Raw genomic sequence first — 114,117 nt, 5'->3', positions numbered from 1 at the left:
CGGTTCGGAGTATTGACGGACACGGCGCTGATCGCCTACTTCCTGTTCACGAATTGCTGCAATACGACACATACCAGCCTAACGCGATGTGCTCCGCTGTGTGCACATGGGGGACAATAGTGTCATGCGTTTCATTTCACACCAACCGGATCACGATCTCACGTATTCCGACGTGTTCCTTGTCCCCAACTCCTCGTCGCTGACCTCGCGCTTCGATGTCGACCTCACGACCACCGATCCGACAGGGTCCCCGACCCCCATCGTGGCCGCGAACATGACGGCCGTGTCCGGGCGACGGATGGCGGAGACGATGGCCCGCCGAGGCGGCCTGGCAGTCCTGCCGCAGGACATCCCGCTCACCGCCGCCGAGGACACGATCCGCTGGGTGAAGAGCCGGGACCGGGTCTTCGAGTCGGCGCTTCGGTTCTCCGCCGAGGACACCGTCCTCTCCGCCCTCCACGTGCTCGGCAAGCGCGCCCACGGTCTCGGTGCCGTCGTCGACGATGCCGGTCGGCTCGTCGGGGTCATCGACGCCGCCGACCTGCGTGATGTCGATCGCTTCACCGCGGTGGGCGAACTCGTCCAGACCTCCCCGCAGGTCATCCGGGCCGACGAGATCGACTGGGAGGACCAGGAAGCCCTCGCACAGCTGTTCGAGACGATGAACGAGGCGCGCACCGCCTACGCCGCGGTCGTCGATGACGCGGGCGTCCTCCTCGGGGCGCTCACCCCGAAGTCGCTGCTGCGGTCGTCGATCTACACGCCGAACCTCGACGACGAGGGACGCCTCAAGATCGCCACGGCGATCGGCGTCAACGGCAACGCCGTCGAACGGGCGAGCGCGCTCGTGGAGGCCGGAGCCGACACTCTCGTCATCGACACCGCCCACGGCCACCAGGCGAAGATGCTCGACGTCCTCACGGCCGTCGCGGACGCCGACCTCGGTGTGCCCATCGTCGCCGGCAACGTCGTCACCGCCGACGGGGTCCGCGACCTCGTCTCGGCCGGTGCGCAGATCGTCAAGGTCGGCGTCGGTCCGGGAGCGATGTGCACGACGCGGATGATGACAGCGGTGGGACGCCCGCAGTTCTCGGCCGTGCGCGAATGCGCCGAAGCGGCCGCCGAGCTCGGTGCCCACGTCTGGGCCGACGGGGGAGTGCGCTACCCCCGTGACGTCGCGCTCGCACTCGCCGCCGGGGCCTCCCAGGTGATGATCGGCTCGTGGTTCGCCGGCACGCACGAATCCCCGGGCGACCTCCTCGTCGACGGCGAGGGGCGGAAGTACAAGGAGAGCTTCGGCATGGCCTCGGCCCGCGCGGTGGCCAACCGGACGCGCACTGAGTCGGCGTTCTCGCGCGCCCGCAAGGGACTGTTCGAGGAGGGCATCTCCTCGTCGACGATGTACATCGATCCGGCGTCCCCGGGCGTCGAGGACCTCCTCGACTCGATCACCTCCGGGGTGCGCAGCTCATTCACCTACGCCGGAGCCGCGGATCTCGAGGAATTCGCCGATCGGGCGAGCGTGGGCGTGCAGAGTACGGCGGGCTACGAAGAAGGTCGACCTGTGAGCGGAAGTTGGTAGGATCGTCGCATGCAGAGTGACAGTCCCCGCCGGCGGGAAGCCGGCGACCCAGACGATGACCCCCGACCCGTGAGGGTCAGCGGAGACATCGAGACTCTCACCCCGCCCCTGCATGAGGGGGCGCACCGCTGATGGAGTGGCTGTTCCTCGCCCTCGCCCTCCTGCTCATCGCCGGCACGGGCATCTTCGTCGCAGCGGAGTTCTCCCTCCTCACCCTCGACCGCCACACGGCCGACCGAGCCGTCGCCGACGGCGTCGTCGGGGCGAAGACGCTGCGGCAGTCGATGACGCACCTGTCCACGCAGCTCTCCGCCGCGCAGGTCGGCATCACGATCACCACTCTGCTCACGGGCTACCTCATGGAGCCGTCGCTGGGCAGACTGCTCTCCCCGGTCTTCGAGACCTGGGGACTGAGCCCGGGCCTGTCGGAGCCGCTCGCGCTCACCATCGCCCTCATCGTCTCGACGGTGCTGTCGATGATCTTCGGCGAACTCGTTCCGAAGAACCTCGCGATCGCAGTGCCCTTGGCCACCGGGCGCATCGCCGCGCCGATCCAGTACGCGTTCTCCGTCGTGCTCCGCCCGCTCATCGCCGCACTCAACGGCACGGCGAACAAGATCCTGCTCGCCATGGGGATCGAACCGCAGGAGGAGGGCTCTGTCGGGCGCTCCCCGGACGAGCTCACCTCGCTCGTGCGCCACTCCGCCGAGGAGGGCGTCCTCGACGAGCAGACCGCCGGTCTGCTCGAGCGCACCCTGAGCTTCTCCGAGCGCACCGCCGAGGACGTCATGACGCCGCGCACACGGATGTCCTCGGTGGTCAAGGACACCACCGCCCGGCAGATCATCGAGCAGGCGCGTGAGACCGGCTACTCCCGGTTCCCCGTCGCCGGCGAGGACAAGGACCACATCGTCGGCGTCGTCCACGTCAAACAGGCCTTCGCCGTTCCCGTGGCCAACCGCGATGACGCGTACGCGGGAGGGCTGATGACAGAGGTCACGGAGATCCCCGAGACGCTGCGCCTCGACCCGCTGCTCATGGAGCTGCGCGGCAAGGGCATGCAGCTGGCCGTCGTCGTCGACGAGTTCGGCGGCACCGCCGGTGTCGTCACCCTCGAGGACGTCGTCGAGGAACTCGTCGGAGAGGTCGCCGACGAGCACGACAGGATGCGGGTGGCCGCCCGGCCCGCCCGCGACGGCTCGTGGATCGTGCCCGGTCAGCTGCGCCCCGACGAGATCGAGACGACGATCGGGCTGACGATCCCGGAGGACCCCGACTACGAGACCGTCGCCGGCTTCGTCCTCAAGGAGCTTGGTCGGATCCCGGTGCCCGGAGACGAGGTGCGCACGCCCGACGCGCTCATCAGGGTCGAGCGCATGCACGGCCGGCGCATCGAACGCCTCCGGGTGGTGCTGCGCGCCACCGACCACGCACTCTACGAGCAGGAAGGCGGTGCGGCATGAGCGCTGACTGGTTCGGACTCGTCTGGCTCGTCGTCCTGCTGCTCGGCAACTCGTTCTTCGTCGCCGCCGAGTTCGCCATCGTCGCCGCCAAGCGCTCACAGGTCGAGCCCAAGGCCGCCGAGGGCTCCGCCGCCGCGCGCACGGCCCTCTATGCGATGGAGCACGTCTCGCTCATGCTCGCGATCTGCCAGCTCGGCATCACTGTGTGCTCGCTGCTGCTCGGCAACGTCTCTGAGCCGGCGATCCACCATCTGCTCTCCGGGCCACTCGAGGGCCTCGGCATCCCGGCGAGCCTCTCGTCGACGATCTCGTTCATCCTCTCCCTCGGCATCGTCACCTACCTCCATGTCGTCATCGGCGAGATGGTGCCGAAGAACATCGCCCTGGCCACCTCGGGGCGTGCCGTGATGCTGCTCGCTCCGCCGCTGGTGTTCCTCTCCCGCGTCTTCGGCTTCGTCATCCGACCGCTCAACGGACTCGCCAACGCCGTGCTCCGCCTCATCGGCATCGAACCTCGTGACGAGGTCAACGAGGCCTACACGATCGAGCAGGTCGAGTCGATCGTCGCCGAGTCGAAGCGCGAGGGCCTGCTCAGCGACGACATCGGACTGCTCAAGGGAGCGCTCGAGTTCAGCGACAAGACCGCCGCCGACATCATGGTGCCGATGTCCGAACTCGTGACGATCAGCGAGAGCGTGACTCCCGACGAGCTCGTCACCCTCGTCGGCCGCACGGGATATTCGCGGTACTTCGTCGTCGACGATGACGGGTATCCGGAGAACTACCTCCACATCAAGGACGTCCTCTACGCCGATCGGGACACCGAGCCGGTGCCGGCGAAGCGGTTCCGCCCGCTCTTCACCGTGCGCGCCGACGACGAGGTCGAGGAGGCGCTCGCGCAGATGCAGAAGGTCGGCATCCACGTCGCCCGGGTCCTCTCGGCCGACGACGAGGTGCTCGGCGTCCTCTTCCTCGAGGACGTCCTCGAGGAGCTCGTCGGCGAGGTCCAGGACGCGATGCAGCGCGGTCGCGCGAACGGCTGAGGTGAGTTCGCCCACATTCGCACGCCCCAACGGTGATCCCGGTCTCCCGAACGGCGTGGCCTGTGTAACGGAATGTAACGATCGATGTGCGCCAGGTCACGGATCAGCGGTGCTCCGACACGCCTGCCCCGTACGTTCTGCGAGGTCAGGGCCGAAACGTTGCAGAGACATGACTTTCTGTAACAATGCCGTTATAGTGTTGTGACATAAGCTTTTCGGCCGCCTGCCCGACCGCGGGCGTGCAGCACAGCAGACGACAGTTCGGAGTGATATGTCGAGTGACACCTCGACCGTGGAGGCGCCTGTGCGCCGACGCGATCTACGCAAGCAGCACGCCTCCTCGAGCGTTCCCTCTCTCCTCTCCCGGCGCACCGCCGACACGACCCCGCAGACGCGGGAATCCGCATCTCAGCCTCAGTCCCAGCCCCTCTCGCCCCGGCGAGCGGCGATGGCCGCTGAGGCTGCGGCGCAGGCGGGTTCGCCCAGGCGTGCGGCCCTGGCCGCCGAACGCGCCTCGGGAAGCGTCGCCGCCTTCGCGGGCAACCGCGGCTCCGACGGCTCCCTGCTCCGCTCCGTCCGCCGCAAGCGGGTGACCACCGCCTCGGCGCTGGCGACCGTCTCGGTCACCGGCACCGCTATCGCGGCCGTGATGATCGCCGGCAACATGGGCGGCCAGGAGGTCAAGGTCGATGAGACCGCGGCCGCGGCCCCGGCGCGTGCGATCAACGCGGAATCGGTCTCCGCGGACATTCCCGCGACCGACGAGAAGACGAGCATCGAGATCGGCGCTCCCAGCGCCAAGCAGAACAAGGCCGAGGCCGCGTCCCGTGCGATCGAGAAGTCGGTCCTGCCCGGCTGCTCCGGTGAGGCTCCGAAGGGCTCACCCTCGAACGGCGAGCTGCCCGACGAATGGCTGTGCGGCATCGGCGTCGGCGACCACAGGCTGCGCTCGGACGCCGCTGTCGCCTTCGCCGAGATGAACGCCGCGTTCAAGAAGGACACCGGCAAGGACCTCGGCATCACGGACTCGTACCGTGACATGGCCGGGCAGATCTCGGTCGCGGCCCGCAAGCCGGGTTTCGCCGCCCGCCCGGGCACCTCCAACCACGGCTGGGGTCTCGCGCTCGACCTCGACACCTCGAACTACGACTGGCTCGCCGCCAACGCCGGCAAGTACGGCTGGGAGAACCCGGACTGGGCCAAGGCCAACTCGTACGAGCTGTGGCACTGGGAGTACGTGCCCGGCCGCAAAGGCATGAAGGGCTCCTGAGTCCCGCCCCGCTGCGCCGTCCGACACGATCGGGCGGCGTTTTGGGTTCGGATCCCAGTCGGTGATAGCATGACATGCGTTGCCCGCGTAGCTCAGCGGATAGAGCGTCTGCCTCCGGAGCAGAAGGTCGTAGGTTCGAATCCTGTCGCGGGCACAGTGATCCGCCCATCTCCCACGTCGAGATGGGCGGTTCGTCTATCCCGCGCCGACCGCGATCACGAGGACAGTGATGTCGACTCCTTCCCCCGCGCCGAGCAGCTCTGACGAGGCGGTGCTGCGCGCCCGTCACCTGCGCAAGAGCTTCGGCCGCGACGAGACCGCGGTGACTGCGCTCGACGACATCAGCGTCGACTTCGACTCCGGGCGCTTCACCGCCATCATGGGCCCCTCCGGGTCGGGCAAGTCGACGTTCATGCATGTGCTCGCCGGCCTCGACCGCGTCGACTCGGGGGAGATCCTCATGCGCGGCGAGGACATCACCGGACTCGACGACCGGCAGCTGACCCAGCTGCGCCGCGACCGCGTCGGCTTCATCTTCCAGGCCTTCAACCTCGTCCCCACCCTCGATGCCGACCAGAACATCGATCTGCCGGTCTCGCTCGCCCGCGGCTCCGTCGACGAGGCGTGGAAGGCGGAGATCGTCGAGCGCCTCGGCATCGGCGACCGACTCCGGCACCGCCCCCACGAGCTCTCCGGCGGCCAGCAGCAGCGCGTCGCCGTCGCCCGTGCCCTGCTGACGAAGCCCGATGTCGTCTTCGCCGACGAGCCGACGGGCAACCTCGACTCCCTCTCCGGCGCCGAGGTGCTCGACCTCCTCCATGCCGCCGCTGCCCAATACGGTCAGACGATCATCATGGTCACCCACGACCCCGTCGCCGCCGCCCACGCCGATCGGGTGGTGCTGCTCAAGGACGGTCGTGTGGGCGGTGAGATCGCCGACCCGACGACGGAGACAGTCGTCACCGCCCTGAGCGAGCTGAGCGCGCGATGATCTCCGTGGCCTTCGCCCAGATCCGCGCCCATTGGGCGCGGTTCGCAGCGATCGGTCTCGGCATCGCGCTCGCTGCGGGATTCGTCTCGGCCACCCTCATCATCAACACCTCGCTGCAGGAGAGCCTGCGGGAGGGGATCGGACAGTCGTTCTCCCGGGCCGGAGTCGTCGTCATGCCCGTCACCGGAGCCGCGATCGACCCGCCTGAGGTCGCCGCGGTGACGGAGTCGCTGGCGGGGGTGCCCGGGGTGAGTGCGGTCGAGGTCACCGCCAGCGCCGTCGCCTCGGCGCGCGGCGGCGGAATCGCCGACACCGACTTCGCCGTCACCCCCGCGCCGGGAGATCCCCGACTCGACACGTTCTCCGTCGTCGAGGGATCCCGTCCGCAGGAGCCCACGGACGTCGTCGTCGACACGGCGACGGCTGCCGACCTCGGCGTCGGTGTCGGAGACACCCTGCGGTTCACCACGGCGACCGCCCGGATCGACACCGACACCGATTCGATGCCCGTCTACCGCGGACCGCGGCACTCGGCCACGGACTTCACCGTCGTCGGCATCGCGGAGATGGGCGACGACCCCACCTTCGTCGGCATGCCCCGGGCCCTGACGACGGGGGCGAGCTACCGCGAGCACTTCGCCCGCTCCGGTGACGTCGCCGCCATCCAGCTCGGTCTGTCCTCCGATGCCGACCCGGAAACGGTGCGCTCTGCGATCGAGACCCGCATCGCCGATTCCGTCCTCCGCGACAGGATGGAGACGATGACCGTCGACGAGGCGGTCGACCGCCGGGTCGCGGAGTTCTCCGAGGGCAGCGACTTCATCGCATGGATGCTGCTCGGCTGTGCGGGCATCTCCGTCCTCGTCGCCGTCCTCGTCGTCTCGAACACGTTCTCGGTCATCGTCGCCGGTCGTCGCCGCGAACTCGCCCTGCTCCGCTGCATCGGCGCCTCCCGCCGACAGCTCTACGGCTCGGTCCTCGTCGAAGGCGTGTTCGTCGGACTCCTCGGCTCGCTCCTCGGGGTCATCGCCGGGATCGGGGTGAGCGCCCTGCTCGTTGCCGTCGCCACCCGGGTCTGGAAGGACGAGTTCGCCTACGTCTCGCTCACGGTGCCGGCCTGGACGCTGCTGGCCGGCGTCGTCGTCGGCGTCCTCCTCACCGTGGCGGCGACGATCCGGCCGGCACGCAGCGCGATCGCGGTGACCCCGCTCGAGGCGCTGCAGCCCTTCGACGTCCCCAGCGCTCCGACCTCGCAGTCGCGGGCGCGTGTCCTCTCCGGGTGGGGGAGCATCGTCATCGGCACCCTCGCCGTCGTCCTCGCTCTCGTCTTCGCCGTCGACTCGCCCGTCTGGATCCTCGTCGGCGCCCTCGGCGGCATCCTCGTCGTCGTCGGACTCGTCCTCGGCTCAGGCCAGATCATCCCGCCCGTGGTCTCGTGGATCGGCGACCTCGTCGTCACCCCGTGGGGTCTGCCGGGCCAACTGGCCACGCTCAACACGCTGCGCAACCGCCGCCGCACCGGGTCGACAGCCGCGGCGCTGGTCATCGGCGTCACGCTCGTCTCCACTCTCGTCGTCGGCGGCATGTCGACGAAGGCGACGTTCGGGGCGGGCCTCGAACAGCACTTCCCCGTCGACGTCGCCGTCAACCTCGGCACCGCCGCCGATCAGGACGTCATCGAGGAGATCCGCGACATCGACGGCGTCGCCACGGCGGTGCTCGCGTACCACGGGTCCGTCGTCGACGACGATGCCGAGCTCTACATCGTCGATCCGAGCTCGCTCTCGGCCCTCCTCGGCGAGTCGGCGCCCCCGGTGGTCGCCGGGCGGGTGACGGTGCCTGAGAACTACCCGGGGCAGTCGGTGCAGGTGCAGGGGCTGACGACGGCGACGCTGCCGGTCGAGAAGTCGGGGGAGTCGAGCCGGGCCTACTTCACGACCGCTGACGTCGGCAACAGGATCGGCATCTCCGCGGCGTCGACGGCTGTGCTCATCACCCTGGCCCCCGACCAGAGCGGCTCCGACGTCCTGCGCATCCGGCAGCAGGTCGCCGAGGCACTCGACGTCGCCACCGACGAGGTCATCGGTTCGGCGGTCGAACGCGGGCTCTTCGCCCAGGTCATCGACGTGCTCCTCCTCACGGCCGTCGGCGTCCTCCTCATCGCCGTCCTCATCGCCCTCATCGGGGTCTCGAACACGATCAGCCTCTCGGTCATCGAACGCCGACGGGAGAACTCGCTGCTGCGCGCCCTCGGCCTCAGCCTCGCGCAGCTGCGCGCTCTGCTCGCCTTCGAAGCGGTCCTCATCTCCGTCGTCGCCGCGCTCATCGGGCTCGGCCTCGGCGGGGCCCTGGGCATCGTCGCGACCCGACTCATCACCGTCGACTTCTCATCGGCATTCGTCGTCGACTGGTCGATCCCCGCCTCGCTCGGCATCCTCGCCGTCGCCGTCATCGCCGGGATCCTCTCGGCGCTGGCCCCGGCCGGTCGCGCCGCACGGCTGTCCCCGGTCGAAGGGCTCAAGCAGGAGACCTGACCCTGCCGGTAGCCGGGCACGGCCTCAGTGGTAGAAAGGCACACATGAGACCAGCGTGGACGTCGGGGATCATCCTCACCGGTATCGTCGTCGCCGCATTCAACCTTCGGCCCGGTGTCACCGGACTGTCCCCGCTGCTCGAGACGATGGGCGGCGAGATCCGCCTCGGCGGGACGTTCCTCGCCGTCATCGGCATGCTCCCGCCGCTGCTCTACGGGCTCTGCGGGTTCCTCGCCCCGCGCCTCATCACCCGCTTCTCCGCGATGACGATGACCGTGGCGGCGATGGCCATGATCACCCTCGGACTCGGGGTCCGCGCCCTCGTCTCCGACCCCGGCCTCTTCCTCGCCCTCAGCGTCCTCGCGCTGGCGGGCATGGGGCTGGGCAACGTCGTCGTGCCCCCGATCGTCAAGGCGTACTTCCCGGACCGGGTCGCGTTCGTCTCCACCGTCCACGTCGGTCTCCTCCAGCTCGGGACCTTCGTGCCCCCGCTCGTCGCCGTCCCGCTCGCCCGCGAACTCGGCTGGCGCGGCTCGCTGCTCGTCTGGGTCGCCTGCGCCGGCCTCGCAGTCGCCGTGTGGGGTGTCATCGCCGCGTGCCGTCCCGCCCCGCAGACCGAGGTGAGAGCCGCATCCGTGGGCGGCCGGGAGCTGCGCCGGCTGCTCTCGACCCCGCGGGCCTGGGCGCTGATGACGATGACGGGCATGACCTCGTTCAACAACTTCATCCTCTTCACGTGGCTGCCTCCGCTGCTCACCCGCGCAGGCTTCGACTCCGCGTTCGCCGGAGCCATGCTCGCCCTCGTCACCGCGATCCCGCTCGTCCTCGGCTTCGTCCTCCCGGCAATGGCCGCCAGGCTGCGCTCCTCGGCCGCGATAGTCGTCGCCTTCTGCCTCAGCCTCGCCGCAGGCTACCTCGGCCTCTGGCTCGCCCCGCAGGCGGCCCCGGTGCTGTGGACCGTGCTGCTCGGCATCGGCATCTCCACGTTCCCGCTCGCGCTCACCCTCATCACCCTGCGCTCGCGCGGCCCCGAGGCTTCGGCGGCGCTGTCCGGATTCGTCCAGGGCGGCGGCTACCTGCTCGCCGCGACGGGTCCCCTGCTCTTCGGCCTCCTGGTGGGAGCCGGAGGGAGTCTGTGGCCCGCCTTCGTCCTCGTCCTCGCCTCCGTCGGGATCAAACTCGCCGTCACCGTCCCCGCCACCCGGGCCGGCCATATCTGAGCCGGGCGATTCGGTGCGCGGATCGCGTGCCGAGTACGCTTGACGAGTGACCCCGGAACAGCTGCGCACCGTCCTCGCCGAGGCGGCGGCCGACGCCGCCCGGACTGCGCATCCGGCCGATGGTGCGGTGCTGCGTCGTGCCGACGGCAGAACCCCCGGTCACTGGCATTCGAACCTCGCCCTGCGCACCGCGGCTCGCCTCGACGGAGCCGACGCCCATGACGTCGCCGAGCAGTTCGCCGAGGCGCTTCGCCGCCATCCCGACATCGCGGCGGTGACCGTGTCGGGTCCGGGCTTCCTCGGCATCGAGGTGACCGCGGCGAGCCTCCTCGCCGCCGTCTGCGCGATCATCGCCGAGCAGATCGCTGATGCGGAACCGGGCGCTGACGCAGTCCCCGCCGCTGACGCACACACATCCGCCGACGACGGGGATCCGGCACCCGAGGTCCCCGACGGTCCGGCCCGCGCCCTCGACGACGATCCCGTCCACCTCATCCGCCGCAGCCACGCCCACGGCCGCCGACTGCTCCGCAATGCAGCCGCCGCCGGAGTCCCCGGCGGATGCCCGCGCACCGCCGCCAGGGGCGACGTCCGAGTGGGGGAGGCCCGACCGGACTCAGCCGAGATCGTCGGCGCCGAGACCCTCGACACCGGCGAGCGGAGCCTGCTCGTCCACGTCACCGAGGCGGCAGACACCCTCGCGCGCACGCGGGACCCGGCGGCGCTGACCGCAACGCTCGCCGACCTCGCCCACGCCTACCTCGACTGGGCGGCGAGTCACACGCTCGTCCCCACTCTCGACGCCGACATCACCGCCGTCCACGCCGCCCGGGCCGTGCTCGTCGATGCTGTGACCACCGTCCTCGCCCGAGGACTGAGACTGCTGGGCGTGCGCGCCCCGGAGAGGATGTAGATGCCCGCTCACATCGCAGGCCCCCTGCACGCGACGCCCGCCCCCGTGTGGCTGCCCTATCCCGACGACGTCAACGCCGTCATGCCGAGCCTGTGGTCGGACAACGTCGCCAAGGACTCAGACGGCGTCCTCACCGTCGCCGGTCACCCCGTGACCGACCTCGCCGAACGCTTCGGCACGCCGACATTCGTCTTCGACGTCGACGACTTCGTCTCCCGCGCAGAGCTCTTCCGTCAGGCGTACTCGGCCGCATTCGCCCCGGAGCACGGGCTCGCCGGCGCCGACGTCTTCTACGCGGGCAAGGCGTTCCTCTGCACGGCGGTGGCCCGGTGGGTGCACGAGGCCGGACTGGGACTCGACACGTGCTCGCTCGGAGAGATGATGATCGCCCGCGCCGCCGGAGTCCCCGGGGCGAGCGTGGGCCTGCACGGGAACAACAAGTCCGTCGCCGAACTCGAGTACGCCCTCGACTACGGGGTGGGACGGATCATCGTCGACAGCCTCGACGAGATCGACCGTCTCGAGACCATCGCCGCGGCCAAGGGCGTCGTCGCGCCGGTGATGCTGCGCGTCACCGTCGGCGTCGAAGCCCATACCCACGACTTCATCGCCACCGCCCACGAGGACCAGAAGTTCGGCCTCTCCGTGTCCGCGGGCAAGGCGAGCGCCGCCGCCGCGCGCGTCGTCGACTCCGCCCACCTCCGCCTCGACGGGCTCCACTCGCACATCGGCTCCCAGATCTTCGACATCTCCGGCTTCCAGGTCGCCGCCGCCCGCGTGCTTGCCCTGCGCGCCGAGATCATGGCCACCCACGGCGTCGACCTCCCCGAGGTCGACCTCGGCGGCGGCTTCGGGATCCGCTACACCTCGCAGGACACGCCGATCCCCGTCGCTGAGATGGCCTCCGAACTCGCCGCCGTCGTCGCCAAGGAGTGCCGCGGACTGGGCACGAACGTCCCGCGGATCTCGATCGAGCCGGGCCGGGCGATCGTCTCGCCCGCGGTGTTCACGCTCTACCGCGTCGGCACCGTCAAGGAGGTCGTCACCGACGAAGGTGTGCGCACCTACGTCGCCGTCGACGGCGGGATGAGCGACAACATTCGGACAGCTCTCTACGACGCCGACTATTCGTGTACCTTGGCAAATCGGAACTCGCCCGCCGCTCCCGTCGTCGTCCGCGTCGTCGGCATGCACTGCGAGTCCGGCGACGTCATCGTCCGTGACGAGTACATGGGCGGTGACGTGGCACCCGGCGACCTCGTCGCCGTTCCCGGCACCGGCGCCTACTGTCGGTCACTGTCGAGCAATTACAATCATGTCACTCGGCCGGGGGTGCTCGCCGTGACACGGGATAGGGTGGAGTGGATCGTCACCCCGGAGACGTACTCGCAGCTCTTCGCGAGCGACCCGGGGATGGCGGACCCGACCACCGACGGGAAGAATCCTGATCCGGCAGAGCGCTGAGATCACCTGCGAACCACCGAGAACCACTGAGAACAGAGAGTGAGCCATGCAGCCTTTGAAAGTCGCCATGCTCGGATGCGGAGTCGTCGGCTCGGAAGTCGCCGCCCGACTCCAGTCGCGGGCTGAGGCGCTCGAGGAGCGCATCGGCGCTCCGCTCGTGCTCACCGCGGTCGTCGTCCGCGACCCGGACAAGGAGCGGCCCGGTGTCGATGCGAGCGTGCTCACCACCGACGCCGAGGCGGCGATCGACGGTGCGGACATCGTCATCGAGCTCATGGGCGGCATCGAGCCCGCGAAGACGCTCATCACCCGTGCACTCGCCCAGGGCTCGTCCGTCGTCACCGCGAACAAGGCGCTGCTCGCCGCCGCCTACGGCGAACTCATGGCCTCCGCCGACGACTCCGAGGTCCGCCTCGAGCACGAAGCGGCCGTGGCCGGAGCGATCCCGATCATCCGCCCCGTCGGCGACTCGCTCGCGGGAGACCGGATCGATCGGATCATGGGCATCGTCAACGGCACGACGAACTACATCCTCGACCAGATGGACTCGCAGGGCTGGGACTTCGACGCAGCCCTGGCCTCGGCGCAGGAGCTCGGATACGCCGAAGCCGACCCGACAGCGGACATCGGCGGTCACGATGCCGCTGCCAAGGCCGCGATCCTCTCCTCCCTCGCCTTCCACGCACCGGTGACGATCGACGACGTCCACGTCGAGGGCATCACCGGCATCACCGCGGAGATGGTCGAGACGGCGAAGGACCAGGGCTTCGTCATCAAGCTGCTCGCCGTGTGCGAACGCGTCACGGACTCACCGGCCGGTGCGGGACTCTCCGCGCGGGTCTACCCGGCGCTGCTGCCGCGCATCCACCCGCTCGCCTCCGTCCACGGAGCGTTCAACGCCGTGTTCGTCGAGGCCGAGGCCGCAGGGTCGCTGATGTTCTACGGCCAGGGGGCCGGGGGAGCCCCGACCGCCTCGGCGGTGCTCGGCGACGTCGTCTCCGTCGCCCGGCGCAAGGTGCTCGGCGGGCGCGGACAGTACGAACGCCCCTTCCACCCCGAACGCAGGGTGCTGCCGATCTCGGCCATCACCACCCGCTACCACATCACCCTCGACGTCGTCGACCGTCCCGGCGTGCTCGCCGCGGTCTCCGAGGTCTTCGCCGACGAGGGTGCGTCGATCGAGCTCATGCGCCAGACCATCGGCGAGGTCGACGATGAGGGGATCCAGCACGCGAAGCTCGTGCTGGCCACCCATGAGAACACCGACGCTGCGCTCTCACGCACGGTCGACCGCCTCGGCGACCTCGACGTGGTGCGCGCAGTCGCCTCCGTCATCCGGGCGGAGGGCCAGTGAGCGAGACGAAGGACCAGACCCCTGTGACGAACAGCCAGTACCCCCGCCACCAGTGGCAGGGCGTCATCGACGAATACCGCAGCCTGCTCGACATCGCCGCCGACATCCCGTCTGTCACCCTCGGAGAGGGCGGAACTCCGCTCATCCGCGCGCAGAAGCTCAGTGCGATGACCGGCGCCGAGGTGTGGGTCAAGTACGAAGGCCTCAACCCGACCGGATCGTTCAAGGACCGCGGGATGACGATGGCGATCACGAAGGCGAAGGCGCACGGGGCGAAGGCCGTGATCTGCGCATCGACGGGCAACACCTCCGCCTCGGCGGCCGCGTACGCGACGAAGGCGGGCCTCACGTGCGCCGTGCTCGTGCCCGCGGGCAGGATCGCGCCGGGGAAGATGAGCCAGGCCGTCGCCCACGGGGCGACGCTGCTCGAGGTCGACGGGAACTTCGACGACTGCCTCACCCTGTGCCGGAAGCTCTCCGAGTCCTACCCCGTCCACCTCGTCAACTCCGTCAACCCCGACCGCATCGAGGGCCAGAAGACGGCGTCCTTCGAGGTCGTCGACGTCCTCGGCGACGCCCCCGACATCCACGTCCTGCCCGTCGGCAACGCCGGCAACATCACCGCGTACTGGAAGGGCTACCACCAGTACCACGGGATCGGCGTCTCGACGCGCCTGCCGCAGATGTGGGGCTTCCAGGCCGCCGGAGCGGCCCCGCTCGTCCTCGGCCACCCCGTGACCGATCCGGACACGATCGCCACGGCGATCCGCATCGGCAACCCCGCCAGCTGGGATCGGGCGATCGAGGCCCGCGACGCCTCGGGCGGACTCATCGACTCGGTCACCGACGAGGAGATCCTCGCCGCGCACAAGGTCCTCTCGCGTGAGGAGGGGATCTTCGTCGAACCCGGGTCGGCCGCCTCGGTGGCGGGTCTGCTCAAGATGTCGGAGGCGGGCGGGGTCCCGGCCGGCGCACGGATCGCCGTCACCGTCACCGGCCACGGTCTCAAGGACCCGAGCTGGGCGCTGCACACCGCTGACGGGTCGGAGATCGAACCGGTGCGCGTGCCGGTCGACGCCGTCAGCGCCGCCCGCGCACTCGGGCTTGAGGACGAGTGATCCGGCGTCTGCGGATCGAGGTGCCGGCGACCTCGGCGAACCTCGGCCCCGGCTACGACTCGTTCGGCCTCGCCCTCGGCCTCGTCGACACCCTCGAACTCACCGTCCACGACGCCCCGGTCGATCCGACCGCCGTCGTCACGATCACCGGGGAGAGCGCCGCCGAGCTGCCCCGGGACGGTTCCCATCTCATCGTCTCAGTCCTCCGCGAGGTGCTCGCCGAGATCGCCCCGGACGCCCACGCGGAGCTGCTGCCGAGGATCACGCTCGAATGCACCAACCGGATTCCGCATTCTAGGGGACTGGGGTCCTCGGCAGCGGCCGTGGTCGCGGGCATCGCCCTGGCCGGCAGGCTCGCCGAGGCGGCCGGAGGGCGGGGGCTGACCCCGGAGGAGATCCTCGAGCGCGCCGCCGTGATCGAGGGGCATCCCGACAACGCGGCGCCGGCGATCTTCGGGGGACTGACGATCTCCCTCTCGGATCCCGCGCGGGCATGGAACGTCCCCGTGCGCACGCTGTCTGCGGTCACAGTTCTCGTGCCCGAGGAGCGGCTGGACACGCTCACCGCCCGCGGCGCCATCCCCGCGGTCGTCGACCATGCCGTCGCCGCGGAGAACGCTGCGCGCACGGGCCTGTTCGTCCATGCGCTCACCGAGGACCGGGACGCCCTGTTCGACGCGACCGTCGATCGCCTCCACCAGGAGGCCCGCCGATCGGCCTACCCGGGCTCGATGGACCTCGTCGACGCCCTGCGCTCCCGCGGGATCCCCGCGGTGATCTCCGGAGCCGGGCCGACCGTGCTCGCGCTCACCGAATCCGTTCCCGCCGAGGCGGTCCCGCCCGGCGTGCGCATCCTCACCGTCGACATCGATGAGGAGGGCTGCCGCATCGCCGACGTCGTGTGAGACACGACACAGAACTCGCGTGAGACGGGATTCGCAAGATCGGCTCGCTGCGGGTAGACTGAACGGTGTTCCTCCGATGAGCGGACTTCCGCGGCAGTCGCCGCGGACTCCACATCGATTCTTCTGGAACATCTCCTGCTCAGTCTTTAGCAGGACGACTTTCACAATGCACCGTCAAGGGTGTTTCCGTCGCCGTGGGACTACGGCTCTTGCCGCACGGCCGAATGAGGGAGAAGGACCTTCGTGTCTGAAACCACAACCCCGGATTCCACACCGCGCACCGGCAGTCTGACCGCTCTGCGCCTTCCCCAGCTGCAGGAGATGGCAGCCGGAATGGGAATCAAAGGATACCGTCGACTTCGCAAGGGCGAACTCATCGACGCCATCAACAACCAGGGCGGCTCGAACGCGCCCGCCGCCGACTCGGCTCCGGCCGAGACCACCGAGGACGCCAAGCGCTCCCGCCGTCCCGCGCGCCGCAGCGCCGCCTCCGCCTCTCGCGCGGATCAGCAGACCGAGGACGCGCAGTCCGCCGAGGCGACCGCCCCCGAGGCCCGCACCGAGACCGAGACCCAGGCGCCCGAGGGCGACGAGCAGGGTCAGGACCGCCAGCGCAGCCGCCGGAGCCGTTCGCGCTCCCGCGGCGGTGACGCCGAGGCCGAGACGCAGTCCGCCGAGGCGCGTGACGATTCCGCTGAGCGCGGAAACCGTCGAGGCCGCCGCGGTGACGACGACCGCCGCGGCGACGACCGCAAGGGCGACCGCGACAACGACCGCCGGGACAACGACCGCCGGGGCGAGGACCGCAAGGGCGACCGTGACAACGACCGCAAGGGCGAGCGGGGCGGCAATGACCGTCGCGGCCGTCAGGGCGAGGGCGATGACCGCGGCGACGACCGCGGCAATCGCAACGACCGTCGTGACAACGACCGGCGCGACAACGACCGTCGCAACCGCGACGATGACGAGCGCGGCGGCCGCCGCGGTCGCGGACGGGATCGCAAGCGCCGCGGACGCGGCGGCGATGAGCCGGAGATCCGCAGCGACGACGTCCTCATCCCCGTCGGCGGCATCCTCGACGTCCACGACAACTACGCCTTCCTCCGCACCTCGGGCTACCTGCCCGGGCCCAACGACGTCTACGTCTCGGCCTCGATGGTGCGCAAGAACGGTCTGCGCAAGGGCGACGCCGTCGCCGGCGCGATCCGTCAGCCGCGGGAGAACGAGCGCGGGGGCAAGCGTGAGAAGTTCGACGCCCTCGTCCGCCTCGACTCGGTCAACGGACTGAGCGTCGACGATGCGAAGGGCCGCGTCGAGTTCTCGAAGCTCACGCCCCTCTACCCGCAGGAGCGTCTGCGCCTCGAGACCACCTCGAAGCTCCAGTCGACGCGCCTCATCGATCTCGTCACGCCGATCGGCAAGGGCCAGCGCGGCCTCATCGTCGCCCCGCCCAAGGCCGGCAAGACGACGATCATGCAGCAGGTCGCCAACGCGATCACGGAGAACAATCCGGAAGTCCACCTCATGGTCGTCCTCGTCGACGAACGCCCCGAAGAGGTCACGGACATGCAGCGCGCCGTCAAGGGCGAGGTCATCGCCTCGACCTTCGACCGTCCCGCCGACGACCACACGACGATCGCCGAACTCGCCATCGAGCGCGCCAAGCGCCTCGTCGAGATGGGCTCCGACGTCGTCGTCCTCCTCGACAACATCACGCGCCTGGGCCGGGCGTACAACATCGCGCAGCCGGCCTCGGGCCGCATCCTCTCCGGTGGTGTCGACGCGAACGCGCTCTACCCGCCGAAGAAGTTCTTCGGCGCCGCCCGCAACATCGAAGGCGGCGGCTCCCTGACGATCCTCGCCACCGCGCTCGTCGAGACGGGCTCGAAGATGGACGAGGTGATCTTCGAGGAGTTCAAGGGCACCGGCAATATGGAGCTGCGTCTGTCCCGCCAGCTCGCGGACAAGCGCATCTTCCCGGCCGTCGACGTCAACGCCTCGTCGACGCGTCGCGAGGAGATGCTCATGACGCCGGAGGAGACCAAGGTGATGTGGCGCCTGCGCCGCCTCCTCTCGGGTCTCGAGCAGCAGCAGGCCGTCGAACTCCTCATGTCCAAGCTCAAGGAGACCGGCTCGAACGCCGAGTTCCTCATGCAGGTGCAGAAGACGACGCCGCTGCCGAAGTCCTCGACCGACGAACACTGAGATGACTGACAGCCTCAGGGCCAGTGTGAGCATGCTCGTCGACGAGCATGCGAGGCTGTCCGAGGAGCTCTCCGACCCGGCCGTGCACGCTGATGCCGGCCGGGCCCGGAAGCTCACCCGCAGGTACTCCGAACTCGACCGCATCGTCGCCGCCGCCAAGCGCGTCGATGCCCTCGGCGACGACCTCGCCGCCGCCGAGGAGCTCAGCGCCGAGGATCCCGACCTTGCCGCCGAGGCCGAGCGCCTGCGCACCGAGCAGGCCGAGGCCGAGGCCGAACTCCGCGATCTCCTCGTTCCCCGCGACCCCGACGACGCCCGTGACGCGATCGTCGAGATCAAGGCGGGGGAGGGCGGCGACGAGTCCGCGCTCTTCGCCGGGGACCTGCTGCGGATGTACCAGCGCTGGATCGACTCCCACGGCTGGTCCTCGCAGATCCTCACCGCCACGCACTCCGACCTCGGCGGCTACAAGGACGTCACCCTCGCCGTCAAGGCCGGCGACGACGGCGCCTACGGGTGGCTGAAGTTCGAAGGCGGCGTCCACCGGGTCCAGCGCGTGCCCGTCACGGAGTCCCAGGGACGCATCCACACCTCGGCGGCGGGAGTCCTCGTCTTCCCCGAGGTCGACGAGCCCGAAGAGGTCCGCCTCGAGGAGAACGAGCTGCGCATCGACGTCTACCGGTCCTCGGGACCGGGCGGGCAGTCGGTGAACACGACCGATTCGGCCGTGCGCATCACCCACCTGCCCACGGGCATCACCGCGAGCTGCCAGAACGAGAAGTCGCAGCTGCAGAACAAGGAGGCGGCCCTGCGGATGCTGCGCGCCCGGATCCTGGCCAAGCAGGCCGAGGAGGCGGCGGCGGAGGCCGCTGACATCCGCCGTTCGCAGGTGCGCACCGTCGACCGCTCCGAGCGGATCCGGACGTACAACTTCCCGGAGAACCGCATCACCGACCACCGCACCGGCTTCAAGGCGTACAACCTCGATCAGGTCCTCGCCGGGGACCTCGACCCCGTCGTCGGCTCGAACCGCGACGCCGACCGTGCCGCACGACTCGATGCCCTGGGAGACTGAGCTGGACCCGAGCACCCGCGCGGTCGAACAGGACGTTCCCACCCTGCTCAGGGCAGGAGTGCGCGTCCTCACCGAGGCCGGCGTCCCCTCGCCGGACGCCGATGCCGCCGCGCTGCTCGCCCATGCGTGGGAGGTCGACGAGACAGACCTCTCCCGCAGGCGCCTCTTCTCAGACGCCGTGCCGGCCGAGGTCGCCGCCGGTTTCGCCCGCCTCGTCGCCGAACGCGCGCGCCGCATCCCGCTCCAGCACCTCACCGGAGTCGCCCACTTCCGCCGCCTGAGCCTGCGGGTCGGTCCCGGCGTCTTCGTCCCCCGACCGGAGACCGAACTCCTCGTCACCGAGGTCCTCGATCACCTCGCGCACGGCGACGATGGGGCACCCCCGCTCGTCGTCGACCTCTGCTCGGGCTCGGGAGCGATCGCCCTGTCCGTCGCGCTCGAACACCCCGGGGTCCGCGTCATCGGCATCGAACGTGAGGCTCCCGCGCTGTCGTGGTCGCAGTCGAATCTCGTCGATTTCGACCTCGGCGCCTCGACCGTCGACCTCCTCGCCGGGGACGCGACGACGGTGGCAGTCGATCACCCGGAACTCGCCGGCACCGTCGACGTCGTCGTGACGAACCCGCCGTATGTCCCCGACGCCGCCGTTCCCCGCGATCCCGAGGTCCGCGATCACGATCCCGCGGCCGCTCTCTACGGGGGCGCCTCGGGACTCGAGCTGCCCGCCCTCCTCATCGCGCAGGCGGTGGTGCTGCTGCGGCCGGGCGGTCTCTTCGTCATGGAGCACGCCGAGGACCAGGGGGCCGGGGTGCGCGAGATCGTCGCCGGCACGCCGGGGCTGAGCGGGGCGGCCACGTTCCCGGACTACACTGGACGCGACCGCTATACGGTGGCCCGTCGCGACTCCGCGGCGTCCCCGATGAGAAACGGAGAATGAGTGTCCCGTCGATTCGACGTCACCCAGGCCGACATCCGCGACCTCGTCCTCGACGAGTGCGCCCGCGTGGTCGAGGCGGGGAACCTCCTCGTCATCCCCACCGACACGGTCTACGGGATCGCAGCCGATGCCTTCAACGCCTCCGCCGTCGCGGCCCTGCTCGCCGCGAAGGGACGCGGACGGGACATGCCGCCTCCGGTGCTCGTGCCGAGGTCGGAGACAGTATTCGGACTCGTCGACGGCGTCGATGAGACCGTGCTCGCGCTCACCGCGCGGTTCTGGCCGGGACCGCTGACGATCATCGCCGCGGCTCAGCCCTCCCTCGACTGGGATCTCGGGGAGACCCACGGCACCGTCGCCGTGCGCATGCCCGACGACGAGCACGCCCTCGCCCTGCTCTCGCGCACCGGTCCGCTCGCGGTCTCGAGCGCGAACCTCTCCGGCAGACCCGCGGCGACGACCGCCGACGAGGCCCAGGACATGCTCGGCACCGACGTCGAGATCTACCTCGACGGGGGAGAGCGCACCTCCGGTCAGTCGTCGACGATCGTCGACCTCTCCGGGGACGTCCCCCGCATCGTCCGCCGGGGACCGATCAGCGCCGAGGAGCTGCGCGAGATCATCCCCGACCTTGCTGACCTGGACGGCTGAGTGCGCGCCTACCTCTTCATCCTCGTCGTCTCCGCACTGGTGGCGTACCTGCTCACGCCCATGGTCCGGAGAGTCGCCGAACGAGGACTGATCTTCTCGCCCCTGCGCGAACGCGACGTCCACTCCGTTCCCACGCCGAGGCTGGGCGGGGTCGCGATGTTCGGTGCTGTCGTCGTCGGCCTCGTCTTCGCCTCCCAGACTCCGTTCCTCGCCCGGATCTTCGTGGACATGGGGCCGATCATCGGCGTGGCGGGCGCCGCGGCGCTGCTGTGCATCCTCGGCGTCATCGACGACATCTGGGACCTGCACTGGATCACGAAGCTCGCCGGGCAGGCGCTGGCCGCCGGCTTCATGGCGATCAACGGCGTCGCCCTGCTCTCGATCCCCTTCGGCGGAGTGATCATCGGCTCTCCGCGGATGTCGATCATCATCACCATCCTCGTCGTCCTCGTGACGATCAACGCCGTGAACTTCGTCGACGGCCTCGACGGTCTCGCCGCGGGCGTCGTTGCGATCGGCGGCAGCGCGTTCTTCATCTACTCGTACTGGCTGGCCACCGACGCCTCGCCGGACTCGTACGCGAACCTCGCCTCGCTCATCATCGCCATCCTCGTCGGTGCGTGCCTCGGTTTCCTCCCGCACAACTTCAATCCCGCCCGCATCTTCATGGGCGATTCGGGGTCGATGCTCATCGGACTCCTGCTGGCCGCCTCGACGATCCGGGTCACCGGTCAGGTCGATCCCGCGCTCATCGGCCAGGAGCGCGTCTTCGCGACGTACCTGCCGATCATCCTTCCCGTCGCCGTGATGTTCCTGCCGCTGCTCGACCTCGGCCTCGCCGTCGTGCGCAGGCTCATGGCAGGACAGTCGCCGTTCTCCGCCGATGCCAAGCACCTCCACCACCGGATGCTCCGGCTCGGCCACTCACACGCCCGGGCCGTCCTCATCCTCTACACGTGGACGGCGCTCATCGCCTTCGGCTCGGTCATGCTCCTCCTCGTGCCGGCGCTGCTCGTCATCGCGATCATCGGCACGCTCTTCGCCATCACCCTCGTCTTCACGTTCTACCCGCTGCGGATCCGCCGCCATGCCCGAGAGGAGATCTCGTGACCGATCGACAGCCTGCAGAGGAGACCGCGGTCCAGGCCGCCTGGACCCGCGTGTGGAGGACGATGCTCATCCGCGGGGCGATCCTCGTCGCCGTCGTCGCGGCAGGCGGCATGGGCATCGGATGGCTCGTCGCCGGACCCCGCGGCTTCGCCGGAGGAGCGGTCGGCGGGGGACTGGCAGCGATCTTCATCATCGTCACCCTCGTCATCATGTACGTCGGGCGCAATATGGGCCTGACCGCGATCGCCGGCTTCCTCGGCATGGGCTTCCTCTTCAAGGCGTTCGTCTTCATGATCGTCATCTGGCGGCTCAAGGACGCGGCGTGGCTCGACGGCACGGTGGCGTTCGCGACGATCGTCGTCGCCGTCATCGGATCCTCGCTCGTCGAAGCGCTCACTGTCGTCAGAGGCCGTGTGCCCTACGTCGATCCCGAGGCGGGCACGGGCCGCTGAACACCGGCGACAGGGGGCTGCCAGGGTTCGCACAGCGCAGATCCATGGATTTGTCGGCGCTCTCTACCATTGGTAGAGTAGTTCCGGTGCTGGAGCCGTGTCGCTCCATGTCGCTCCTGAACCGCTCGCCGCGCACTCATCGCGCAGCCGAAGGCCAGGCCATCTTGGGCCAATGACCATGGGAGAGAAACATAAACGTGGGTACACTCAACGCCGCGCAGACAATGATCCAAGCCGCTGAAGGCGGTTTCAAGGCCCCTTCCATGGCGGAGTTCTTTCCCGCACCGTTCGCCTTCGTCGGTACGCCGTTCGAGATGAACCGCGTGATGCTCATCCGCATCCTCGCGACGATCGCCGTCGTCGTCGTCCTCGCGATCTGGGCGAAGCGGATGAAGCTCATCCCGGGCCGCTTCCAGTCGGCCATGGAGCTCGCGATGGAGTTCGTCACCGTCGGCATCGCCGAGGACACGATGGGCAAGGAGAAGGCGAAGAAGTTCATGCCGCTCATCGTGGCGATCTTCTTCGGCGTCCTCTTCTGGAACGTCACGAAGCTCATTCCGTTCCTCAACATGCCCGCCTCCGGCGTCATCGGTCTGCCGATCGTGCTCACCGCAGTCGTCTACATCACCTACCACTGGGCGGGCATCGCGCAGAAGGGCCTCGGCGGCTACCTCAAGGACGCGCTCATCCTTCCGGGCGTTCCGTGGCCGATGCACATCCTCCTCATCCCGATCGAGTTCATCACGAAGTTCGTCACGCAGCCGTTCACGCTCGCGATCCGACTCTTCGCGAACATGATGGTCGGCCACCTCCTCCTCGTCCTCTGCTTCTCCGCGACGAGCTTCTTCCTCTTCGACGCGAGCAACGGCTTCCAGTTCTTCGCGATCCTCACCTTCGCCGGCGGATTCTTCGTCTTCCTCCTTGAGATGCTGGTCGTCGTCCTCCAGGCCTACATCTTCGCCCTGCTCTCGTGCGTGTACATCAACGCCGCCATCTCGGACGACCACTGAGTCGTCCCTCTGAGTCTGTAACCCAGGTGTTACAAGGTCGGGCCAACCCCCCGACCGCCATATGAAAGGAAAAGCATCCTATGGATATGCTCGCTGAAGTCAACGGCAGTATCGCCACCGTCGGATACGGCCTCGCCGCCATCGGCCCCGGTATCGGCGTCGGCATCGTCATCGGCAAGACCATCGAGGGAACCGCTCGCCAGCCCGAGATGGCCGGCACGCTCCGCGGAAACATGTTCCTCGGTATCGCCCTGATCGAGGCGCTGGCCCTCATCGGCATCGCCACCCCGTTCTTCCTGCCCTGATCCGACAGATCCGAAGAGGACTAAACGATGACTCCGGTACAAATCGTTGCAGCGTCTGAGAATCCGCTTCTCCCCGCGCTGTATGACATCGTCTGGAGTGCCGTCTGTCTGCTGATCGTCTTCCTGGTTGTCTGGAAGTACGTCCTCCCCGCCTTCAACAAGACCCTCGACGAGCGCGCTGCGCGCATCCAGGGTGGCATTGAGAAGGCTGAGAAGGTGCAGGCCGAAGCCGATCAGGCTCTGGCCGAATATCAGAAGCAGCTCGCCGACGGTCGTGCGGAAGCCGCACGGCTGCGCGCCGAGGCTCAGGAAGAGGGCGCCCAGATCATCGCCGAGATGAAGGCCCAGGCTCACAGCGAGGCTGACCGCATCATCGCGCAGGCACAGACGCAGATCGATGCCGAACGCCAGTCGGCCATGGTGCAGCTGCGCTCCGAGGTGGGTACGCTCGCCACGGATCTCGCATCGCGCATCGTCGGCGAATCGCTCACCGATGACCAGCGCTCCGCTGGCGTCGTCGATCGCTTCATCGCCGATCTCGAAACGCAGTCGTCCGGCCAGCCGGTCAAGGGGGCGTGATGCTCCAGTCGAGCAGAGTCTCCCTGCAGGCCGTTCTCGAAGCGGCGAACGCTGAGATCTCGGGCGGCAACGCACGCGAGATCGGGCAGTCGCTGCTCGGCGTCGTCGGCGTCCTCGCCGACAACCTCGGCCTGCGCAAGGCACTCGCGGACTCCTCGGAGCCCGCGGAGAAGAAGCAGGGTCTGCTGCAGGCCGTGTTCGGCGCTCAGATCCCCGAGGCGGCGCTGCGCATCGCCTCGGTGGCCGTGTCTCAGCGCTGGGCGCGCACGCAGGACTTCGTCACCAGCCTCGAGGTCGCCGGCGTCACGGCGATCGCCGCGGCTGCGCAGGAGGTCGGCCAGCTCGGTCAGGTCGAAGAGGAGCTCTTCCGCTTCGCCCGACTCCTCGAGTCCGACCATGAGCTCGCCCGCGCACTCGACTCCGATGCCGGTGCCGACGCGAAGCGCGCCCTCGTGGCCGATCTGCTCGCAGGTCGGGCCGAGCCCGACACGGTCACCCTCGTCGACCACGCTGCGGTGCACCCTCGCGGACTTCGCGTGGCGATCGCGCTCGACCACTTCAGCGACATCCTCGCCGCTCGCCAGCAGCGTTCCGTCGCCGAGGTCACCGTGGCCGCGCCGCTGAGCCAGCAGCAGACCGAGCGTCTCGCCGCTGCTCTGGCGAAGAACTACGGTCGCGAACTCGTCCTCAACGTCCAGGTCGATCCCGAGGTCATCGGGGGCGTCCGGGTGCAGGTGGGCGACGAGGTGATGAATTCGACCATTGCGGATCGCCTCGCAGAGGTCCAGCGCAAACTCGCAAGCTGATTCGCCAGCCGGCAGATCCGGCGGCACAGGCGGCCCCCCGGTCGCCGGACACACGTTCTGAGTAAAGGAAGCAGGGAAACCACAATGGCGGAACTGACAATTCGCCCGGAGGAGATCCGGGACGCTCTGGGGAAGTTCGTTGAGTCGTACAACCCCGAGAGCTCGGAGAAGACCGAGGTCGGCAAGGTCGTCACCGCTGGTGACGGCATCGCCCACGTCTCGGGTCTGCCGGGCACCATGGCCAACGAGCTCCTCCGGTTCGAAGACGGCACTCTGGGTCTGGCCCAGAACCTCGACGAGCGCGAGATCGGCGTCGTCGTCCTCGGCGACTTCGCAGGCATCGCCGAGGAGCAGGACGTCTACCGCACCGGTGAGGTCCTCTCGATCCCCGTCGGCGACGGCTACCTCGGCCGCGTCGTCGACCCGCTCGGTCGTCCGCTCGACGGCCTCGGTGAGGTCGAGACCGAAGGACGTCGTGAGCTCGAGCTCCAGGCGCCGGGCGTCATGGACCGCCAGGAAGTCCGCCAGCCGCTCCAGACCGGATACAAGGCCGTCGACGCCATGATCCCGATCGGCCGCGGTCAGCGTCAGCTCATCATCGGCGACCGCAAGACCGGTAAGACCGCTCTGGCGATCGACACGATCATCAACCAGCGTGACGCCTGGGCCACCGGCGACCCCTCGCAGCAGGTCCGCTGCATCTACGTCGCCGTCGGCCAGAAGGGCTCGACCGTCGCCAACGTCCGCCGCGCTCTCGAAGAGAACGGCGCGCTCGAGTACACGACGATCGTCTCCGCTCCGGCGTCCGACCCGGCCGGCTTCAAGTACCTCGCCCCCTACTCCGGTTCGGCCATAGGCCAGCACTGGATGTACAACGGCAAGCACGTCCTCATCGTCTTCGACGACCTCTCGAAGCAGGCCGAGGCCTACCGCGCCGTCTCCCTCCTGCTCCGCCGCCCGCCGGGCCGCGAAGCCTACCCGGGTGACGTCTTCTACCTTCACTCGCGCCTCCTCGAGCGCTGTGCGAAGCTCTCCGACGCCCTTGGTGCCGGATCGATGACCGGTCTGCCGATCATCGAGACCAAGGCCAACGACGTCGGCGCGTTCATCCCGACCAACGTCATCTCGATCACCGACGGACAGATCTTCCTCCAGTCGGATCTGTTCAACTCCGGTCAGCGTCCCGCTGTCGACGTCGGCGTCTCGGTCTCCCGAGTCGGCGGTGCCGCGCAGACCAAGGCGCTCAAGAGCGTCTCCGGTACGCTCAAGCTCTCGCTCGCGCAGTACCGTTCGCTCGAGGCGTTCGCGATGTTCGCCTCCGACCTCGACGATGCGACCAAGCGCGACCTCGCCCGCGGCGCTCGGCTCATGGAGCTGCTCAAGCAGCCCCAGTACTCGCCGATGCCGTTCGAGAAGCAGACCGTGTCGATCTTCGCCGGCACCAACGGCTACCTCGACGATATCGCCGTCGACGACGTCCTGCGCTGGGAGGCCGAACTGCTCGACACCCTCGAACGCAAGACCGAGATCCTCACGGTCATCCGCGAGACCAAGAAGCTCGAGGACGACGTCCGCGAGCAGCTCGAGAAGGCGCTCAAGGAGTTCAACGAGAACTGGGTCGCCGACGAGAACCAGGGTTCGCGCGCGGGCACCGAGGACTCGTCCGTGGCCTCGTCCGATGAGGTCGAGCAGGAGCAGATCGTTCGGCAGAAGCGTTGAGGCGCGTCTGTAACGGCGAAAGGAAGAACTGATGGGAGCCCAGCAGAGGGTCTTCAAACAGAAGATCCGCTCGACTCAGTCCTTGAGGAAGATCTTCAAGGCCATGGAGCTCATCGCCGCGTCCCGGATCCAGAAGGCGATCGCGCGTTCGCAGGCGGCCAGCCCGTATGCCAACGCGCTGACCCGCGCCGTCTCGGCTGTCGCCAGCGAGTCCGACGTCGATCATGTGCTCACGACGGAACCGGACCATGTCACCCGCGCGGCGGTGCTCGTCATCGGTCCGGACCGGGGCTTCGCCGGAGCCTATTCCGCCAACCTCATCCGTGAGGCCGAAGAGCTCGTGCGGCTGTTGGGCCAGGAGGGCAAAGAGGTCGCACTCTTCACGGTCGGCGGCAAGGCTGAGAGCTACTACACGTTCCGTGATCGTCCGATCGTCGAGGCCTGGACCGGGTTCTCCGAGAACCCGACCGCCGAAGACGCCCGGAGGATCGGCGAAGCGCTGCTCAAGGCGTTCGAGGCGGATGCCGACAACGGCGGAGTGCAGGAGATCTACATGGTCTTCACGCGGTTCGTCTCCTCGGTCAAGCACGACCCGGAGTACCGGCGTCTGCTGCCCCTCGAGGTCGTCGACGCCGACGAGGCGACCACCTCGGCGACTGCGTCGGGATCCTCAGGTGCGGGCAGCATGCCGCTCTACGAGTTCGAGCCGAGCGCGGAGGCCGTCCTCGACGCCCTCCTGCCGCGGTACATCGACTCGCGGATCCTCTCGGCGCTGCTCTCGGCCTCGGCCTCGGAGCAGGCATCGCGTCAGGCGGCGATGAAGACGGCGACGGACAACGCCGACGACCTCATCAAGACCTACACCCGGCTGGCCAACACGGCCCGTCAGGCGGAAATCACCCAGGAACTCACCGAGATCGTCGGTGGGGCCGACGCCCTTGCGGCATCGGCAGCCGGCGACTGACCGGTACGAGCAGAGAAGAAAGAGACCATGACTGCCACAGTTACGGATAACTCCCCGGCACAGGGCACAGCCCTCGGTCGCATTTCCCGGGTCATCGGCCCGGTCGTCGACGTCGAGTTCCCGCTCGATTCCGTGCCGGAGATCTACAACGCCCTGACCACGACCGTGGAACTCGCCGAGGGAACGCGCAAGCTCACCTTCGAGACCAGCCTCCACCTCGGCAACGGCATCGTCCGCGCCGTCTCCCTGCAGCCGACCGATGGACTCGTCCGCGGCCAGGAGGTCACCGACACCGGTTCGCCGATCACGGTGCCCGTCGGCGACGTCACCAAGGGGCACGTGTGGAACACGACCGGCGACTGCCTCAACCTCGCCGAGGGTGAGACGCTCGACATCAAGGCGCGCTGGCCGATCCACCGTCCGGCTCCGGCCTTCGACGAACTCGAGTCGAAGCAGGAGGTCCTCGAGACCGGCATCAAGAGCATCGACCTGCTCACCCCGTACGTCCAGGGTGGGAAGATCGGCCTCTTCGGCGGCGCGGGTGTGGGCAAGACCGTCCTCATCCAGGAGATGATCTACCGCATCGCGCACAATCACTCGGGCACCTCGGTGTTCGCCGGTGTCGGTGAGCGCACCCGTGAGGGCAACGACCTCATCTTCGAGATGGACGAAGCCGGCGTCTTCGGTGACACCGCTCTCGTCTTCGGTCAGATGGACGAGCCGCCGGGCACGCGTCTGCGCGTCGCGCTGGCCGGGCTGACGATGGCGGAGTACTTCCGCGATGTCGAGAACCAGGATGTCCTCCTGTTCATCGACAACATCTTCCGCTTCACCCAGGCCGGCTCCGAGGTCTCGACCCTGCTGGGTCGCATGCCCTCGGCCGTGGGCTACCAGCCCAACCTCGCCGACGAGATGGGTGTGCTCCAGGAGCGCATCACCTCGACGCGCGGTCACTCGATCACCTCGATGCAGGCGATCTACGTCCCGGCCGACGACTACACCGACCCGGCTCCGGCGACGACCTTCGCCCACCTCGATGCGACGACCGAGCTCAACCGCGACATCGCCTCGCGCGGTCTCTACCCCGCGATCGACCCGCTGACCTCGTCCTCGCGCATCCTCGACCCGCTCGTCGTGGGTGAGGAGCACTACCGCGTGGCCAACGAGGTCAAGGCGATCCTGCAGAAGAACAAGGAGCTGCAGGACATCATCGCCATCCTCGGCGTCGACGAGCTCTCGGAAGAGGACAAGCTCGTCGTCCACCGTGCGCGTCGCATCGAGCAGTTCCTGTCGCAGAACACGTACACCGCTGAGAAGTTCACCGGTGTTCCGGGTTCGACCGTTCCCGTCGCCGACACCGTCGCGGGCTTCGCGAAGATCGTCTCCGGCGAGGTCGACTACATCCCGGAGCAGTGCTTCTTCAACGTCGGCGGCATGGACGATGTCATGCGCAACTACGAAGAAATGCAGAAGAAGTAAGCCATGGCTGTCCTCGATGTCAACGTCGTCGCAGCCGACCAGGAGGTGTGGGTCGGCGAGGCCAAGCGCGTCGTCGCCCGCACCCTGGAAGGCGAGATCGGCATCCTGCCTGGTCACGAACCCGTTCTCGGTGTCGTGGCCGATGGTGAGGCGAGGATTCTCACGACCTCGGATCAGACGATCCGGGTCCAGGCCGATGGGGGCTTTCTCTCGGTCGAGAACAATCGCGTCATCATCGCGGCTGATCAGGCCGAACTTCTCTGAACAGTCAATTACACTTGGCAAACGTGAACCCTTCTGTCCTGCTGATCGTTCTGCTCTCGTTGGTGGGACTGGCGCTTGCCCTCATCGTCGTCGTGACGATCAGGCGCAGGTCGATCTCCAAGCTGTCAGGTGCGTTCGACTGCTCCATCAACGTGGGCGAGGAATCCAGTTCCCGCCCACGTTGGCGTTTGGGCGTCGCGGTGTTCGCCGTGTCCTCCCTGGACTGGTATCCCGTGTTCGCCCTCAACCGGCGCGCGGCCGTGAGACTGCCGCGCGCCGATCTCGACATCCTCGTCCGACGCAAACCGACGTCGGGGGAGCAGTACTCCGTCCTTCCCGATGCCGTCGTCGTCGACTGCTCCTACGGGAAGGCGAACGGGAGACCGCGCTCGGTCTCCCTGGCGATGGACACCGAGTCCCTGTCGACGATGGCCTCGTGGCTCGAGTCCTCGCCGCCCGGCTTCAATCCGACGATGGGACGGTTCACCTGATGGAAGTCCTCCGCCTGACCGGTCCGACGCAGCTGCGCGGCACCGTCGACGTCAGGGGCGCGAAGAACAGCGTCCTCAAGCTCATGGCGGCGAGCCTGCTCGCTGTGGGACGCACGACGATCACCAACGTTCCCGCGATCCTCGACGTGAGGATCATGGTCGAACTCCTCAGCCGCCTCGGCTGCACCGTCGACTACGATGCCGACGCCGGCACCGTGAGCATCGACGTCCCCGCCGCGGTGGGGATCCAGGCCGACTACGAACTCGTCCGCGCGATGCGGGCCTCGATCTCCGTCCTCGGCCCGCTGACCGCGCGGATGCGCGCCGCCCACGTCGCCCTGCCCGGCGGCGATGCGATCGGCTCGCGCGGTCTCGACATGCACCAGGCCGGGCTCGAGGCGCTCGGCGCCCAGGTCCGCCTCGACCACGGCTACTTCGTCGCCGAGGCCCCGACGGGGCTGACCGGCACGGACATCGCGCTCGACTTCCCGTCGGTGGGTGCCACCGAGAACCTCGTCATGGCGGCAACCCTGGCGCAGGGGACGACGACGATCGCCAACGCCGCGAAGGAACCGGAGATCGTCGACATCTGCCTCATGCTCGTCCAGATGGGTGCCCGGATCGAGGGCATCGGGACGGCGGAGCTCACCATCACCGGTGTCGACGAACTGCGTCCCGTCGACCACCGCACGGTCGGGGACCGGATCGTCGCCGGAACCTACGCCTTCGCCGCCGCGCTGAGCGCCGGCGACGTCGTCGTGCGGGGTGTCGGACTCGAGATCATGCCCAATGTCGCCATCAAACTCCGCGATGCCGGCGCGACGGTCGACGACCTCGGCGAGGTCGAACTCGGCGACGGGACGCTCGGGCGCGCGTTCCGCGTCGTCGGGCCGCAGCGTCCGCACGCGATCAGGGTCGCGACGATGCCGTTCCCCGGCTTCCCGACCGACCTCCAACCCTTCGTCATCGCGCTCAACTCCGTCTCCGACGGCGTCGGCCTGCTCTCGGAGAACCTCTTCGAGGCCCGGTGGCGTTTCGTCCAGGAGGTCGCCCGCCTCGGTGCGAAGGTCCGGATCGACGGCAACCACGCCCTGGTCACGGGGGTCGAGGAGCTCTCCGGCGCCGAGGTGGAGGCCTCGGACATCCGCGCCGGTGCCGGGCTCGTCCTCGCCGGGCTCAGGGCCTCCGGCGTCACCGAGGTCTCCGGCGTCGACCACATCGACCGCGGCTACGAGGGCTTCGTCGACAAGCTCCGGGCGCTCGGCGCCGACGTCGAGCGCGTCACCCGCGCCGACGGTCTCAGCTTCGACTGAGCGGGGTCACCCGGGGCAGCGACTCACGTGGCGGCGACTGACGTGGCGGCGACTGAGCGCCCGCGAACGGGCCGCCTGTCACAGCTTCGACTGAGCGCCCACTCGCTCGGTCGCCCGTCGTTCAAGCCCTTCAGCACTTTTCGACACTCCCAGCACTTCCGCACGCTCACTCCAGGCTCAGCGCGGATCGCCGGTGTTGCACGACTGGCTATCCGCGCTGCGCCTGGACCGACACCACCCGGGCGCTCACTCCAGGCTGAGCGCGGATCGCCGGTGTTGCACGACTGGCTATCCGCGCTGCGCCTGGACCGACACCACCGGCGTACTCGTGCCGGTTGACTGTCCACAGGTGCGTTCGATGCTCAGTGGTTATCCACAGGGCGTTTTGAGCCTCTTGCGGTCCGGATGCCTTCTCGTCCATCCTCGATTGCATGTTTGCGTGCTTGGAGACTTCGGATCTGGTGGCGGCAGGCTGGAACAGCCATCAGATCAGATCTGCCGTCGATTGCTGCCTGCGGCGACTCCGGCGGGGACGATACGTTGTCACGCGTGCGTGCGACAATCCGTCGCACGCCTTCGTCGCAGCGATCGCGGAGGCGGAGGAGACCGCGTTGCCCCATGAGACCGCGGGGATGCTCAAGCGCGGAGAGGATCTGAGGATTCTCGTCCGGTCATTCGTCCCCGATCTGCCGCACGACGCAGTGTTCTCCCATCGCAGTGCACTGCTCGTCCACGGCCTGCCCGTGCCGTATGTCGATAAGGGTGAGGTGTACGTCGAGGTCGCGAGCCCGCGCAGCTCGGTCCGCCAGAGGGATCTCGTGGTCCGTCGACGGGCCCTGCAGCCCGACACCATGGAAATCGTCGAAGGGATTCCGGTGACGACGGTGGTGCAGACGCTCCTCGATGTCGCCAGGGATTGTCCGTTGGCGTTCGCCGTGGCTGTTGCGGATGCCGCGGTGCACTTGGGGCGGGTGACTCTCGAGGAGTTCCGAGCGCACCAGGCGGCGCATCCTGTGCGGACCCGCCAGTCGCGGATCACAGCGGTGCTGGAGAACATCGACGGACGGCGTGAAACGGTGGCGGAGTCGATCTGCGCCGTTCGATTCGTCGAGTATTCGATACCGGGGTTCGAGCCGCAACTCGTCGTCTGCGACGCCGATGGTCGCTTCCTCGCTCGGTCCGACTTCGGCAACGAGGCGGTCAAGGTCATTGCCGAGTTCGATGGCGCCGGCAAGTACTACATCGATGACGGTGATCCGCACCGAGCCTTCGAACGCGAACGGAAGCGGGAATACGCTCTGCGGAACAAGGGGTGGATGGTCTTCCGCATTCGATGGGCCGATCTCTTCAGCGCAGACCTCTTCCTCAGGATCAAAGAGGCGGTGCGGATCCGCGAGACGGAGATCGCCGCTCGAGACCGACTCGCAGGCCCGATGCAAGGCGCGCAGTGAGGGCGATCCAGTCGTCAGTCAAGGGGCAGCGCGGATAGCAGGCGATGCTCGGCCGGCTATCCGCGCTGCGCCTTGACCGAGCGATGGCGCGGGCCGGGAGAGGAGACGCGTGTTCAGAAGAGGCGGGTCTCCGGATCGTCCATCCCGCGCAGCGCATCGTAGTCGAGGACGACGCAGCGGATGCCGCGGTCCTCAGCTAGAGTGCGTGCCTGCGGTTTGATCTCCTGCGCGGCGAAGACGCCGGTGACGGGGGAGAGGAGCGGATCTCGGTTCATCAGTTCGAGGTAGCGGGTGAGCTGTTCGACGCCGTCGATGTCGCCCCGCCGTTTGATCTCAACGGCCACCGACTTCTGGGTCGCATCGCGGGCGAGGATGTCGACCGGACCGATCGCCGTCATGAATTCGCGGCGGACGAGGCTGTATCCCGTGCCGAGAGTATGGATGTGTTCGGCGAGGAGTTCCTGGAGATGCGCTTCGACTCCGTCCTTGACGAGACCGGGATCGACGCCGAGGTCGTGGCTCGTGTCCGAGAGCACCTCAGTGATCGAGATGACGAGTCGGTCGCCGGTCTTCGTCTGCGAGACCGTCCAGATCTCGCTCAGACCTGCTTCGGCCTGCTCGTCGGTCGGCTCGGCCACCTGGACGGCGCACGGGGGGGTCATCCAGTTGAGCGGCTTGTACGACCCGCCGTCGGAGTGGATGAGGATCGACCCGTCGGACTTGAGCATGATGAGACGGGTGGCCAGGGGCAGATGCGCGGTCAGACGACCGGCATAATCGACAGAGCATTCAGCTATCACGAGACGCACGCGTCCCAGACTACGTGAGAGAATCGCCCCATGCCACGTTCGAACTCCTCGCGTCGCAGGAACAAATGGAGCGCACCCGCGCGCGACCTCACCGAGTCCGTGGGCGGTCTGCGGGTGAGCCGCGACCTGCCCGACGGAACCTGGTCGATCCAGCGTGTGGCCGCCAACTCCAGCGGCAAGGTCTACGTGTGCCCGGGCTGCGGACAGCAGGTCTCTGCGGCCACCGCGCACATCGTCGCCTGGCGTCAGGAGGCCTCCCACGGCGTCGACATCGGCGTCGACTCTCGTCGGCACTGGCACTCGAGGTGCTTCGAGCGGTTCCGCTGACACGCAACTCCGCTGACACGGAACTCCGCTGACACAGAACTCGGCTGACACGGAACGGGGCCCGCTCTGGTGAGCGGACCCCGTTCTCTTCAGTCGGTGAGGGCCTCATCAGCGGAGCGCGTCCGGCGGTACAGCAAGTCGTGCGCGGCCGAATGCGCTCAGCGCCTGAGCATCGTCAGCGCAGTGAGTTACGCGACCGTGCGGCCTTGGAGTTGGCCGGACGGTTTCCACCCTGACCGGAGCCGCCGGACTTCGGCGAACCCGAGACCTGCGCATCGATCGCGATCGTCTCGGCGTCGGTCGCGCCGTTGGGCAGATCCTCGGAGACAGTCTCGGACGCCTCGGTCTCCACCGAATCCTCCGCGTTCTCCGACTGCTCTGCAGCGGCATCCGCCGACTTCGCACCGGAGTTCTGGGAACCTGTGCCCTGCGCCGTCTGGGCGTCCGCCTCGGCGGCTCCCGTCTTCGAGGCACCGGACTTCCCGCCGTCGGCAGCCGACTTCTCGGCCGCCTCCTCGGCGGAATCGGCGGCGATGAGGTCGGCGAGAGCCTCCCCATCGGCGATCTGCTCGGTCGCGTGCGTGGCCGCTTCCGCCTTCGCGGGATCGACGGCGTCGCCGCCCATCACACCGGGCATCGCGAAGAGCGAACGGAGCTGGTCGAGCTGAGCTGTGATCGTCTTGCGCTGCTTGGTGAGCAGGTCGACCTGGGACTGCGCGGACTGGACGTTGCGCTTGGCTTCGGCGGCCGATTCCTCGATCGTCGCCTCGGCGGTGGCCCGAGCCTCGGAGATGAGCGTCTGTGCGCGGGCCTTGCCGTCGGCGATGATCTCATCGGCCTTCGTCACGGCCTCGGCGCGGGTCGTCTCGGCGCGCTCCGCGGCGGCCTTGGCATCCGCGTCGGCCTTCGCCGCGCGCGCCTGCGCCTCGTCGATGAGCTTCCGGTTCTCCGCCTGGGCGGCGTCGTAGCGCTTCTTGCGCTCGGCTTCTGCCTCCTGACGCTTCGTGGCGAGTTCGACGTCGAGGTCGTTCGCGGACTTCTTCGAGGCCTCGTCGCGGGACTTCGCGGCCGCGAGCAGTTCGTCGGCCTGAGCCTGGGCTGCGGCGATCGTCTCATCGGCCTGGGTCTTCGCCTCGGCGCGGAGGTCGGTCGCCTCCTTCTCGGCGGCGGCGCGCAGCTCCGCGAGTTCGTGCTCGAGGCTTTCGCGGGCCTCCTTCGACGCGGCGTCGTTGGCCTCCTTCGACTGCGCCGCCTCGCGTTCGGCGGTGGCCTTGAGCTCGGCCGCGCGCTTCTCTGCGGACTTCACGGCCTCCTCGGCGCGCAGCTCGGCGGAGCTGATGATCGCGTCGGCCTCGGACCGGGCGTTGTTGAGGGTGTCATTGCTCTCGGTGTGCATGCGCGCACGAGCAGACGCCGCCTCGGCGCGGGCCTTGTTCCGGATCGTCTCCGCATCCGAGTTCGCCTGGGCGAGGGTCTCCCGGGCCTGGGACTCGGCGATCTTGAGGAGGTGGTCGATGCGGCTTCCGGGGGGACCGGCCGCCTCGGCGTTCTCATTGGCGGCCTTCTTCAGCTGAGCCTTCGCCTCGGACAGCTCGCCGGCGATCTGGAGCTTCGCGCGATCGGCGTTGATGACCTGACTGCGCGCATCCGACAGCGCCTTCCGCACGGATTCGATCTCCGTGCGCAGCTGCTGCAGTCGGGAATCGACTTCGCTCTTCTCGTACCCGCGCATCGCTGTGCGGAATTCTTCGGTGGGCGTCACTGAAGCTGACTCCTGTCATGTCAAGGGGATCTGGTCATGCCTGCGCGGTCCCTACTCTATCGGACTCAAGATGAGTGTTGGGTCCGAATCCCCCTGCGGGCGACCGCCTCGGCGACCCCGGTGACGGAGGCCGCATCGGCCTCGACTACCCTGTACTCAACAGCTCTCCGCTGCACGCGTCCCGCTGTTCGCGGAGCCACAGTCCTTCGAGGAGGAAACATGACTGAAGCAGTGATCGTCTCCGGTGCCCGCACCCCGTTCGGGCGGCTCCAGGGAGCGCTCGGAACGCAGACGGCGGTGAACCTCGGTGCCGCAGCGATCAAGGGAGCCCTCGAGAAGGCGGGCATCTCCGGAGACCAGGTCGACTACGTCATCATGGGCCAGGTGCTCCAGGCCGGCCTCGGTCAGGGTCCGGCCCGACAGGCCGCCGCCGAGGCGGGGATCCCCATGAGCGTTCCCGCGATCACGATCAACAAGCTCTGCCTCTCCGGCATCAACGCGATCACCCAGGCCGCACAGCTCGTGCGCGCCGGCGAGTACGACGTCGTCGTCGCCGGCGGGCAGGAGTCGATGACGCTTGCCCCGCACCTGCTCGAGAAGTCCCGCGCCGGATACAAGTACGGTGACGTCGTCGCCAAGGACCACATGGACTACGACGGTCTCTGGGACGCCTTCACCGACCAGGCCATGGGCGGACTGACCGAAGAGGCCAACAAGGGCGAGTCCGAGTTCTCCCGTGAGGAGCAGGACGCCTTCGCCGCGCAGTCGCATCATCGGGCTGCCGCCGGCTGGGAGAAGGGCGCGTTCGAGGACGAGGTCGTGCCCGTGACTATCCGCACCCGCAAGGGCGACGTCACCGTCGACACCGACGAGGGCGTGCGCCCGGACACGACGGTCGAATCGATGGCGAAGCTGCGCCCGGCCTTCCGCAAGGACGGGGCGATTACCGCGGGCAACGCCTCGCAGATCTCCGACGGCGCGGCCGCTGTCGTCGTCATGTCTCGGGAGAAGGCTGAGGAGCTCGGTGCGCCGATCCTCGCTGAGATCCGCGCCCACGGCTGGACGGCAGGACCCGACTCGACCCTCCAGCACCAGCCCTCGCAGGCGATCCGCAAGGCCGCCGAGTCCGAAGGCGTGGCCGCTGACTCCTTCGACCTCTACGAGATCAACGAAGCGTTCGCCGCCGTCGGCCTCGCGAGCACGAAGGACCTCGGCATCGATCCGGAGAAGGTCAACGTCAACGGGGGAGCGATCGCCCTCGGGCATCCGATCGGGGCCTCCGGCGCCCGCATCGTCCTCACCCTTGCCCTCGAACTCCAGCGCCGAGGCGGCGGCACGGGTGTCGCTGCCCTCTGCGGTGGCGGCGGCCAGGGTGATTCGCTCATCATCACCGTTCCCGAACAGGGCTGAGTCCAGGGGAGGAGGAACCGCCATGCTGCTCGCATTCTCTGTCGCCCCCAGCGGCGGCGAAGGCCCCGACGGCTCGGTCCATGAGGCCGTGGCCGCGGCTGTCGAAGTCGTTCGCGAATCCGGGCTGCCGAACCGCACGACGAGCATGTTCACCGAGATCGAAGGGAACTGGGACGAGGTCTTCGATGTCGTCCGTCGTGCCACCGAGGCGGTCGCGCCGTTCGGGTCCCGGATCTCGCTCGTCATCAAGGCCGATATCCGTCCCGGGCACGAGGGAGAGATCGAGGGAAAGGTCGACCGCCTCGAGCAGGCGATCGACGCGCGGCGGAGAAACGACGCCTGACGCAGAAAAAGCAGTGACGCAGATCTCAGATGGGTCTATCCTCGTCTCAAGGACGAAGGAGGATGACCCATGAAGAATGGATCCGCGTATTTCACCACTGCCACTGCTCTGACCATGATCGCCCTGCTCGGGTTCATGATCGCAGGATTCTTCCCCGTCGCGGCCGAGGTCGCGTTCGGCGTCGAAGCCGCCGCGGTCATCCTCGCGCTCACGGGCGTCGTCATCCTCGCGATCATCACGGTCCGCAAGGCGCTTGAGAAGGCCGGCAGCACCCACTGACCCCGGTCGTCTCCGACGGCCCCGCTCCGACCCCGGCCACATGGCCGGACTGGTCGGTGCGGGGCTGCTTTCGTCTGCCCGCTGCCCATCGGTTACGATGTGTGGGCCTCCGTAGCTCAGTCGGATAGAGCAACCGCCTTCTAAGCGGTAGGTCGCGGGTTCGAGCCCCGCCGGGGGCGCAGTGCGCAGGCAATTGAACCCCGTCACGGCGTGCCTGGTGGTGCTCAGCTGTGAAAACGTGGAAAGTGGATGCGTGATGACAGACAGCGGAAATGCCGTGACGCCACCGGTGGGCGGAGCACTGAGCGATATCGCGAAGAAGATCTCCGAGACCCGGTTCACCCTGCAGACCGACGACGCGGCAGACGGCCGCCGACTGCTTGGATCCCTGAGCTCGGAGATGGGCGATTTCATCCTCCCGCGGATCAACCGCGCGCCGGCTCCTTTCCTCATCGCCGTCGGCGGTTCGACGGGGGCGGGGAAGTCGACACTGGTCAACTCGCTCATCGGCCGCACCGTCAGCCCCGCAGGCGTGCGTCGTCCCACGACCGCCAACCCGATCGTCATCCACAACCCGGCCGATGCGAAGCACTTCGAGACCGCGACGTTCCTCGGCGATCTGCCCCGCAGCTCCGACCCGGAGACGACGTCCCCGGCGCTCGTGCTCATCCCCGACGCCGACATCGCGCCGGGCACCGCCGTCCTCGACTGCCCCGACATCGACTCGATCGCCGAGTCCAACCGCGACCTCGCCCGCCGCATCCTCATGTGCGCCGACCTCTGGCTCTTCGTCACCACCGCCAACCGCTACGCCGACGCGGCTCCCTGGGCGCTCCTGCGCGAAGCCGCCGCCCGCAGCACCTCGGTCGCGCTCGTCCTCGACCGCGTTCCCCCCGAGGCGAACCGCGAAGTCCGGCACCACCTCTCCCACCTCCTCTCCGAGGCGGGGCTCGCGCAGTCACCGATCTTCTCTGTCGCCGAACTCCCGCTCGAGGACGGCCGGCTTCCGCACGCCGCTGTCTATCCGATCCAGTCGTGGATCCGCGAGGTCAGTGCCGAGTCCGAGTCCCGCGGGCGAATCCGTCGCCGCACGCTGTCCGGTGCGATCGCCTCCCTGCCCGGCCGGGTCGATGCCCTCGCCGAGGCGGCCCAATCCCAGGAGGACGCCCACGCCCACCTCGAGCGGATCGTCGATGAGCGCTTCCGCTCCGCCCACGAATCGCTGGCGACCGTCGTCACCGACGGCCGGATCCTCCACGGCGCCGTCAACGCCCGCTGGCAGGACTTCGTCGGCACGGGTCAGCTCTTCCGCGGACTCGAGCCCACGATGGCGCGGATGCGCGACCGCATCTCCGCGGCGGTGACCGGCAAGCACGACGCCGCCGCCCCGCTCCACATCGCAATCCTCCGGAGTGCGGCGATCACGCTGCGCGAGGCCGCCGTCGACGTCGTCGACGTCGTCGCCGACGACTGGCGGCGCACACCGGCAGGCGAGGCCCTCGTCACCTCCGAGCCGGCGCTGCGCGAACCCACCAGCGAACTCGAGGATCGAGTGAAAGCCGCGGTGAGCGGGTGGTCGAACGATGTCAACGCCCTCGTCCGGGACATCGGCCAAGGGAAGAAGTCGAAGGCTCGTATCCTCTCGTTCGGCGTCAGCGGGGTCTGCGCCGTCCTCGAGTACGCGACCTTCTGGGACCCGGCGCACACCTCGTCGAACGACAGTGCCTCACGGTCGGGCGCCGGAGTGGCACTGAGCCTGGCCGGAACGATCTTCGGCGAACAGGAGGCCGTCGACATCATCGGCTCGATCCGCGACCGCTTCCTCACCGCGGCCGCCGGCATCATCGGCGACTGCCGCACCCCATTCGACCAAGCACTACGACTGACAGCGGTTCCCACCAGGCAGTCCGGAGCCCTCCGCACTGCCGGTGCCCGCCTCGAGGAGGCACTGTGAACGATTCGGCCCAGTCCGAGATCCGCCGGCTCGCCGACGGTATCCGCCACGCGCTGGCGCTCGAGGACGACAGGATCAGCCCCGACGTGCGGGCCGATGCCTCCAGCCTGCTCGAGAGGGCCGACGACCGACTCGACCTCGGCGAGGACTTCACCGTCGTCGCCTTCGCCGGGTCGACCGGCTCGGGCAAGTCGTCGTTGTTCAACGCCGTGGCAGGCCTCGACATCGCCCGCGTCGGCGTGCGCAGGCCCACGACCTCGCGCCCGACGGCATGCGTCTGGGGCGAGGGCGGACAGGACATCCTCAATTGGCTGCGGGTCCCCGAGCGGAGTCGGACATGGCGCGAATCGGCGCTCGACGGCGACGACCAGCGCCGTCTCCACGGACTCATCCTCCTCGACCTGCCCGACCACGACTCCACGGCCGTCGAGCACCGGGTCGAGTCCGACCGCCTCGTCGGCCTCGTCGACGTCGTCTTCTGGGTCGTCGACCCGCAGAAGTACGCTGACTTCTCCCTCCACTCCGAGTACCTGACCAAGCTCGCCGAGAACAGTTCGAACATGGTCGTCGTCCTCAACCAGGTCGACAAGCTCAGCGTCGAGGAGCAGAAGGCCGCAGCCGCCCATCTGCGCCAGCTGCTCAACGAGGACGGACTCACCGACACCGAGGTGCGCCTGTCCTCTGCCGTGACCCGGGAGGGCATCCCGGAGATCCGGTCGATCCTCGCCGACACCCTCGACTCCAAGCAGGCAGCCGCCGAACGCCTCCTCTCCGACATGCAGGCGATGGCGCGGCGCATCCGCGCCGAACTCGGCGAGCCAGTGGCCACCCCCGACGAACTTCCGGGAGCATCGCACCTCGTCGAGACGATGTCGGAGGCTGCCGGTGTCGAGGCCGTCGCACAGACAGTCCACGACGACTACATCCGACGCGCCTACCGGCGCACCGGATACCCGCTGTTCGCGTGGATGCAACGCAACGCCCCCGACCCGCTCGGCGCGAAGCACGGTCTGACCCGCGACGAACTCATCCGCGCCTCCGTCCCGGCGACGAGCAAGACGCAGAGCTCGCAGGTCCGCCTCATGGCCCACGACCTCATCACCGAATCCGTCTCGACGCTGCCTCGGCCATGGCAGACCGCGGCCGCGGAAGCGGAACGGGCAAGCACGAACCAGCTCGCCGACACCCTCGACTCGGCCGTCACGGCTGTGGATATCGAGCGGCGGACGCCGGGGTGGTGGGCGGTTGCCAACGCCCTGCAGATCATCTTCTTCCTCGCCACGATCATCGGCGCCCTCGGCCTCATTGTCGTCGCCGCGATCGCCGTCGCGACTCCAGGGGCGATCCCGTGGTGGGCGTGGGCGGCCTCGATCGGGGTCCTCGTCCTCGGCATCCTCGGCTCGATCATCACCTCGGTCGTCGCCAAGTCAGCCCGGAACAGAGGGGCAGACGAGGCTGCGGCCGCCGTCGACGCCGACCTGCGCTCGGCGGTCGCGCACGCGGCGCAGAGTTCGTACCTGCAGCCGGTCAATGCGGTCATCGCCACCCATCGCGATGCGTATCAGCGACTCGCCTGACTCATCCTCACAGGCACGCTCACTCGTGTGCTCAGGCCCTGTGGACGCATAACCGTCGTCCACAGGGCCTTTTCGCATGCTCGACAGCTCAGCGTCGGCCGCGCTGTGCTGGAGGGACCCCTGGCGGGAGCGACCAGACAGTTCCCGCCGACCCAGAGCAGAGCGAGGAATGAGCAATGTCGAACATCCCGATCACCGTCTGCGGCACCGTCGCGACGGCCCCACAGGCCCGGACCCTGCCGACCGGACGCCCATGTGCGTCCTTCCGGCTCGCCGTCAACCACTGGCGGGTGGACAAGCAGACCGGTGAGTTCGTCAGCGACACGACCTCGTGGTTCGGCGTCGACTGCTACGGGTGGCTGGCGAGCAACGTGGGCTCCTCGGTCACCCTGGGTATGAGCGTCGTCGTCCAAGGTCACCTGCGCATCCGCGAATGGGAGTCCCAGGAGCGTTCGGGAATCGCTCCGACGATCATCGCCGATCATCTCGGTCCGGACCTCCGCTTCGGAACCGCGAACTACGTCAAGGCCCAGGGAACGGCGTCGGGGAGGCAGTCGGCCCCGGCGCAGGAGGCGGAGGGCTCAGGATCAGGGTGGGACGCACTCCCGCGCGAGAACACAGGGGCTGCCGGCCGCACAGATTCCTTCGAACGCAGCACTGCCGGGAGTACCGACGGAGCGCGCACCGAGACCTCCCGTTACGGCACCGCGTCGTCCGGCTACAGCAACGAAACCTCCGGTTACGGTGCCGAGTCGTCCGAATATGCTGCCGGTGGGTCCGCCGACGATGCCGAGGCAGGGGACAGAGTCGATGCCACGCGGGCAGGCACGTACCCGACGTGGCAGAGCGGCGCACCCGCGGGCGGTGATGACGAATCCGCTGACGGCCATGAGCCGGTGGCAGACGACAGCGACGACTCAGCCGCTCTCGATGACGACGACTCGACCCCGAGCGAGCGCGACGACATCGCCGGTGCGACCGCCGCCGCTGCGGCACCGTTCTGAGCCCCTTGGGGCCGGACTTGACCGGCGCTCCGCCGGGACGCGCACGACAGGACAGTCGCCGGGACGCGGCGAGAGCAGCCGGCCCGTCTCCGGGACGCCGACGACAGGACAGCCGCCGGGACAGACGCCGGGACAGTCGACAGGAAGGACAGTCGCCGGGAGGCAGCGGGTCCGGGCGTCGGTGACGGGAGGGGAGGCGCGATCCGCTAGAGTGGAGGAGTTCGTGTTCGTCCTCACCGAGGTGATCCATGCGTCTCGTTCCCCTCCTGGGTGTCGCAGCCCTCTCCCTCGCCCTCTCAGGGTGCTCCCTGCTCGGATTGGACGACGACGCCGCGCCGACACCCAAGAAGTCGCAGGAGAAGCCTGCCGCCGAAGTCGACAAGGTCCTCAAAGCCGTCGAGCCGCTGACCGGCGACGAAGAGAAGATCCCCTCGACGAAGGAGTTCTTCGACACGATGATCGACGCCGGATACAAGCCCGATCAGCTCGAGGCCACTCTCGACGCCTCGCCGCTGGGCAATGAGGTGCCCTCGAAGGTCTTCGGTGTGAAGACGAAGAAGGGCTGCGTGGTCGGCGAGATCCGCAAGGGCAAAGCCACTGCTGAGCTCATGCCGCCGACCGAGTCGACCGGGGCGTGCCTCCTCGGCGCGGTCGATCGCCCCGAAGGCGTCGATGCTCCCAAGGGCGAACAGCGCGACCAGGACGGCGACGACAACGGCGCCGGCCACATGCCGGGGGAGAACATCACCGGTGACGACGCGGAGACGAACAGCCCCGAGCCCTCTCAGGGATCCTCGGATTCGGGCGGTTCCTCGTCCGGTGGGGGCTCGTCCTCGAGCGGTTCGGAGGGGTCGTCCGAAGGCTCCTCGGAGGGTGATTCGCCCTCGCTCGGCGGAGGCTAGACCAATTGGCACATGGGGTGCCCAACCGATAATCTGGGGCCACTATGGCCGAATTCATTTACACCATGCACAAGGCGCGCAAGGCGCACGGTGACAAAGTCATTCTCGACGACGTGTCGATGTCCTTCTACCCCGGGGCGAAGATCGGCATGGTCGGTCCCAACGGCGCCGGCAAGTCGACGATCCTCAAGATCATGGCCGGCCTCGAACAGCCCTCGAACGGCGAAGCCCGGCTCAGCCCCGGATACACGGTGGGCATCCTCATGCAGGAGCCGCCGCTCAACGAGAACAAGACCGTGCTCGGCAACGTCGAAGAGGGCGTGGGCGAGATCAAGGCCAAGCTCGACCGCTACAACGAGATCTCCGAGGAGATGGCGAATCCCGATGCGGACTTCGACGCCCTCATGGAGGAGATGGGCAAGCTCCAAGAGGCCATCGACGCCGCCGATGCGTGGGATCTCGACTCGCAGCTCGAACAGGCCATGGACGCCCTCCGGTGCCCGCCGCCGGACGCCGACGTCAGCGTCCTCTCCGGTGGTGAGCGCCGTCGCGTGGCCCTGTGCAAGCTTCTCCTCGAGAAGCCGGACCTGCTCCTCCTCGACGAGCCGACGAACCACCTCGACGCGGAGTCGGTGCTCTGGCTCGAGCAGCATCTCAAGACGTATCCCGGCGCCGTCATCGCCATCACCCACGACCGGTACTTCCTCGATCACGTCGCCGAATGGATCGCCGAGGTCGACCGCGGCCACCTCTACCCGTACGAGGGCAACTACTCGACCTACCTCGAGAAGAAGCAGGAGCGCCTGCAGGTCCAGGGCAAGAAGGACGCGAAGCTGGCCAAGCGCCTCAAGGACGAACTCGAATGGGTGCGGTCGAACCCGAAGGCGAAGCAGACGAAGTCGAAGGCACGCCTCGCCCGTTACGAGGAGATGGCAGCCGAGGCCGAGAAGACCCGCAAGCTCGACTTCGAAGAGATCCAGATCCCGGCCGGCCCCCGCCTCGGCGACATCGTCATCGAAGCGAAGGACCTCGAGAAGGGATTCGACGGTCGCCTGCTCATCGACGGTCTGAGCTTCTCGCTGCCGCGCAACGGCATCGTCGGCGTCATCGGACCCAACGGCGTCGGCAAGTCGACGCTGTTCAAGACGATCGTCGGCCTCGAAGAGCTCGACGGGGGAGACCTCAAGGTCGGCGAGACCGTGAAGATCTCCTACGTCGACCAGTCCCGCGGCGGCATCGACCCGGACAAGTCGCTGTGGGAGGTCGTCTCCGACGGCCTCGACTTCATCCAGGTCGGAGCCGTGGAGATGCCCTCGCGTGCCTACGTCTCCGCGTTCGGCTTCAAGGGACCCGATCAGCAGAAGAAGGCCGGCGTCCTCTCCGGCGGTGAGCGCAATCGCCTCAACCTCGCGCTCACCCTCAAGCAGGGCGGCAACCTCCTCCTCCTCGACGAGCCGACGAACGACCTCGACGTCGAGACCCTGAGCTCGCTCGAGAACGCGCTCCTCGAGTTCCCCGGCTGCGCCGTGGTCGTCTCCCACGACCGCTGGTTCCTCGACCGCGTGGCCACCCACATCCTCGCGTGGGAGGGCACCGACGAGGACCCGGCCAAGTGGTACTGGTTCGAGGGCAACTTCGAAGCGTATGAGAAGAACAAGATCGACCGCCTCGGCGAGGAGGCCGCGCGTCCTCACCGGGTCACCCACCGTCGCCTCACGCGCGACTGAGCACTCAGCCGGCGGGAGCGCACCCCGACCGGTACGGCATCGGGCCCCAGCGGAATCCGCTGGGGCCCGATCGCATACCCGGCTCCGCGTCCGTCTGCCGCGCCGGCGCTGGTCAGGTGCACCGCACTGGCGCCGAGGCGGTCAGCCGTTGCGCCTGCGCGCCCGTCGGCCGCACCGGTTCCGGGTGGTCCGTCGCCCTCAGCGGGCGAACGAGTCGAAGATCCGACGCCACAGGCGGTGGAGGAGGCGCAGCACCCAGCGGACGGCGATCGTGCCGAGGATGCCGATGACGAGGGCGAGCAGGGCGACGACGCCGAGGTGGAGGTCCGTGCGATCGCGGAGCATGAGCAGTGCGATCGAAGTGAGAACGAGACAGAGGGCGACGTTGACGAGCCGGCTGAGGATCGAGGAGAGGATCTCGATCATCGCTGTCTTCTCGTCGCTCACGGGGCGTCCTTGACTCGGACCATGCCCTCTTGGGCGACGGTCGCAAGCAGCTCTCCGTCGTGGGAGAAGATGCGCCCGTAGCCGAGTCCGCGACCGCCCCGGGCGGCCGGGGACTCCTGGACGTAGAGCATCCAGTCGTCGACGTGGACGCGTCGATGCCACCACATCGCATGGTCGAGGCTCGCCACCCGCAGGCCCGGGCTGCCCCACGAGAGTCCGTGCCGGCGCAGCACGGGTTCGAGAAGGTTGAAGTCGCTCGCGTAGGCCAAGGCTGCGGCGTTGAGGACAGGGTCATCGCCGAAGTGGGCGCTGGCACGGAACCAGATGTGCTGCTCGGGCAGCTCGGTGTCGATCGTCGTCGCACCCGGAACGCCGAAGGGCTCGACAGGGCGGATGTCGAAAGGACGCCGGTTGAGCCATTCGGTGACCTGGACGGAATCGACGGCGGCGAGGAGTTCGCGCAGGTCGGGGGAGTCCTCGGGCCCCGGGATCCCGGTGGGCATCGTCTCAGAGTGCTCGAAACCCGCCTGCTCCTCCTGGAACGAGGCGATGAGGGAGAGGATGGGCGCATCCTTCTGGTACGCGTGGACGCGCCGGGCGGAGAACGACCGGCCGTCGCGGAGGCGCTCGACACCGAACTCGATCGGCTCGGCGACATCGCCGGCGCGGAGGAAGTACCCGTGCAGGGAGTGGATGAGCCGGTCGGGCGGCAGGGTCGCGGCGGCGGCGACGATGCACTGAGCGAGAACCTGTCCGCCGAAGACCCGCCCGTCGGGCTTGTACTGGCTGGGGCCGACGAAGAGGTCGGATTCCCTCGGCCCGGCATCGGAGTCGAGCCGACGCAGCTGCAGGAGTTCGTGCAGGCGTGCGACGTTCGCCTCGGCAGGTGTCGGTTGGGAATCGCTCACATGGGCCTCCATGGGCAGGGACGGGTGACAACTCCCGATCCTATCGCGGACATCGTCAGGCGATCGAAGATGGCATCATGGACACATGCACAACGGCACCACGAATCCCCTTCTCGACGATTGCACCAGGGTCCTCCTCGAACTGAGATGGGGTGACATGGATGCCTACGGGCACGTCAACAACGTCACCCAGATGCAGCTGCTCGAGGAAGCCCGCGTGCGTGCCCTCGGCTCGCCCACGCAGAGCCGCGACGCTGTCGCCGCCCCCGGTGCCGCCGAGGTGGTCTCTGGCATTCCGATGCCCGAGGTCTTCGGGGCGGCCTCGGCGACGACCGAACTCCTCGTCGTCTCGCACGCCGTCGAGTACCGCAGCCCGATCGGCTACCGTCCCGGCCCGATCGCCGTCGACCTCGTCATCAGCGATGTCAGTCCCGCCTCGGTGACCATCGGCTATGTCGTCGTCGAACCCGACGGTTCGCGGGTCTACACCGTCGCCGAGACCGTCATCGCCTTCGTCGACCGGACCACGGGACGACCCCGCCGCCTCACGGAGGAGGAGGCCGCGGAACTCTCGGGCGTCGTGCGCGAACCGGTCCGACTGCGGAGCCTGCGGCGATGACGACTCTGGAGATCGCCGATGAGATGGCGTTGCGCGACCTCGTCGCGTTCACGTCCCTTGCCCACCGCCTCGACCGGGACGGGGCGATGCGCCTCCAGGTCGTCTCGTCCGTCCTCGTCGTCTCGGTCGCCCCGCTCTACCCCCACGGCATCGGCGACTCGACCCCGCTCGTGCTCGCGATGCGCATGCAGCAGCTGGCCAGCCCGGAACTCGACGGCCTCGACGAGGTCGTCCCCCTCGCCGGCCTCACCGATCGCTTCGCCCGGCAGGACGGCGGCACCGCTGTGCCGCTGCCGCCGACGACGATGCTCGTCTCCTGGGCGGGCATCTCCCCGCCCCGAGGGCCGTGGGAGAACACGGACGCTGTCACCGCGGAACAGCTGAGGTCGGCCGCCGAGGCGGGGATCGCCGAGGTGGGGGAGGGCACCCCCGAGGGCGCGGGCTCCCATGCGGTCAAGGCCCTGCGGGCCTCGGTGTGGTCCCGGCCCATCGAGGCTGCCGGCGGCACGGCCCTGCCGAGCGGGCTCGCGTTCGCGGCCGACGGCCTGCGGTTCGTTCCGCCGGGCGCCGAGGCGGATGTCCCGGTGATGGAGAGCTCAGGATGGCTGCGCCTCGTCACCCCCGGCGGTCACCTGCTCACCCGGAAGGCGGGCTGAGGGATTCGCCCACGCGAGCGGCGGTCACCTGCTCACCCGACGATCGCGATGATGCCGGACCTGTTCAGGCCCCGGTGCTGTTCGTATTCACCATCGCGGTGGCCGCCCGCTGGAAGTAGTCCCAGAAGAGCTCGTCGTAGAGCGGGGGCAGCGCGACCTCGTCGAGGGCCGCGCGCATGGCCCGCAGCCAGCGGTCGCGGGCGTCGAAGTCGATGGGGAACGGGAAGTGGCGCATCCGCAGCCGCGGGTGGCCGCGCTCCTCCTGGTAGGTCGTCGGCCCGCCGAAGTACTGTTCGAGGAACATCTGCAGCCGGTGCTTGGCGCCGGTGAGCTCGTGGCCCTCCGGGTACATCGCGATGAGCGGCTCATCGGCGGCGACGTTGGCGTAGAAGGCGTCGACGAGGCGGGTGAACGTCTCGTGACCGCCGACCGCTGCGAAGATCGTGTCCGCGCTCGTGTCCTGGCTCATCTCCTGCTTCCCGTCCGTGGACCGTCCCCGGTGGAGGTCCCCTTCGCGCCCGCCCCGGCAGCGCCCGCGCCGGCAGCGTGCTGGGCGGCGTCGCCGGTCGAGGCACCATCGTCGTCGGCGGACTCCCGGTGCGACTTCTTCTCGTGCGCGTCGGCGTCGGTGACCGAATCGTCCATCGACTTGATCCGCACGGCCTCGCTCGGGTCGGGCAGGGTGCGGAAGACCGTCTCCTGGGTGATCGGGATGTGGATGCCGCGACGGTCCATCTGCCGCTTGAGCTCGGCGCGGAAGGCGCGCGCGACCTTCCACTGCTGGTTCGGCTTCGTCTTGAGCACGGTGCGGATGACCTGCGATTCGGCCGACAGGGACTCGACGCCCCAGATCTCCGGCGGTTCGAGGATGGCGTCGGCGATCTCCGGGTCCTTCTCGATCTCCTTCGTCGTGTCCTCGATGACCGAGGCGTACGTCGCGACCGTGGTGTTGTAGGCGATGGGGATGTCGAGGACGGCCCGCGCCCAGCCCTGGGACTGGTTGCCGACGCGGAGGATCTCACCGTTGCGCACATGCCACAGGGTGCCGTCGAGGCCGCGGACCTGGGTGGTGCGCAGTCCGACGTCCTCGACGACGCCGATCGCCTCGCCGAGGTCGACCGAGTCGCCGATCCCGTACTGGTCCTCGATGACCATGAAGAACCCGGACAGGTAGTCCTTGACCAGTGCCTGCGCGCCGAAGCCGATCGCGACACCGGCGATGCCGGCCGAGGCGAGGATCGGGCCGACGTTGAAGTTGAGTTCGCTGAGCACGATGAGGCCGGCGACGATCGCGATGACGATCGACGTCACCGAGGAGAGCATCCGCCCCACGGTCTCCGCTCGCTGTGCCCGTCTCTCCCGGATCGTCGCCTGATCGATGCCGGTGAACTGCGACTCCATCGCCGAGGTGGAGAAGCGCGAGTTCGGCTTCGAACTGTCGACGGTGCCTTTGGCCACGCTCGCGGCGAACCGTCGGATGACGATGCGCATGAGGAAGTTGAGCAGCAGGGCGCCGACGATGACGATCGTCACCCGCAGCGGGACGTCGAGGAGGAAGCTCCAGTCGATCTGCGCGGCGGAGAGCAGGGTGGTCTGCAGTGAGTCAGGTGTCATGATGCCATCGACCCTATCGGCTGTTCTTGGACAGGTCCTCAATGTCGCTGGACGTCCGCTGAGCCGCAAGCGCCCGCTCGGCATCGGCGAGGTTCTCCCGCATCAGCCGCAGCAGACCCTTCGGTGCGGCCGGGTGCTCCTCGAGCCAGGTCCGGGCCGCGGCCACGGTCTGCGCACTCGCCGGCGGGAACAGCCGCAGGGTCATCGTCTGCGCCATCTCGAGCGTGCGGGTCTCCCACCAGCCGGAGATCCGCTGGAAATATTCGGTCGCGAAGTCCTGCAGCGGCGCCTCGGCGGGGATGAGCTCCCCGTCACCGGTCTGCAGTCCCATCGCGAACCCGGCCGCAAGCGCTCCGAGCTCCGAGTTCGGCATCTCGATCTCGTCGATCATCCGGGTGAAGGCGCTCGACTTCGCCGCCGAAGTGGCCCGAGCGGCCCGGGCCGTCGCCGCCTGCCGCTGGCCGGTGGCGCTGGGATCGGCGGCGGCCATGTCCGCAATCGCCGATTCGTCGACCGCATCGTGGTTGGACAGGGCGATGAGCAGCTCCCACCTCAGATCGGTGTCGATCGTGATGCCTCCGACCTCCTGCGCGTCGAGCCACGTGCGCAGCGTCTCGATCTGCTCCTCGGACTCCGCATGGCGGATGATCCCGCGGAAGAACTGGAACGCCTGGTCCGTGCCCGCAGGGGCCGTCTCGAAGAGCTCGCCGAGGCGGTCGGCGATGCGCGTGTGGGCTTCCGCGCGCTCGGCCGGGGGCAGGTAGGCCCCGACCGCGGTCTCGAGCTGACGCATCTGCGTGAGCAGGCCCGAGGAGTGGGTGATCGCGGCGAGGTGGCTCAGCAGCGTGTCGATGTAGTCCCGGGCAGGGATCTCTGCATCGCGCACCCCGTCCCACAGCGTGCTGAGCACGAGGAGCTGGGTGAGCGAGTCGTCGAAGTCCGACAGCCGTGCCGTCGCGGTCGCCAAGCTCTCGGCATCGAACCGGACCTTCGCATACGTGAGGTCGGCGTCGTTGACGACGATGACTGCCGGCCGGGGCACACCGACGGCCTCGGGCACGTCCGCCTCGGCGGAGTCGAGGTCGAGGGGGAAGGTGTGAGTGCGCACGAGGCGCCCCTCGCCGTTGTCGGAGTAGAAGCCGATCGCCAGGCGGTGCGGGCGCAGGGACGGCTCCGGCTGTCCTTCGATCGCCCACGGCTTCTGGGTCACCGTGAGCCGCTCGACCACCTCGGCGCCGGAGTCGGCGGAGGGACCGTAGGCCACGTCGGCTTCGATGAGGTTGACCCCGGACTCCTCGAGCCAGAGCTTCGACCATGTCGTGAGGTCGCGCCCGCTCGTCGCCTCGAGTTCGCGCAGCAGGTCGCCCAGCTCCGTGTTCGACCACGCGTGCGTGTCGAAGTAGGTCTTCAGGCCCGCGAAGAACTCGGCGCGGCCGACCCAGGCGACGAGCTGCTTGAGCACCGAGGCGCCCTTGGCGTAGGTGATGCCGTCGAAGTTGACCTCGACGTCGGCGAGGTCCTCGATGGGGGCGACGATGGGGTGGGTGCTCGGCAGCTGGTCCTGCCGGTACGCCCAGGACTTCTCGATCGTCGCGAACGTCGTCCAGGCATCGGAGTACTTCGTCGCCTCGGCCGTGGCCAGCGTCGACATGAACTCGGCGAAGGACTCGTTGAGCCACAGGTCGTTCCACCAGCGCATCGTCACGAGGTCGCCGAACCACATGTGGGCGAGCTCGTGGAGGACGGTGACCGTGCGGCGCTCGACGAGTGCCTCGGTGGGCCGGGAGCGGAAGATGTAGTTCTCGAGGATCGTCACCGCACCGGCGTTCTCCATCGCCCCGGCATTGAACTCGGGGACGAAGAGCTGATCGTACTTCTCGAACGGGTAGGGCACCCCGAACTCGCGTTCGAAGAACTCGAAGCCCGCGCGGGTGACGGCGAAGAGGTTCTCCGCGTCGAGGTGCTCGAAGAGGGACTCACGGCAGTAGAGCCCGAGCGGCACGGGCTGTCCGTCGGAGGAGACGAGCTCGGAGTGGACGCTGCGGTAGGGGCCGGCGACGATCGCGGTGATGTAGGACGAGATCGGGGTGGTCGGGGCGAACTGCCACACGGCCATGTCCTCGGCCGCGGCCTCCTCGGCGTCGAGGTCGGAGAGGATCTCCGCAGGGTCCCCAGGGGTCGGGGTCGGAGAGTTCGAGACGACCGTCCACTGCTCCGGGGCGATGACGGTGAAGGAGAACGGCGCTTTGAGGTCGGGCTGCTCGAAGACCGGGAAGACGCGGCGAGCATCGGGGACCTCGAACTGGGAGTAGAGGTAGACCGCGTCGTCGATGGGGTCGACGAAGCGGTGGAGGCCCTCACCGGTGTTCATGTAGAAGAAGTGCGCGTCGATGACGAGTTCGTTCTCCGCGGCGAGCCCGGCGAGGGTGATGCGGGAGGGGGAGACGACCTCGCCGATCTCGAGGTCGAGCCCGTTGAGCTGGACGCGTTCGACGCTTGCGGTGATCGCGTCGATGAAGGTCTCGGATTCGGGATCGGCGGTGAACCGGATCCGGGACCGGACGCGGAAGGACTCGCCGACCCCGGTGAGGATGAGGGTGTGCTCGTAGCTCTGCACGGTGATGTGGGACGAACGCGACCTGGCTTCTTCACGGGTGAGGTTGTACTGGGGCACTGGCTGGCGACCTCCGCATCGGGTCCGGGTGTGTTTCTCGTCATTCTGTCATGGACGCCCGGTGACGCGGACCCATGGGACGGGTGGGCGCCGACTTGGTAGATTGGCCTCGGAGATCGCGGAGGCCGCTGCGGCCCCCGCCGCCGCTGAGAACGAGGAGTGAGAATGAGCAGAGAGACCCTTGACCTGTGGTTCGACACGGCGTGCCCCTGGGCGTGGATGACCTCCCGGTGGGCCCTCGAGGTCGCGAAGGTCCGCGATGTCGACGTCCGCTTCCACCCGATGAGCCTCAACATCCTCAACCGGGATCGTGAGCTGCCCGAAGACTACCGGGAGCTCATCGACCGCACCCTGGGACCGATGCGCGTGGTCACAGCGGCGATCGCCGAACACGGGGAGGAGATCGCCGAACCGCTCTACACCGCGATCGGCACCCGCATCCACCCCGGTGGGGAGAAGGACTTCGACAAGGCCGTCGCCGAGGCGCTCGCTGAGCTCGATCTTCCGGCCTCCCTGATGGACTACGCCGACCGCGACGACTACGACGCCACCCTGCAGGCCTCCCACGACGAGGCGCTCGCGCTCGTCGGCGACGACGTCGGCACCCCGGTCTGCCGGGTCGCCGGCACCGCGTTCTTCGGTCCCGTCGTCACGCCCGCTCCGAAGGGCGAGGATGCCGGTCGCCTCTTCGACGGCGTCCTCGCCGTCGCCTCGACGCCGGGCTTCTTCGAGCTCAAGCGCACCCGGGACCAGGGTCCCGTCTTCGACTGACGAGACCGCCGCCCAGGGGCGGCGTCCATTTCCCGGGGACTCCCGGGAACCACCGCAGCCCGGACAGCCCGGGACCCGCACCCCGGCCAGGCCGGGAACGAAAGGAACATGATGAAGGTCCACCTCGGAACCGACCACGCTGGGTTCGAGTTCAAGGAGATCCTCAAGGGCCACCTCGGCGAGGCCGGCTATGAGGTCATCGACCACGGTGCGCTCGAGTACGACGCCCTCGATGACTACCCGGCGTTCTGCATCGCCGCCGCCCAGGCTGTCGTCGACGATCGGGCGGCGGGCCTCGACTCGCTCGGCGTCGTCATCGGCGGCTCCGGCAACGGGGAGCAGATGGCGGCCAACCTCGTCACCGGGGCGCGGGCGGCACTGGCCTGGAATCCGGAGATCGCCAAGCTCGCCCGCGAGCACAACGATGCGCAGATCGTCGCCGTCGGAGCCCGCCAGCATTCGGAGGCCGAGGCGCTGGCGATCGTCGATGCCTTCCTCACCACGCCGTTCTCCGGCGACGAGCGGCACTCGCGACGCATCGGCATCATGGCCGCCTACGAGGACGACGGTCAGGCCGGGCTGTGAACATCGCGGGCGCGAGGGCCGGTGTGAGGGGCCGGTCATGAGGATCGAGGGGGCGGTGCTGCGGGAGATGCGGCGCCCGCAGCCCTATGCCGACTCGCGGCCGCTGACGATCGAACCGCTCGACCTCGACGACCCGGGCCCCGGCGAGGTCCGCATCCGGCTCACCGCCGCCGGGGTCTGCCACTCCGACCTCTCCGTCGTCGACGGCAACCGCCCGCGGCCCCTGCCGATGCTCCTCGGTCACGAAGGCGCTGGCGTCGTCGAGGCCCTCGGCGAGGGGGTCGACGACCTCGAGATCGGCGAGCAGGTCGTCACGGTCTTCCTGCCCCGCTGCGGGGTGTGCGCCAACTGCCTCACCGACGGCAAGCTGCCGTGCATCCCCGGCAGCGCGACGAACGCGGCCGGCACCCTGCCCTTCGACGGACACAGGGTTCGCCTCCACGACGAGAAGGGCGCCGAGGTGCTCCACCACCTCGGCGCCTCCGTGTTCGCCACGCACGCCGTCGTCAACCGGGCCTCCCTCGTGCCCGTCGGCGACGATGTGCCCGCCCCGATCGCCGCGGTCCTCGGCTGTGCGGTGCTCACCGGCGGAGGGGCCGTGCTCAACGCGGGAGCCCCCGGACCTGAGGACGAGGTGATGATCGTCGGCCTCGGCGGGGTCGGGATGGCCGCCCTCATCACGGCGCTCTCGATCGAGACCGCCGGCGTCATCGGCGTCGATGCCAACCCCGACAAACTCGAGGCTGCGAAGGAACTCGGAGCCGTCGAGGCGTACACTCCCGAGACCCTGGGGGAGCGGAAGGCCCCGATCGTCATCGAATGCGTCGGTCATCCGCGCGCGTTCGAGACCGCATTCGCGGCCACCGCCGTCGGCGGGACGACGGTCACCGTCGGCCTGCCCTCCCCGGACGCGGAAGCCCGCATCACCCCGGTGACGCTCACCGCCGAGGCCCGCACGGTCGTCGGGTCCTACCTCGGTTCGGCCGTGCCCAGCCGGGACATCCCGATCTACGCGCAGCTGTGGCGGGAGGGGAAGCTGCCGGTCGAGGAGCTCATCTCCGACACCGTTGCGCTCTCCGAGATCAACACGGCCTTCGACGCCCTCGCCGAGGGGCGCGTCATCCGGCAGGTCATCGACTTCACCCGGTGAGTCGACCGGGCATCGACGCCACGGCGTGAGGCGGCAGGTCATCGACGTCACGCGGTGATCCGGACGGGATCATCGCGACGGCGCCGTCAGTCCGGCAGCGGGATCCGGAGGATTCGATCGTCGCCCGGTGCTGGGCTTCCGCGACCGTCCGTGTTGTTCGTGAGCATCCACAGCTGTCCGTCGGGGGTGGTGACGACATCGCGGAGGCGTCCGTACTCGCCCTGGTAGCGGGTGCGGGACTGGGAGAGGTCGGAGACCGGCACTTCGCGCAGAACCTCTCCGCGGAGGTTGGCGATAAGGATCGTGTTTCCGGTGATCGTCATGCCGCTCGGGCTCGCCTCGCCGGTCGACCACTGCTGCACCGGATCGATGTAGTCCGACCCTTCGCCGGGGTCGGCCATGCCCTCGACGTCCGGCCAGCCGTAGTTGCCGCCGGCTTCGATGATGTTGAGCTCGTCCCACGTGTTCTGCCCGAACTCGCTCGAGAACATCCGTCCGGTCTCGTCCCACGCGATGCCCTGCGGGTTGCGGTGGCCGAAGGAGTAGACCGGGGAGCCGGGAAAAGGATTGTCCTCGGGCACCGATCCGTCGGGGTCGAGGCGGAGGATCTTCCCCGACAGCGCCTCGCGGTTCTGCGCGGATTCGCGGTCGCCGGCATCGCCGACCGTCGCGTAGAGCTTGCCGTCGGGGCCGAAGGCGATGCGCCCGCCGTTGTGGTTGCCGGCCTTCGGGATGTCGTCGAGGAGCACCTCGGGGGAGCCGAGGGCGAATGAGCCGGGTTCGCCGTCGAGGGGGAAGCGCACGATCCGGTTGTCCTCGGCCGCGGTGAAGTAGGCGTAGAGGAAGTCCTCGGCTGTCGCGAGGCCGAGCAGACCGCCTTCGCCGGCGGCGGCAACCCCGGGAACGGTCCCGACCTCGCGCGCCTGAGCGGGAGCCGTCTCGGTGAGTTCGAGGATCCGCCCCGAGTCGCGTTCGCTGACGAGCGCGACGTCGCCGGCGAATGCGATCGACCAAGGGGCGGCGAGTCCCTCGACGACGGTCTCCGGTTCGGCGATGTCCGGGGCCCCCGCCGAGGCGGTCGGGTCCGCCGAAGTCGAACCGTCGGCAGGCGCCGATTCGGGGCCATACCCTCGGTCGGAGTTCGGAGTCGTGCAGGCCGACAGGACCAGGGTGAGAGCGGTGGCGAGGGCGGCGCATCGTGTCGGCGCGGTGCTGCCGGAGCGAGAGCGGGTTCTGCTCAGCGCGCCGGTGCGGGGCCGTGTCGTGGAGGTGCGCAACCGTGTCGTGGAGATGAGGGGGCGGGGAGATGCGGACGAAGGCGCCATCGCGGGTCCTTTCCCGGGTGGTCGGAACACCATTGTCGCCGACGAACCCACCGCAGGGCGAGACCCCGGATCGCGACGAGAAGAGCCGTCCGGACCCTCTGGTCCGAACGGCTCACATCGTCGGGATGACAGGATTTGAACCTGCGACCCTCTGTTCCCAAAACAGATGCGCTACCAAGCTGCGCCACATCCCGCGACGGAATCAATCTAATCACACCCGCACAGCCTCTGCCCAATGTCTGCGGCGGTGGGTGAGACACGTCACGAAAGGGCGATTTGGCGGCTGGTGAGGACCTCGGATATAGTCATACTCGCAGCACGGGGATGTAGCTCAATGGTAGAGCCTCAGTCTTCCAAACTGATGGTGCGGGTTCGATTCCCGTCATCCCCTCCACCGCCGGTCGGACCACCTGGTCCGGCCGGTTTCTGCATTCCCGGACGCTCTGCTCTGGTCCGCCGACGCTTCCGCGCGATAGTCTGACGCCCACCCCGGTCACTCGTCGCGGCGGCCCGTGCCGCGCCCGTCGTCTCCTGCAGAGAGGCATCCATGGCCCCCGGATCCGCCCAGCGTCCCCTTGCGCGCCGCCGCGTGCTCACCGGGGCCCTCACCGGAGCCGGGCTCTTCGGCATCGGACTCGCCGCCCCGGGGCTGCCTGCCCGGATCGAGTCCCTGAAGAAGTCCGATCCCGTCCGCTCGGTGGCCGCCGCCTACGTCTCCGACGACGAACGCGCCGCCCTCACCTCTGCGGCCGCCCGCGACCTGCCGCCGCGCTCCCGGGTCCTGCCGGGAACCGGCACCCGTGCGGCCGCCGAACGCGAACGCGACTTTCTCGCCGTCGCCGCGCCGTGGCTCGCGAAGGTTCCCGAGCGCCTCGTCGACCTCGCCGTCTCCGCGCTCCTCGACCTCTGGATCCTCAGCGACGACCTGCCCGGACCGGTGGCGAGCTGGTCAGGGGCGTGGCGCTACATCTGGCCGCGCGACACGGCGTTCGTCGCCGCCGCCCTTGCCGCAGTCGGGCATGCGGAGCTCGCGTGGGGCCAGCTGCGCCACCTCCAGGCCCTCCAGGGTGAGGACGGATGGTTCGCCGCCCGCTACGACCCGGAGACCGGGTCCGTCCCCGACGACCGTGCGCCCCAGCTCGATGCCGTCGGTCTCGTCCTCTGGTCCATCGCCGAGGTGGCCGCCGCCTCAGAACCCGAAACGCCCGCACCGGCGCCGGCGCGCTCACTCTCCGAGCTCGAGCCGATGATCGACCGCTCGGCCACGCTGCTCGACGAGCTCACCGGCAGCGGTCGCACCCTGCCACCCGTCTCACCCGACTACTGGGAGGTCGGGGAGGGCCGGATCACCCTCGGCATCGCCGCGCCCACCCTCATCGGACTCCGCGCTCTCACCTCCCTCGGTGACGCGGGCACGGCCGAGCGCCTCGGCGAGAGGACAGCGGTCGCGGAAGCGTTCGCGGAGACGTTCGCCCGCACCTTCGGCGCCGGAGGACTGCAGCGCTATCCGAGCTCCGGCGGTTTCGACTCCGCGGCGGCTTACCTGCCCGCTGCGGGGATGGGACCCGACCTCGTCGATGCCGCGGCTCTCGACCGGATGGGCGAGCGGCTGCGGCAGCCCGCAGGCGGCATCCGACCGGGGACCGGCTGGATCCTCGACGACGCGAGCTGGACCCCGTCGACCTCCCTGCTCGCCCTCGCGTACGCCCGCCTGGGGGAGCGTGCCCGCGCTGAGGCGGTCCTCGACTGGCTCGCCGGTCATCGGACCGCGTCCGGTTCGCTGCCGGAGAAGGTCGACGGCGAGGGGACTCCGGTCTCCGTGGCGCCGCTGGCATGGACGGCCGCGAACGTCGTCCTCGCCCTCGACGCACTCCGCGGCTGAGTGGGGCTGTCCGCACCGGCGATTGCGCCGGGCGCGAACCCGGGTCCGGCCGCCTCGGCGGGTTTCGTGTTTTGGCGCTCGGGTCAAGTAGGATGGGTGACTGCATTGCGCGGACATGGTCCATGTCCGTCCACTCACCGGTCCCATGGCCCTGCAGGGTTGTGCCGACCCCGAGCATGACTGTCGATTCTGAAAGGTCACACTGTGAAGAGCTCTGTCGAGCAACTCGACCCGACCCGGGTCAAGATCAGCGTGGAAGTCCCTTACGCCGAACTCAAGCCGAGCGTCGACGAGGCCTACAAGACCATCGGTGCCCAGGTCACCGTTCCCGGTTTCCGGCAGGGCAAGATCCCCGCGCGCATCATCGACCAGCGCATCGGACGCCCGACGGTGATCCAGGAAGCGATCAACAACGGACTCGACGGCTTCTACCGTGACGCGGTGGAGGAGAACGACCTCAAGCCGCTCGGCCAGCCCGAGGTCGAGATCTCCGAGGTCCCCGGCCTCGACGGCACCGAGGACGGCGACCTCGTCTTCACCGTCGACGTCGACGTCCGCCCCGAGATCACCCTGCCCGCCTACGACTCGATCACCGTCGAGGTCGACCCCATCGAGGTCACCGACGCCGACGTCGAGAACGAGCTCGAGCAGCTGCGCTCGCGCTTCGGCACCCTCACCGCTGTCGACCGCCCGGCCGCCAAGGATGACTTCGTCACCCTCGACCTCGTCGCGAAGATCGACGACGAGGAGATCGACTCGGCCTCCGATATCTCCTACCAGGTCGGCGCCGGCACGATGCTCGAGGGCATGGACGAGGCCCTCGAAGGCCTCTCCGCCGAGGAGTCGACGACGTTCGAGACGACGTTCGCCGGCGGCGAGCACGAAGGCGAGTCCGGTGCTGTGACCGTCACCCTCAAGGCCGTCAAGGAGCGCGAGCTGCCTGAGGCCGACGATGACTTCGCCCAGCTCGCCAGCGAGTTCGACACGATCGACGAACTCCGTGAGGACCTCAAGGTCCAGGCCGGCAAGCAGAAGGAGTTCGCCCAGGGTGCCGAGGCCCGTGACAAGGTCCTCGAAGCGATCATCGCCGCCGTCGACGTGCCGGTCCCGGCCAAGATCGTCGCCGACGAGGTCGAGCGCCACCTCGAGTCCGAGAACCGGGTCGACGACGACGAGCACCGCGCCGAGGTCACCGAGGAGACCGAGCGCAACCTGCGCACGCAGTTCGTCCTCGACGCCATCGCCGAAGCCGAGAACGTCGAGGTCACCCAGCCCGAGCTCATCGAATACCTCATCTCCGCCTCGCAGCAGTACGGGATGAACCCGAACGAGTTCGCGCAGATGCTCGACAACTCCGGCCAGGTCAACGCCCTCGTCGGCGAGGTCTCCCGGCGCAAGGCGCTCGCGGCGGCACTGGCCGGCGCGGTCGTCAAGGACACCGACGGCAACGTCGTCGACATGGAGGAGTTCACGACTCCCGCCGAGGAGTCCGCTGACGACGCAGCCGACGACGAGGCACCTGCCGCAGACGAGGCGGACGACGCTGAGCAGAAGTGACCACTGACCGCCTCGGCGAGTGAGTGCGACGGCGGGCACGGGGAGACCCGGGCCCGCCGTTTCGTCATTCACACCCCTCGCCGAGGCGGTGGCGGAGTACCCGCGCACACTGGATCACCCCCGTATCACGCTGAGGGCGAACACGGGTGAGCGGGGGGACTAAAAGGGACTGCCGACCAGTTAGAGTCCATAGCAACCGATCACGACCAATCAGGAGAGAAACGTGAGCGCACACGACATGACAGCGCCCGTCGGCCTCGACGCCGGTGGGGGCATGGGCCTCGACGACCACATCTTCAACCGTCTGCTCAAGGAGCGGATCATCTGGCTGGGCTCGGAAGTGCGTGACTCCAACGCCAACGCGATCTGCGCGCAGATGATGCTGCTGGCAGCCGAGGATCCCGACTCCGACATCTGGCTCTACATCAACTCGCCCGGCGGCTCGGTGACTGCGGGCATGGCGATCTACGACACCATGCAGTACATCAAGCCCGACGTCGCGACCGTCGCCATGGGCATGGCTGCCTCGATGGGTCAGTTCCTGCTCTCCTCCGGCGCCAAGGGCAAGCGGTACGCGACCCCGCACGCGCGCATCCTCATGCACCAGCCGCTCGGCGGCATCGGAGGAACGGCCACGGACATCAAGATCCAGGCCGAGCTCATCCTCCACATGAAGAAGCAGATGGCTGAGCTCACCGCCGAGCAGACGGGCAAGTCGCTCGAGCAGATCCTCAAAGACAACGACCGCGACCACTGGTTCACCGCCGAGGAGGCCCTCGAATACGGCTTCATCGACGATGTCGTGACCCAGTCGTCCGAAGTCACCGACAACTGACGGGAAGACAGGGAAGAATGAACTCGATGAATCTCATGCCAGGCGGGGCCGCGGGCCAGATGCCGGTCTCACGGTACGTCATGCCCCAGTTCGAGGAGCGCACGCCCTACGGCTTCAAGCGCCAGGACCCGTACACCAAGCTGTTCGAGGATCGCGTGATCTTCCTCGGCGTGCAGGTCGACGACACGAGCGCCGATGACATCATGGCGCAGCTGCTCGTCCTCGAATCGCAGGACCCCGACCGCGACATCACCCTCTACATCAACTCGCCGGGCGGCTCGTTCACCGCGCTCACCGCGATCTACGACACGATGCAGTACATCAAGCCGGAGATCCAGACGGTGTGCCTCGGCCAGGCAGCCTCGGCCGCGGCAGTGCTGCTCGCCGCGGGCACCCCGGGCAAGCGCCTCGCTCTGCCCAACGCCCGCGTCCTCATCCACCAGCCCTCGATGCAGGGCCAGGGACAGGGGCAGGCCTCGGACATCGAGATCCAGGCCGCCGAGGTGCTGCGGATGCGCCAGTGGCTCGAGCAGACGCTCGCGAACCACTCGAACAAGACGGCCGAGCAGGTCTCGAACGACATCGAACGCGACCTCTTCCTCACCGCCGAGCAGGCGAAGGACTACGGTCTCGTCGACCAGGTGCTCACCTCCCGCAAGGGAGTCTGATTCCCCGCAGGGGAGTCTGACCTCCCGCCGGGGAGTCCGAGCACTCTCGCAGCGGGCCCGGGCGATCACTGATCGCCCGGGCCCGTTCGTCGTCCGCGCACGGTCGGACCATACCGTCCGACCAGGCGTGTCGGCCCCGGGCGCCCGGGACGTGACGACACACCGTGTGACACCGCGCAGGGACTGTGTCAGTGTCATGTGGGAAGCTATTGAGGTACAGGAAACACGAGCGGTAGAGTTGGGGCCAAGTGCCCTGGCGAAAGGTTGTGACAGTGGCTCGCAGTGCGGACGGAGCAGATCTGCTCAAATGCAACTTCTGTGGCAAATCACAGAAGCAGGTTCGGAAGCTCATCGCCGGACCTGGGGTGTACATCTGCGATGAATGCATCGGCCTGTGCAACGAGATCATCGAAGAGGAGCTGAGCGAGTCGACGGCCGACCATGCCGAGCTCGAACTGCCCAAGCCGCGGGAGATCTTCGACTTCCTCCACGAGTACGTCGTCGGACAGGATCCGGCGAAGAAGGCCCTCTCGGTCGCCGTGTACAACCACTACAAGCGCATCCGCGCTCTCCAAGGCAGTGACGATGCGAAGACGCTCGGGTCGTCCGAGTCCGACGTCGAGATCTCGAAGTCGAACATCCTCCTCGTCGGTCCCACCGGGTCCGGCAAGACCTACCTCGCCCAGACTCTCGCGAAGCGTCTCAACGTCCCCTTCGCCGTCGCCGATGCGACCGCGCTCACGGAGGCCGGCTACGTCGGCGAGGACGTCGAGAACATCCTCCTCAAGCTCATCCAGGCCGCGGACTTCGACATCCAGCGCGCCGAGCACGGCATCATCTACATCGACGAGATCGACAAGATCGCCCGCAAGTCCGAGAACCCGTCGATCACCCGTGACGTCTCCGGTGAGGGCGTGCAGCAGGCGCTGCTGAAGATCCTCGAGGGCACGCAGGCCTCCGTGCCGCCGCAGGGCGGACGCAAGCACCCGCACCAGGACTTCCTCCAGATCGACACGACGAACGTCCTCTTCATTGTCGCCGGTGCCTTCGCCGGGATGGAGGAGATCGTCGCCGGTCGCAAGGGCAAGCACGGCATCGGCTTCGGAGCGCTGCTCCAGTCGAAGAACGACGACGAGGACCTCTACGCGGACATCCTGCCCGAGGATCTCCTCAAGTTCGGCCTCATCCCCGAGTTCATCGGTCGCCTCCCTGTCCTCGCCACGGTCTCCAACCTCGACCGCGCAGCACTCATGTCGATCCTCACCGAGCCGAAGAACGCCCTGGTCAAGCAGTATCAGCGGATGTTCGAGTTCGACAACGTCGAGCTCAGCTTCGAGACCGAGGCCCTCGAGGCGATCGCCGACCTCGCGCTCCTGCGCGGCACGGGTGCGCGCGGACTGCGCTCGATCATGGAAGAGGTCCTCCAGCCGATCATGTTCGACGTGCCCTCCCGTGAGGACGTCGCCGAGGTGGTCGTGACCAAGGACGTCGTCGAGAGCAATGTCGCCCCCACCCTCGTTCCTCGGGAAGAGACGCGGACGCGCAAGAAATCTGCCTGAGCGTGTCACGCGCAGATGAAGCTGTTCGCTGACACCAGACCGCTCAGATACGACAACTACCGCCGGCTGTGGCTGGCGAACATCGTCACCGTCCTCGGGGCGCAGATGACCGTTGTCGCGATCCCCGCCCAGATCTTCCACATCACCGGCTCGTCCGGGTACGTGGGTCTGAGCGGGGTCTTCGGTCTCGTTCCCCTCATCGTCTTCGGTCTCTGGGGCGGGTCGCTCGCCGACGTCGTCGATCGGCGCAAGCTCCTCATCGTCTCCACTGCCGGCCTCATCGTCACAAGCGCCCTGCTCGCGGTGCTCGCGATCATCCGGATCGACAATGTGTGGCTGCTGCTGAGCGTCTTCGCACTCCAACAGGCCTTCTTCGGTCTCAACCAGCCGGCGCGAGGGGCGCTGCTGCCGACGATCGTGCCGCTCGCGCTCCTGCCGGCGGCGAATTCGCTCAACATGACGGTCGCGACCCTGGGAGCGGTCGCCGGTCCAGTCATCGGCGGAGCGCTCATCCCGGTCTTCGGGTATCAGATGCTCTACATCCTCGACGCGCTCTTCCTTGCCACCACCCTCTATGCCGTGGTGAAACTGCCCGCGCTCATCCCAGGAAAGCAGCCGGACACGCGCTCCGGGTTCAAGGGCGTCGTCGACGGCTTCCGCTACCTGGGGACGAACACCGTCGTCATGGTCTCCCTCCTGGTCGACGTCATCGCCATGGTCTTCGGGATGCCGCGAGCACTGTTCCCGCAGATCGCGACCGAGACCTTCGGCGGGCCCCCGGAAGGCGGCATCGTCTTCTCCCTCCTCTTCGCCGCACTCGCCGCGGGCAGTGCTCTGGCGGGCATCTTCTCCGGGTGGGTGTCGAAAGTCGAACGCCAAGGCCTCGCGGTCATCGTCGCGATCCTCGTCTGGGGTGCGGCGATAGGGATCTTCGGCTTCTCACTCGAGTTCGCTTCCGGCTTCTGGACGGCGGCTCTCATCGTCGCCCTCTTCGGCCTCGCCCTCGGCGGGGGAGCCGACATCATCTCCGCGGCGTTCCGCTCGACGATGCTCCAGGAGGCGGCGAGCGATGACATGCGCGGACGGATGCAGGGCGTCTTCATCGTCGTCGTCGCCGGTGGCCCGCGGATCGCGGACATCCTCCACGGCTACGCGGCAGAGGCGACGAACACGACGATCGCCTCGGCGGGAGGCGGCATCGCCGTCATCGTCCTCGTCCTCATCTGCGCTGCGGTCTTCCCGGCGTTCCGCCGCTACAGCGTCGACCGCGGGGGACCGGACGACCTTCGCACCGTGGCGTAGCCGACGTCCCCGCGGGGACGTGCGCCTCGGGGTGACGACGCGAGAAGCAACGCTGATGTACAGCGATATCCGAACACGAATCGATGAGAAGGTCGCGGATATATTACGTTCCTGTGGAACCAATGCTGGTGAGATCTCCGCTTTCCTGACAAGCCCGCGGATGTGCGCGATTGTCATGAGACGTCGATATTTCATCAATTCCTTAACAGGGCCGCCAGCAGGCAATGATCGATGTAGCGTCGTTGGTGCATAACACCTCACAAGAAAGGACAGGAATGACACTTCCAAGGACGCTTTTCGCAGCTACGGCAGCAGTTGCCGCACTCTCCCTCGCTATCGGCCCTGCGCACATCGCGTCAGCCGGTCAGCCTACCGGGTGAATCGCTGTCCATGACCGGCACAAAGCGATCAAGGAGGTGAGGTGCGTATGACTCACGATCGGAAGGAATCCCTGTCAAGCGGCGAGCTCAGGAACGAGCACCTCAAGAAGTTCGGGATCAAAGTGCTGGTGCTGATACCGCTCGCTCTGCTCGGATGGCTGCTCGCAATGAACAGCCCCATGGGCGCTGTGGTGCCTGTTCTCATCGTCGTCGGAGGAGCCGTTGTCCTCGCCATTGATGGCGTTCTGAGATACAGGGCGGAAAGGCACTCCGTGCACGGCTGACTGTCCGATACATGCCGCTTGGCACGACAGAGGCGGAGCGAGTCCCACCAGGTTGCTCGTAGTTCGAGCCGGGTGAGCGACCGCCGTGCAGAAGAGGCTGCCTCCCTCACACCTCGGCGAGGGCGGACTCCATGTTCGCGAGCACCCGCGGCCAGCCGGCTCCCATCCCGGTGAACGCCTGCTTGCCCGTCGGGGTGTCGACGTCGAGGCCTGAGTGAGCGAGGTGCAGACGGGTGCCCGTGCCTTCGGGGTGGAGTGTCCAGGTGAGCGTCGAGTCAAGACTGCCCTCGGCGAACGTATGAGCGAAGAGGGTCTCGGGTTCGACTCGGGTGACGGTGCACGGCTGCTGGCCGAAGCCGCCCATATCGAGGGTGAAGGCGTGCCCGACGACGGGCGCGACGTCGCCGAGTGCCCACCACATCGCGAGGATCTCGGGTTCGGTGAGTGCCCGCCACACTGCGTGGGGCGGATGGGTGAGGAACTGATCGACGTCGATCGTGCGTTCGTCGGTCATCGCTGGCCTCCAAGAAGTCGTGAATCTGGGCGACGCGCCACTCGGCGTGGGCGACGTGCGGCGCGCCACTCGGCGTGGGCGACATGCGAAGCATCGGTCGGTGGCGGCGCGCAACGCCGGTCGCGGTCGCTGGCAACGTCAGTCCGAGATCGTACCCCATACGTGCGGCCGCAAAAACAACCCTGGCACACGTAGGATCTGCCGCTAAGGCTCTGACGTGCTGAGCTGCCGAGGCGTTATGCCCCGGCGGGGATGATGTGCGGTTACAGGGATGAATTGTCGGCACACGGTGGATTCGACGGCCGGAGGTTTCGGCGCGGCGCGGCGCGGCGTGGGGAGACAGGCGCGGTGGGGAGCGCGCCGGGGTCGAGGGGAGTGCTGATGATGACCGCGCGGCCGCGGGCGACGGTGCCCGCGGCCCCGCGGTGGGGTGAAGCGACCGTGCGCTCAGGCCTGGGGCGTGTAGACCGCGTTCTCTGCCGGCTGGACGACGACGAAGCCCGGGCCGTGGAAGGCGAGCTGGATCGACTCGCCGGAGCCGCGGCCGAAGAACGATCCGAGGCTGACGTCGGTCTTGATCTGCGGGGCGAGCGAGGAGGACCAGCACACGGCCGACTGCGGGTCGACGAAGGTCGGCTGCTGGGAGGCGTCGAGGACCATCGGGTCGCCCTTGCAGCAGATAGCCGCCGTGCCGGTGCCGCTGAGTTCGAGGTTGAACAGGCCCGATCCGCTGGCGAGCGCGCCGACGCCGCCCTTGATCCGCTTGATCTCCCACGCGAGAGCATCGTCGAAGGCAAGGAGGTTGGCAGTGTTGACGGTGAGCGCATCCTGCTGGCCCTCAAGGGTCATCATGAAGATGTTCGAGGCCTCGCGGGCGAAGAAGACCTCGCCGTTGCCTTCGACGCGCATGACGTTGCCGCCCTCACCGGTCGCGGCCTTCTTCATGAACTGGCCGACCGACTTCGATCCCTGGTGGGAGAAGCGGACGTCGCCCTGGTAGGCGACCATGGCGCCCTTCGTGGCGATCATCGGCGCGTCCGGCGTGATCACGGTCCGCAGCATCTTGCTCGACTGCAGGGTCCAACGGTCGCGGTTCTGCACCTCGGCGTTGCGCTGGGCAAAGAGCTCACTTCTCATCGTCTGTCATGCCTTTCTCACCAGGAGGGACCCAGTGTCCCTTCCTTCGTCGTCTCAATCGTAGAGGGATTCCGCGCCGGTGAGCGGGCGAATGATGTGGTGATTCTGGAACACGGGTGAATTCGGTGCGAACACGACGCAGGGCGGAACCGGGATGGTCCCCGATTCCGCCCTGCGTCCTGGCGTCGGCCCTCAGGCCTGCGGTTCGAACTCGATCGCCGAGATGGTGATCGCGTCCCCGCCGACGTCGGTCGTGAGCGTCTGCACCCGTCCGGCGGCCTTGAGATCGCCCTCCGCCGAGGCGACGGCCCCGGTGATCTGGGCTGGGGCCTCGATCGAGAGGCTGAGCACCGGAGTCTTCTGCGAGACCTTCGCCTCGGTCTTCGCCCTCCGGATCTCGCTGAGCACAGCCGCCACCGAGGTGAGCAGGGCTGGATCGACCGAGCCCATCGGATCGATGAGCTGCTCTCTGCCAGGCCACGGCGCACGGTGGACCGACCCGGTCCGCCACCACGACCAGACCTCTTCGGTGACGAAGGGCATGATCGGCGCGAACAGCCGCAGCAGCACGTCGAGGGCCGTGGCCAGCGTCACGTGGGCGGAGAGCTGATCCTCCTCGGTGCCCGCACCGTACGAGCGGTCCTTGACGAGTTCGACGTAGTCGTCGGTGAACTCCCAGAAGAAGCTCTCGACCTCGCGCAGGGCGTGGGCGTAGTCGTACGCGGCCATGTGCTCGGTGGCACTCGCCGTGACCTCGCCGAGGCGCACGAGCAGCGCCCGATCGAGGTCATGGGTGACCGAACCGACCTGTCCGACGAGTCCGGCGTGGACACCCTGGGCGAGAGCGAACTTCGAGGCGTTGAGCAGCTTCATCGCCAGCCGCCTGCCGATCTGCATCTGCGAGACGTCATAGGCCGTGTCGGCGCCGAGCTTCGCACTCGCCGCCCAGTAGCGCACCGCGTCGGGGCCGAACCCCGGCTTCGCCTCGGCGAGGATGTCGGAGGGGACGACGACGTTGCCCTTCGACTTCGACATCTTCTTCCGGTCGGGGTCGAGGATCCAGCCCGAGAGGCCGGCGTGCCTCCATGGGGCGGCGTCGTTGAGAGAGTTCGCGCGCACGATCGTCGAGAAGAGCCACGTGCGGATGATGTCGTGGGCCTGCGGGCGCAGGTCGAACGGGAAGACGGTCTCGAAGAACTTCTCGTCCCGGCTCCACTTGCCCAGCAGCTGCGGGGTCAGCGACGACGTCGCCCACGTGTCGAGGACATCGGGGTCGGCGGAGAACCCGCCCGGCTGGTCGCGCTGCTCCTCGGTGAAGCCCGCGGGCACCTCGGCGATGGGATCGACCGGCAGCGACTCGGGAACGATCGGGTTCTCGTAGTCGGGTTCACCGGCCTCGTCGAGGCGGTACCACAGGGGGATGGGCACGCCGAAGTAGCGCTGCCGGGACACGAGCCAGTCGCCGTTGAGGTTCTCCACCCAGTTCTCGTACCGCGAGCGCATGAACGCGGGGTGCCAGTCGATCTCCCGCCCGCGGGCGATGAGCTCGTTGCGCAGCTCGGCCGAACGCCCGCCGTTGCGGATGTACCACTGGCGGGAGGTGACGACCTCGAGTGGTTTGTCGCCCTTCTCGTAGAACGGCACCGGGTGGGTGATCGCTTCGATCTCCCCGACGAGGTCGCCGCTGTCCCGGAGCATCTCCGCGATGTCCTTGCGGGCGGTGAACGTCGTCTTGCCCGCGAGCTGCTCGTAGTTGGCCACGGCGTCGGGCTTCGGGGAGGCGGCGATCCACTCGGGCACCTCGAGGCTGAGCCGTCCGGCGCGGTTGACGACGGCGCGGGTGGGCAGGTCGAGCTCCCGCCACCACGTGACGTCGGTGAGGTCGCCGAAGGTGCAGACCATGGCGATGCCGGTGCCCTTGTCGGACTTCGCGAGCTCGTGCGCCCTGACCTCGACCTCGACGCCGAAGAGGGGAGAGACGAAGGTCGTGCCGAAGTGCGGCTGGTAGCGCTCGTCGTCGGGGTGGGCGACGAGGGCGACGACGGCGGGGATGAGCTCGGGCCGCGAGGTGAGGATGATGATCGGGTCGGCGGAGGTGTCGGCGAGACCGTCAGTGCCCTGCGGGAAGAACCTCACCTTGTGGTAGGCGCCCTCCTTCTCCCGGTCCTCGAGTTCGGCCTGGGCCACGGCGGTGCCGAAGGTGACGTCCCACATCGTCGGGGCATCCTGCGAATACGCATGCCCACCGGCGAGGTCGGCGAGGAAGGCCCGCTGGCTCACGGCACGGGAGGTGTCGTCGATCGTCCGGTACGTGTACTTCCAGTCCACGGACAGGCCGGTGGAGCGGAAGAGGTCCTCGAAGACCTTCTCGTCCTCAGCCGAGAGCTGGTCGCAGAGTTCGATGAAGTTCCGCCGGGACACGCGCACGAAGTCCCGGGAGTTCTTCGCCGGCTTCGCCGGCGGTTCGAAGTCGGCGTCGTAGGGCTGGGAGGGATCGCAGGTGACCCCGTAGTAGTTCTGCACGCGCCGTTCGGTCGGCAGGCCGTTGTCGTCCCAGCCGAGCGGATAGAAGACGTTCTTGCCCTGCATCCGCTGGAAGCGGGCGATGATGTCGGTCTGGGTGTAGGAGAAGACGTGGCCGACGTGGAGGGATCCCGACGCCGTCGGCGGGGGAGTGTCGATCGAGTAGACCTGCTCACGGTCGGTGTCGACGTCGAACGCGTAGACGTCGGACTCGCTCCAGGCGGCATCCCATTTGTCGCGAAGTCCTTCGAGGGCCGGCTTGTCCGGCAGGCTGACTGACTCGTGCGTCGAGTCTCCGTAGGCAGGTGAGTTCATAGTTGTCGATTTTCTCACTCGCACCCCGACTCGCCAAACCGGTCCCGGCCCCCGCACGCGCGCCTGACCGGCATGCGGAGCGGCCCAGCCCCGCGGCAGGAGCAGGTCCGGAGATGAGACGATGGGGACATGGCGACCTTGGACAAGATCGGAACAGAGAATCCGCCGCCCACCTCGACGGGCTGGATGAATCCGGCCCGCGCCTTCGCCATCGTCGCGGTCGTCGCCATCCACTCCCTCGGCACTGTCGTCGAGGAGAACTTCGCCGCACAGGGCCCCGACTGGTGGGTCGCGAACGTCATCGACTCCGCGTGCCGCTGGTCGGTGCCCGTGTTCATCATGATCTCCGGCGCCCTTGCCCTCGACCCCCGTCGCGGCACCGAGCCGCGGAAGTTCCTCTCCAAACGCGTGTGGCGCATCGGCATCCCGCTCGTGTTCTGGACGGTCGTCTACGTCGCCTTCCGACGCTTCTACCTGCTGCCGCCCGATTCGGACTGGAACGCGTTCCTCGCCATCCTCTCCGGCTCACCCTTCGTCCAGCTCTACTTCCTCTACGTCCTCGCCGGGCTCACCCTTCTCACCCCTTTCTTCAGGCTGCTCAGCGTCCACGGCTCGAGGCGCCTCCAATGGGGGACGGGGCTGATCTTCCTCGGCATCGGCATGGTCGACCAGTTCGTGTCGATGATCTTCTCCGTCGGGGAGGCGAACATCGCCACCCGCTTCCTGCCGATGGCCGGCTTCTACATCCTCGGTTGGGTGCTCCGCGACGTCGTGCTCTCCACCCGCGGCGTCGTCTGGGCCTGGGTCGCCTTCGTCGCGGCGACGGCGACGACGGCACTGTGGGCGGGTTTCGGACCCGGTGAGAAGCCGTGGCTCTACCCGTACGAGTACCTGTCCCCGGGCGTCGTCATCGCCTCCCTGGCCGCCTACCTCCTCCTCCACCACTACATGCGCACGGGCTTCCGGTTCCTCCACTGGTTCTACCCGTACTCCTTCGGCGTCTTTCTCCTCCACCCCCTCGTCCTCTATCCCCTGCGCAACGAGATCGGCCTGCCGACGACCGTGCCCGGCGTCCTCGTCCACGCCTTCGTCATGCCCGTCGTCTACACCGTCATCTGCGTCGCGATCACATGGGTGGCGGTGAAGATCCCCGGAGTCCGTGCCGTCTTCGGCGAAGGCGGTCCCCGCAACCCCTCACCACCGCCGAGGCGCTCGGCCTAGTCCCGCACACCGGATCGTCCCAGCCCCGCCCCCGTCACGACTCGTAGACTGGCCCCACAGTCAGTCAGCGAGCACAGAGGAGTGGGAAGAGATGAGCGCACTGCGGGCAGTGGTCACAGGAGCGAGCTCGGGCATCGGCGCGGCCACCGTGCGTGACCTGCGGGAACAGGGTTGGGACGTCGTCGCCGTGGCCAGACGCGAGGACAGGCTCGCCGCCCTGGCCGAGGAGACCGGGGCGAGCATGATCGTCGCCGACCTCACCGACGACGCAGCCGTGGCCGCGATGGCCGCCGAGGTGCTCGCCGGCGGACCCGTCCATGCCCTCGTCGCCAACGCAGGAGCCGCGTACGGCACCGACACCGTCGCTGAGGCCTCGGTCGAGGGGTGGCGGGACATGTTCGACATCAACGTCCTCGGCGTCCTCCGCGTCGTCAAGGCGTTCCTGCCCGCTCTCATCTCATCGGGCCGCGGCGACATCGTCGTCATGTCCTCGACCGCGGGCCATCAGGCCTACGAGGGCGGCGGAGGGTACGTCGCCGCCAAGCACGGCACGCACTCGATCGCCGCGACCCTGCGCCTCGAACTCGCCGGTGAGCCGGTGCGCGTCATCGAGATCGCCCCGGGCATGGTCGCCACCGACGAGTTCACGCTCAAACGCGTCGGGGGAGACGCCGAACGCGCAGGCAAGGTCTACGAAGGGGTCGAGAACCCGCTCACGGCCGAGGACGTCGCCGACGCCGTGGTGTGGACCCTCACCCGACCGCACCACTTCAACGTCGACCTCATGGTCATCCGCCCCATCGCCCAGGCAGCCCAGCACAAGGTCGCCCGGAACAAGGGGCTCTGAGAAGGGAGAGCACACCGCCCACAACGCCGTCTCCGCGCTGCCCGCAGCGCAGTCCGCACCGCCCGCCGGGTGCCCGGCGCCGCACGGCACCCGGCGGGTGGTCCGGGGCTGCGGACAGGGTATAGAATCGGGACTGCGATGATCCGGCCATCACCGGGGAGCATCCGGAAGAACAGCGACTCCGACCGCCTCGGCGGTCGACCTCGCCCATTAGACCCGGACGGTTGGACCCGTCATCGTCCGCCGATGAGCGATCCGCTCGGCGCCGCCCCGCGGTGTGAACGGATAAGCGGGGTGGTACCGCGGCAGTGATGTCGTCCTCGCGGCACGTGACAGCTGCTACGCACAAGGACGCTCATGACGCAACCGCTCTACCCCAAGGTCTCGACCTCCGCATTCGGCCTCAGCGCCTCCCCGAACTTCCCGGAGATCGAGCGCGCCGTGCTCGAGTACTGGAAGCAGGACGACACCTTCCAGGCCTCGATCGACGAGCGCGACCCGGGCGAGAACGGCTCGAACGAGTTCGTCTTCTACGACGGCCCTCCCTTCGCCAACGGCCTGCCCCACTACGGTCACCTCCTCACCGGATACGTCAAGGACGTCGTGCCGCGGTTCCAGACGATGCGGGGGAAGAAGGTCGACCGCCGGTTCGGCTGGGACACCCACGGCCTGCCCGCCGAGCTCGAGGCCGAACGCCAGCTCGGCATCACCGACAAGTCCGAGATCGGCCGGATGGGACTCGCCGCCTTCAACGACGCGTGCCGCGCCTCCGTGCTGCGCTATACGAAGGAGTGGGAGGAGTACGTCACCCGCCAGGGACGCTGGGTCGACTTCGACAACGACTACAAGACGCTCGACGTCAACTACATGGAGAGCGTCATCTGGGCGTTCAAGCAGCTCTGGGACAAGGGCCTCGTCTACGAGGGCTACCGCGTCCTGCCCTACTGCTGGAAGGACCAGACCCCGCTCTCGAGCCACGAGCTGCGGATGGACGACGACGTCTACAAGATGCGTCAGGACCCGGCGGTGACGATCGGGTACAAACTCGTCGACGCCGACGAATGGGTCCTCATCTGGACGACGACCCCGTGGACGGTGCCGTCGAACCAGGCCGTGGCCGTCAACCCGGAGATCCCGCTCGTCGCCGTCGTCGCCGGTGACGACGGTGCGCCCGAACTCCAGGGCAAGACCCTCATCCTCGCCGAGGCGCGCCTGAGCGCCTACGCCCGTGAACTCGGGGAGAACCCGGAGATCCTCCGCACGTTCCCCGCCGGCGAGCTCGTCGGACGCGAGTACGAACCGCCGTTCCCCTACTTCGAGGCGCGCCAGGACGACTACGGGCAGCGGATGCACACGATCCTCTCCGCCGACTTCGTCACCACCGAGGACGGCACCGGCATCGTCCACCAGTCGCCGGCCTTCGGTGAGGAGGACAAGGAGCTCACCGACTCCTACGGCATCCTCGCCGTGCGCCCCGTCGACGACGCGGGCCTCTTCGACTCGACCGTCCCCGACTACGAGGGGCAGCAGGTCTTCGACGCCAATCGCCAGATCATCCGCGACCTGCGAGACCACACCGGCCCGCTCGCCGGCCGCAACGCCCTGCTCGTGCGCCACGAGAGCTACGAGCACTCGTACCCGCACTGCTGGCGCTGCCGCAACCCGCTCATCTACCGGGCCGTGTCGTCCTGGTTCGTCCGCGTCACCGAGTTCAAGGACCGCATGGTCGAACTCAACGAGCAGATCAACTGGGTGCCCGAGAACGTCAAGTACGGCCAGTTCGGCAAGTGGCTCGAGAACGCCCGCGACTGGTCGATCTCGCGCAACCGCTTCTGGGGATCGCCGATCCCGGTGTGGATCTCCGACGATCCCTCCTACCCGCGCACCGACGTCTACGGCTCGCTCGCGGAGATCGAAGCCGACTTCGGCCGCCTCCCGGTCAACGACAGGGGCGAGGTCGACCTCCACCGCCCGTGGGTCGACGACCTCACCCGCCCGAACCCCGACGACCCGACGGGGAAGTCGACGATGCGCCGGATCCCGGAGATCTTCGACGTGTGGTTCGACTCGGGGTCGATGAGCTACGCCCAGGTCCACTACCCGTTCGAGAACGCGGAATGGTTCGACAACCACTTCCCGGCGGACTTCATCGTCGAGTACATCGGCCAGACCCGCGGATGGTTCTACCTCCTCCACGTCCTCGCCACCGCGATCTTCGACCGGCCCGCCTTCCGCAACGTCATCTCCCACGGCATCGTGCTCGGCTCCGACGGGCAGAAGATGTCGAAGTCCCTGCGCAACTACCCCGACGTCAACGAGGTCTTCGACCGCGACGGCTCGGACGCGATGCGCTGGTTCCTCATGGCCTCGTCCATCCTGCGCGGCGGCAACCTCGTCGTCACCGAACAGGGCATCCGCGACGCCGTGCGCCAGGTCGTCCTCCCGCTGTGGAACACATGGCAGTTCTTCGCGACCTACTCCAACACGGCCGACGCCGCGGGGGAGGATGCCGGCGAGGATCGCAGCGGCTACCGCGCGCAGAAGCGCTTCGACTCCTCCCAGGTCCTCGACCGCTACCTGCTCGCGAAGACCCATGACCTCATCGTCGACTTCGCTGCGGCGATGGACGACTTCGACGTGTGGGCGGCCTGCGAGATCGTCCGCAGCTACCTCGACATGCTCACCAACTGGTACGTGCGCCGGTCCCGGCGCCGCTTCTGGGACGGCGGCGCCGAGACGCATGAGACCTTCGACGTCCTCTACACGTGCCTCGAGGCCTTCTGCCGAGTCGCAGCCCCGCTGCTGCCGTTCACGGTCGAGGAGATCTACCGCGGACTCACCGGCAACCGCTCCGTCCACCTCGAGGACTACCCGGATGCCTCCGAGTTCCCGGCCGACGCCGACCTCGTCGCCGCGATGGATCTCACCCGCGACATCAGTTCGACCGCCTCGTCGGTGCGCAAGGCCAACCGCCTGCGGGTGCGCCTGCCGCTCAGCCGCCTCGTCGTCGCCAGCGGCGAGCATCTGGGGTCCGAGTTCACCGCGATCATCGCCGACGAGCTCAACGTCAGGGAGGTCGAATCGCTCGACCTCGCCGAGGCGGAGGCAGCAGGCTTCTCGCTCACCCAGAACCTCGTCGTCAACGCCCGTGCCGCGGGACCGCGTCTGGGCAAGCAGGTCCAGGCCGCGATCAAGGGCTCGAAGACCGGGGACTGGTCGGTCGGCGCAGACGGCACCGTGACGAGCGGGGGAGTCGACCTCGTCGAGGGCGAGTACACGCTCGAGTCGGTGGCCGAATCCGGCTCCGACGGCATGGAGCTCGCCGCCCTCGACTCGGGCTTCCTCGCCCTCGACACCCGGGTCACCCCGGAGCTCGAGGCCGAGGGCGTGGCCCGTGACACCGTGCGCGCGATCCAGGGCATCCGCAAGCAGCTCGACCTCAACGTCGCCGACAGGATCACCGTCGTCATCGAGGCCGAGGACTCCGTCGCCGAGGCGCTCGGCGCCCACCGGGACCTCATCAGCGCAGAGACCCTGGCCACCGGGCTCGACTTCGCGTCCCTCGATGGGGCCGCCGAGGTCTTCGCCCCCGAGGAGCTTCCCTCGGGCACCCGGATCTCGGTGGTGCGGGCATGAGCGCCGACGAGCTCACCCGGGTGTACGCGACCCTGCTCACCCGGGCAGGGGAGACCCAGGTCGAGGTCCGCCTCGACGCGACGAAGCGCGCCGTCGAACTCCTCGGCGACATCCACCGGGCAGCTCCGGTCATCACGGTGACCGGGACGAACGGCAAGACGTCGACGGCGCGGATGATCGATGCGATCCTCACCGCCCACGACCTGCGGGTGGGACGCTTCACCAGCCCCCACCTGCATTCGGTGACCGAGCGGGTCTCCGTCGACGGCCACCCGGTCGCCGATGAGGACTTCGTGCGGATCTTCGACGAGATCGCCCCGTACCTCGACATCGTCGACGCCGAACTCGCCGAGGCGGGCCGGGCGACCCTCACCTACTTCGAGGTGCTCACGATCCTCGCGTTCGCGATCTTCGCCGACGCCCCCGTCGATGTCGTCGTCGCCGAAGTCGGCATGGGAGGGGAGTGGGACTCGACCAACGTCGCCGATGCCGAGGTCTGCGTGTTCACGCGCATCGGCATGGACCATCAGGCGTTCCTCGGCGACACGCTGGCAGAGATCGCCCGGACGAAGGCCGGCATCCTCGACCGCACCGTCGATCCCAGCCCTGCCCCCGAGCCGACCGCCGTCATCGCCCTCCAGGAGGACGAGGCGCTGACCGTCCTCGATGCCGAAGCCGCCGAACGCAGCGTGCCCACCCTCGTCGAGGACCGGAACTTCCGCCTCCTCGAGCGCCAGCGCGCCGTCGACGGCCAGCTCATCACGGTCCAGGGTCTGCGCGACGTCTACTCGGACCTCTTCCTGCCCCTGCACGGGGAGCATCAGGCGCACAACGCCGCCGTCGCCCTCGTCGCCGCGGAGACCTTCCTCGGCGATGAGGACAAACCCCTCGACCGCGACACCGTCGCCGAAGGACTCTCCCATGTCACCTCGCCCGGACGCGCCGAACTCGTGCGCACCGGACCCGCGGTCCTCGTCGACGGCGCGCACAACCCCGACGCCGCAGCGGTGCTCGCCGAGACGATTGCCGAGGCGTTCGACTTCGACTACACCGTCATCGTCCTCGGCATGCTCGCCGACAAGGACGTCCACGGGGTGCTCGAGGCCCTCCACCGGTCTGCGGACGCCTTCGTCGTCACCGCCCCGGTGAGCGACCGGGCCCTCGACATCGACACCCTCGCCGAGGCGGCCCGGGAATGGGTCGACGAGGACGCCGTCCTCACCGCCCCCGACCTCAACGCGGCCCTGATGAAGGCCCTCGACCTCGTCGCCGCCGCCGATGCGGAGCGCCCCGGCGTCGTCGTCACCGGCTCGCTCTACACCGTCGCCGAGGCCCGCCTGCTGCTGGGACGGGAGGAGGCCGAATGAAGTCGAAGTACCCCGTGCTCGCCGGGTCGATCCTCATCTGCGAACTCGTCGTCGTCTACTTCGCGGCACTGACCGCGTACGGACTGACGGTGAAGACCAACGGCACGCTCACACTCACCCAGCTGCTCGTCGGCGCCTCGATCATCGCCGTCGTCGCGATCGTCGCCGTCGTCCTCCTGCCGCGGCAGATCGGGCAGCGCCGCCCCGGGGCGGCGATCGGGTGGCTCGTCCAGGTGCTCCTCGTGGCCACCGGCTTCGTCATTCCGGCGATGTTCTTCGTCGCGGCCATCTTCGTCGCGATGTACGCCGTGGCCGTCTACTGGTCGGCGCGCATCGACCGCGAGGTCGCCGAACGCGCGTGAGCGGTCATCGCCGGGAACCGCCCGGGTACACTGTCCAACGTTGATCTCATCGACCGGAAGGACCGGAATGGAACGCACGCTCATCCTCATCAAGCCCGACGGAGTCGCCCGGGGACTCGTCGGACAGATCCTCTCCCGCATCGAGGCCAAGGGCTACACGATCGATGCGCTGAGCCTGCGCACCGCCACCGCCGAGGAACTCGCCGCCCACTACGCCGAGCATGAGGGCAAGCCGTTCTACCAGCCGCTCGTCGACTTCATGTCCGAGGGCCCGATCGTCTCGATCATCGCCTCCGGGCAGGGCGTCATCCCCGGCTTCCGCTCGCTGGCCGGGGCGACCGACCCGACGGCGGCCGCCCCCGGCACGATCCGCGGCGACCTCGGCCGCGACTGGGGTGAGAAGGTGCAGAAGAACCTCGTCCACGGCTCCGACTCCGAGGAATCGGCCGAGCGCGAGATCGCCATCTGGTTCCCCAACTGAGCCACGCACACGTGCCCCGCAGGTCAGCCGACCTGCGGGGCACGTTGCTGTCTGGGGTCCGAACCTGACCCTCGGCGGCACCGGAGACCGGGCGGCCGCCTCGGCGGGAGGATGGGACTCAGAGAAGCGTCGAGAAGAAGTTCCAGAACTGGACGACGACGCAGAAGGCGATGATGAGCAGCCAGACGACGGCGATCGCGATGTTCTCCTTCGCGAGCACGCGGACGATCGCACTGTCGCGCACGCCGCGACCGAAGCTGCCGGCCAGGGCGTTGTGCGCGGTGACGGCGCAGAACATCGGGATCGTCACGGTCCACACGACCATGCACCACGGGCAGCCGACGCCGATGACGTAGATCGAGGTGTAGAAGAGGAACATGACGAGAGCGACGCCGAGGGCGAGGCCGATGTTGAGCCCGATCATCACCCAGGCGGGGATCCGCGCCTTCGCGACGAGGAGGACGCCGAGGAGGAGCGGGAAGATGAACGCGGCGACGCCGATGAGCTGATTGGGGAAGCCGAAGAGCTGGCTCTGCGGCCACTCCATGACCGAACCGCACGAGAAGAACGGGTTGAGGTCGCACGAGAGCGCCGCTTCGGGGTTCTCGAGCTTCTCGTACTTCTCGACGGCGAGGGCGAAGGAGGCGAGGAAGCCGATGACGGAGCCGACGATGAGGAAGATCCCCAAGGCCGTCGGCCGCAGCACCCACGACCTCGTCGGTGCTGCTGGAGCGATGTCGTCGGCCAGGTCGTCGTCTGCGGGCGCGTGTGCGGTGTTCACCCCTCAAGCATGCCTGGCCGCGGGGTCCGCGGCAAACCGCGCACAGCCCCTCGCACCGCAGATGACAGGAGAAACTGTGACATAATGGTGCGACGGATACTCGCCCTCACACCGGGCGGGAGACGTGCCTCCACCGAGTCGAGGGAACGGCCTCGCAGGTCGACACGAAGATGAGGCAGCATCCTGAGCCAACGCGCTGAGCGCGAGCCCGGGATGACATCCACAGGTTTCGGCCCGACACGGGCCATGCAGGACACCGGTCATCCGTGTGGTGTGGACGGAGGCACCGGTCCAGGAGTGATCATGAACGATTCGACGAACGACAACGGCACATCGGATGCCACTGAGGGCATCCTCGCCGATCTCGCCGATCTGCAGGAGTCCGCGAATGCCGCGCGCAGCGCCGACCACCAGGTCGACGACAAGGTGCGCGAAGAGCTCGACAGCCTCGCCGATGCGGCAGGCTCCCTGCGGGAGAACCCCGACGAGGACGGCGAGGACTCCCGTCCCCGCAGCCGTCGCGGCCCGAAGCGGGCCCGTGAGGCGGTGGCCAACCGTGGGCTCGTCTTCGAGGAGTTCGTCCGCGAGACGGACCGCACCGGGTCGGACGGATCCGAGTCCGACGCCGACGCCGAGGAGGACGCCGCCGATGCACCGGCCCGCCCGCAGGCCCCCGCATTCGATCCCCGCAACCCCTTCGCCGCTCCCGCCGCCCCGCAGCCGGCCGAACCCGCGAGCCGCCCTGCCCCCGCCGTTCCGCAGCACGGCGGCCTGATCTTCCAGGTGCCCCAGGCCGAACTCGCCGAGGTCGTCACGGTCGATGACGACTACGACGATGAGGACGACGACCTCGCCGAGGACCGGGACTCGCGCAGCGACGACGACCGCAGCGACGACGACCGCGGCGACCGGGACGAGGACTCCGAGTCCGGCGGACGGCGCCGTCGCCGCGGCGGCCGCGGCCGCCGCTCGCGCAGCCGCGACGATGACGCCGACGCCCGTGACGACGCTGAGTCCGAGCAGACCGAGGATGAGGACGAGCGTCCCTCCCGGTCGAAGCGCCGTGGCGGCAGGGCGGAGAAGAGCTCCGAGCGTGAGGAGTCCGAGAAGCCGGAGAGGTCCGAGAAGGCCGAGGCGAATGAGGACTCGCCGAAGGACCGGACCGGCGACTCCGACGACGATGACGAGGACGGCGGTTCGCGCCGTCGCCGCCGTCGCCGTTCCCGCTCGCGCGGGTCCGACGGCGACGAGGTCACCTCGCTCAAGGGCTCGACCCGCCTCGAGGCCAAGCGTCAGCGCCGCAAGGAGGGCCGTGAGGCCGGACGCCGTCGCCCGGTCATCACCGAAGCCGAGTTCCTCGCCCGCCGCGAGTCCGTCGATCGCACGATGCTCGTGCGCGAGAGCGGCGACCAGACCCAGCTCGTCGTCGTCGAGGACGGCATCGCCGTCGAGCACTATCTCAAGGAGAACCGCCAGCAGTCCTCGCTCATCGGCAACGTCTACCTCGGCAAGGTCCAGAACGTGCTTCCGAGCATGGAGGCGGCGTTCATCGACATCGGCAAGGGCCGCAACGCTGTGCTCTACGCCGGTGAGGTCAACTGGGACGCCCTCGGCATGGACGGCAAGGCCCGTCGGATCGAGACGGCGCTCAGCCCCGGCGACTCCGTCCTCGTCCAGGTGACGAAGGATCCGGTCGGGCACAAGGGCGCCCGTCTGACGAGTCAGATCTCCCTGCCGGGACGCTTCCTCGTCTACGTGCCCGGGAACTCGATGACCGGCATCTCCCGCAAGCTGCCCGACGTCGAACGCGCCCGCCTGAAGAAGCTGCTCAAAGAGCTCGTCGGCGACTCCAACGGCGTCATCGTCCGCACCGCAGCCGAAGGCGCGACCGACAAGGAACTCAGCCGGGACGTCGAACGCCTGACGAAGCGGTGGGAGACCATCGAGAAGAAGTCGAAGTCGACGAAGGTGCTCGCCCCGCAGCTGCTCTACAGCGAGCCGGACATGATCGTGCGCATCATCCGCGACGTCTTCAACGAGGACTTCAACTCGCTCGTCATCGACGGCGACGGCGCGTGGAACACCATCCACGAGTACGTCGAAGCCGTCGCCCCCGACCTCCTCGACCGGGTCCACCGGTACTCTGAGGACGATGGGATCTTCGACCACTACCGGGTCGAGGAGCAGATCCAGAAGGCGCTCAACCGCACCGTCAACCTGCCCTCGGGCGGTTCGCTCGTCATCGACCGCACCGAGGCGATGACGGTCATCGACGTCAACACCGGAAAGTTCACCGGTGCCGGCGGCAACCTCGAGGAGACCGTGACGAGGAACAACCTCGAAGCCGCCGAGGAGGTCATCCGCCAGCTGCGCCTGCGCGACATCGGCGGCATCATCGTCGTCGACTTCATCGACATGGTCCTCGAATCCAATCGCGACCTCGTCGTGCGCCGTCTCGTCGAATGCCTCGGTCGCGACCGGACGAAGCATCAGGTCGCCGAGGTGACCTCGCTCGGTCTCGTCCAGATGACGCGCAAGCGCATCGGCACCGGTCTGGCCGAGTCGATGGTCTCCGCCGGTGCCGACCTCAGCGGACGCGGGCTGCTCCTGCCCGGTTCGGAGGAGGACGGTTCGAAGGCCCACCGCGGCGGACGATCGTCGAACTCGGAGACCGGCGGCAAGCGCGATCGCAAACGCCGATCGTCGGCGAAGTCGACCGAGACCGAGTCGCAGTCGGATGCGGCGGCCAATGAGGCCTCCCGCTCCGCGGTCGCCGCGATCGCCAAGGCGACCCTGAAGAAGGACGACGAGACCGAGGCGGACGCGCAGCAGCCGTCCGAGGTCTCGGAGTCTCAGCCGAACCGGTCCGAGCGGAAGTCCGAGGGCCGATCGAAGTCGCGGGGACGGAAGCGGTCGACGAAGTCCGAGCGCGACGCCGAGTCGACGAACGACGCGAAGGCCGGGTCCACGGTCGAGGAGGCCCAGCCCGAGCCGCCGACGGAAACCGAGTCGGAGTCGCTCGCACAGTCCGCACCGTCGGCAGCTGAGCCCGAGCAGCCGGCAGGGGAGCTGCCGCTGATGATCGGTGCCGACACCACGACGAAGGTCGCGGTGGCCGCTGAGGAGCCGGCACCTCGGCGCAAGGCTCCGGTGAAGAAGGACAAGCCCGCCGAGACCCCGCAGGAGTCCCTGACGACCTCGTTCGTCATCATCGGCGAGGACTGAGGCCGAACCGCCGACTCCGCACCGTCGGCAATCGGCACCGCGCACAGAGAAGCGCCCCACCAGCAGGTGGGGCGCTTCTCTGTGCGCGGGGATCGAGCCCTGTGGCCTCTGGCGGGGTTCTCAGCTGCCGGGCTGTCGGTTCCTCGTCGTGCTGATCGTCGGCTGCGCCGCCTGGTCTCCGCAGAGGACGATCATGAGGTTCGTGACGAGGTCACTGCGCTCGGCATGGCCGAGCGTGACGATGTCGCGGCGCTCGATCTGCTCGATCGCGGTCTCGACCATCCCGACGGCTCCTTCGACGATGAGCTGGCGGGCGGCGACGACGGCGGTCGCCTGCTGCCTCTGGAGCATCGCGCGGGCGATCTCCGGGGCATAGGCGAGCTGGGTGATCCGCGACTCGATGACCGTCACACCGGCGGAGGCGACGCGCGCGGCGACCTCCTCGGAGAGCTTCGAGGTGATCTCGTCCGCGTTGTCGCGCAGGGACATGCGGCGCGGATCGGAGGAGTCGTAGGCGTACGAGTTCGCAATATGGCGGACGGCGGTCTCGGCCTGGATCGCGACGAACTCCTCGAAGTCGTCGACCTCGAACAGGGCCTGCGCGGTGTCCCTGACCTGCCAGACGACGACGGCGCCGATCTCGATGGGATTGCCGTCGAGGTCGTTGACCTTGAGCGTCGACGTCTCGTGGTTGCGGATGCGCGTCGAGACCTGCTGCTTCGAATAGAGCGGATTGACGAAGCGCAGCCCCGACTGCCGCACGGTTCCGACGTAGCGGCCGTAGAGCTGGAGGACGACGGCATGGCCGGGCGCCACCGAGGTGCATCCCTTGAAGAGGAACATCGAGGCGATGAAGGCGAGGACGCCGAGGACGATGAGGATGACCCCCAGCGGCTGCTGCGCGATCATCAGCCCGAAGCCGATGAGGGCGAGAAGCGCGGCGAGAATGAGCAGTCCGACGGCGGCGACGATCGCGAAGTAGCCGGAGACCCCTCCTGCGGGCCGCTCGCGCACCCGCTCACCCTCGGGAGAGACGATGCGGGTGGGCCGTCCCGGGCCGTCACGCAGGGGTCCGCGATGATCGTTCGGAGCCTCTCCCGCTGGGCCCCGGCCGCGTGGGGGAGTGCCGGGTCCGCGTCCGGGGTCGGTCGGGCCGACCTGCCCGGGACCGGCCTGCCCCGGCGGATGCGGTCGGGGGTCGGAATCGTTCGGGAATGACGGCGGATGGTTCTCTGACATGACGCCAGCTTAGGGCACCGGGGGAGTCTCGAATCATTTGGTGCCACCGAATATGTGACTCACGTAACAGTTCCGTAACTGTCCGGATGACGGACGCGAATTCGCTTGATCCGGCGGCCCCTTTGCGGAACATTGAGGCTTCATGGACAGACTCCTCTTAGCCTCAGACGCCCCCACTTCTCCCGTCGACGACGCCATCAACGCGTGGTTCGATCCGATCGCCACCTGGTTCTCGAGCGTCATCTTCGTTCCCGTGACCATCGGGGAGATCTCCTTCCCGTTCGTCGTCGCGTGGCTCATCATCGGCGCCCTCATCTTCACCCTCTACTTCGGCTTCATCCAGTTCCGCGGCTTCAAGGTCTCCCTCGAGGTCGTCCGCGGCAAGTACTCCTCACCGACCGACCCCGGTGAGGTCACTCACTTCCAGGCGCTGGCCTCGGCACTGTCGGGAACCGTCGGCCTCGGCAACATCGCCGGCGTCGGTGTGGCGGTGGCCCTCGGCGGTCCCGGTGCGACGTTCTGGATGATCATCGCCGGGCTGCTCGGCATGTGCACGAAGTTCGTCGAATGCACCCTCGGTGTGAAGTACCGCGAGATCGACGAGAACGGCGTCGTCCACGGCGGGCCCTTCAAGTACCTGCCCGTCGCGTTCCGCCGCTTCTCCCGCCCCGTGGCGATGACGCTGACCGGCATATTCGCCATCGCCATCCTCATCTTCGGCGTCGTCGGCGGCGGCATGTTCCAGGCCAACCAGACCTTCGCCCAGGTGCGCACCGCGACCGGCGGCGAGGACGGGTTCCTCGGCGGCCCCTTCGCCGGACTGATCTTCGGCATCCTCTTCGCCCTCCTCGTCGGACTCGTCATCCTCGGCGGCATCCGCTCGATCGCGAAGGTCACCGACAAACTCGTCCCCGCGATGGGCATCTTCTACGTCATCTCCTGCCTCCTCGTCCTCGCCATCAACTTCGACACCATCCCGTTGGCGATCGGCGAGATCTTCGAAGGCGCATTCAACCCGCAGGGCATCGCCGGCGGCATCGTCGGCGTCATGATCATCGGCTTCCAGCGCTCCGCCTTCTCGAACGAGGCCGGCATCGGCTCGGCTGCGATCGCCCACTCCGCGGTCAAGACCCGGCGCCCGATCTCCGAGGGCTTCGTCGCCCTCCTCGAACCCTTCATCGACACCGTCGTCATCTGCACCATGACCGCACTGACGATCATCGTCGCCAACCAGCCCTCCTACACCGAATCCATCGGCACCGGCGAGATCGGCGGCGTCACCCTGGCCTCGGACGCGTTCTCGACCGTCGCCTCGTGGTACCCGGTGCTGCTCGCCATTGCCGTCGCTCTCTTCGCGTTCTCCACGCTCATCACCTGGGCCTACTACGGTGAGCGCGCATGGAGCTTCCTCTTCGGACGGGGCAGGGCGACGATCATGGTCTTCCGCGTCCTCGTCTGCGTCTTCGTCGTCATCGGCTGTGTCGCCAGCTTCAGCAAGGTCGTCGAGTTCGCCGACGCGGCACTGTTCATGTGCGCCTTCATCAACATCCTCGGCCTCTACATCCTCATGCCGGTGGTCAAGAAGGAGCTCAAGAAGTACCTCGCCGACCGCAAGGCCGGCACGCTCACCGACCCGGACACCAAGGACGCCGTCCCGGTCGAACAGCCTGCCTGAGCGGTTGCGGCCCTCACCGCGCCCCGGGAACCCGGTCGGGTCCCGGGGCGCAGTGCGTGCGTCGCGGTTAGACTGATCCGGTGACGAACGACACCCGAGCCCAGGACCGACTCCTCGAGCTGCGCGGCAGCATCGACAACATCGACGCCGCCCTCATCCACCTCCTCGCGGAGCGATTCAAACTCACCGAGACCGTCGGGGAGCTCAAGGCCGACCATGGGCTCCCGCCCGCCGACGAGTCCCGTGAGGCCCGACAGGTCGCCCGTCTGCGCCGTCTGGCCGAGGAGTCGCACCTCGATCCCGAGTTCGCCGAGAAGTTCCTCGCGTTCATCGTCGCCGAGGTCATCCATCACCACGAGCGGATCGCCGAGTCCCGCGAGGGCTGAGTCGGCCGACCCGTCAGCGGTTTGCCGAGACGAACCCGGATCGACTAGACTGGATCGTCGGTGCGCGTGTTGCACCACGGCCGGTGATTCCTCTCAATGGGTCTCCTGCGGAAGCGCCGCTTCCGTCAGAGCCAAGGGATCAGCCGCCGTTCGTATGCGAAAGAGCAGAAAGGGTTCGACCATGGTCTACGCCATTGTCCGTGCCGGTGGCCACCAGGAAAAGGTCAGCGTCGGCGACATCATCACAGTCAACCGAATGAAGGCGAAGGCCGGAGACAGCGTCGAGCTCGATGCCGTCCTCTTCGTCGACGGCGATGCGGTCACGACCGATGCCGATGCCCTCTCGAAGATCTCGGTCAGCGCCGAGGTCGTCGATGAACTGCGCGGTCCCAAGATCGTGATCCAGAAGTACAAGAACAAGACCGGTTACAAGAAGCGTCAGGGCCACCGCCAGGACCTCACCCGTCTCAAGATCACGAACATCAAGTAAGAGGAGACATCTGACATGTCAAGCAAAAAGGGAGTCAGCTCGACCCGCAACGGTCGCGACTCGAACCCGCAGTACCTCGGCGTCAAGCGCTTCGGCGGCCAGGTCGTCAAGGCCGGTGAGATCATCGTCCGCCAGCGCGGAACCAAGTTCCACCCCGGCGTCGGCGTCGGCCGCGGCAACGACGACACGCTCTTCGCACTGACGGCGGGCGCCGTCGAATTCGGCAAGCGCAACGGCCGCAAGGTCGTCAACATCGTCGGCGTCTGACCGACGGACAGTGAACGTCTCCCGCTCGGCGGGGGAGCATGAAGGGTGAGTCTCCTGACTCACCCTTCATCTGATATAAGGACATCATGGCCACCGAGTTCATTGACCGTGTCACGGTCCACCTGGCCGCCGGCGACGGCGGAAACGGCTGCACCTCGATCCGGCGGGAGAAGTTCAAGCCCCTCGGCGGCCCCGACGGCGCCAACGGCGGCCGCGGCGGCGACATCACCTTCGTCGTCGACCCGCAGACGACGACGCTGCTTCCTCTGCACCACCGCCCCCACCTCAGGGCCGACGGCGGAGGCATCGGCAAGGGCGACCTCCGCCACGGCGCCGACGGCAAGGACCTCATCGTCCCCGTCCCCGACGGCACCGTGGTCAAGACGCAGTCGGGTGAGGTCCTCGCCGACCTCGTCGGACCCGGCACCGAATTCGTCGCCGCCGCCGGCGGCCGCGGCGGACTCGGCAATGCCGCGCTGGCCTCGACGAAGCGCAAGGCCCCCGGCTTCGCCCTCCTCGGTGAACCCGGAGAGTCCTCGACGCTCGTCCTCGAACTCAAGACCATCGCCGACGTCGCCCTCGTCGGCTATCCCTCGGCGGGGAAGTCGAGCCTCATCGCCGCGCTCTCGGCCGCGAAGCCGAAGATCGCCGACTACCCGTTCACGACGCTCGTGCCCAACCTCGGCGTCGTCGAGGCCGGCGACGTCCGCTACACGATCGCCGACGTCCCCGGGCTCATTCCCGGGGCCTCCGAGGGCAAGGGCCTCGGACTCGAGTTCCTCCGCCACGTCGAACGCTGCGCGGCCCTCGTCCACGTCATCGACATGGCGACGTGGGAGCCCGGTCGGGATCCCGTCTCCGACCTCGAGACCATCGAGTCCGAACTCGCCGCCTACTCCGTCGACCTCGGCGACGGCACGAGCGACCTTCCCCTCTCCGAACGCCCGAAGCTCGTGGCACTGAACAAGGTCGACATCCCCGACGGCCGCGAACTCGCCGACATCGTCCGCCCGGACCTCGAGGCGGCGGGCTACCGCGTCTTCGAGATCTCCGCTGTCAGCCATGCGGGCCTGCGCGAGCTCTCCTTCGCCATGGCCGGCCTCGTCGCCGCTGAACGCGAACGCCGCGCGGAGCTCGAGGCGGTGCCCCAGCGGGTCGTCATCCGACCCAAGGCCGTCGACGACAGGGGCTTCGAGATCCGTTCCGAACGCGACTCCGACGGTCCGGTCTTCCGCGTCCTCGGTGACAAGCCCGAACGCTGGGTCGTCCAGACCGACTTCGCCAACGACGAGGCCGTCGGCTACCTCGCCGACCGGCTCGAGCGCCTCGGCGTCGAAGAGGCGCTGTTCAAGGCCGGTGCGAAGCCCGGCGACACCGTCGTCATCGGCGAGGGCGACGGCGTCGTCTTCGACTGGGATCCCACGAGCGTCGGCAGGGCCGAACTGCTCGGGTCCCGCGGCACCGATCTCCGCCTCGAGGAGGAAGCCCGCGCGAGCCGCAAGGAGCGCAAGGCCGCCTACCACGAACGGCAGGACGCGAAGGCCGCGGTGCGTGCCGAGTTCGAGGCCGAGCGCCTCGCCGAAAGGGCCGCGCGGGCACGCGGCGACGCCGAGCCCAGCGACGACCGATGACCGCGACGACCCGCTCGCAGGAGGCCGGCGCAGCGGTGCGCGCGGACATCGCGGCGGCCAAACGCATCGTCATCAAGGTCGGGTCGTCGTCGCTGACGACGATCGACGGCGGACTCGACGAATCCCGCCTCGTTGCCCTCACCGACGCGATCGCCGCCCACCGGGCCGAAGGCCGCGAGGTCGTCCTCGTCTCCTCCGGTGCGATCGCCGCCGGCCTCGAACCCGTCGGGCTGCGCCGCCGCCCCCGCGACCTCGCCACCCAGCAGGCGGCTGCGGGCGTCGGACAGGGCCTCCTCATGGCCGCCTACACCCGGGCACTGGGCCGCTGGGACCTCGTGCCCTCCCAGGTCCTCCTCTCCGCCGACGACCTCATCCGTCGCACCCGGTACCGCAACGCCCAACGGGCCATCGACAGGCTGCTCACCCTCGGCACGCTGCCGATCGTCAACGAGAACGACGCGGTGGCGACGGAGGAGATCCGGTTCGGCGACAACGACCGGCTCGCCGCCCTCGTCGCCCACCTCTCCCACGCCGACGCCCTCGTCCTCCTCTCCGACGTCGACGCCCTCTACACGGGCCCGCCCCACCTGGACACCTCCTCCCGGATCGGCCATGTCGCCGGTCCTGACGACCTCGGCGGGGTCGCGATCGGGGGAGTGGGCTCGGCCGGCACGGGCACCGGGGGCATGGCGACGAAGGTCGATGCCGCGCTCATGGTCACCGATTCGGGCATTCCCGCCGTCCTCACCTCGGCGGACAGGGTCGGCGAGGTGCTTGCGGGCGGAAACGTCGGCACGGCGTTCTCCGTCACCCACCGTCGCCGCGGCACGCGTCTGCTCTGGCTGCGGCATCTGGCGCGGACCTTCGGCTCGGTGACGATCGACGACGGCGCCGCGACGGCCGTGCGTTCACGCGGGACGAGTCTGCTCGCCGCCGGGGTCGTCGGCGTCGACGGCGAGTTCGAGGCAGGTGACCCTGTCGAGATCCGCAGTCTGAGCGGAGAGACCGTGGCGAGGGGGATGACGAACTTCTCCTCCGCCGAGCTGCCGATGATGTTCGGGCTGACCACAGAGGAACTTGGCACCCGCCTGGGAAGTGACTACCGTAAAGAAGTCATCCATCGCAACGATCTCGTCCTCACCCACGTGAGCGGGAGGAGCTAGTCCATGACCGCAGCAGCCGACATCCACCCCAAGACCGTGCGCGGGGTGACGAGGATCGCGCGGAACGCGAAGGCGGCCGCCGCTCGTCTGGCCACGACCTCGACGGCGGAGAAGGATGCGGCACTGCAGGCGATCGCCGAGGGGCTGCGCGAGTCCTCTGCCCGCATCGTCAAGGCCAACGAGAGCGACCTTGCCAAGGGTGCTGAGAACGGGATGAGCGAATCGCTCCTCGACCGCCTCCGCCTCGACGAGGCGCGGATCGCAGCGATCGCCGATTCCGTCGAGCAGGTCATCGACATCCCCGACCCGGTCGGCACCACGGTCCTCGGGCGCACCCTGCCCAACGGGATCCGGCTCACGCAGTCCCGCGTGCCCATGGGCGTCATCGGTGCGATCTACGAAGCCCGCCCCAACGTCACCGTCGACATCGCCATCCTCGCCCTCAAAGCCGGCAACGCTTCGATCCTGCGCGGAGGCTCGGCAGCGGAGCACACGAACGCCGAACTCGTCTCCGTCCTCCGCCGTGCCGTCGAATCCGTCCGGTTGCCCGCCGACACGATCAGCACGATCGACCAGTACGGACGCGACGGGGCGAGCGTGCTCATGAACTCCCGCGACTACGTCGACCTCCTCATCCCGCGCGGCGGCGCCGAGCTCATCAACACCGTCGTCCAGGATTCGATCGTCCCCGTCATCGAGACCGGGATCGGCAACGTCCACATGTTCATCGACTCCTCGGCGACCGTGAAGACCGCCGTCGACCTCGTCATCAACTCGAAGACGCAGCGCCCGAGTGTGTGCAACTCGCTCGAGACGCTCCTCGTCCACGAGAAGGCCGCGAAGCGGATCCTGCCGAAGCTCCTCGAGCGCCTCGAGGCGGCCGGCGTCGTCGTCCACGCCGACTCCGATGTCGCCGCCCTGGCCCCGCAGTCGATGCGCATCCGCCGCGTCTCCCGGCGGGACTGGGCCAAGGAGTACCTCGACCTCGAACTCGCGGTCAAGCTCGTCTCCGGCATCGACGAGGCCATCGACCACATCCGTGCCTACACCTCCGGACACACCGAGGTGATCGTGACGAAGGACATCGACAACGCGGAGACCTTCGTCACAGCCATCGACGCCGCCGCCGTCGGCGTCAACGTCTCCACCCGGTTCACCGACGGGGGAGAGTTCGGCTTCGGCGCGGAGGTCGGGATCTCGACGCAGAAGCTCCACGCCCGTGGTCCGATGGGCGTCGAGCAGCTGACGACGACGAAGTGGATCATGCAGGGAAACGGGCAGATCCGCGACTGACTTCGCCCATGTCGCTGCACGCGCAGCCGACATGACGTGAGAAACTGATGGGACACCACACCGGTCACCGCCGGTCCGAGACACAAGGAGCACTACCGTGAACGCAACTCTGCTGGCAGCCGCCGAAGAAGCAGCGGCCCACAACGAGCTGCCGATGGAGCCGATCGGCTACGGACTCATCACCCTGGCGATCTTCCTCACGATGGCCGTCGTGGCCCGGTCGTGGAAGGGCATCTCCTACCGCCACTGATATGGCAGATCGCACCCGTCGGGTCGGTGTCATGGGCGGCACCTTCGACCCCATCCACCACGGGCACCTCGTCGCCGCGAGCGAGGTCCAATCGACCTTCGACCTCGACGAGGTGATCTTCGTCCCCACCGGTCGGCCCTATCAGAAGGACGCCCAAGAGGTCACCGATGCCGAGCACCGATACCTCATGACCGTCATCGCCACGGCGTCGAACCCGCGGTTCCGCGTGTCCCGCGTCGACATCGACCGGCCCGGTCCGACGTACACGATCGACACCCTGCGCGACCTCACCGCCAGCCTCGGCGAGGACACGGAGATGTTCTTCATCACCGGCGCAGACGCTTTGGCTCAGATCCTGACGTGGAAGAATGTCGATGAGCTGTTCTCCTTGGCGCACTTCGTCGGGGTCAGCCGACCCGGCCACGAACTGCGCAGCGAGGGACTGCCCGTCGACCGGCTGAGCCTGGCGCAGATCCCGGCGCTGGCGATCTCGTCAACGGACTGCAGACAACGGGTGATGGACGGAGCCCCGGTCTGGTACCTCGTGCCCGACGGCGTGGTGCAGTACATCGCGAAACATGACCTGTACAGGAGTGATAATGGCTGAAGAGCAGTTCACGTCACGGCGTGCCAGGCGCGAAGCCGAGCGTCTGGCCGCCGAACAGGAGTTCGAGGCCAGGTCGACCCCTGCACAGCCGACGGAGACGAACCGGGCCGACCTCCTCACGCCGCCGGAGCGTCCGGTGGAGAAGCCCAAGGCCCCCGCCGAGGTGGTCCAGGACTCCTCCTCGCGCATCGATCCGGCGCCGGCGGAGAAGGTCGCCCACGAACGCGGTGCGCTGGCCTCGGACCACCTCCCGCAGGAACGTCCCCCGGTCAACGCCGCGGATCGCCTCGATCCCCGGCGTGCGCCGCTGCCGCATTTCGAATCCCGTGCCGAGCGCAAACGCTACCTCCGCGAACACGGACTCTCCCTCGACGGTGATCTCTCGACGGGCGCGATCCCCGTCATCGCTGAACCCGAGGAGTCGCAGCCCGACGCGGACGCCCGACCCGTCGAACACGAATCCTTCGACACCGCCGGCTTCGGGGGCACCTCCGACGAGGTGGCCGCACGCGACTTCGAGTCCCCGGTGACCCCGGACTCGGCACCGCGCCCTGCCGCACCCGAGGACGCCCCCGCCCGGCCGACCGGCTCCGCACCTGCGGAGTACACCGTTGCGAAACCCGCCGACGCGCCGGGCAAGGGCACTGCGCCGAACCAGGAGGAGTCGAAGGCTCCCGACGTGAAGGCGGAGAAGGTTCCCGCACCGGGTGAGAAGCCCGCTGCGCAGACCGACGCGACCCCGAACACGCCGGCGGTCAAGCAGGCCGGGACGTCCGCGGCGGCGGAGAAGCCGGCCGCACGGGCGGGCACCGACGCAGAGTCTGCCGCGCCGGCGACACCGTCGAAGACTGCCGACCGTGAGGCGACGACGCGTTCGCGGCGGATGCCGATCGTCCAGCCGCCGGCGACGAAGGGCGTGCGCGTCGTCACCGCCGCCTCGGCGCAGGTGAGCGAGACGACGACGGAGACGGGGGCACGGGAGACCGAGATCACCGAGACCGAGGTCGTCGAGACCGCGACCGCGTCACCGACGTCGACCCCGCGGACCGGGACGACGTCGCCGACCGACGGGGCCGAGACAGCGAAGAAGGACGCGCGGGCGGGTGACGAAGCGGAGTCCGCGCAGTCGGCCGACGACGCCGCCCGGGCGCTGGCCGCGAACCCGGAGACCCGGCCGATGGATGCCGTCCCCGAGGCATGGGCTCTGCCGAACGCCGACTACGAGGACGAAGAGACGGAGAACCCGCCGGGACACCGGATCAAGGCGAGTGCCGTGACCGGTCACGACGGACAGATCCTTGTCGGCGAGGAGCCGTCCAAAGTACCCTTTATCGTGCTGGGCGTGGCGGCGCTCTTCGCCGTCGCCCTCATCGTCATCGCCCTCGTCATGCTGCTCTGACCTCCCGACTGCTCTGACCATCCCGAAAGGACCGCGTGGACACCACCGAACTGCTGAGGACGGCCGCGAAGGCCGCCGATGACAAACTCGGCACCGACATCGTCGCCCTCGACGTCAGCTCGACCCTCTACATCACCGATGCCTTCCTCATCGTCTCCGCCGACAGCGAACGGCAGGTCGGCGCGATCGTCGACGGTGTCGAGGAGGCCCTGCTCAAGGAGCTCGGCCGCAAGCCGCTGCGCCGCGAGGGCCGAGGTTCGGGCGATTGGGTGCTGCTCGACTACGGCGACATCGTCGTCCACGTCTTCTCGTCCGAGCAGCGGGAGTACTACGCCCTCGAGCGTCTGTGGAAGGACGTCCCGGTCATCGACGTCGGACTCGGTGACGAGTCCGGGCAGGCGACCGGGACCGAGGAGACGCCCGGCGAGACCGACGTCCGATGACGAAGACCGTCGTCGTCTGGCGACACGGTCAGACCGACTACAACGTCGCCCGGCGGTTCCAAGGGCAGTCGGACATCGCTCTCAACGCGGTGGGACTCGAACAGGCTGAACGCGCGGCCGTCGCCCTCGCTGAACTCCACCCCGATATCATCGTCTCCTCCGACCTCCTGCGCGCCGCGGCGACCGCAGACCAGCTCGCCGAACGCGTCGGACTGACCGTCAGCCGTGACGCACGGCTGCGTGAGACCTCGTTCGGCGACTGGGAGGGACTGACCCGCGACGAGATCGCCCGGACGTGGCCCGATGAACTCCACGCCTGGATCTCCGGAGCCGACACGCGTCCGCCCGGGGGAGAGACCCGAACCGAATCCGGTCACCGCGTGGCCCGGGCCATCACCGACATCGTCACCGGCACCGATGCCGAGTCGATCGTCATCGTCGCCCACGGTGCCGTGCTGCGCGCCGCCTCCGAGGAGCTGCTCGGGATGAGCGGCACCGGCCGCCTCGCCGTGCTCGGCAACTGCGGCCACGGCGAGTTCGGCTTCACCGGCGACACGTGGGTGCTGCGCCACTGGGGGACCGCAGCGGTCTGAGACGCTCCCGCGCCGACCACCGCTCATCTGCGCGCTGCGTGGACCGTCCTGATGAGGTCGACGAGGGCCGCGGCAGAGGCGTCCCAGGAGAACCGCTGTGACGCCTCCTGTCCCGCCGCAGCCGTCTCTTCCCATGTGCGCGGATCGGTGAGCTCACCGACCGCAGCGGCGATCGACGCCGGATCGTCCTCATCGAAGAAGACCGCGGCATCGCCGGTGATCTCGTGGAAGATCGGGATGTCCGAGACCGCCACCGGCACCCCTTTGGCCATCGCTTCGATGACGGGCAGACCGAATCCTTCCGCGCGGGAGGCCGTGACGAGGGCCGTCGCCTCGGCGAGGAGATCGGCGTACTCCTCATCGCTGACCCCACGGTGGAAGACGACCCTGGCCCGGTCGGGGATGAGGGCTCGCAGCTGCGCCTCTCTGCGCCCCTCGATCCGGCTTGCGATGTGCAGGGTCCAGCCCGGCAGGTGCTCGAGCGCGCGGATGAGCGATTCGACGTTCTTATAGGGCATGAACGAGCCCATGTAGACCAGCGATCTTGCGCCCGCGCGGTTCGTCGTCCGCGGCTCGGTGACACTCACCTCCGCGGCATTCGAGACCACCGTCACCGGGCGGGTCGTGAGGTGGTGGTCGGCGATGAGGGACTTCGTCGTCTCACTCACCGCGGCGATGGCATCGGCCCGGTTGAGCAGCAGTCGCTGGGGAGCGAAGCTGAGATGGTAGAGGCGCCAGAGCAGACGCACAGGGGCGGGAAGATCGGCCGGCGGCAGCGGATGCGAGTAGTAGATGAGGTCGTGGACGGTGAGGATGAGCCCGTAGCGGCGACCCGTCGACCCCATGACCTGCATCGTCGAGAACACGACATCGGCACCGAGCGCATTGAGCCGGCGTGCGATGCCGACCTCGGACGGCGACGTGGGGGAGTTGAGCCGCACCCACCGGCACGGCGGCAGGAGCCCGAGCTGCGCCTCGTCGCTGATGATCGCCGTCACCTCGATGTCCGTGCCCGCGGTGGCCTCGAGCAGAGCGGCGAGCAGGCTGGATCCGTACCGGGAGATGCCGTCGTGGTGGGGGGTCCGGGTGAACCGGGCATCGAAGAAGACGCGGATGGGAGAGGAGGTCTGAAGGCCGTCTGAGTTTTTGCTCATGGAACTCCGAGTCGATAGTCTGAACATTCGAAAGTGAGCGTTCGCCGCGACGAAGGGCCAGTGAGTGAAGGAACCAGCACCTGCGTCCGAAGCCCTGAGGCTCCGGTCATGATCCTAACGATAATCGCCCTCGCCGCCCTCGTCGTCCTCACCCCTCTCCTCACCCGCCTCTTCGGTCGGGCCGCGGGATGGCCGCTGGCTGCGGCCTACCTCGGCGTGGCTGCCCTCTTCACGCCCACTGCCGCCGAGGTGATGGCCGGGTCCGATCCCGAAGCGACGCTTCCGTGGGTGCCGAGTCTCGGCGTCGACCTCGCTCTGCGCGCCGACGGCATCGGCGTGGTCTTCACCTACATCGCCCTCATCATCGGCGCGATCGTCTTCGTCTACTCGACGGCCTACCTGCCCAGGGGAGGAGGGGAGACGAGCTTCTACTGGCTCATGGTCGTCTTCACCTTCTCGATGGTCGCGCTCGTGCTCAGCAACGACCTCATCGTCCTCTTCGTGTGCTGGGAGCTGACTTCGCTCGCCTCGTTCTTCCTCATCGCCCGCTCCGGCTCGCCCGGACAGGCACCGTCCCTGCGCACCCTGCTCATCACCTTCATCGGCGGGCTCACCCTCCTCGTCGCCGTCGGCGTGACGATCGCGGCGACGGGGACGACGAACCTCCACGAGGCCCTCGTCTCCGATGTGTGGGCCACCCAGCCGGCCGTGACGACGCTCGTCGCCGTCCTCGTCGCCGTCGCGGCGATGACGAAGTCCGCGCAGTTCCCGTTCCACTCGTGGCTGCCCGATGCGATGGCCGCCGCCACCCCGGTCTCCGCCTACCTCCATGCGGCAGCTGTGGTCAAGGCAGGCATCTTCCTCATGATGCGCTTCTCGCCCGCCTTCCACGCCACTCCCGCATGGAACGTCATCCTCGTGTCAGCAGGCCTCATCACTGCCTTCATCGGCGGCTGGTTCGCCCTCAACCAGCATGACGTGAAGAAGCTCATGGCGTACTCGACGGTCTCCCAGCTCGGGCTCATCACCGCCGTCATCGGCGTGGGCACCGAGGCCGCGATCGCCGCGGCCGCCCTCCACGTCATCGCCCACGCGCTGTTCAAGTCGGGGCTGTTCATGATGGTCGGCGTCGTCGACCACCTCGCCGGCACCCGTGAGCTCACCCGCATCCCGCGCCTCATCGGCCCGGCTCCGGTCGCCTTCGCCGTCATGGCGCTCGGGTGCGCCTCGATGGCGGGCATCCCGCCGCTGCTCGGATTCGTGTCCAAGGAGTCGCTGTTCACCGCGCTCTTCGAGGTCCCCGGCTCCGGGTGGATGCTCTTCATCATCGCCGTCGCCGCCTCGGTGCTCACCTTCGCCTACTGCGCGAAGACCGTGTGGGGCGCGTTCATCGACGGCAAACCCGTAACGAAGAGCGAGCTCGGGCACTCCTCACCGGTCATGCTCATCGCCGCCGGACTGCCCATCGTCGCCTCCCTGCCGCTGAGCTTCGTCCTCTTCGTCTTCGACACCCCGCTCACCGAGGTCGTCGCCGCCGCGATCCCCGGTGAGCCCGAAGAGGTCCATGTGAAGTTCTGGCATGGATTCACCCCTGAGCTCTTCGCCTCTGCCCTCATCATCGCCATCGGCATCATCCTCATCATCAACCGGTCGAAGGTCTTCGCGTTCTTCCACCGGGCGCGGCTGAGCTTCGACGGCGCCGACGTCATCAACGGCATCGTTGTGGGCCTCATCCGCATCGGCCGCGGGCTGAGCATCGTCGTGCGCCCGATGAACTCGGGACCCTACCTCGCGACGAGCCTCGGCGGACTCGCCCTCATCGCTTTCGTCTCGGTGCCCGTGATCTTCCCGAACCTGCCGCCGCTGCAGGACAACCTGTGGCGGGCCCCCGACGTCGTCCTCCTCGTCCTCATCACCATCGCCGTCCTCGTCGTGTGCACCTCGCACTCGCGCCTGACCACCGTCGTCTCCCTCTCCGCCGTCGGCATCCTCGCGACCGTGCAGATCCTTGCGCTCGGGGCGCCCGACGTCACGCTCACGCAGCTGCTCGTCGAAGCGATGACGATCATCGTCATCATGCTCGTCCTCCAGAAGCTGCCGCGCTCGTTCTGGCGGTACTCGAAGCGCCTCCAGTCCACCCGTGCGCTCTTCGCGATCCTCGTCGGCGCCGCTGTCACCCTGCTCACGCTCACTCTCAACGGGCGCCGGGAGCGGTCGCTGGTGGGCATGTACTACATCGAGAACGCCCCGGAGATCAGCGGCGGGCACAACATCGTCAACACGATCCTCGTCGAGTTCCGAGCCCTCGACACGCTCGGCGAGCTCACCGTCCTCGGCATGGCCGGGATCGCGATCGTCGCCGTGATGTCGACAGTCAAGGACCGCTACATCGACCCTCCGGCGGAGAACATCCCGGAGCCGCCGAGGCGGGCGTGGGTGACCGTGCGGCCGAAAGGCACGAGCGCCTACCGCGGCGTCCACGAAGCGTGGCCCAACGTCATCCCCCTGCAGCTGACGATCAAGGTCCTCGGTCCGCTGCTCGTCGTCACCTCACTGCTCATCTTCTGGCGCGGGCACAACGAGCCCGGAGGCGGCTTCATCGCCGCCCTCATCGGCTCCGCGGTCATCGGGCTGCTCTACATGTCCACAGCCAAGGACCGGGCGATCGGTCCGCCGCGCGCCCCGCTCTACCTCATCGGCGTCGGCATCGGCATCGCCATCCTCACCGGTCTCCTCGGCCTTGTCGTCGCCGGGTCCTTCCTCGAGCCGATGCAGGTCTACATCCTCGGTGAGAAGTACACCTCGTCCCTGCTCTTCGACGTCGGCGTCTACCTCGCCGTCCTCGGGCTCATCCTCCTCTCCTTCAACCTCCTCGGCGTCTCCGACTCCGCGGCGACGCCGGCCGGCGACGATGTGCTCACCGACGGGATCATCCGCCGCGATGTCGAGCGGACCCGCGAACGCGCCGACGAACTCCTCTACGGTGAGCTCAAGGGCCCGATGGAGTCGATCAGGGGTGAGCGTCCCGGCCTCGGCGACCGCATCGCCGCGCGCGGATCCGACCGGAAGGTGAGAGCCTCGACGACGCACATCCTCGACGGAAACGCACCGCTCGACCGCGGTGAAGCCCCGACCACGGCTGAGGGGGAGACCCGATGATCCTGGCCATAACGATCGGCGTCCTCACCGCGGGCGGCGTCTACCTCATGATGCAGCGGTCGATGGTCCGCGGTGTCTTCGGCCTCACCCTGCTCTCGCACGCAGCGAACTTCGTCCTCCTCTCGGCCGGCGTCGGTGCGTGGCGGGTCGAACCGCTCAGCGGCCGCGGCGACCAGAGTCTCGCAGCGGACCCGCTGCCGCAGGCGTTCGTCCTCACCGCCATCGTCATCACCCTGGCGGTGACGATCTTCATGCTCGCCCTCGCCGTGCTCGGCCACGACGACGACCAGAAGCGCGCCCCCGAGACCGGGGAGGTCCGCGAATCGTGAACTCATCGCTCCTGCTCCTCCTCGTCGGCCTTCCGCTGCTCGCCTCGGCGCTCAGCGTCCTCATCACCTCCCGGACCCTCGACCGGGTCCTCCTGCTCGCCGTGCCCTCGTTCGTCGGCCTCAGCGGCCTCGGTCTGCTCGTCCTCCACCAGCGGATCCCGGTCATCGCCCACGACGTCGGCGGCTACATCCCGGGACTGGCGATCCCGTTCGTCTCGGACTCGTTCACAGCGCTCATGCTCGTGCTCACCTCCCTGACAGCGCTCGTGAGCTGCATCTTCCTCATCAACACCGGCGAGGACCAGTACCGGTTCGTCCCGGCCCTGGTGATGATGATGCTCACCGGCGTCTACGGGGCGCTGCTCACCGGCGACCTCTTCAACTTCTTCGTCTTCATCGAGGTCATGGTCCTGCCCGCGTACGCGCTCATCGCGGTCACGGGAACGTGGCGCCGCCTCGGCGTGGGACGGATGTTCGTCATGGTCAACCTCCTCACCTCGACGATCCTGCTCATCGGGGTCGGTTTCGTCTACGGTGCGACCGGCACGGTCAACCTCGCCGTCCTCGCCCAGCTCGGCACACCCACAGGGCAGGGAGCGCTGGCGCTCGGCATCGTCCTCTTCGCGATGCTCGTCAAAGCCGGCGGTGCTCCCTTCCACGGCTGGCTGGCACGGTCCTACCCGAACACCTCGGCGGGGATGATGGCGCTCTTCTCCGGTCTCCACTCGAAGGTCGCGCTCTACGCGATCTACCGAGTGTGCACGACCGTCTACGGGGAACCGCCGGCGTGGGCGAACCTCATCGTCGTCATCGCCGTGCTCAGCATCATCCTCGGCGCGCTCTCGGGCTTCGGGCAGAACCGCGTGCGCAACGTCCTCGCCTTCCAGATGACCGCGAGCGTCGGCCACACCCTCGTCGGCGTCGCCCTCCTCACCGTCGCCTCGCTCGCCGCGGGCGCGTTCTACATGGTCCACAGCATGATCACGATGGCCGGGCTCCTCCTCGTCATGGGCGCGGTCGAGCAGACCTACGGCACGGGATCGTTCAAGAAGCTCTCCGGGTTGGCGAGCCGGGAGAAGTGGGCGAGCGTGCTCATGGTCCTCGGCCTCTTCTCCCTCATCGGGCTGCCGCCCACCTCGGGCATGTGGGCGAAGATCGGACTCATCCGGGCGGCGACCGGAGTCGGTGACGCCGCCGGCTGGTGGATCGTCACGGCGATCGTCGTCGGGGCGCTCATCTCGATGCTCGCCCTCCAGCGGACGTGGCGGAACACGTTCTGGGGCCCGCCCATGCAGTCCTACCGGCCCGACTCCGCGGAGACCGGGCGTGCACCGACCGAACCGGTCCCCGACGGACTGCGCATCCCCGCGCGCCTGCTCGTGCCCGGGACGATCATGATCGCCGTGTCCGTGGCGATCTTCGTCTGGCCCGAACCGCTGCTCGAGGTCACGGCGCGCGTCGCCGAAGGCCTCCTTGACCACACCGACTACATCGAGGCGGTGACGACACCATGAGACGCGTGATCAACGGCCTCTCCTACGTGTTCTTTATCCTCTGGGCCATCATCGTCGGCACCGCGAAGGTCGTCGGCCACCTGTTCCGGGTCAACCGCCCCTACGCCCACCCGATGATCGTCGAGGTGCCGCTGCGGTGCCGCACGGACCTCGAGGTCACCCTGTTCGCCTCCTCGATCACCATCACCCCGGGCACGCTCGTCACCGCGATCGCCGCCGGCACGGCGACGACCCCGCCGGTCCTCTTCGTCCACGCCCTGTTCGAGGACTCCGAGGACGCCGCCCTCGAGGGCCTCTACGACATGGAGTCGCGGCTGCTGGCGATGACTCGGGGACGGGCCCCGCAGAGTCCTCCCTCGGGCGTCGCCGAGGTGGAGGCGAACTGGATCGACCCGGGTTCGGCCGGAGAGAGGGGCAGACCATGACCGTCATCGTCGCCGTCTGTGCGATCATCCTCGCCGTGGCCATCGTCATCGGCCTCATCCGCGTCATCACCGCGAAGGACCTCGGCTCCCGGGCCGTCGTCAGCGACCTCGTGTACTTCTGCGCGGTCGGCATGCTCACGATCATCGGGATCCATGTCTCGTCCTCGATCGTCCTCGATGTCATCTTCCTCGCCTCGATGGTCGGCATCCTCGCCACCATCGCGCTCTCCCGCATCCTCACGAGGGGGCATCGCTGATGAATGAGCTCACCGCAACCATCCTCGTCGGCGTCTTCGGGATCACCGGCTCCCTCATCGTCCTCGCCTCGGCGCTGGCGATGTTCCGGGTCCGCGACGCACTCTCGCGGATCAACGTGTTCTCTCCTGCCACCGGTCTCGGCCTGCCGCTCATCGCGCTGGCCGCCTACGTCAGCGATCTCTACGTCGAGGGCTTCAGCGTCACGTCTCTGCTCGTCCTCCTCGCCACGATCCTCTGCCTCATCATCGTCTCCTCGGTCGCGAGCAACACGCTGTCGCGCGCGAGCGTGCTCTCGGGACAGCCGATCTACCGCAAGACCTCGCCGAACCGGCTGGCGCAGCCCCCGGAGGGGATCGAGGACCCGGACCCCGCGGATGCGGAGCCGGTGACGAAGGACGACCGGCCCGGGCCGAACGGCTGAGAACCAGTAGCTGAGAAGCGGAAACATCGCACCGACAGCTGAGGATTAGGTGAGCCTTCCCTTATGCTAGGATGAGCGAGCCGCAGACGCCGGCGCGCCATCTCAGCAGAAAGCCAGCCATGTTCCAGACGTTTCTCATCGGCCTGCGTGAGGGCCTCGAGGCCGCTCTCATCGTCAGCATCCTCATCGGCTATCTCGGGCGCATCGGCCGCACCCGGGAGATCCGGGCGATGTGGTGGGGGATCGCCGCGGCCATCGTCGTCTCCCTCGGCTTCGGTGCCCTGCTCACCTTCGGACCCTCGACCCTGACGTTCGAGGCCCAGGAATTCATCGGCGGCACCCTCTCGATCATCGCCGTCGGCTTCGTCACGTGGATGATCTTCTGGATGGCGCGCACAGCCAAAGGGCTCGCCGGCGAACTGCGAACGGCCGCGGACAGAGCCCTCGACGGTCCGCTCATCGGACTCGTCGTCCTCGGCGCCTTCTCGGTGGGGCGCGAAGGACTTGAAACCGCCCTCTTCCTCTGGGCGGCCACCCGCGCGAACGCCTCGGCGGGGGCGTCCGCCCTCGGTCTCACGCTCGCCGCGGTCGCGGGCATCCTCATCGCCGCCGCCCTCGCGTGGCTCATCGCCAAGGGACTGCTCCGGCTCAACCTCTCTCGGTTCTTCACGTACTCGGGGGCGTTCCTCATCATCGTCGCCGCCGGCGTCCTCGCCTACGGGTTCCACGATCTGCAGGAGGCGGGGATCATCCCCGGACTCCACTCGCTCGCCTTCGACGTCTCTGAGGCGATCCCGCCGACGAGCTGGTACGGCGTGCTCCTCAAGGGAATCTTCAACTTCTCCCCGGCCACGACCTGGGTGGAGTTCACCGTGTGGTGGCTCTACGTCATCGTCGTCGGCACGCTCTTCGTCCGCGGACTGCGCTCCGCGCCGAAGCCCGCGGCCGCTCCGGCCGCAGCCACCGCCTGACTTCGCGTCCTCGGGCCCGCTCCCGACGACGCTTCGCGCTCCCGCTCCACCGCGGGCGCACCGCTCCGGACCGCGACCTGCGGACCGTCACCTCCTCCGCTCAGCCAGCGGAGACTCACCCCAAGGATGGATATGAGAACCCTCAACCCCAGCGTCGCCGTCGTCATGGCCGTCGGCGGGGCACTGCTGCTCACCGGCTGCGAGCCCAACGCCGACCAGGGCGGCGCGATCGCCGTGACGAGCACCGACGACTCGTGCGAGGTCGCCGCGACCGAGGCACCGGCGGGCACCCTGAAGTTCGACGTCACGAACGAAGGATCGAAGGTCACCGAGTTCTACCTCCTCGGTGAGGACGGGCTGCGGATCATCGGCGAGGTCGAGAACATCGCCCCGGGACTCGAACGCTCGCTGACGGTCACCGCACCCGAAGGCAAGTACTTCACCGCGTGCAAGGCGGGCATGGTCGGCGACGGACTGCGCGGGGACTTCACGGTGACGAAGGGTGAGGGCGGTGAGCAGGTCAGCGCCGAGGACTCCCAGCTCGCCGAACAGGCGACGACCCAGTACTCGGCCTACGTCAAGGACCAGACCGAGCAGCTGCTCACCGGCACCGAGGACTTCGCGAAGGCGTACAAGGCGGGGGACGACGACAAGGCGCGCGAACTCTACCCGAAGGTGCGCACGAACTGGGAGCGCATCGAACCCGTCGCCGAGTCCTTCGGCGACCTCGACCCCAAGCTCGACCTGCGTGAGGCCGACCTCGAGGACGGCCAGGAGTGGACGGGCTGGCACCTGCTCGAGAAGGACCTCTGGCCGCCGCAGGACGGCTACACGGCGCTGAGCAACGCGGACAGGGAGAAGTACGCCGATCTCCTCATCGAGGACACGAAGGTCCTCTACGATCGCACCAGGGAGATGACGTTCACCCCCGACCAGCTCTCGAACGGGGCGAAGGAGCTCCTCGACGAGGTCGCCACGGGCAAGGTCACGGGTGAGGAGGAGACGTGGTCGCACACGGACCTCTGGGACTTCCAGGCCAACGTCGACGGCGCCAGGGTCGCGTATGAGGATCTCAAGCCGCTGCTGGCCACCCGGGACAAGGAGCTCGACGAGACGCTGAGCACCCGGTTCGCCGATCTGCAGACCCTGCTCGACGGACACCGGAAGGGCGAGGGCTTCGTCCTCTACACCGAGCTGAGCAAGGACGAGGTCAAGGAGCTCTCCGACGCCGTCAACGCGCTCTCCGAGCCGCTGTCGCAGCTCACCGACAAAGTGGTCGGCTGATGAGCGACCGGCCAGGCGTCTCCCGACGCGCGATGTTCGGCGTCGGGGCGGGCACACTTGCCGCCGGTGCCGCCGCGGGCTTCTTCGCCCATGACCCGATCGCCGAGGCAGTCGGGGCGGAGAACGACATCGTCGACTTCTTCGGGCGGCATCAGGCCGGCATCGTCACCGAAGCGCAGGACCGGATGTGCTTCGCCGCCGTCAACGTCCTCACCGACGACCGGGACGAGCTCATCGACCTCCTCAAGCAGTGGACGGCCGCGGCGGCGAACCTCAGCCGCGGTCTGCCCGTCGTCGAGGACGGCGTGGCCGGGGGCTCTCGGTTCGCTCCGCCGATGGATACGGGGGAGGCGCAGGGGCTGAGCGCCGGCCACCTCACGGTGACCATCGGTTTCGGGCGCAGCCTCTTCACCGACGCCGACGGGCAGGACCGGTTCGGCATCGCTGACCGGCTGCCACCGGGTCTCATCGAGCTCCCGCACTTCCCGGGCGACCGCCTCGACGAGGCGCGAACCGGTGGGGACCTGTGCATCCAGGCGTGCGCGGACGATCCGCAGGTCGCCGTCCACGCGGTGCGCAACCTCATCCGGATGGGCTTCGGCATCGTCTCGACCAGGTGGATGCAGCTCGGCTTCGGGCGCACCGCCTCGACATCGCCGAAGCAGGAGACCCCGCGCAACCTCTTCGGGTTCAAGGACGGGACGGCGAACATCCGCTCCGATGAGGAGAAGGCGCTGGGCGAGCATGTGTGGGTGCGCGATGGGTCGTGGATGGACGACGGCTGCTACCTCGTCGCCCGGCGGATCCGGATGCACATCGAGACGTGGGACCGGGAGAGCCTCGACGGTCAGGAGCAGATCTTCGGGCGCACGAAGATGACCGGGGCACCGCTGTCCGGGGGTGAGGAGTTCACGGAGCCGGACTTCGCGATGGCAGGGGCAGGGAATCTGCCGATCATCCCAACGAGTTCGCATGTCCACCTCGCTCATCCGAAGCAGAACGGCGGCACTCGGATCCTGCGGCGCGGATACAACTATGCCGATGGCGCCGATGCCCAGGGCAACCTCGATGCGGGCCTGTTCTTCATCGCCTTCGTCGCCGATCCCGCCAGCGACTATGTGCCGATGCAGAACCGCCTCGCGAAGGAGGATGCGCTCAGCGAATACCTCCTTCACACCGGGTCCGGGCTCTTCGCGATCCCGCCCGGGGTGAACGAGGGCGGGTGGATCGGCCAGACGCTGTTCGCGTGAGGTGGGGGCCCGGGTGCTGGGTACCCGGGCACTGAGCTGAACTCAGTCGTGCCGGGCCAGCGTGGGTACGCCAGCGTGCTCAGTCGCGTCCGGTCGCGCGCATCGTGATGTTGATCCGGCCCCCGCCGAGGTCGTTCAGCTGTGCGCTCTCCGGCGCCGTTCCCGGGTGGATCCGCGTCACCCCGTGGTAGGCGAACCGGGCGGGTCCGCCGAAGACGAAGGCATCGCCCGAGCCGAGGCGGATGTCCTCATACGGCCGGTTCTTCGTCTCCGTGTTCCCGAAGCGGAATGTGCACGAGTCGCCCAGGGAGAGCGAGACGACCGGGGCGGGATCGTGCTCGTCCTTGTCCTGGTGCATCCCCATCTTCGCCGACCCGTCGTAGTAGTTGACGAGCGCGACATCGGGGGAGTACGCATCCGGGTCGAGACCCCAGGAGGCGGGCGCGGGGCCGGGGGAGTCGGGGTCGGCGGCGACCGCCTCGGCGGCGGCGGCGATGACCTGCCGACCCAGCCGGGTCATCCAGTCGGGGAACGGGAGGACGCGCTCATTGTTGACGTCCTTGGCCTGGCGGTCGTAGCGGCCGGGACGCCAATGCCAGCCGAGCCCGATCGTCGTCACGCTCATCGGGTGCCCGCGGATCGTCGTCGCGTGTGCCGGGACGGGTCCCGCGCGCCAGGCCGCGTACTGCCGAAGGATCCACGCCTGTGCCGCGTCGTCGAGGAATCCGGGGAGCCAGACCGCGCCCGGGGCGACGACCCGGGGCGCGCGGTCGAAGGCGTCGTCGGCGAAGAGGGAGTCCATCGCCGGGCTCAGAGCTCGGAGAGGGGCACCGCCTCGTCGGCGAGCTTCGCGGTGTCGACCTGCTTGCCGATGAGGGCGCGCAGCTCGTCGCTGACGTCCCAGATGTTGACGTTCATCGCCGCGGTGAGCGTGCCGTCCTTCGTCCAGAAGACGATGAACTCGCCGGAGTCCTTATCGCCGCGGATCGTCACCTCGTCCTCGCCGGAGCCGTGGCCGACGTACTCCATGCCGAGGTCGTACTGGTCGGTGAAGAAGTACGGCTCCCAGTCGTAGACGGCGGTGCCGCCCGTGAGCGTCGAGGCGGCGACGTCGGCCTGGCGCACCGCGTTGTCCCAGTGCTCGACGCGGATGCGGGAGTCGAGTCGGGTGTTGAAGGCGTTGGCGATGTCTCCGATGGCGAGCACGTTGCTCTCGCTCGTACGCATCCGCTCATCGGTGGGAACGCCGTTGTCGACGTCGATCCCGGCCGCCTGGGCGAGGTCGACGGTGGGGTCGGCCCCGATGCCGATGACGACGAGATCGGCGGGGATGTCTCCCTGCGTGGTCTGCGCGGTCTCGACGGCGCCGTCGCCGGTGAAGCCGGTGACCTCGGCGTCGCCGAAGAACGTCACCCCGTGGGAGACGTGGAGCTCTTCGAAGTACCTCCCCATCTCCTCACCGAGGACGGCCTTGAGCGGAGGGGCGTCGCGGACGACGACGGTGACCTCGGAGCCGTGGGAGCGGGCGGCAGCGGCGACCTCGAGTCCGATCCAGCCGCCGCCGACGATGACGACCTTCCGTCCCTCGCCGAACTGGGAGCGGATGGCGACGGCGTCACCGGCGCTGCGGAGCGTGTGGACGTTGGCGAGGTCGGTGCCGGGGACGTCGAGGGTGCGCGGGGTCGATCCGGTCGCGAGGATCGCCTGCCCGTAGGAGAGCTCATCGCCGGAGGCGAGGGTGACGGTCCGCGACGAGGTGTCGAGTTTGGTGGCCGCGTCGGCGAAGAACGTCTCGACGTCATGGGCGGCGTACCAGTCCTCGCCGCGCAGCTCGGAATCGCCGGGGTCGGTGTCCTCGAGCATGAGCTTCTTCGACAGGTCGGGACGGTAGTACGGGGGCAGGGAGTCGGCGCCGACGAGTGCGATCGTGCCGGCGAAGCCGTCGTTCCGCAGCGATTCGACGACCTGACCTCCGCCGATGCCGGCTCCGACGACGACGATTCCGAATTCCTGTGCCATGTCCGCTCCTTCTCAACAGTGGTGTCAGTCACAGCCTGTACTGCCGTGGGGTGAGAGTCAAACAGCGGATCGACATGGTGGGTTGTCTCGCAGGCCGCCCGTCCTCCCCAGGCTTCGCCGAGGCGGTCGTCACGTGATTTTGTGCAACACGGGTGGTCGGGGCTAAAGTTGATCCCTGTCAGGGGCTATAGCTCAGTTGGTAGAGCGCTTCGTTCGCAATGAAGAGGTCAGGGGTTCGATTCCCCTTAGCTCCACCCCATGAAGTGTCGCGACATCGTTCCTACGGTGTCGCGACACATTGCTCTTCTGTCGACAGAGATCACGGTTCGAAGCGGCGACAACGGGTTCTCTGTGGTTGCGACAGTCAGACCTCCAACGCTTCGACAGGCGCACAGGCGCTAAGTGCGAGCTTACGTGGTGTCTCCGAGATCGAATACAGGGTCGAGGTACGAAGACACCAGTGCCATCTGCTCATCGAGGTCCGCTTCGCAGACTGCTTCCAGTCGCTCCTTGCGACGCCACGCTGCCCATTTAGCCTGCCCGATCCGCCCGTAGCCGACGACGTGTGGCGCAACGGGTTCGAGGGTGACGCCGCGGTAGCGGGCAACGGCCAGAGCGGAGCGGAATAGCTCGTCACTGTCGATGCCCTGCCGGCCGAGCTGGACGATGTCGACGTAGTCGCGCCACCTCGTGCTCGTGATGCCCCGCTCCAGGATGGTGACGCCCTTCTCGGCGATCGTGGTTTCGGGTGCATAGCCGAAGAGCACGATCGGGTCTCCCAAAATGCGGTCGATGCGTACCTGCCGAGGCGCGGGCACTATCGGATCTCCGGTGGAGACATCCCACGGCGCGGTGCCCTTCCACGGTCCGATCGACGCACCGACCCGCACCCGGAAGCCTGGGTAGTCGGCGTGCTCGCGGATCTCCTGCACACTGAGCGAGCCGAGATCGAACGCTACCCCGTCGCCGGTCTCGATGGCATTGATGTCGTGGACGACCTCAATGAGGTGATCGGCGGTGACGTCGGCTCCGATGGCATTCGCGTCGGCGTCTTTGGTCGGACGACGTACACCGTAGGCGGCCAGCAGGATCCCGCCTTTGAGCACGAAGTCCTCGGCATGAGCAGTGCGGGAGAAGCGATCGAGGAACGATTCCAGCGTGTGCCGGATCAGATATTCCTGCGTCGGCGCACCTGTCCCAACCTTCGTGCCCGCGGCGCGTGCCGCGGATTGGACGCGGCGGAACACTTCATCGCCCGTACTCACGACAGCGCCTCCAAAGCCTGAAGCACGGGAGATTTCGCGCGAGGAAGCCGAGAGGAGATCTCCATGAGCCGAGCAGGTTTCCCGCCACGACGCAGCCACTCCTTCAGCGACTCCCGCGCCAGCTCATACCCGACCTCGCCCCGCAGTCGGAACGCGTCAGCGATCGATCGCTCAGGCGAATAGATCCGGATCGCCTGATCCGTGCCCGGAATCAGGATCTCCTCACGTCCGATGTCAAATGTGGACCGGTCGAACTGATGCCAGGCGATAGCACCATCGCTCGCCGGTGTGCGCGACCCACGCGGGATCGCGACATCCAAAGCGGCGGGGATCACATCTGTCAGATCGTGGTGAGCAAGTGCTGAGGCCAAACAGATCGTCGCATTCGGGCGACGAGCAGCGGCCTCGATCCAGTCCCAGTCCGCCGCAGCCGCATCCGCCGGAAGGTATATGCCCCGCGCGACTCGCGCCAGTCGCCCCTCGCGAACCGCACGGTACAGCCCGCTGCGTGACATGCCGGCTTCCTCGGCCGCGCTCGGCCTCAACGTCGCCATCGTCGCCACCCTTCAAATGATACAAACTGTATACACGTAAGCATATCTGATGACGAATTGTGCCACGACGGGCGGCCGAGAGGAAGCATGCGTCCAACCCGCCGCCAATGCCCCGTCGACGCGACCGATGGCAACCGGCAGGTGTGGCATCTGCCGGACCCGCATAGTGTTCATGGCCCGCCTGTGAACGCCGCCGACCGAGGGTTGCCTGCGACTCTTCGGGCCTCGTGCGGTTTGAGTCGTCGTCCAGTGCAGGACCGCCTGGCATGTGCGAGGGATCGGCCCTTCCCGACAATCGGGTCAGCGCACTGGTTCGTCCGAGGCGCCGATTTCGTGGTGACTGCGCTGGGCGAGAACGACGACGCCCACCGCGGCGGTCCATACGGTCAGTGTGTCGAACGAGAGGCGTTCGGCGATGCCGAAGCTCAGTCCCGGAATCGCGGCCCCGTCGAGCGCGAGAAGGAACGCTGCGAACCCGATGACCGAGACGATGACGGTCGCGATCGTCAGCCCTCGGAAGAGTCCGCGGCCGGCCGAGACGGCGAGGAGGATCATCGCCACCCACTGTGCGAGGGCCTGGATTGCGGCAGCACTGTCGTGGAGGCCCGGTTGGAGATCCCATGGCGCGAAGCCGACGACCACGACACAGGCCCCCACCACGGCCATGAGAATCGTCCCTACGCGACCGGATCGGCCGGACCAGCGTCCGTGGAGGAGGATAGCCCCGAGCGCCGTGAGGACACCGGAGGCGACCATGCCGATGTTGAACACGGCGAACCACGGTGAGCACACCTCTCGAGGCTGGCCGCCTTCGGTGAACAGGCCGCAGACGGTGACTCCGAGATCGCTGATCGCATTCGCCGTCACGGAGTAGCCCTGCGGCCACTGCACGGCGACGACGAGCTGGATCGGCAGAAGCACGGCACTGGCCACCCACAGTACGGCTCCGATGCGCCATCGCTGAGTCATCACGTCCCACCCTTCCGCCGGAGCATCCGAACCATCGCGCCGTGCTCGCCGGTGCGGCTCGACTGACCGTGGGGCTCCGATGGGTTCATCGTAGGGCACCGATCGGCGGCGGCACCCTTCCGACGCAGTCGGTGCGTGTCGTGTGGTGTCCGGTTCCGGCAAGGTGACTCGCCGGCGGGGAGGAGCGCGGAACATCGGCGGATCTCGGGCACAATCGTGTCCATGACCTTTTCACCAGGCAAGCGAGGGCGCGGAAGGTCGACGACTCCGCGCGCCCTCTTCATGAGCGGTCTTCTCGGCTTCGCCGGGACCATGCACTTCATCCGACCGCAGCCGTTCGATTCGATCGTTCCGCCCAGCCTCGGCAACCGGCGCGCCTGGACCTATGCCAGCGGCGTCGCCGAGATCGGCTGCGCGGCACTCCTCGCCGTTCCCGCCACCCGACGCCTCGGCGGTGCGGCGACGGCGGCGCTCATGGTCGCTGTGTATCCAGCCAACATCTACACCGTGGTCAAGCACTGGAAGTCACCGATGGGCCGCGCGATCGCGCTGGCCAGGCTGCCCCTGCAGATCCCGCTCGTGCAGATGTCATGGGCAATCGCCCGCAACGGCGACTGACTCCTTGGGAGTGGCTGTGACTGCGTATGAAAAGGCGACCGCGCAGTCTGTCTGCCCGGTGGTACTTATAGTCCATGGACATCGCGATCGCTTCCCCAGACGCGGATATCGTCTGCGCACAGTTAGCCGAGGTTGACGGATTTCGATTCGAATGCTGGGGAGAGCGGGCAGGACAGCGTCTTCCGGGTACGGTGCGTGTGCGGGACCTCGGGGAGCTCGACGAGGAGCTTGCCATGGCGGGCCTGCAGGCGATTCCGACCATCGCGATCGATGCGATGCGACGTGATCGCTCGAGGCCGGGCACGGTCTACGCGACGTCCGTGATCTCTGTCAGTTGATCTCAGGCAGGCGCGACGATGCTCCGCAGAATTGCTGTGATGCCGCCTCAGCTCAGACTGATGAGCTTTCCGCTCTTCGACAGCTCCGGATCCGTGCAGGACGACAGGTCGAAGCAGCACGGCCGACGCTTGCCGTTCTCGAGCTTGTCGATGGCAACGCCGACGCGCTTGGCGCGGGTCGCCTCGCTCTTCGTCGCCTTGATCCAGCGCACCCACTCCCAGCGGGCCATCGGGGTGAGGCTCTCCCAGATGTCATCGAGATCGCCGGCCTCATCGAGCGCCGACCGCAGATCCTCGGGAACGACGACCTCCGGCCACGCCTTGGTCGGGGTGAGCGAGACATGCACGGACTGACCGTCGCTCAGCCCCGTCTGGTCGTCGAGGTTGAGCCAGTGCCCCCTCATTCCGTCGGGTTCGACGACGGTAGGGAACTCTGCCCCGTCGACGACCGCCTCGGCGGCCACCTGACCGCGTGAGGGCAGCTCCGCACTGGCCTCGGCCGGCAACCGGACGAGGACGCGGTCGCCGAGGGTCTCCACCTCGGCGTCGAACGTGATCTCTGCCTGCTTCGTCGTCGTCATGGTTCTCCTCAAGTTGAACCGGATATGGGGGGGGGTGAGCCGCCCGGAGGCGGACGGATCTGACAACTCCAGGATAGCCTCGGCGGATCAGCGGGGACTTCTCGATTCCTGACGGATGCGGCCGGGCGCACGAGCTGTCAGGCCGTGGCACGGCAGCTGCATCGGAGATGCGAACTGTGAATTGACTTTTCCTGAACACTGTTCAATGATCTGGGCATGACGATGATGACGACTCTGGCCGAACGCGCCTGTGCCGGTGACCCTGCGACCGCCGAGGAAGCACTGACGATCCTCCGCTCCGCCGACGACGAACTCCTCGACCTCGTCGCCGCCGCCGGACGCGTCCGGCGGCACTTCTTCGGCCGATCGGTCAAGGTCAACTACCTCGTCAACCTCAAGTCGGGACTCTGCCCCGAAGACTGCGGCTACTGCTCACAGCGTTTGGGCTCGGACACCGAGATCCTCAAGTACTCGTGGCTGCCGGGCGACGAAGCCCGCCGGCAGGCGGAGTACGGGCTGGCCGGAGGCGCCTCCCGCGTCTGCCTCGTCGCCAGCGGCCGCGGCCCCTCGAACCGGGACGTCGACCGTGTCGCGGCGATGACCGAGGACATCAAGGCGCACAACCCCGACGTCGAGGTCTGTGCGTGTCTCGGCTTCCTCAAGGACGGTCAGGCCGAGCGTCTGCGCACCGCCGGGGTCGACGCCTACAACCACAACCTCAACACCGCGGAGTCGAACTATGCGGAGATCTGCTCGACCCACACCTTCGCCGACCGCGTCGACACCGTGCAGCAGGCACGCACGGCCGGACTCTCCCCGTGCTCGGGACTCATCGTCGGGATGGGGGAGTCGGATGAGCAGATCGTCGAGGCGATCCTCGCCCTGCGCGACCTCGACGCCGATTCGATCCCCGTCAACTTCCTCATCCCCTTCGAAGGCACGCCGTTGGCCGGCACCTACGAGCTCACCCCGCAGCACTGTCTGCGCATCCTCTGCGCCGTGCGGCTCATGTGCCCCGACAGCGAGCTGCGCATCGCCGGCGGACGGGAGATGCACCTGCGCACCCTCCAGCCGCTCGCCCTCCACGTCGCGAACTCCCTCTTCCTCGGCGACTACCTCACCAGCGAGGGACAGGACGCCGAAGCCGACCTCGACATGATCGTCGACGGCGGCTTCTCCATCATCGGTCACGAGAGCGCCGAGGCGCTGCGCGACCGGGTGCGCGCCGAGAAGGCCGCGCACACCGCCGCCTTCGGCGCACCGGAGCCGGCCGACGAGGCCGCACCCGCCTCGACCCTGCCGTGCGGGAAGACCGTCCCGAGCGGAGCCTCTGACGACGGCCGTGAAAACGTCCTCGTCCCGACCATCCGCCGTCGCGGCGCCGGCACCACGGTGTCACCGAATGCGTGAGACCGAGGAGGCCGCGAGCCTGCACTCGCGGGAGCAGGGACTGCTCTGGCATCCCTACGGGGCCCTGGCTGACGGGTCGCACTTCGCCGTCTCCGGGGCCACCGGCCCCCGCGTCGACCTCGTCGACCGGGACGGGGCGACGCTGAGCGCCCTCGACGGAATGAGCTCGTGGTGGTCCGTCGTCCACGGATACCGCAACCCGGTGATCGACGACGCCCTCGCCCGGCAGCTGCAGACCTTCTCCCACGTGATGTTCGGCGGGCTCACCCACGCCCCGGCCGTCGAACTCGCCGAACGCCTCGTCGCTGTCACCCCGAGCGGCCTCGACCACGTCTTCCTCGCCGACTCCGGTTCCGTGTCGATCGAGGTCGCCCTCAAACTCGCCGTCCAGTACCAGCAGGCACGCGGCCGTGACCGCGGCCGCTTCCTCGCCCTGCGCGGGGCCTACCACGGCGACACCACCGGCGCGATGAGCGTGTGCGACCCCATCGCGAGCATGCACGCAGACTTCCATGCCGTCCTCCGACCCCAGGTCTTCGCCCCGCTGCCCCCGGCTCCCGGCGCCGACGACGCCGAGGTCGACCAGTGGTGCGCGGCCATCGACGCCCTCTGCGACAGGCACGGCGACGAACTCGCCGGCATCATCGTCGAACCCCTGTTCCAAGGCGCCGGCGGGATGCGGCCCTACCATGTCCGTGCCCTCCAGCACCTCCACGCCCGGGCCCGCGACCTCGGCGCGGTCTTCATCGCCGATGAGATCGCGACGGGATTCGGGCGCACCGGGACCGCGTTCGCGTGCGACCGGGCAGGGATCACCCCGGACATCATGTGCCTCGGCAAAGCCCTCACCGGCGGGTACATGACCCTCGCCGCACTCATGTGCACCGGGGAGGTCGCCGAGGTGATCTCGGAGTCGAGCCGGCGCGCCCTCATGCACGGTCCGACCTTCATGGCCAACCCTCTGGCGTGCACCGCGGCCAGCGCCTCCCTCGACCTCCTCTTCGCCGAGGACGAGGACGGTGAGCCCGCATGGGCGCAGGCGATCGCGCGCCTCAACGAGGGACTGCGCACCCATCTGCGCCCCGCCGAGGCGCTGCCCGGGGTCGCCGATGTGCGCGTCGTCGGCGGCATCGGCGTCCTCGAGATGGACGAACCCGTCGACATCGACACGGTCACCCGTACCGCCGCCGCCCACGGTGTGTGGCTCCGCCCCTTCCGCACCCACATCTACACGATGCCGCCCTACATCGCGACGAGCTCCGACGTCGCACAGATCGCGAATGCGATGGTCGCCGCCGCAGGAGGCCGTCCATGACCGCAGCTCCGAGCGTCACCGTCCCCACCGGCACCGCCCCCTCGGACAACCGTATCCTCGCCCGCCTGCGCGAGCAGTCCGCGCAGCGCCATGCTCAGGGCCTCGACCGCGTCGACGCCGGCCCGCGCGGTCTCGACCTCGCCTCGAACGACTACCTCGGCCTCGCCGATCATCCCCGGGTCCGCGCCGCCGCCCACGAGGCGATCACCGCGCTCGGCACCTCGGCGCGGGCCTCCCGGCTCGTCACCGGAACCACGCAGGCCCACCGCGACGCCGAGGCGGCACTGGCCGAACTCACGGGCCGCGAGTCCGGGCTCGTCCTCTCCTCCGGATATGCGGCCAACCTCGCCGCCGTCACGGCGCTCAGCGGCCCCGACTGCCTCATCGTCTCCGACGCCCACAACCACGCCTCCCTCATCGACGCGTGCCGCCTCTCCCGGGCATCCGTCCAGCGCACACCGCATCTCGACCTGGCAGCGACCGAACGGGCACTCGCCGAGCGGAACTGCCCCGAGGCGATCGTCCTCGTCGAATCCGTCTACTCCGTCCTCGGCGACACCCCCGACCTCCCCGCACTCCTCGAGCTGTGCCGGACCCACGACGCCCTCCTCATCATCGACGAGGCGCACGGCCTCGGCGTCGTCGGCGAGGGACGCGGCGCTTCCCGGTCGCTCGGCGAGGACGACCGCGTCATCGTCACGGCCACCCTGTCGAAGGCGCTCGGCTCACAAGGCGGAGCGGTGCTCGGACCCGCGACCATGCGCGACGCCCTCGTCAACACCGCGCGGACGTTTATCTTCGACACCGGACTCGCCCCCGCGGCCGCGGCCGCCGCGACGGCGGCGCTCCGACTCATCGCCGCGGGAGAGGCGCCGGTCGAGGGCCTAGCCGAGAATCGGCGCCGGCTGACCGCGGCCCTGGGAATAGCCGAACCGGTCGGAGCGGTCGCCTCCCTGCCGATGCCGTCGGCATCGACCGCTGTCGCCGCCCGGGACGAGATCGCCCGCCGCGATGTCAGCGTCGGCTGCTTCCGGCCTCCATCCGTGCCCGACGGCATCTCCCGACTGCGCATCACGTGCCGGGGAGACCTGAGCACGGAGCAGATCGATGACGCGGCCGCCCTCATCCGCACCGTCGCCGACGCCGCGGCAACCGAGACCCGATGAACCGCTACGTCGTCGTCACCGGCACCGACACGGGGGTGGGCAAGACCGTGGCCACCGCGGCCCTCGCGGTGCGTCTGCGCCGGGCCGGCCACCGAGTGCATATCCGCAAACCGGCCCAGACCGGACTGGTCGCCGCCACCGATTCGCGCCGCAGTTCCCTCGAAGCCTCGTACACCGACGTCGTCACCTGCGGGGACGCCGAGATCGCCGCACGCCTCTCCGGGGCACCGTCGTCGACGGCGGTGACCCAAACGCTGCCCATGGCTCCCGCGGCGGCCGCGGAGCATGAGGGCGTGGTCCTGCCGACGCCGCGAGACCACGCCGAGGCGATCGTTTCGCTCGCGCACCGCATGACCGAGGAGGCGGGGGTGGGGGAGGCCGCGTCAGGGGCGGCTGCCGTCGGGCCCGGACGGCCCGGGCCCTCCGCGCATAGGGACAGCGTCATCCTCGTCGAAGGGGCCGGAGGTCTGCTCGTCGACCTCGGCGGGGGAGGCACCCTGGCCGACATCGCCGCAGAACTCGCCGACCTCGACCCGGCGGCGGGCCTGGCCGTCATCGTCGTCGTCCGCACCGGACTCGGCACCCTCAACCACACGGCGCTCACCTGTGAGGCGCTGCGCACCCGGGGCCTGCCCGTGAGCGGCATCGTCCTCGGCTCCTGGCCGGGGAATCCCACCCCGGTGGAGGTGGACAACCGGCGTCGACTCGGGGAGTACGGGCCGGTCATCGGCGCCGTCTCGGACGGCGCGGGCACGCTCGACCCGGAGGCGTTCGCCGCCGCGGCCCCGGCTTGGACGGCGTTCGACTGACCAACCCAGGCCGGTCGAACGCCGTCACCGGTCAGCCGACGCTGCGCCCGCTCCATTCCGGGGTGGAGCGGGCCACCTCGGCGATGCGACCGGCGATCTCAGTCGGGAACCCGACGGCCCGGTCCGCGTTCTGGTCGACGTGGAGGGCGAGGATCTCCTCGGTCGCGACGACCCGGTCGTCGACGAGCATCTCGTAGGCGAGATGAAGCTTCTTCGCCCCCGCCGAGACGAGCTGTGGGCGCACAGTCAGCGTCGCCCCGAGCGAGACCTCGTCGAGGTAGCGGATATGCGACTCGACGGTGTAGAGGGAGCAGCCGCTCGCCTTACGATAGGCGGCGTCGAGGCCGAGCTCGTCCATGACCTGATCGGTCGCGAAGCCGAAGACGAGGACGTAGTACGCCTCGGAGAGGTGCCCGTTGTAGTCGATCCACTCCTCACGCACCGGCGTCGAATAGTCGGCGAGCTGCCGACCCCGAGCAGTCGCT

Annotated in this window: 106 protein-coding genes and 5 tRNA genes (2 of these 111 running past the window's edge); 88 read left to right on the top strand and 23 right to left on the bottom strand. The window is 68.3% G+C overall.

Going from position 1 to position 114,117, the window contains the following annotated elements; all coding sequences use genetic code 11:
• Positions 1-23, bottom strand: partial view of a multifunctional oxoglutarate decarboxylase/oxoglutarate dehydrogenase thiamine pyrophosphate-binding subunit/dihydrolipoyllysine-residue succinyltransferase subunit gene (locus BC102111_RS06840; protein WP_101623882.1) — the start only. 3,766 nt of this gene lie to the left of the window's left edge; only the first 23 of its 3,789 coding nucleotides appear in the window; it begins with the start codon at positions 21-23; its stop codon lies beyond the left edge, outside the window.
• A 101-nt stretch (positions 24-124) separates the two neighbouring features.
• Between BC102111_RS06840 and guaB1 the strand changes: the two genes are divergently transcribed.
• The 30 genes from guaB1 (at position 125) to BC102111_RS06690 (ending at position 32,668) form a co-directional block, all read left to right on the top strand.
• A complete protein-coding gene (gene guaB1 / locus BC102111_RS06835; RefSeq protein WP_101623881.1) occupies positions 125-1,582 on the top strand; it encodes a GMP reductase in 1,458 nt (485 codons plus the stop codon).
• A 131-nt stretch (positions 1,583-1,713) separates the two neighbouring features.
• Positions 1,714-3,045, top strand: a complete 1,332-nt coding sequence (locus BC102111_RS06830; protein ID WP_009375269.1) for a hemolysin family protein — start codon at positions 1,714-1,716, stop codon at positions 3,043-3,045.
• A complete protein-coding gene (locus BC102111_RS06825) occupies positions 3,042-4,088 on the top strand; it encodes a hemolysin family protein (protein ID WP_009375271.1) in 1,047 nt (348 codons plus the stop codon). The genes BC102111_RS06830 and BC102111_RS06825 overlap by 4 nt, the downstream gene beginning before the upstream one ends.
• Before the next feature lie 271 nt (positions 4,089-4,359).
• Positions 4,360-5,358 (top strand): M15 family metallopeptidase, encoded by a 999-nt coding sequence (locus BC102111_RS06820; RefSeq protein ID WP_232252579.1) that lies wholly within the window; start codon positions 4,360-4,362, stop codon positions 5,356-5,358.
• 81 nt (positions 5,359-5,439) lie between these two features.
• Positions 5,440-5,512: transfer RNA gene (locus tag BC102111_RS06815), tRNA-Arg, on the top strand.
• A gap of 75 nt (positions 5,513-5,587) precedes the next feature.
• Entirely contained in the window at positions 5,588-6,349 is a 762-nt protein-coding gene (locus BC102111_RS06810) for an ABC transporter ATP-binding protein (protein WP_063249722.1), read from the top strand.
• Positions 6,346-8,883, top strand: coding sequence for an FtsX-like permease family protein (locus BC102111_RS06805; protein ID WP_101623879.1), 2,538 nt, complete (start codon positions 6,346-6,348; stop codon positions 8,881-8,883). The genes BC102111_RS06810 and BC102111_RS06805 overlap by 4 nt, the downstream gene beginning before the upstream one ends.
• Positions 8,884-8,927: 44 nt before the next feature.
• Positions 8,928-10,103 carry an MFS transporter gene (locus BC102111_RS06800; RefSeq protein WP_095375832.1) on the top strand — a complete coding sequence of 392 codons (1,176 nt, stop codon included), beginning with the start codon at positions 8,928-8,930 and terminating at the stop codon, positions 10,101-10,103.
• A 46-nt stretch (positions 10,104-10,149) separates the two neighbouring features.
• The gene (locus BC102111_RS06795) at positions 10,150-11,016 is read left to right on the top strand and encodes a DALR anticodon-binding domain-containing protein (protein WP_101623878.1); all 867 of its coding nucleotides are present in this window, start codon (positions 10,150-10,152) and stop codon (positions 11,014-11,016) included.
• Positions 11,017-12,480, top strand: coding sequence for a diaminopimelate decarboxylase (lysA, locus tag BC102111_RS06790; RefSeq protein ID WP_095375834.1), 1,464 nt, complete (start codon positions 11,017-11,019; stop codon positions 12,478-12,480). It begins immediately after the preceding gene.
• A gap of 46 nt (positions 12,481-12,526) precedes the next feature.
• Positions 12,527-13,834, top strand: coding sequence for a homoserine dehydrogenase (locus BC102111_RS06785; RefSeq protein WP_101623877.1), 1,308 nt, complete (start codon positions 12,527-12,529; stop codon positions 13,832-13,834).
• Entirely contained in the window at positions 13,831-14,952 is a 1,122-nt protein-coding gene (gene thrC, locus BC102111_RS06780) for a threonine synthase (protein WP_180960585.1), read from the top strand. Before BC102111_RS06785 ends, thrC begins: the two co-directional genes overlap by 4 nt.
• A complete protein-coding gene (thrB, locus tag BC102111_RS06775; protein ID WP_101623876.1) occupies positions 14,949-15,857 on the top strand; it encodes a homoserine kinase in 909 nt (302 codons plus the stop codon). The genes thrC and thrB overlap by 4 nt, the downstream gene beginning before the upstream one ends.
• Positions 15,858-16,100: 243 nt before the next feature.
• Positions 16,101-18,062, top strand: a complete 1,962-nt coding sequence (gene rho / locus BC102111_RS06770) for a transcription termination factor Rho (protein ID WP_101623875.1) — start codon at positions 16,101-16,103, stop codon at positions 18,060-18,062.
• A 1-nt stretch (position 18,063) separates the two neighbouring features.
• On the top strand, positions 18,064-19,137 hold the full coding sequence (gene prfA, locus BC102111_RS06765; protein ID WP_063249734.1) for a peptide chain release factor 1: 1,074 nt from the start codon (positions 18,064-18,066) through the stop codon (positions 19,135-19,137).
• Positions 19,121-20,074 (top strand): peptide chain release factor N(5)-glutamine methyltransferase, encoded by a 954-nt coding sequence (gene prmC, locus BC102111_RS06760; protein ID WP_101623874.1) that lies wholly within the window; start codon positions 19,121-19,123, stop codon positions 20,072-20,074. The genes prfA and prmC overlap by 17 nt, the downstream gene beginning before the upstream one ends.
• Complete coding sequence (locus BC102111_RS06755) at positions 20,075-20,725, top strand: L-threonylcarbamoyladenylate synthase (RefSeq protein ID WP_101623873.1); 651 nt, start codon at positions 20,075-20,077, stop codon at positions 20,723-20,725.
• Complete coding sequence (locus tag BC102111_RS06750) at positions 20,726-21,835, top strand: MraY family glycosyltransferase (RefSeq protein ID WP_101623872.1); 1,110 nt, start codon at positions 20,726-20,728, stop codon at positions 21,833-21,835.
• The gene (locus BC102111_RS06745) at positions 21,832-22,287 is read left to right on the top strand and encodes a Cg1360 family ATP-synthase-associated protein (protein WP_009375304.1); all 456 of its coding nucleotides are present in this window, start codon (positions 21,832-21,834) and stop codon (positions 22,285-22,287) included. The genes BC102111_RS06750 and BC102111_RS06745 overlap by 4 nt, the downstream gene beginning before the upstream one ends.
• Positions 22,288-22,550: 263 nt before the next feature.
• On the top strand, positions 22,551-23,297 hold the full coding sequence (atpB, locus tag BC102111_RS06740) for a F0F1 ATP synthase subunit A (protein WP_009375306.1): 747 nt from the start codon (positions 22,551-22,553) through the stop codon (positions 23,295-23,297).
• An 80-nt stretch (positions 23,298-23,377) separates the two neighbouring features.
• Positions 23,378-23,602, top strand: a complete 225-nt coding sequence (atpE, locus tag BC102111_RS06735) for a F0F1 ATP synthase subunit C (RefSeq protein ID WP_009375307.1) — start codon at positions 23,378-23,380, stop codon at positions 23,600-23,602.
• A 27-nt stretch (positions 23,603-23,629) separates the two neighbouring features.
• Entirely contained in the window at positions 23,630-24,181 is a 552-nt protein-coding gene (locus BC102111_RS06730; RefSeq protein WP_009375315.1) for a F0F1 ATP synthase subunit B, read from the top strand.
• Positions 24,181-24,987: a F0F1 ATP synthase subunit delta gene (locus tag BC102111_RS06725; protein ID WP_101623900.1), complete on the top strand. Its 807-nt coding sequence runs from the start codon at positions 24,181-24,183 to the stop codon at positions 24,985-24,987. Before BC102111_RS06730 ends, BC102111_RS06725 begins: the two co-directional genes overlap by 1 nt.
• Positions 24,988-25,071: 84 nt before the next feature.
• The gene (gene atpA / locus BC102111_RS06720) at positions 25,072-26,706 is read left to right on the top strand and encodes a F0F1 ATP synthase subunit alpha (protein WP_009375319.1); all 1,635 of its coding nucleotides are present in this window, start codon (positions 25,072-25,074) and stop codon (positions 26,704-26,706) included.
• 31 nt (positions 26,707-26,737) lie between these two features.
• Positions 26,738-27,670: a F0F1 ATP synthase subunit gamma gene (locus BC102111_RS06715; RefSeq protein WP_009375321.1), complete on the top strand. Its 933-nt coding sequence runs from the start codon at positions 26,738-26,740 to the stop codon at positions 27,668-27,670.
• Positions 27,671-27,697: 27 nt separating this feature from the next.
• A complete protein-coding gene (gene atpD / locus BC102111_RS06710) occupies positions 27,698-29,149 on the top strand; it encodes a F0F1 ATP synthase subunit beta (RefSeq protein WP_101623871.1) in 1,452 nt (483 codons plus the stop codon).
• A 3-nt stretch (positions 29,150-29,152) separates the two neighbouring features.
• Complete coding sequence (locus BC102111_RS06705) at positions 29,153-29,413, top strand: F0F1 ATP synthase subunit epsilon (RefSeq protein WP_009375325.1); 261 nt, start codon at positions 29,153-29,155, stop codon at positions 29,411-29,413.
• Positions 29,414-29,436: 23 nt separating this feature from the next.
• A complete protein-coding gene (locus BC102111_RS06700) occupies positions 29,437-29,904 on the top strand; it encodes a DUF2550 domain-containing protein (protein ID WP_040340974.1) in 468 nt (155 codons plus the stop codon).
• Entirely contained in the window at positions 29,904-31,217 is a 1,314-nt protein-coding gene (murA, locus tag BC102111_RS06695) for a UDP-N-acetylglucosamine 1-carboxyvinyltransferase (protein WP_101623870.1), read from the top strand. Before BC102111_RS06700 ends, murA begins: the two co-directional genes overlap by 1 nt.
• Before the next feature lie 767 nt (positions 31,218-31,984).
• A complete protein-coding gene (locus tag BC102111_RS06690) occupies positions 31,985-32,668 on the top strand; it encodes a putative endonuclease domain-containing protein (RefSeq protein WP_144658371.1) in 684 nt (227 codons plus the stop codon).
• 113 nt (positions 32,669-32,781) lie between these two features.
• Here BC102111_RS06690 and nucS read toward each other — a convergent pair whose 3' ends face one another.
• Complete coding sequence (gene nucS / locus BC102111_RS06685; RefSeq protein WP_009375331.1) at positions 32,782-33,477, bottom strand: endonuclease NucS; 696 nt, start codon at positions 33,475-33,477, stop codon at positions 32,782-32,784.
• Positions 33,478-33,507: 30 nt separating this feature from the next.
• Here nucS and BC102111_RS06680 point away from each other — a divergent pair, with 30 nt between their 5' ends.
• Entirely contained in the window at positions 33,508-33,804 is a 297-nt protein-coding gene (locus tag BC102111_RS06680) for an Rv1322 family protein (RefSeq protein WP_009375332.1), read from the top strand.
• 175 nt (positions 33,805-33,979) lie between these two features.
• On the opposite strand, the gene BC102111_RS06675 is transcribed toward BC102111_RS06680, so the two are convergent.
• On the bottom strand, positions 33,980-35,566 hold the full coding sequence (locus BC102111_RS06675) for a coiled-coil domain-containing protein (protein ID WP_009375334.1): 1,587 nt from the start codon (positions 35,564-35,566) through the stop codon (positions 33,980-33,982).
• A 219-nt stretch (positions 35,567-35,785) separates the two neighbouring features.
• On the opposite strand from BC102111_RS06675, the gene BC102111_RS06670 reads away from it, so the two are divergent.
• From BC102111_RS06670 to ettA, 9 genes are all read left to right on the top strand, one after another.
• Positions 35,786-36,976, top strand: a complete 1,191-nt coding sequence (locus BC102111_RS06670; RefSeq protein ID WP_101623869.1) for an acetyl-CoA C-acetyltransferase — start codon at positions 35,786-35,788, stop codon at positions 36,974-36,976.
• A 22-nt stretch (positions 36,977-36,998) separates the two neighbouring features.
• Complete coding sequence (locus tag BC102111_RS06665; RefSeq protein WP_101623868.1) at positions 36,999-37,319, top strand: thiamine-binding protein; 321 nt, start codon at positions 36,999-37,001, stop codon at positions 37,317-37,319.
• A gap of 69 nt (positions 37,320-37,388) precedes the next feature.
• Entirely contained in the window at positions 37,389-37,598 is a 210-nt protein-coding gene (locus BC102111_RS06660) for a hypothetical protein (RefSeq protein ID WP_009375340.1), read from the top strand.
• Positions 37,599-37,703: 105 nt separating this feature from the next.
• Positions 37,704-37,777 (top strand) — tRNA-Arg (locus BC102111_RS06655).
• A 77-nt stretch (positions 37,778-37,854) separates the two neighbouring features.
• Positions 37,855-39,552 carry a dynamin family protein gene (locus BC102111_RS06650; RefSeq protein ID WP_227007047.1) on the top strand — a complete coding sequence of 566 codons (1,698 nt, stop codon included), beginning with the start codon at positions 37,855-37,857 and terminating at the stop codon, positions 39,550-39,552.
• On the top strand, positions 39,549-41,129 hold the full coding sequence (locus BC102111_RS06645) for a GTPase (protein WP_101623866.1): 1,581 nt from the start codon (positions 39,549-39,551) through the stop codon (positions 41,127-41,129). The genes BC102111_RS06650 and BC102111_RS06645 overlap by 4 nt, the downstream gene beginning before the upstream one ends.
• Positions 41,130-41,305: 176 nt before the next feature.
• Positions 41,306-42,133 carry a single-stranded DNA-binding protein gene (locus tag BC102111_RS06640; protein WP_101623865.1) on the top strand — a complete coding sequence of 276 codons (828 nt, stop codon included), beginning with the start codon at positions 41,306-41,308 and terminating at the stop codon, positions 42,131-42,133.
• A 248-nt stretch (positions 42,134-42,381) separates the two neighbouring features.
• Positions 42,382-43,035, top strand: coding sequence for a DUF6993 domain-containing protein (locus BC102111_RS06635; RefSeq protein WP_095375851.1), 654 nt, complete (start codon positions 42,382-42,384; stop codon positions 43,033-43,035).
• A gap of 44 nt (positions 43,036-43,079) precedes the next feature.
• Positions 43,080-44,762 carry an energy-dependent translational throttle protein EttA gene (gene ettA / locus BC102111_RS06630; protein WP_009375351.1) on the top strand — a complete coding sequence of 561 codons (1,683 nt, stop codon included), beginning with the start codon at positions 43,080-43,082 and terminating at the stop codon, positions 44,760-44,762.
• A gap of 198 nt (positions 44,763-44,960) precedes the next feature.
• Here ettA and BC102111_RS06625 read toward each other — a convergent pair whose 3' ends face one another.
• Entirely contained in the window at positions 44,961-45,209 is a 249-nt protein-coding gene (locus BC102111_RS06625) for a hypothetical protein (RefSeq protein WP_063249742.1), read from the bottom strand.
• Positions 45,206-46,117, bottom strand: coding sequence for an acyl-CoA thioesterase (locus BC102111_RS06620; protein ID WP_063249816.1), 912 nt, complete (start codon positions 46,115-46,117; stop codon positions 45,206-45,208). Before BC102111_RS06620 ends, BC102111_RS06625 begins: the two co-directional genes overlap by 4 nt.
• Before the next feature lie 85 nt (positions 46,118-46,202).
• On the opposite strand from BC102111_RS06620, the gene BC102111_RS06615 reads away from it, so the two are divergent.
• Together BC102111_RS06615 and BC102111_RS06610 are read left to right on the top strand one after the other, a co-directional pair.
• Positions 46,203-46,736: an acyl-CoA thioesterase gene (locus BC102111_RS06615; RefSeq protein ID WP_095375852.1), complete on the top strand. Its 534-nt coding sequence runs from the start codon at positions 46,203-46,205 to the stop codon at positions 46,734-46,736.
• A complete protein-coding gene (locus BC102111_RS06610; RefSeq protein ID WP_095375853.1) occupies positions 46,733-47,392 on the top strand; it encodes a DUF8185 domain-containing protein in 660 nt (219 codons plus the stop codon). The genes BC102111_RS06615 and BC102111_RS06610 overlap by 4 nt, the downstream gene beginning before the upstream one ends.
• Positions 47,393-47,456: 64 nt before the next feature.
• On the opposite strand, the gene BC102111_RS06605 is transcribed toward BC102111_RS06610, so the two are convergent.
• From BC102111_RS06605 to pepN, 3 genes are read right to left on the bottom strand one after another with little or no spacing between them, the layout of a single operon-like run.
• On the bottom strand, positions 47,457-47,861 hold the full coding sequence (locus tag BC102111_RS06605; RefSeq protein ID WP_063249748.1) for a globin: 405 nt from the start codon (positions 47,859-47,861) through the stop codon (positions 47,457-47,459).
• Positions 47,858-49,006 carry a mechanosensitive ion channel family protein gene (locus BC102111_RS06600; protein WP_063249749.1) on the bottom strand — a complete coding sequence of 383 codons (1,149 nt, stop codon included), beginning with the start codon at positions 49,004-49,006 and terminating at the stop codon, positions 47,858-47,860. The genes BC102111_RS06605 and BC102111_RS06600 overlap by 4 nt, the downstream gene beginning before the upstream one ends.
• Positions 49,007-49,019: 13 nt before the next feature.
• Positions 49,020-51,680 carry an aminopeptidase N gene (gene pepN / locus BC102111_RS06595; protein WP_095375854.1) on the bottom strand — a complete coding sequence of 887 codons (2,661 nt, stop codon included), beginning with the start codon at positions 51,678-51,680 and terminating at the stop codon, positions 49,020-49,022.
• A 165-nt stretch (positions 51,681-51,845) separates the two neighbouring features.
• Between pepN and BC102111_RS06590 the strand changes: the two genes are divergently transcribed.
• The 3 genes from BC102111_RS06590 to BC102111_RS06580 all read left to right on the top strand — a co-directional run bounded on the left by BC102111_RS06590 (position 51,846) and on the right by BC102111_RS06580 (position 54,186).
• Positions 51,846-52,451, top strand: coding sequence for a mycothiol-dependent nitroreductase Rv2466c family protein (locus BC102111_RS06590; RefSeq protein WP_009375375.1), 606 nt, complete (start codon positions 51,846-51,848; stop codon positions 52,449-52,451).
• A gap of 111 nt (positions 52,452-52,562) precedes the next feature.
• Complete coding sequence (locus BC102111_RS06585; protein ID WP_009375377.1) at positions 52,563-53,036, top strand: ribose-5-phosphate isomerase; 474 nt, start codon at positions 52,563-52,565, stop codon at positions 53,034-53,036.
• A gap of 37 nt (positions 53,037-53,073) precedes the next feature.
• Positions 53,074-54,186, top strand: a complete 1,113-nt coding sequence (locus tag BC102111_RS06580; RefSeq protein WP_009375379.1) for an alcohol dehydrogenase catalytic domain-containing protein — start codon at positions 53,074-53,076, stop codon at positions 54,184-54,186.
• Positions 54,187-54,272: 86 nt separating this feature from the next.
• Here BC102111_RS06580 and BC102111_RS06575 read toward each other — a convergent pair whose 3' ends face one another.
• Together BC102111_RS06575 and BC102111_RS06570 are read right to left on the bottom strand one after the other, a co-directional pair.
• The gene (locus tag BC102111_RS06575; protein ID WP_095375855.1) at positions 54,273-55,511 is read right to left on the bottom strand and encodes a PQQ-dependent sugar dehydrogenase; all 1,239 of its coding nucleotides are present in this window, start codon (positions 55,509-55,511) and stop codon (positions 54,273-54,275) included.
• Between the two features lie 120 nt (positions 55,512-55,631).
• A tRNA-Pro gene (locus BC102111_RS06570) sits at positions 55,632-55,705 on the bottom strand.
• Positions 55,706-55,831: 126 nt separating this feature from the next.
• Between BC102111_RS06570 and BC102111_RS06565 the strand changes: the two genes are divergently transcribed.
• From BC102111_RS06565 to BC102111_RS06530, 8 genes are all read left to right on the top strand, one after another.
• Positions 55,832-55,905, top strand: a tRNA-Gly gene (locus tag BC102111_RS06565).
• A gap of 153 nt (positions 55,906-56,058) precedes the next feature.
• On the top strand, positions 56,059-57,393 hold the full coding sequence (locus BC102111_RS06560) for a glycoside hydrolase family 15 protein (RefSeq protein WP_101623864.1): 1,335 nt from the start codon (positions 56,059-56,061) through the stop codon (positions 57,391-57,393).
• A gap of 204 nt (positions 57,394-57,597) precedes the next feature.
• Complete coding sequence (gene tig, locus BC102111_RS06555; RefSeq protein ID WP_009375385.1) at positions 57,598-58,950, top strand: trigger factor; 1,353 nt, start codon at positions 57,598-57,600, stop codon at positions 58,948-58,950.
• Between the two features lie 238 nt (positions 58,951-59,188).
• Complete coding sequence (locus tag BC102111_RS06550; RefSeq protein WP_009375387.1) at positions 59,189-59,785, top strand: ATP-dependent Clp protease proteolytic subunit; 597 nt, start codon at positions 59,189-59,191, stop codon at positions 59,783-59,785.
• A gap of 26 nt (positions 59,786-59,811) precedes the next feature.
• Positions 59,812-60,453 (top strand): ATP-dependent Clp protease proteolytic subunit, encoded by a 642-nt coding sequence (locus BC102111_RS06545; protein ID WP_040340976.1) that lies wholly within the window; start codon positions 59,812-59,814, stop codon positions 60,451-60,453.
• A 272-nt stretch (positions 60,454-60,725) separates the two neighbouring features.
• Positions 60,726-62,012, top strand: a complete 1,287-nt coding sequence (gene clpX, locus BC102111_RS06540) for an ATP-dependent Clp protease ATP-binding subunit ClpX (protein ID WP_009375390.1) — start codon at positions 60,726-60,728, stop codon at positions 62,010-62,012.
• A gap of 15 nt (positions 62,013-62,027) precedes the next feature.
• Positions 62,028-63,314 (top strand): MFS transporter, encoded by a 1,287-nt coding sequence (locus tag BC102111_RS06535; RefSeq protein WP_101623863.1) that lies wholly within the window; start codon positions 62,028-62,030, stop codon positions 63,312-63,314.
• Between the two features lie 427 nt (positions 63,315-63,741).
• A complete protein-coding gene (locus BC102111_RS06530) occupies positions 63,742-63,978 on the top strand; it encodes a hypothetical protein (protein WP_101623862.1) in 237 nt (78 codons plus the stop codon).
• A 106-nt stretch (positions 63,979-64,084) separates the two neighbouring features.
• On the opposite strand, the gene BC102111_RS06525 is transcribed toward BC102111_RS06530, so the two are convergent.
• From BC102111_RS06525 to valS, 3 genes are all read right to left on the bottom strand, one after another.
• Positions 64,085-64,492 (bottom strand): SRPBCC family protein, encoded by a 408-nt coding sequence (locus BC102111_RS06525; RefSeq protein WP_101623861.1) that lies wholly within the window; start codon positions 64,490-64,492, stop codon positions 64,085-64,087.
• 447 nt (positions 64,493-64,939) lie between these two features.
• The gene (locus BC102111_RS06520) at positions 64,940-65,629 is read right to left on the bottom strand and encodes an AIM24 family protein (RefSeq protein WP_009375398.1); all 690 of its coding nucleotides are present in this window, start codon (positions 65,627-65,629) and stop codon (positions 64,940-64,942) included.
• A 192-nt stretch (positions 65,630-65,821) separates the two neighbouring features.
• Positions 65,822-68,467, bottom strand: coding sequence for a valine--tRNA ligase (gene valS / locus BC102111_RS06515; RefSeq protein ID WP_101623860.1), 2,646 nt, complete (start codon positions 68,465-68,467; stop codon positions 65,822-65,824).
• Between the two features lie 129 nt (positions 68,468-68,596).
• Here valS and BC102111_RS06510 point away from each other — a divergent pair, with 129 nt between their 5' ends.
• The 6 genes from BC102111_RS06510 to ndk all read left to right on the top strand — a co-directional run bounded on the left by BC102111_RS06510 (position 68,597) and on the right by ndk (position 76,381).
• A complete protein-coding gene (locus BC102111_RS06510; RefSeq protein ID WP_009375400.1) occupies positions 68,597-69,688 on the top strand; it encodes an acyltransferase in 1,092 nt (363 codons plus the stop codon).
• Positions 69,689-69,779: 91 nt separating this feature from the next.
• Positions 69,780-70,535: an SDR family oxidoreductase gene (locus BC102111_RS06505; protein ID WP_101623859.1), complete on the top strand. Its 756-nt coding sequence runs from the start codon at positions 69,780-69,782 to the stop codon at positions 70,533-70,535.
• A gap of 357 nt (positions 70,536-70,892) precedes the next feature.
• Positions 70,893-74,171 carry an isoleucine--tRNA ligase gene (gene ileS, locus BC102111_RS06500; RefSeq protein WP_101623858.1) on the top strand — a complete coding sequence of 1,093 codons (3,279 nt, stop codon included), beginning with the start codon at positions 70,893-70,895 and terminating at the stop codon, positions 74,169-74,171.
• Entirely contained in the window at positions 74,168-75,538 is a 1,371-nt protein-coding gene (locus BC102111_RS06495; RefSeq protein WP_063249781.1) for a bifunctional folylpolyglutamate synthase/dihydrofolate synthase, read from the top strand. The genes ileS and BC102111_RS06495 overlap by 4 nt, the downstream gene beginning before the upstream one ends.
• Positions 75,535-75,900, top strand: coding sequence for a DUF4233 domain-containing protein (locus BC102111_RS06490; RefSeq protein WP_063249782.1), 366 nt, complete (start codon positions 75,535-75,537; stop codon positions 75,898-75,900). Before BC102111_RS06495 ends, BC102111_RS06490 begins: the two co-directional genes overlap by 4 nt.
• Positions 75,901-75,967: 67 nt before the next feature.
• Positions 75,968-76,381, top strand: coding sequence for a nucleoside-diphosphate kinase (gene ndk, locus BC102111_RS06485; protein WP_101623857.1), 414 nt, complete (start codon positions 75,968-75,970; stop codon positions 76,379-76,381).
• A 118-nt stretch (positions 76,382-76,499) separates the two neighbouring features.
• Here the strand turns inward: ndk and BC102111_RS06480 are convergent, their stop codons facing one another.
• A complete protein-coding gene (locus BC102111_RS06480) occupies positions 76,500-77,162 on the bottom strand; it encodes a vitamin K epoxide reductase family protein (protein WP_009375419.1) in 663 nt (220 codons plus the stop codon).
• 303 nt (positions 77,163-77,465) lie between these two features.
• Here BC102111_RS06480 and BC102111_RS06475 point away from each other — a divergent pair, with 303 nt between their 5' ends.
• Positions 77,466-80,387 (top strand): Rne/Rng family ribonuclease, encoded by a 2,922-nt coding sequence (locus BC102111_RS06475; protein ID WP_232252580.1) that lies wholly within the window; start codon positions 77,466-77,468, stop codon positions 80,385-80,387.
• A gap of 120 nt (positions 80,388-80,507) precedes the next feature.
• On the opposite strand, the gene BC102111_RS06470 is transcribed toward BC102111_RS06475, so the two are convergent.
• Positions 80,508-81,626: an SPFH domain-containing protein gene (locus BC102111_RS06470; RefSeq protein ID WP_101623855.1), complete on the bottom strand. Its 1,119-nt coding sequence runs from the start codon at positions 81,624-81,626 to the stop codon at positions 80,508-80,510.
• A gap of 142 nt (positions 81,627-81,768) precedes the next feature.
• Between BC102111_RS06470 and BC102111_RS06465 the strand changes: the two genes are divergently transcribed.
• The 12 genes from BC102111_RS06465 (at position 81,769) to BC102111_RS06415 (ending at position 91,823) form a co-directional block, all read left to right on the top strand.
• The gene (locus tag BC102111_RS06465) at positions 81,769-83,301 is read left to right on the top strand and encodes an alanine/glycine:cation symporter family protein (RefSeq protein ID WP_009375424.1); all 1,533 of its coding nucleotides are present in this window, start codon (positions 81,769-81,771) and stop codon (positions 83,299-83,301) included.
• An 80-nt stretch (positions 83,302-83,381) separates the two neighbouring features.
• Positions 83,382-83,687 (top strand): chorismate mutase, encoded by a 306-nt coding sequence (locus tag BC102111_RS06460; protein WP_009375426.1) that lies wholly within the window; start codon positions 83,382-83,384, stop codon positions 83,685-83,687.
• Between the two features lie 181 nt (positions 83,688-83,868).
• Positions 83,869-84,177 carry a 50S ribosomal protein L21 gene (rplU, locus tag BC102111_RS06455; protein ID WP_009375428.1) on the top strand — a complete coding sequence of 103 codons (309 nt, stop codon included), beginning with the start codon at positions 83,869-83,871 and terminating at the stop codon, positions 84,175-84,177.
• A 15-nt stretch (positions 84,178-84,192) separates the two neighbouring features.
• Complete coding sequence (rpmA, locus tag BC102111_RS06450) at positions 84,193-84,444, top strand: 50S ribosomal protein L27 (protein WP_009375430.1); 252 nt, start codon at positions 84,193-84,195, stop codon at positions 84,442-84,444.
• An 86-nt stretch (positions 84,445-84,530) separates the two neighbouring features.
• Positions 84,531-86,075, top strand: a complete 1,545-nt coding sequence (gene obgE / locus BC102111_RS06445) for a GTPase ObgE (protein WP_101623854.1) — start codon at positions 84,531-84,533, stop codon at positions 86,073-86,075.
• Positions 86,072-87,238: a glutamate 5-kinase gene (gene proB / locus BC102111_RS06440; RefSeq protein ID WP_095375864.1), complete on the top strand. Its 1,167-nt coding sequence runs from the start codon at positions 86,072-86,074 to the stop codon at positions 87,236-87,238. Before obgE ends, proB begins: the two co-directional genes overlap by 4 nt.
• A gap of 3 nt (positions 87,239-87,241) precedes the next feature.
• Positions 87,242-88,531 (top strand): glutamate-5-semialdehyde dehydrogenase, encoded by a 1,290-nt coding sequence (locus BC102111_RS06435; protein WP_101623853.1) that lies wholly within the window; start codon positions 87,242-87,244, stop codon positions 88,529-88,531.
• A 97-nt stretch (positions 88,532-88,628) separates the two neighbouring features.
• The gene (locus tag BC102111_RS17725) at positions 88,629-88,781 is read left to right on the top strand and encodes a hypothetical protein (protein WP_167560205.1); all 153 of its coding nucleotides are present in this window, start codon (positions 88,629-88,631) and stop codon (positions 88,779-88,781) included.
• Position 88,782: 1 nt separating this feature from the next.
• Entirely contained in the window at positions 88,783-89,388 is a 606-nt protein-coding gene (gene nadD, locus BC102111_RS06430; RefSeq protein ID WP_040340979.1) for a nicotinate-nucleotide adenylyltransferase, read from the top strand.
• A complete protein-coding gene (locus BC102111_RS06425) occupies positions 89,381-90,787 on the top strand; it encodes a hypothetical protein (protein ID WP_101623852.1) in 1,407 nt (468 codons plus the stop codon). The genes nadD and BC102111_RS06425 overlap by 8 nt, the downstream gene beginning before the upstream one ends.
• A 35-nt stretch (positions 90,788-90,822) precedes the next feature.
• Positions 90,823-91,230, top strand: a complete 408-nt coding sequence (gene rsfS / locus BC102111_RS06420; protein WP_009375441.1) for a ribosome silencing factor — start codon at positions 90,823-90,825, stop codon at positions 91,228-91,230.
• A complete protein-coding gene (locus tag BC102111_RS06415) occupies positions 91,227-91,823 on the top strand; it encodes a histidine phosphatase family protein (RefSeq protein ID WP_101623851.1) in 597 nt (198 codons plus the stop codon). The genes rsfS and BC102111_RS06415 overlap by 4 nt, the downstream gene beginning before the upstream one ends.
• Before the next feature lie 23 nt (positions 91,824-91,846).
• Here the strand turns inward: BC102111_RS06415 and BC102111_RS06410 are convergent, their stop codons facing one another.
• Positions 91,847-92,977, bottom strand: coding sequence for a glycosyltransferase family 4 protein (locus BC102111_RS06410; protein ID WP_101623850.1), 1,131 nt, complete (start codon positions 92,975-92,977; stop codon positions 91,847-91,849).
• A 108-nt stretch (positions 92,978-93,085) separates the two neighbouring features.
• On the opposite strand from BC102111_RS06410, the gene BC102111_RS06405 reads away from it, so the two are divergent.
• From BC102111_RS06405 to efeB, 9 genes are all read left to right on the top strand, one after another.
• Positions 93,086-96,136, top strand: a complete 3,051-nt coding sequence (locus BC102111_RS06405) for a DUF4040 family protein (protein ID WP_101623849.1) — start codon at positions 93,086-93,088, stop codon at positions 96,134-96,136.
• Positions 96,133-96,465 (top strand): sodium:proton antiporter, encoded by a 333-nt coding sequence (locus BC102111_RS06400; protein WP_009375449.1) that lies wholly within the window; start codon positions 96,133-96,135, stop codon positions 96,463-96,465. Before BC102111_RS06405 ends, BC102111_RS06400 begins: the two co-directional genes overlap by 4 nt.
• The gene (locus BC102111_RS06395; protein ID WP_009375450.1) at positions 96,462-97,979 is read left to right on the top strand and encodes a monovalent cation/H+ antiporter subunit D family protein; all 1,518 of its coding nucleotides are present in this window, start codon (positions 96,462-96,464) and stop codon (positions 97,977-97,979) included. The genes BC102111_RS06400 and BC102111_RS06395 overlap by 4 nt, the downstream gene beginning before the upstream one ends.
• Positions 97,976-98,404, top strand: a complete 429-nt coding sequence (locus tag BC102111_RS06390; RefSeq protein ID WP_162909019.1) for a Na+/H+ antiporter subunit E — start codon at positions 97,976-97,978, stop codon at positions 98,402-98,404. Before BC102111_RS06395 ends, BC102111_RS06390 begins: the two co-directional genes overlap by 4 nt.
• A complete protein-coding gene (locus BC102111_RS06385; RefSeq protein ID WP_009375453.1) occupies positions 98,401-98,661 on the top strand; it encodes a monovalent cation/H+ antiporter complex subunit F in 261 nt (86 codons plus the stop codon). The genes BC102111_RS06390 and BC102111_RS06385 overlap by 4 nt, the downstream gene beginning before the upstream one ends.
• Entirely contained in the window at positions 98,661-99,083 is a 423-nt protein-coding gene (locus BC102111_RS06380; RefSeq protein ID WP_009375456.1) for a cation:proton antiporter, read from the top strand. Before BC102111_RS06385 ends, BC102111_RS06380 begins: the two co-directional genes overlap by 1 nt.
• A gap of 119 nt (positions 99,084-99,202) precedes the next feature.
• A complete protein-coding gene (gene efeU / locus BC102111_RS06375; RefSeq protein WP_101623847.1) occupies positions 99,203-100,054 on the top strand; it encodes an iron uptake transporter permease EfeU in 852 nt (283 codons plus the stop codon).
• 132 nt (positions 100,055-100,186) lie between these two features.
• Positions 100,187-101,338, top strand: a complete 1,152-nt coding sequence (efeO, locus tag BC102111_RS06370; protein WP_101623846.1) for an iron uptake system protein EfeO — start codon at positions 100,187-100,189, stop codon at positions 101,336-101,338.
• Positions 101,338-102,588, top strand: coding sequence for an iron uptake transporter deferrochelatase/peroxidase subunit (gene efeB, locus BC102111_RS06365; protein ID WP_101623845.1), 1,251 nt, complete (start codon positions 101,338-101,340; stop codon positions 102,586-102,588). Before efeO ends, efeB begins: the two co-directional genes overlap by 1 nt.
• 79 nt (positions 102,589-102,667) lie before the next feature.
• Here the strand turns inward: efeB and BC102111_RS06360 are convergent, their stop codons facing one another.
• On the bottom strand, positions 102,668-103,390 hold the full coding sequence (locus BC102111_RS06360) for an alpha-ketoglutarate-dependent dioxygenase AlkB (protein ID WP_101623844.1): 723 nt from the start codon (positions 103,388-103,390) through the stop codon (positions 102,668-102,670).
• Positions 103,391-103,398: 8 nt separating this feature from the next.
• Positions 103,399-104,607 (bottom strand): NAD(P)/FAD-dependent oxidoreductase, encoded by a 1,209-nt coding sequence (locus BC102111_RS06355; protein WP_101623843.1) that lies wholly within the window; start codon positions 104,605-104,607, stop codon positions 103,399-103,401.
• 181 nt (positions 104,608-104,788) lie between these two features.
• Between BC102111_RS06355 and BC102111_RS06350 the strand changes: the two genes are divergently transcribed.
• Positions 104,789-104,861: transfer RNA gene (locus tag BC102111_RS06350), tRNA-Ala, on the top strand.
• A 156-nt stretch (positions 104,862-105,017) separates the two neighbouring features.
• Here BC102111_RS06350 and BC102111_RS06345 read toward each other — a convergent pair.
• From BC102111_RS06345 to BC102111_RS06335, 3 genes are all read right to left on the bottom strand, one after another.
• Positions 105,018-105,872: a nucleotidyl transferase AbiEii/AbiGii toxin family protein gene (locus BC102111_RS06345; RefSeq protein WP_101623842.1), complete on the bottom strand. Its 855-nt coding sequence runs from the start codon at positions 105,870-105,872 to the stop codon at positions 105,018-105,020.
• A complete protein-coding gene (locus BC102111_RS06340; RefSeq protein ID WP_063249806.1) occupies positions 105,869-106,426 on the bottom strand; it encodes a type IV toxin-antitoxin system AbiEi family antitoxin domain-containing protein in 558 nt (185 codons plus the stop codon). Before BC102111_RS06340 ends, BC102111_RS06345 begins: the two co-directional genes overlap by 4 nt.
• A gap of 300 nt (positions 106,427-106,726) precedes the next feature.
• Entirely contained in the window at positions 106,727-107,395 is a 669-nt protein-coding gene (locus BC102111_RS06335) for a DUF998 domain-containing protein (protein ID WP_101623841.1), read from the bottom strand.
• Positions 107,396-107,617: 222 nt separating this feature from the next.
• On the opposite strand from BC102111_RS06335, the gene BC102111_RS06330 reads away from it, so the two are divergent.
• Both BC102111_RS06330 and BC102111_RS17525 read left to right on the top strand, forming a co-directional pair.
• Positions 107,618-108,013 (top strand): DoxX family protein, encoded by a 396-nt coding sequence (locus BC102111_RS06330; RefSeq protein WP_063249819.1) that lies wholly within the window; start codon positions 107,618-107,620, stop codon positions 108,011-108,013.
• Positions 108,014-108,087: 74 nt separating this feature from the next.
• Positions 108,088-108,351, top strand: coding sequence for a hypothetical protein (locus tag BC102111_RS17525; RefSeq protein ID WP_144589076.1), 264 nt, complete (start codon positions 108,088-108,090; stop codon positions 108,349-108,351).
• 47 nt (positions 108,352-108,398) lie between these two features.
• Here BC102111_RS17525 and BC102111_RS06325 read toward each other — a convergent pair whose 3' ends face one another.
• Complete coding sequence (locus tag BC102111_RS06325; RefSeq protein ID WP_101623840.1) at positions 108,399-108,932, bottom strand: YdeI/OmpD-associated family protein; 534 nt, start codon at positions 108,930-108,932, stop codon at positions 108,399-108,401.
• A 216-nt stretch (positions 108,933-109,148) separates the two neighbouring features.
• Between BC102111_RS06325 and bioB the strand changes: the two genes are divergently transcribed.
• The 4 genes from bioB to bioD are packed head-to-tail and all read left to right on the top strand — an operon-like array spanning position 109,149 to position 113,632.
• On the top strand, positions 109,149-110,342 hold the full coding sequence (bioB, locus tag BC102111_RS06320) for a biotin synthase BioB (RefSeq protein ID WP_101623839.1): 1,194 nt from the start codon (positions 109,149-109,151) through the stop codon (positions 110,340-110,342).
• A complete protein-coding gene (locus BC102111_RS06315; RefSeq protein WP_101623838.1) occupies positions 110,335-111,657 on the top strand; it encodes an adenosylmethionine--8-amino-7-oxononanoate transaminase in 1,323 nt (440 codons plus the stop codon). Before bioB ends, BC102111_RS06315 begins: the two co-directional genes overlap by 8 nt.
• Positions 111,654-112,823: an aminotransferase class I/II-fold pyridoxal phosphate-dependent enzyme gene (locus BC102111_RS06310; protein WP_101623837.1), complete on the top strand. Its 1,170-nt coding sequence runs from the start codon at positions 111,654-111,656 to the stop codon at positions 112,821-112,823. The genes BC102111_RS06315 and BC102111_RS06310 overlap by 4 nt, the downstream gene beginning before the upstream one ends.
• Entirely contained in the window at positions 112,820-113,632 is an 813-nt protein-coding gene (gene bioD / locus BC102111_RS06305) for an ATP-dependent dethiobiotin synthetase BioD (RefSeq protein ID WP_101623836.1), read from the top strand. The genes BC102111_RS06310 and bioD overlap by 4 nt, the downstream gene beginning before the upstream one ends.
• A 31-nt stretch (positions 113,633-113,663) precedes the next feature.
• Here the strand turns inward: bioD and BC102111_RS06300 are convergent, their stop codons facing one another.
• On the bottom strand, positions 113,664-114,117 hold the end of the coding sequence (locus BC102111_RS06300; protein WP_101623835.1) for a 3-hydroxyacyl-CoA dehydrogenase NAD-binding domain-containing protein. The gene runs 1,064 nt beyond the window's last position; 454 of the gene's 1,518 nt are visible here — the last part of the coding sequence; its start codon lies off the right edge, out of view — the gene reads right to left on this strand; its stop codon occupies positions 113,664-113,666.

Origin of the sequence: Brevibacterium casei CIP 102111, from assembly GCF_900169275.1 — a bacterium.
GTDB classification, from domain to species: domain Bacteria; phylum Actinomycetota; class Actinomycetes; order Actinomycetales; family Brevibacteriaceae; genus Brevibacterium; species Brevibacterium casei.
The sequence above is the reverse complement of the archived record's forward strand: the minus strand, read 5'-3'. Positions and strand labels throughout refer to the sequence as shown.

Bases quoted from the DNA above. Each gene is read 5' to 3' on its own strand.
- guaB1 (WP_101623881.1), top strand. From the start codon at position 125: ATGCGTTTCATTTCACACCAACCGGATCACGATCTCACGTATTCCGAC.
- BC102111_RS06830 (WP_009375269.1), top strand. From the start codon at position 1,714: ATGGAGTGGCTGTTCCTCGCCCTCGCCCTCCTGCTCATCGCCGGCACG.
- BC102111_RS06825 (WP_009375271.1), top strand. From the start codon at position 3,042: ATGAGCGCTGACTGGTTCGGACTCGTCTGGCTCGTCGTCCTGCTGCTC.
- BC102111_RS06820 (WP_232252579.1), top strand. From the start codon at position 4,360: ATGTCGAGTGACACCTCGACCGTGGAGGCGCCTGTGCGCCGACGCGAT.
- BC102111_RS06810 (WP_063249722.1), top strand. From the start codon at position 5,588: ATGTCGACTCCTTCCCCCGCGCCGAGCAGCTCTGACGAGGCGGTGCTG.
- BC102111_RS06805 (WP_101623879.1), top strand. From the start codon at position 6,346: ATGATCTCCGTGGCCTTCGCCCAGATCCGCGCCCATTGGGCGCGGTTC.
- BC102111_RS06800 (WP_095375832.1), top strand. From the start codon at position 8,928: ATGAGACCAGCGTGGACGTCGGGGATCATCCTCACCGGTATCGTCGTC.
- lysA (WP_095375834.1), top strand. From the start codon at position 11,017: ATGCCCGCTCACATCGCAGGCCCCCTGCACGCGACGCCCGCCCCCGTG.
- BC102111_RS06785 (WP_101623877.1), top strand. From the start codon at position 12,527: ATGCAGCCTTTGAAAGTCGCCATGCTCGGATGCGGAGTCGTCGGCTCG.
- prfA (WP_063249734.1), top strand. From the start codon at position 18,064: ATGACTGACAGCCTCAGGGCCAGTGTGAGCATGCTCGTCGACGAGCAT.
- prmC (WP_101623874.1), top strand. From the start codon at position 19,121: ATGCCCTGGGAGACTGAGCTGGACCCGAGCACCCGCGCGGTCGAACAG.
- atpB (WP_009375306.1), top strand. From the start codon at position 22,551: ATGGCGGAGTTCTTTCCCGCACCGTTCGCCTTCGTCGGTACGCCGTTC.
- atpE (WP_009375307.1), top strand. From the start codon at position 23,378: ATGGATATGCTCGCTGAAGTCAACGGCAGTATCGCCACCGTCGGATAC.
- BC102111_RS06730 (WP_009375315.1), top strand. From the start codon at position 23,630: ATGACTCCGGTACAAATCGTTGCAGCGTCTGAGAATCCGCTTCTCCCC.
- BC102111_RS06725 (WP_101623900.1), top strand. From the start codon at position 24,181: ATGCTCCAGTCGAGCAGAGTCTCCCTGCAGGCCGTTCTCGAAGCGGCG.
- atpA (WP_009375319.1), top strand. From the start codon at position 25,072: ATGGCGGAACTGACAATTCGCCCGGAGGAGATCCGGGACGCTCTGGGG.
- BC102111_RS06715 (WP_009375321.1), top strand. From the start codon at position 26,738: ATGGGAGCCCAGCAGAGGGTCTTCAAACAGAAGATCCGCTCGACTCAG.
- atpD (WP_101623871.1), top strand. From the start codon at position 27,698: ATGACTGCCACAGTTACGGATAACTCCCCGGCACAGGGCACAGCCCTC.
- BC102111_RS06705 (WP_009375325.1), top strand. From the start codon at position 29,153: ATGGCTGTCCTCGATGTCAACGTCGTCGCAGCCGACCAGGAGGTGTGG.
- murA (WP_101623870.1), top strand. From the start codon at position 29,904: ATGGAAGTCCTCCGCCTGACCGGTCCGACGCAGCTGCGCGGCACCGTC.
- BC102111_RS06680 (WP_009375332.1), top strand. From the start codon at position 33,508: ATGCCACGTTCGAACTCCTCGCGTCGCAGGAACAAATGGAGCGCACCC.
- BC102111_RS06670 (WP_101623869.1), top strand. From the start codon at position 35,786: ATGACTGAAGCAGTGATCGTCTCCGGTGCCCGCACCCCGTTCGGGCGG.
- BC102111_RS06665 (WP_101623868.1), top strand. From the start codon at position 36,999: ATGCTGCTCGCATTCTCTGTCGCCCCCAGCGGCGGCGAAGGCCCCGAC.
- BC102111_RS06660 (WP_009375340.1), top strand. From the start codon at position 37,389: ATGAAGAATGGATCCGCGTATTTCACCACTGCCACTGCTCTGACCATG.
- BC102111_RS06650 (WP_227007047.1), top strand. From the start codon at position 37,855: ATGACAGACAGCGGAAATGCCGTGACGCCACCGGTGGGCGGAGCACTG.
- BC102111_RS06640 (WP_101623865.1), top strand. From the start codon at position 41,306: ATGTCGAACATCCCGATCACCGTCTGCGGCACCGTCGCGACGGCCCCA.
- BC102111_RS06635 (WP_095375851.1), top strand. From the start codon at position 42,382: ATGCGTCTCGTTCCCCTCCTGGGTGTCGCAGCCCTCTCCCTCGCCCTC.
- ettA (WP_009375351.1), top strand. From the start codon at position 43,080: ATGGCCGAATTCATTTACACCATGCACAAGGCGCGCAAGGCGCACGGT.
- BC102111_RS06615 (WP_095375852.1), top strand. From the start codon at position 46,203: ATGCACAACGGCACCACGAATCCCCTTCTCGACGATTGCACCAGGGTC.
- BC102111_RS06610 (WP_095375853.1), top strand. From the start codon at position 46,733: ATGACGACTCTGGAGATCGCCGATGAGATGGCGTTGCGCGACCTCGTC.
- BC102111_RS06605 (WP_063249748.1), bottom strand. From the start codon at position 47,861: ATGAGCCAGGACACGAGCGCGGACACGATCTTCGCAGCGGTCGGCGGT.
- BC102111_RS06600 (WP_063249749.1), bottom strand. From the start codon at position 49,006: ATGACACCTGACTCACTGCAGACCACCCTGCTCTCCGCCGCGCAGATC.
- BC102111_RS06590 (WP_009375375.1), top strand. From the start codon at position 51,846: ATGAGCAGAGAGACCCTTGACCTGTGGTTCGACACGGCGTGCCCCTGG.
- BC102111_RS06585 (WP_009375377.1), top strand. From the start codon at position 52,563: ATGAAGGTCCACCTCGGAACCGACCACGCTGGGTTCGAGTTCAAGGAG.
- BC102111_RS06580 (WP_009375379.1), top strand. From the start codon at position 53,074: ATGAGGATCGAGGGGGCGGTGCTGCGGGAGATGCGGCGCCCGCAGCCC.
- BC102111_RS06575 (WP_095375855.1), bottom strand. From the start codon at position 55,511: ATGGCGCCTTCGTCCGCATCTCCCCGCCCCCTCATCTCCACGACACGG.
- BC102111_RS06560 (WP_101623864.1), top strand. From the start codon at position 56,059: ATGGCCCCCGGATCCGCCCAGCGTCCCCTTGCGCGCCGCCGCGTGCTC.
- BC102111_RS06550 (WP_009375387.1), top strand. From the start codon at position 59,189: ATGACAGCGCCCGTCGGCCTCGACGCCGGTGGGGGCATGGGCCTCGAC.
- BC102111_RS06545 (WP_040340976.1), top strand. From the start codon at position 59,812: ATGAATCTCATGCCAGGCGGGGCCGCGGGCCAGATGCCGGTCTCACGG.
- BC102111_RS06535 (WP_101623863.1), top strand. From the start codon at position 62,028: ATGAAGCTGTTCGCTGACACCAGACCGCTCAGATACGACAACTACCGC.
- BC102111_RS06530 (WP_101623862.1), top strand. From the start codon at position 63,742: ATGACTCACGATCGGAAGGAATCCCTGTCAAGCGGCGAGCTCAGGAAC.
- BC102111_RS06525 (WP_101623861.1), bottom strand. From the start codon at position 64,492: ATGACCGACGAACGCACGATCGACGTCGATCAGTTCCTCACCCATCCG.
- BC102111_RS06520 (WP_009375398.1), bottom strand. From the start codon at position 65,629: ATGAGAAGTGAGCTCTTTGCCCAGCGCAACGCCGAGGTGCAGAACCGC.
- valS (WP_101623860.1), bottom strand. From the start codon at position 68,467: ATGAACTCACCTGCCTACGGAGACTCGACGCACGAGTCAGTCAGCCTG.
- BC102111_RS06510 (WP_009375400.1), top strand. From the start codon at position 68,597: ATGGCGACCTTGGACAAGATCGGAACAGAGAATCCGCCGCCCACCTCG.
- BC102111_RS06505 (WP_101623859.1), top strand. From the start codon at position 69,780: ATGAGCGCACTGCGGGCAGTGGTCACAGGAGCGAGCTCGGGCATCGGC.
- ileS (WP_101623858.1), top strand. From the start codon at position 70,893: ATGACGCAACCGCTCTACCCCAAGGTCTCGACCTCCGCATTCGGCCTC.
- BC102111_RS06495 (WP_063249781.1), top strand. From the start codon at position 74,168: ATGAGCGCCGACGAGCTCACCCGGGTGTACGCGACCCTGCTCACCCGG.
- BC102111_RS06490 (WP_063249782.1), top strand. From the start codon at position 75,535: ATGAAGTCGAAGTACCCCGTGCTCGCCGGGTCGATCCTCATCTGCGAA.
- ndk (WP_101623857.1), top strand. From the start codon at position 75,968: ATGGAACGCACGCTCATCCTCATCAAGCCCGACGGAGTCGCCCGGGGA.
- BC102111_RS06475 (WP_232252580.1), top strand. From the start codon at position 77,466: ATGAACGATTCGACGAACGACAACGGCACATCGGATGCCACTGAGGGC.
- BC102111_RS06470 (WP_101623855.1), bottom strand. From the start codon at position 81,626: ATGTCAGAGAACCATCCGCCGTCATTCCCGAACGATTCCGACCCCCGA.
- BC102111_RS06465 (WP_009375424.1), top strand. From the start codon at position 81,769: ATGGACAGACTCCTCTTAGCCTCAGACGCCCCCACTTCTCCCGTCGAC.
- rplU (WP_009375428.1), top strand. From the start codon at position 83,869: ATGGTCTACGCCATTGTCCGTGCCGGTGGCCACCAGGAAAAGGTCAGC.
- rpmA (WP_009375430.1), top strand. From the start codon at position 84,193: ATGTCAAGCAAAAAGGGAGTCAGCTCGACCCGCAACGGTCGCGACTCG.
- obgE (WP_101623854.1), top strand. From the start codon at position 84,531: ATGGCCACCGAGTTCATTGACCGTGTCACGGTCCACCTGGCCGCCGGC.
- proB (WP_095375864.1), top strand. From the start codon at position 86,072: ATGACCGCGACGACCCGCTCGCAGGAGGCCGGCGCAGCGGTGCGCGCG.
- BC102111_RS06435 (WP_101623853.1), top strand. From the start codon at position 87,242: ATGACCGCAGCAGCCGACATCCACCCCAAGACCGTGCGCGGGGTGACG.
- nadD (WP_040340979.1), top strand. From the start codon at position 88,783: ATGGCAGATCGCACCCGTCGGGTCGGTGTCATGGGCGGCACCTTCGAC.
- BC102111_RS06425 (WP_101623852.1), top strand. From the start codon at position 89,381: ATGGCTGAAGAGCAGTTCACGTCACGGCGTGCCAGGCGCGAAGCCGAG.
- BC102111_RS06415 (WP_101623851.1), top strand. From the start codon at position 91,227: ATGACGAAGACCGTCGTCGTCTGGCGACACGGTCAGACCGACTACAAC.
- BC102111_RS06410 (WP_101623850.1), bottom strand. From the start codon at position 92,977: ATGAGCAAAAACTCAGACGGCCTTCAGACCTCCTCTCCCATCCGCGTC.
- BC102111_RS06405 (WP_101623849.1), top strand. From the start codon at position 93,086: ATGATCCTAACGATAATCGCCCTCGCCGCCCTCGTCGTCCTCACCCCT.
- BC102111_RS06400 (WP_009375449.1), top strand. From the start codon at position 96,133: ATGATCCTGGCCATAACGATCGGCGTCCTCACCGCGGGCGGCGTCTAC.
- BC102111_RS06390 (WP_162909019.1), top strand. From the start codon at position 97,976: ATGAGACGCGTGATCAACGGCCTCTCCTACGTGTTCTTTATCCTCTGG.
- BC102111_RS06385 (WP_009375453.1), top strand. From the start codon at position 98,401: ATGACCGTCATCGTCGCCGTCTGTGCGATCATCCTCGCCGTGGCCATC.
- BC102111_RS06380 (WP_009375456.1), top strand. From the start codon at position 98,661: ATGAATGAGCTCACCGCAACCATCCTCGTCGGCGTCTTCGGGATCACC.
- efeU (WP_101623847.1), top strand. From the start codon at position 99,203: ATGTTCCAGACGTTTCTCATCGGCCTGCGTGAGGGCCTCGAGGCCGCT.
- efeO (WP_101623846.1), top strand. From the start codon at position 100,187: ATGAGAACCCTCAACCCCAGCGTCGCCGTCGTCATGGCCGTCGGCGGG.
- efeB (WP_101623845.1), top strand. From the start codon at position 101,338: ATGAGCGACCGGCCAGGCGTCTCCCGACGCGCGATGTTCGGCGTCGGG.
- BC102111_RS06360 (WP_101623844.1), bottom strand. From the start codon at position 103,390: ATGGACTCCCTCTTCGCCGACGACGCCTTCGACCGCGCGCCCCGGGTC.
- BC102111_RS06355 (WP_101623843.1), bottom strand. From the start codon at position 104,607: ATGGCACAGGAATTCGGAATCGTCGTCGTCGGAGCCGGCATCGGCGGA.
- BC102111_RS06340 (WP_063249806.1), bottom strand. From the start codon at position 106,426: ATGGCGACGTTGAGGCCGAGCGCGGCCGAGGAAGCCGGCATGTCACGC.
- BC102111_RS06335 (WP_101623841.1), bottom strand. From the start codon at position 107,395: ATGACTCAGCGATGGCGCATCGGAGCCGTACTGTGGGTGGCCAGTGCC.
- BC102111_RS06330 (WP_063249819.1), top strand. From the start codon at position 107,618: ATGACCTTTTCACCAGGCAAGCGAGGGCGCGGAAGGTCGACGACTCCG.
- BC102111_RS17525 (WP_144589076.1), top strand. From the start codon at position 108,088: ATGGACATCGCGATCGCTTCCCCAGACGCGGATATCGTCTGCGCACAG.
- BC102111_RS06325 (WP_101623840.1), bottom strand. From the start codon at position 108,932: ATGACGACGACGAAGCAGGCAGAGATCACGTTCGACGCCGAGGTGGAG.
- bioB (WP_101623839.1), top strand. From the start codon at position 109,149: ATGACGATGATGACGACTCTGGCCGAACGCGCCTGTGCCGGTGACCCT.
- BC102111_RS06315 (WP_101623838.1), top strand. From the start codon at position 110,335: ATGCGTGAGACCGAGGAGGCCGCGAGCCTGCACTCGCGGGAGCAGGGA.
- BC102111_RS06310 (WP_101623837.1), top strand. From the start codon at position 111,654: ATGACCGCAGCTCCGAGCGTCACCGTCCCCACCGGCACCGCCCCCTCG.
- bioD (WP_101623836.1), top strand. From the start codon at position 112,820: ATGAACCGCTACGTCGTCGTCACCGGCACCGACACGGGGGTGGGCAAG.